84 protein-coding genes and 2 tRNA genes (2 of these 86 only partly in view) are annotated in these 115,343 nt (G+C 24.9%); 37 read left to right on the top strand and 49 right to left on the bottom strand.

What is annotated here, in order from left to right:
* Window positions 1-95, top strand: the end of a protein-coding gene (locus KQ877_RS04220) for a S41 family peptidase (protein ID WP_216535937.1). Its footprint begins 1,954 nt before the window's first position; only the last 95 of its 2,049 coding nucleotides appear in the window; its start codon lies beyond the left edge, outside the window; it ends in the stop codon at window positions 93-95.
* A gap of 36 nt (window positions 96-131) precedes the next feature.
* Here KQ877_RS04220 and KQ877_RS02315 read toward each other — a convergent pair whose 3' ends face one another.
* Window positions 132-1,784: a HinT-interacting membrane complex lipoprotein P60 gene (locus KQ877_RS02315; RefSeq protein ID WP_216535936.1), complete on the bottom strand. Its 1,653-nt coding sequence runs from the start codon at window positions 1,782-1,784 to the stop codon at window positions 132-134.
* Window positions 1,784-3,964: a HinT-interacting membrane complex protein P80 gene (locus KQ877_RS02310; RefSeq protein ID WP_216535935.1), complete on the bottom strand. Its 2,181-nt coding sequence runs from the start codon at window positions 3,962-3,964 to the stop codon at window positions 1,784-1,786. The genes KQ877_RS02315 and KQ877_RS02310 overlap by 1 nt, the downstream gene beginning before the upstream one ends.
* A gap of 157 nt (window positions 3,965-4,121) precedes the next feature.
* Here KQ877_RS02310 and KQ877_RS02305 point away from each other — a divergent pair, with 157 nt between their 5' ends.
* A complete protein-coding gene (locus KQ877_RS02305; RefSeq protein ID WP_216535934.1) occupies window positions 4,122-4,880 on the top strand; it encodes a hypothetical protein in 759 nt (252 codons plus the stop codon).
* Window positions 4,881-4,943: 63 nt separating this feature from the next.
* Window positions 4,944-5,426, top strand: a complete 483-nt coding sequence (gene tpx, locus KQ877_RS02300; protein WP_216488353.1) for a thiol peroxidase — start codon at window positions 4,944-4,946, stop codon at window positions 5,424-5,426.
* Between the two features lie 32 nt (window positions 5,427-5,458).
* On the opposite strand, the gene KQ877_RS02295 is transcribed toward tpx, so the two are convergent.
* Window positions 5,459-6,325 carry an ABC transporter ATP-binding protein gene (locus tag KQ877_RS02295; RefSeq protein ID WP_216535933.1) on the bottom strand — a complete coding sequence of 289 codons (867 nt, stop codon included), beginning with the start codon at window positions 6,323-6,325 and terminating at the stop codon, window positions 5,459-5,461.
* Window positions 6,325-14,517, bottom strand: coding sequence for an ABC transporter permease (locus KQ877_RS02290; RefSeq protein ID WP_216535932.1), 8,193 nt, complete (start codon window positions 14,515-14,517; stop codon window positions 6,325-6,327). Before KQ877_RS02290 ends, KQ877_RS02295 begins: the two co-directional genes overlap by 1 nt.
* Window positions 14,518-14,700: 183 nt before the next feature.
* Between KQ877_RS02290 and gpmI the strand changes: the two genes are divergently transcribed.
* Window positions 14,701-16,215: a 2,3-bisphosphoglycerate-independent phosphoglycerate mutase gene (gpmI, locus tag KQ877_RS02285; RefSeq protein WP_216535931.1), complete on the top strand. Its 1,515-nt coding sequence runs from the start codon at window positions 14,701-14,703 to the stop codon at window positions 16,213-16,215.
* 69 nt (window positions 16,216-16,284) lie between these two features.
* Here gpmI and KQ877_RS02280 read toward each other — a convergent pair whose 3' ends face one another.
* The 5 genes from KQ877_RS02280 to rpmB form a co-directional block, all read right to left on the bottom strand.
* The gene (locus KQ877_RS02280) at window positions 16,285-17,088 is read right to left on the bottom strand and encodes a dimethylarginine dimethylaminohydrolase family protein (protein ID WP_216488361.1); all 804 of its coding nucleotides are present in this window, start codon (window positions 17,086-17,088) and stop codon (window positions 16,285-16,287) included.
* 500 nt (window positions 17,089-17,588) lie between these two features.
* Entirely contained in the window at window positions 17,589-18,287 is a 699-nt protein-coding gene (rsmG, locus tag KQ877_RS02275; RefSeq protein ID WP_216488364.1) for a 16S rRNA (guanine(527)-N(7))-methyltransferase RsmG, read from the bottom strand.
* Entirely contained in the window at window positions 18,250-19,233 is a 984-nt protein-coding gene (locus KQ877_RS02270; RefSeq protein WP_216488366.1) for a ribose-phosphate pyrophosphokinase, read from the bottom strand. Before KQ877_RS02270 ends, rsmG begins: the two co-directional genes overlap by 38 nt.
* Before the next feature lie 75 nt (window positions 19,234-19,308).
* Complete coding sequence (locus tag KQ877_RS02265) at window positions 19,309-20,022, bottom strand: ATP-binding cassette domain-containing protein (protein ID WP_216488368.1); 714 nt, start codon at window positions 20,020-20,022, stop codon at window positions 19,309-19,311.
* A gap of 78 nt (window positions 20,023-20,100) precedes the next feature.
* Window positions 20,101-20,295: a 50S ribosomal protein L28 gene (rpmB, locus tag KQ877_RS02260; RefSeq protein WP_171113371.1), complete on the bottom strand. Its 195-nt coding sequence runs from the start codon at window positions 20,293-20,295 to the stop codon at window positions 20,101-20,103.
* 173 nt (window positions 20,296-20,468) lie between these two features.
* On the opposite strand from rpmB, the gene KQ877_RS02255 reads away from it, so the two are divergent.
* The 6 genes from KQ877_RS02255 to KQ877_RS03840 are packed head-to-tail and all read left to right on the top strand — an operon-like array spanning window position 20,469 to window position 28,982.
* Window positions 20,469-20,768, top strand: a complete 300-nt coding sequence (locus KQ877_RS02255) for a hypothetical protein (RefSeq protein ID WP_216488370.1) — start codon at window positions 20,469-20,471, stop codon at window positions 20,766-20,768.
* Window positions 20,769-20,770: 2 nt separating this feature from the next.
* On the top strand, window positions 20,771-22,438 hold the full coding sequence (locus KQ877_RS02250; RefSeq protein ID WP_216535930.1) for a DAK2 domain-containing protein: 1,668 nt from the start codon (window positions 20,771-20,773) through the stop codon (window positions 22,436-22,438).
* A gap of 1 nt (window position 22,439) precedes the next feature.
* Entirely contained in the window at window positions 22,440-23,444 is a 1,005-nt protein-coding gene (plsX, locus tag KQ877_RS02245) for a phosphate acyltransferase PlsX (RefSeq protein WP_216535929.1), read from the top strand.
* The gene (rnc, locus tag KQ877_RS02240; RefSeq protein WP_216488376.1) at window positions 23,437-24,120 is read left to right on the top strand and encodes a ribonuclease III; all 684 of its coding nucleotides are present in this window, start codon (window positions 23,437-23,439) and stop codon (window positions 24,118-24,120) included. Before plsX ends, rnc begins: the two co-directional genes overlap by 8 nt.
* A 7-nt stretch (window positions 24,121-24,127) precedes the next feature.
* Window positions 24,128-27,061: an AAA family ATPase gene (locus KQ877_RS02235; RefSeq protein ID WP_216535928.1), complete on the top strand. Its 2,934-nt coding sequence runs from the start codon at window positions 24,128-24,130 to the stop codon at window positions 27,059-27,061.
* A gap of 10 nt (window positions 27,062-27,071) precedes the next feature.
* Window positions 27,072-28,982, top strand: a complete 1,911-nt coding sequence (locus KQ877_RS03840; protein ID WP_216535927.1) for a M13-type metalloendopeptidase — start codon at window positions 27,072-27,074, stop codon at window positions 28,980-28,982.
* A 15-nt stretch (window positions 28,983-28,997) separates the two neighbouring features.
* On the opposite strand, the gene KQ877_RS02225 is transcribed toward KQ877_RS03840, so the two are convergent.
* Window positions 28,998-29,720 carry a PQ-loop domain-containing transporter gene (locus KQ877_RS02225; protein WP_216535926.1) on the bottom strand — a complete coding sequence of 241 codons (723 nt, stop codon included), beginning with the start codon at window positions 29,718-29,720 and terminating at the stop codon, window positions 28,998-29,000.
* 132 nt (window positions 29,721-29,852) lie between these two features.
* On the opposite strand from KQ877_RS02225, the gene KQ877_RS02220 reads away from it, so the two are divergent.
* Window positions 29,853-29,929, top strand: a tRNA-Arg gene (locus KQ877_RS02220).
* 23 nt (window positions 29,930-29,952) lie between these two features.
* A complete protein-coding gene (locus tag KQ877_RS02215) occupies window positions 29,953-30,402 on the top strand; it encodes a bis(5'-nucleosyl)-tetraphosphatase (RefSeq protein WP_216535925.1) in 450 nt (149 codons plus the stop codon).
* Window positions 30,403-30,415: 13 nt separating this feature from the next.
* Here KQ877_RS02215 and KQ877_RS02210 read toward each other — a convergent pair whose 3' ends face one another.
* On the bottom strand, window positions 30,416-31,780 hold the full coding sequence (locus KQ877_RS02210) for a Sapep family Mn(2+)-dependent dipeptidase (RefSeq protein ID WP_216535924.1): 1,365 nt from the start codon (window positions 31,778-31,780) through the stop codon (window positions 30,416-30,418).
* A gap of 59 nt (window positions 31,781-31,839) precedes the next feature.
* Here KQ877_RS02210 and KQ877_RS02205 point away from each other — a divergent pair, with 59 nt between their 5' ends.
* Together KQ877_RS02205 and rsmA are read left to right on the top strand one after the other, a co-directional pair.
* Complete coding sequence (locus KQ877_RS02205; RefSeq protein WP_216535923.1) at window positions 31,840-32,610, top strand: TatD family hydrolase; 771 nt, start codon at window positions 31,840-31,842, stop codon at window positions 32,608-32,610.
* A complete protein-coding gene (gene rsmA, locus KQ877_RS02200) occupies window positions 32,601-33,371 on the top strand; it encodes a 16S rRNA (adenine(1518)-N(6)/adenine(1519)-N(6))-dimethyltransferase RsmA (protein ID WP_216535922.1) in 771 nt (256 codons plus the stop codon). The genes KQ877_RS02205 and rsmA overlap by 10 nt, the downstream gene beginning before the upstream one ends.
* A 44-nt stretch (window positions 33,372-33,415) precedes the next feature.
* On the opposite strand, the gene KQ877_RS02195 is transcribed toward rsmA, so the two are convergent.
* Window positions 33,416-33,715, bottom strand: coding sequence for a hypothetical protein (locus KQ877_RS02195; protein ID WP_216535921.1), 300 nt, complete (start codon window positions 33,713-33,715; stop codon window positions 33,416-33,418).
* A gap of 78 nt (window positions 33,716-33,793) precedes the next feature.
* On the opposite strand from KQ877_RS02195, the gene KQ877_RS02190 reads away from it, so the two are divergent.
* Window positions 33,794-33,988, top strand: a complete 195-nt coding sequence (locus KQ877_RS02190) for a hypothetical protein (protein ID WP_216535920.1) — start codon at window positions 33,794-33,796, stop codon at window positions 33,986-33,988.
* Window positions 33,989-34,244: 256 nt separating this feature from the next.
* Here KQ877_RS02190 and KQ877_RS02185 read toward each other — a convergent pair whose 3' ends face one another.
* The 6 genes from KQ877_RS02185 to trpS form a co-directional block, all read right to left on the bottom strand.
* Window positions 34,245-34,490, bottom strand: a complete 246-nt coding sequence (locus KQ877_RS02185; protein WP_216535919.1) for a hypothetical protein — start codon at window positions 34,488-34,490, stop codon at window positions 34,245-34,247.
* A 119-nt stretch (window positions 34,491-34,609) separates the two neighbouring features.
* Window positions 34,610-34,882: a hypothetical protein gene (locus KQ877_RS02180; RefSeq protein WP_216535918.1), complete on the bottom strand. Its 273-nt coding sequence runs from the start codon at window positions 34,880-34,882 to the stop codon at window positions 34,610-34,612.
* 307 nt (window positions 34,883-35,189) lie between these two features.
* On the bottom strand, window positions 35,190-36,197 hold the full coding sequence (locus KQ877_RS02175) for a nicotinate phosphoribosyltransferase (RefSeq protein WP_216535917.1): 1,008 nt from the start codon (window positions 36,195-36,197) through the stop codon (window positions 35,190-35,192).
* Between the two features lie 57 nt (window positions 36,198-36,254).
* Complete coding sequence (locus tag KQ877_RS02170) at window positions 36,255-36,749, bottom strand: hypothetical protein (protein ID WP_216488400.1); 495 nt, start codon at window positions 36,747-36,749, stop codon at window positions 36,255-36,257.
* Window positions 36,749-38,494 carry a threonine--tRNA ligase gene (thrS, locus tag KQ877_RS02165; RefSeq protein ID WP_216488401.1) on the bottom strand — a complete coding sequence of 582 codons (1,746 nt, stop codon included), beginning with the start codon at window positions 38,492-38,494 and terminating at the stop codon, window positions 36,749-36,751. Before thrS ends, KQ877_RS02170 begins: the two co-directional genes overlap by 1 nt.
* An 8-nt stretch (window positions 38,495-38,502) precedes the next feature.
* A complete protein-coding gene (trpS, locus tag KQ877_RS02160) occupies window positions 38,503-39,492 on the bottom strand; it encodes a tryptophan--tRNA ligase (RefSeq protein WP_216488403.1) in 990 nt (329 codons plus the stop codon).
* Between the two features lie 162 nt (window positions 39,493-39,654).
* Here trpS and KQ877_RS02155 point away from each other — a divergent pair, with 162 nt between their 5' ends.
* The 4 genes from KQ877_RS02155 (at window position 39,655) to KQ877_RS02140 (ending at window position 45,891) form a co-directional block, all read left to right on the top strand.
* Window positions 39,655-40,389 (top strand): nitroreductase family protein, encoded by a 735-nt coding sequence (locus KQ877_RS02155; RefSeq protein WP_216535916.1) that lies wholly within the window; start codon window positions 39,655-39,657, stop codon window positions 40,387-40,389.
* Between the two features lie 228 nt (window positions 40,390-40,617).
* On the top strand, window positions 40,618-40,989 hold the full coding sequence (locus KQ877_RS02150) for a PTS glucose transporter subunit IIB (RefSeq protein ID WP_216488405.1): 372 nt from the start codon (window positions 40,618-40,620) through the stop codon (window positions 40,987-40,989).
* A 97-nt stretch (window positions 40,990-41,086) separates the two neighbouring features.
* Entirely contained in the window at window positions 41,087-45,133 is a 4,047-nt protein-coding gene (locus tag KQ877_RS04215) for an AAA domain-containing protein (RefSeq protein WP_216535915.1), read from the top strand.
* Window positions 45,133-45,891: a hypothetical protein gene (locus tag KQ877_RS02140; protein ID WP_216535914.1), complete on the top strand. Its 759-nt coding sequence runs from the start codon at window positions 45,133-45,135 to the stop codon at window positions 45,889-45,891. Before KQ877_RS04215 ends, KQ877_RS02140 begins: the two co-directional genes overlap by 1 nt.
* Window positions 45,892-46,008: 117 nt before the next feature.
* On the opposite strand, the gene KQ877_RS02135 is transcribed toward KQ877_RS02140, so the two are convergent.
* The 5 genes from KQ877_RS02135 to mnmE all read right to left on the bottom strand — a co-directional run bounded on the left by KQ877_RS02135 (window position 46,009) and on the right by mnmE (window position 54,455).
* A complete protein-coding gene (locus KQ877_RS02135) occupies window positions 46,009-48,231 on the bottom strand; it encodes a hypothetical protein (RefSeq protein ID WP_216535913.1) in 2,223 nt (740 codons plus the stop codon).
* A 360-nt stretch (window positions 48,232-48,591) separates the two neighbouring features.
* Window positions 48,592-49,710, bottom strand: coding sequence for a hypothetical protein (locus KQ877_RS02130; RefSeq protein ID WP_216535912.1), 1,119 nt, complete (start codon window positions 49,708-49,710; stop codon window positions 48,592-48,594).
* 687 nt (window positions 49,711-50,397) lie between these two features.
* Window positions 50,398-51,639, bottom strand: a complete 1,242-nt coding sequence (locus KQ877_RS02125) for a hypothetical protein (protein WP_216535911.1) — start codon at window positions 51,637-51,639, stop codon at window positions 50,398-50,400.
* Between the two features lie 166 nt (window positions 51,640-51,805).
* Window positions 51,806-53,134, bottom strand: coding sequence for a 23S rRNA (uracil(1939)-C(5))-methyltransferase RlmD (rlmD, locus tag KQ877_RS02120; RefSeq protein ID WP_216535910.1), 1,329 nt, complete (start codon window positions 53,132-53,134; stop codon window positions 51,806-51,808).
* A 1-nt stretch (window position 53,135) separates the two neighbouring features.
* Entirely contained in the window at window positions 53,136-54,455 is a 1,320-nt protein-coding gene (mnmE, locus tag KQ877_RS02115) for a tRNA uridine-5-carboxymethylaminomethyl(34) synthesis GTPase MnmE (protein WP_216535909.1), read from the bottom strand.
* Window positions 54,456-54,838: 383 nt separating this feature from the next.
* On the opposite strand from mnmE, the gene KQ877_RS02110 reads away from it, so the two are divergent.
* The 7 genes from KQ877_RS02110 to KQ877_RS02080 all read left to right on the top strand — a co-directional run bounded on the left by KQ877_RS02110 (window position 54,839) and on the right by KQ877_RS02080 (window position 68,645).
* On the top strand, window positions 54,839-55,744 hold the full coding sequence (locus tag KQ877_RS02110; RefSeq protein ID WP_216535908.1) for a nucleotidyltransferase: 906 nt from the start codon (window positions 54,839-54,841) through the stop codon (window positions 55,742-55,744).
* Window positions 55,745-56,015: 271 nt separating this feature from the next.
* Window positions 56,016-60,098, top strand: coding sequence for an AAA domain-containing protein (locus KQ877_RS04210; protein ID WP_216535907.1), 4,083 nt, complete (start codon window positions 56,016-56,018; stop codon window positions 60,096-60,098).
* Complete coding sequence (locus tag KQ877_RS02100) at window positions 60,091-62,079, top strand: hypothetical protein (protein ID WP_216535906.1); 1,989 nt, start codon at window positions 60,091-60,093, stop codon at window positions 62,077-62,079. The genes KQ877_RS04210 and KQ877_RS02100 overlap by 8 nt, the downstream gene beginning before the upstream one ends.
* Before the next feature lie 9 nt (window positions 62,080-62,088).
* Window positions 62,089-63,069: a hypothetical protein gene (locus tag KQ877_RS02095; protein ID WP_216535905.1), complete on the top strand. Its 981-nt coding sequence runs from the start codon at window positions 62,089-62,091 to the stop codon at window positions 63,067-63,069.
* Window positions 63,069-64,871, top strand: a complete 1,803-nt coding sequence (locus KQ877_RS04205) for an AAA family ATPase (RefSeq protein WP_216535904.1) — start codon at window positions 63,069-63,071, stop codon at window positions 64,869-64,871. Before KQ877_RS02095 ends, KQ877_RS04205 begins: the two co-directional genes overlap by 1 nt.
* A gap of 440 nt (window positions 64,872-65,311) precedes the next feature.
* Complete coding sequence (locus tag KQ877_RS02085) at window positions 65,312-67,336, top strand: AAA family ATPase (RefSeq protein WP_216535903.1); 2,025 nt, start codon at window positions 65,312-65,314, stop codon at window positions 67,334-67,336.
* A gap of 265 nt (window positions 67,337-67,601) precedes the next feature.
* Complete coding sequence (locus KQ877_RS02080) at window positions 67,602-68,645, top strand: Fic family protein (RefSeq protein WP_216535902.1); 1,044 nt, start codon at window positions 67,602-67,604, stop codon at window positions 68,643-68,645.
* Between the two features lie 57 nt (window positions 68,646-68,702).
* Here the strand turns inward: KQ877_RS02080 and pip are convergent, their stop codons facing one another.
* From pip to serS, 14 genes are all read right to left on the bottom strand, one after another.
* Entirely contained in the window at window positions 68,703-69,635 is a 933-nt protein-coding gene (gene pip, locus KQ877_RS02075) for a prolyl aminopeptidase (protein ID WP_216535901.1), read from the bottom strand.
* Window positions 69,628-70,485, bottom strand: a complete 858-nt coding sequence (locus KQ877_RS02070) for a DegV family protein (RefSeq protein ID WP_216535900.1) — start codon at window positions 70,483-70,485, stop codon at window positions 69,628-69,630. Before KQ877_RS02070 ends, pip begins: the two co-directional genes overlap by 8 nt.
* Entirely contained in the window at window positions 70,485-71,999 is a 1,515-nt protein-coding gene (locus KQ877_RS02065; RefSeq protein WP_373422489.1) for an MHO_4530 family protein, read from the bottom strand. The genes KQ877_RS02070 and KQ877_RS02065 overlap by 1 nt, the downstream gene beginning before the upstream one ends.
* A gap of 2 nt (window positions 72,000-72,001) precedes the next feature.
* On the bottom strand, window positions 72,002-74,233 hold the full coding sequence (locus KQ877_RS04040) for an ATP-dependent helicase (protein ID WP_216535898.1): 2,232 nt from the start codon (window positions 74,231-74,233) through the stop codon (window positions 72,002-72,004).
* Between the two features lie 10 nt (window positions 74,234-74,243).
* Window positions 74,244-74,912, bottom strand: a complete 669-nt coding sequence (locus KQ877_RS02055; RefSeq protein WP_216488426.1) for an RDD family protein — start codon at window positions 74,910-74,912, stop codon at window positions 74,244-74,246.
* Entirely contained in the window at window positions 74,912-75,901 is a 990-nt protein-coding gene (locus KQ877_RS02050) for a glycosyltransferase family A protein (RefSeq protein WP_216488427.1), read from the bottom strand. The genes KQ877_RS02055 and KQ877_RS02050 overlap by 1 nt, the downstream gene beginning before the upstream one ends.
* Before the next feature lie 6 nt (window positions 75,902-75,907).
* Window positions 75,908-77,251, bottom strand: a complete 1,344-nt coding sequence (asnS, locus tag KQ877_RS02045) for an asparagine--tRNA ligase (protein ID WP_216535897.1) — start codon at window positions 77,249-77,251, stop codon at window positions 75,908-75,910.
* A 189-nt stretch (window positions 77,252-77,440) separates the two neighbouring features.
* The gene (locus tag KQ877_RS02040) at window positions 77,441-79,462 is read right to left on the bottom strand and encodes a transglutaminase domain-containing protein (protein ID WP_216535896.1); all 2,022 of its coding nucleotides are present in this window, start codon (window positions 79,460-79,462) and stop codon (window positions 77,441-77,443) included.
* A gap of 96 nt (window positions 79,463-79,558) precedes the next feature.
* A complete protein-coding gene (rplA, locus tag KQ877_RS02035; protein WP_216488431.1) occupies window positions 79,559-80,248 on the bottom strand; it encodes a 50S ribosomal protein L1 in 690 nt (229 codons plus the stop codon).
* Entirely contained in the window at window positions 80,248-80,685 is a 438-nt protein-coding gene (rplK, locus tag KQ877_RS04200) for a 50S ribosomal protein L11 (protein ID WP_216535895.1), read from the bottom strand. The genes rplA and rplK overlap by 1 nt, the downstream gene beginning before the upstream one ends.
* Before the next feature lie 205 nt (window positions 80,686-80,890).
* The gene (locus KQ877_RS02025) at window positions 80,891-81,367 is read right to left on the bottom strand and encodes a dihydrofolate reductase (RefSeq protein WP_216535894.1); all 477 of its coding nucleotides are present in this window, start codon (window positions 81,365-81,367) and stop codon (window positions 80,891-80,893) included.
* A complete protein-coding gene (locus tag KQ877_RS02020) occupies window positions 81,367-82,236 on the bottom strand; it encodes a thymidylate synthase (protein WP_216535893.1) in 870 nt (289 codons plus the stop codon). The genes KQ877_RS02025 and KQ877_RS02020 overlap by 1 nt, the downstream gene beginning before the upstream one ends.
* A 73-nt stretch (window positions 82,237-82,309) precedes the next feature.
* Window positions 82,310-83,650: a DNA recombination protein RmuC gene (gene rmuC, locus KQ877_RS02015; RefSeq protein WP_216535892.1), complete on the bottom strand. Its 1,341-nt coding sequence runs from the start codon at window positions 83,648-83,650 to the stop codon at window positions 82,310-82,312.
* A complete protein-coding gene (serS, locus tag KQ877_RS02010) occupies window positions 83,650-84,915 on the bottom strand; it encodes a serine--tRNA ligase (RefSeq protein WP_216535891.1) in 1,266 nt (421 codons plus the stop codon). The genes rmuC and serS overlap by 1 nt, the downstream gene beginning before the upstream one ends.
* A gap of 150 nt (window positions 84,916-85,065) precedes the next feature.
* Here serS and KQ877_RS04195 point away from each other — a divergent pair, with 150 nt between their 5' ends.
* From KQ877_RS04195 to ftsH, 4 genes are read left to right on the top strand one after another with little or no spacing between them, the layout of a single operon-like run.
* The gene (locus KQ877_RS04195) at window positions 85,066-87,228 is read left to right on the top strand and encodes an AAA family ATPase (RefSeq protein WP_216535890.1); all 2,163 of its coding nucleotides are present in this window, start codon (window positions 85,066-85,068) and stop codon (window positions 87,226-87,228) included.
* A 9-nt stretch (window positions 87,229-87,237) separates the two neighbouring features.
* Window positions 87,238-87,792, top strand: a complete 555-nt coding sequence (gene pth / locus KQ877_RS02000; RefSeq protein ID WP_216535889.1) for an aminoacyl-tRNA hydrolase — start codon at window positions 87,238-87,240, stop codon at window positions 87,790-87,792.
* Window positions 87,793-87,794: 2 nt separating this feature from the next.
* Complete coding sequence (gene tilS / locus KQ877_RS01995) at window positions 87,795-88,670, top strand: tRNA lysidine(34) synthetase TilS (protein WP_216535888.1); 876 nt, start codon at window positions 87,795-87,797, stop codon at window positions 88,668-88,670.
* Window positions 88,671-88,726: 56 nt separating this feature from the next.
* Complete coding sequence (ftsH, locus tag KQ877_RS01990; RefSeq protein ID WP_216535887.1) at window positions 88,727-90,820, top strand: ATP-dependent zinc metalloprotease FtsH; 2,094 nt, start codon at window positions 88,727-88,729, stop codon at window positions 90,818-90,820.
* Window positions 90,821-90,860: 40 nt separating this feature from the next.
* Here ftsH and KQ877_RS01985 read toward each other — a convergent pair whose 3' ends face one another.
* The gene (locus KQ877_RS01985; RefSeq protein ID WP_216535886.1) at window positions 90,861-93,293 is read right to left on the bottom strand and encodes a hypothetical protein; all 2,433 of its coding nucleotides are present in this window, start codon (window positions 93,291-93,293) and stop codon (window positions 90,861-90,863) included.
* A gap of 207 nt (window positions 93,294-93,500) precedes the next feature.
* On the opposite strand from KQ877_RS01985, the gene KQ877_RS01980 reads away from it, so the two are divergent.
* Window positions 93,501-94,265 (top strand): hypothetical protein, encoded by a 765-nt coding sequence (locus KQ877_RS01980; protein ID WP_216535885.1) that lies wholly within the window; start codon window positions 93,501-93,503, stop codon window positions 94,263-94,265.
* 620 nt (window positions 94,266-94,885) lie between these two features.
* On the top strand, window positions 94,886-99,337 hold the full coding sequence (locus KQ877_RS01975; RefSeq protein ID WP_216535884.1) for a ZmpA/ZmpB/ZmpC family metallo-endopeptidase: 4,452 nt from the start codon (window positions 94,886-94,888) through the stop codon (window positions 99,335-99,337).
* Window positions 99,338-99,406: 69 nt separating this feature from the next.
* Here KQ877_RS01975 and KQ877_RS01970 read toward each other — a convergent pair whose 3' ends face one another.
* Window positions 99,407-100,171, bottom strand: coding sequence for a hypothetical protein (locus KQ877_RS01970; RefSeq protein WP_216535883.1), 765 nt, complete (start codon window positions 100,169-100,171; stop codon window positions 99,407-99,409).
* 126 nt (window positions 100,172-100,297) lie between these two features.
* Here KQ877_RS01970 and recO point away from each other — a divergent pair, with 126 nt between their 5' ends.
* A complete protein-coding gene (gene recO, locus KQ877_RS01965) occupies window positions 100,298-100,957 on the top strand; it encodes a DNA repair protein RecO (protein WP_216535882.1) in 660 nt (219 codons plus the stop codon).
* Between the two features lie 13 nt (window positions 100,958-100,970).
* On the opposite strand, the gene KQ877_RS01960 is transcribed toward recO, so the two are convergent.
* The gene (locus KQ877_RS01960; RefSeq protein ID WP_216488459.1) at window positions 100,971-102,878 is read right to left on the bottom strand and encodes a ribonuclease J; all 1,908 of its coding nucleotides are present in this window, start codon (window positions 102,876-102,878) and stop codon (window positions 100,971-100,973) included.
* Window positions 102,879-103,041: 163 nt separating this feature from the next.
* Here KQ877_RS01960 and KQ877_RS01955 point away from each other — a divergent pair, with 163 nt between their 5' ends.
* Window positions 103,042-104,328, top strand: a complete 1,287-nt coding sequence (locus KQ877_RS01955) for a hemolysin family protein (protein ID WP_216535881.1) — start codon at window positions 103,042-103,044, stop codon at window positions 104,326-104,328.
* Between the two features lie 58 nt (window positions 104,329-104,386).
* Here KQ877_RS01955 and tig read toward each other — a convergent pair whose 3' ends face one another.
* Together tig and KQ877_RS01945 are read right to left on the bottom strand one after the other, a co-directional pair.
* Window positions 104,387-105,718: a trigger factor gene (tig, locus tag KQ877_RS01950; protein WP_216535880.1), complete on the bottom strand. Its 1,332-nt coding sequence runs from the start codon at window positions 105,716-105,718 to the stop codon at window positions 104,387-104,389.
* A 45-nt stretch (window positions 105,719-105,763) separates the two neighbouring features.
* Window positions 105,764-106,453 carry a hypothetical protein gene (locus tag KQ877_RS01945; protein WP_216535879.1) on the bottom strand — a complete coding sequence of 230 codons (690 nt, stop codon included), beginning with the start codon at window positions 106,451-106,453 and terminating at the stop codon, window positions 105,764-105,766.
* Window positions 106,454-106,584: 131 nt separating this feature from the next.
* Between KQ877_RS01945 and eno the strand changes: the two genes are divergently transcribed.
* Window positions 106,585-107,949, top strand: coding sequence for a phosphopyruvate hydratase (eno, locus tag KQ877_RS01940; protein ID WP_216535878.1), 1,365 nt, complete (start codon window positions 106,585-106,587; stop codon window positions 107,947-107,949).
* 3 nt (window positions 107,950-107,952) lie between these two features.
* Window positions 107,953-108,204, top strand: coding sequence for a hypothetical protein (locus tag KQ877_RS01935; RefSeq protein WP_216488469.1), 252 nt, complete (start codon window positions 107,953-107,955; stop codon window positions 108,202-108,204).
* A 42-nt stretch (window positions 108,205-108,246) separates the two neighbouring features.
* Here the strand turns inward: KQ877_RS01935 and KQ877_RS01930 are convergent, their stop codons facing one another.
* The 7 genes from KQ877_RS01930 to KQ877_RS04185 all read right to left on the bottom strand — a co-directional run bounded on the left by KQ877_RS01930 (window position 108,247) and on the right by KQ877_RS04185 (window position 114,516).
* Window positions 108,247-108,660: a hypothetical protein gene (locus KQ877_RS01930; RefSeq protein WP_216488471.1), complete on the bottom strand. Its 414-nt coding sequence runs from the start codon at window positions 108,658-108,660 to the stop codon at window positions 108,247-108,249.
* Window positions 108,653-109,432, bottom strand: a complete 780-nt coding sequence (locus tag KQ877_RS01925) for an alpha/beta fold hydrolase (protein WP_216535877.1) — start codon at window positions 109,430-109,432, stop codon at window positions 108,653-108,655. The genes KQ877_RS01930 and KQ877_RS01925 overlap by 8 nt, the downstream gene beginning before the upstream one ends.
* Complete coding sequence (locus tag KQ877_RS01920; protein ID WP_216488475.1) at window positions 109,422-110,405, bottom strand: lipoate--protein ligase; 984 nt, start codon at window positions 110,403-110,405, stop codon at window positions 109,422-109,424. Before KQ877_RS01920 ends, KQ877_RS01925 begins: the two co-directional genes overlap by 11 nt.
* Window positions 110,406-110,516: 111 nt before the next feature.
* A tRNA-Arg gene (locus KQ877_RS01915) sits at window positions 110,517-110,593 on the bottom strand.
* Between the two features lie 142 nt (window positions 110,594-110,735).
* Window positions 110,736-112,433 carry an excinuclease ABC subunit UvrC gene (gene uvrC / locus KQ877_RS01910; RefSeq protein ID WP_216535876.1) on the bottom strand — a complete coding sequence of 566 codons (1,698 nt, stop codon included), beginning with the start codon at window positions 112,431-112,433 and terminating at the stop codon, window positions 110,736-110,738.
* A gap of 132 nt (window positions 112,434-112,565) precedes the next feature.
* Window positions 112,566-113,555, bottom strand: coding sequence for a DHH family phosphoesterase (locus KQ877_RS04190; RefSeq protein ID WP_308699334.1), 990 nt, complete (start codon window positions 113,553-113,555; stop codon window positions 112,566-112,568).
* A complete protein-coding gene (locus tag KQ877_RS04185; RefSeq protein ID WP_216488481.1) occupies window positions 113,539-114,516 on the bottom strand; it encodes a DHH family phosphoesterase in 978 nt (325 codons plus the stop codon). The genes KQ877_RS04190 and KQ877_RS04185 overlap by 17 nt, the downstream gene beginning before the upstream one ends.
* Window positions 114,517-114,742: 226 nt before the next feature.
* Here KQ877_RS04185 and KQ877_RS03770 point away from each other — a divergent pair, with 226 nt between their 5' ends.
* Window positions 114,743-115,343: the 5' portion of a P68 family surface lipoprotein gene (locus KQ877_RS03770; RefSeq protein WP_216535874.1), read on the top strand. 1,499 nt of this gene lie beyond the right edge of the window; 601 of the gene's 2,100 nt are visible here — the first part of the coding sequence; it begins with the start codon at window positions 114,743-114,745; the stop codon falls past the right edge of the window.

The following is a 115,343-nucleotide window of genomic DNA, read 5'->3' as shown; positions in this document are numbered from 1 at the left end:
CTCTTGAAAAACAACAAGAAAAAATAGAACAAATGGAATCTCTATTTAGATTAGTTGAATTTCAATATGAACATGAAATAAAGCAAGGAAATTAATATAAAAAAACTCTCATGAAAGAGAGCTTTTTTCTTTTATATTAAATCTTCAGCTTTTAAGAAATCAACTATTAGTTTTTCCATTCCGTTGGTATCAATTCCAACGCCTTGTTCATTGAAGTATTTAACAACTGCTTTATATAATATTGGATAATCTAAAAATACAATATTTAAAGCTATTTTATCTTTTTGTTCATTGGTACTTCATGGTGTATTTTCTAATGTTGAAACATATTGAGTTTCTTTTTGAGTTTCTGATGATTCTTTTTTAACCATTCTTGGTGCAATTTTTATAATGTATTTACCTTCAATATGTTTTGAATTTGGGTTATAAAAATCTACAAATTTAGGTAAATCAAATGGATCAAATTGTCTTGCTTCTGTTTGATTTTTGTTTCTTAGTTCAGTGCTAAAAACGTATTTTGCTTTATTTCCTAATTCAGGTACTGAAAGTTCTACTGTTAATCTAATGTTATTTCCATCACTAGTTGATTCAATACGTGTTAATTTAAAGTTAAATGTTGTATTATCAATAGTTCTTGTAAATGTTTTAGTATCAGCATTGTAAGTAAATTCAGCAACATTAAAATCTTCAACTTCAAATGATGTTTTTTGTTTTGATTCTTCTTTTAGAGAAATTACGGGTTTTGCTTTTAATTTATCTAAAACACTTGCATTAAATGTCAATTGTTTAACTGAATAAATTCCGTTATTAAAAGGATTTACAAAACCTTCAACTGTGTAATCTTTAGTTTCTAAACTGTAATTATCGTAGTTCATATCACCAGTTGATGATCCTGTATATTTATGAACACCATTATATCCACGCAATTTAGATAAATCGATGTTATCTGAACCATTTACTAATAAAGTTTGATCATCTATAACTTTATATTTTAAATTATTGTTTTGAATTAATGCATTGTATGTATCTACATTATTTATTAACGCATGACCTTGTAGAAGCTGAACGTTTTCAGTTCTTTCAAAACTTCATGATTCTGCTAATTTATTATCTAAAAGGTATTTAATTAGATATACATCTTTTGAAGTTTTATCAAGAGAATTAAATCTTCTTTTGTTTTCGTCTGTAAATTTAGAAATATCTACTTTTAAAAGTGATTTATCATTGTTTTTTTCATCTCTTGTAATAGATAAAACTTCTTGTCTATTTTGCAGTAAATAATTGTATACTACAATCATTTTTTCAATTTCTAAACGAATACTTTGTGAAAGTTTAGTTGAATTATTGAATAAAAAGTCCATTTGTTCATCAGTTGGCATTTCTCAACCCACGGGAGTGAAATTAGTTACATCAACATTATTATTTAATAAATTTTGACGTAATGTTACAAAAAATTGACCATTTACATCTAATTGTTTTCTAGCAAAAACAGTAAAGAATTTTTTAAAATCTTTATAAAATTGTGAGTTTTTATTTTCATATAAAGTTTTTATAGTATCTTCTGTTTTTGTTGTTATTTCTGATGAATAAATATTTGAAATTAAATTATCTGCAACACTTTGTAAAATAAGTGTTTTAGTTTGTTGACTAGTTAAAACTGTTTCTTGTTTTCCACGTTCATTTAAATCTAAAGGATCTGATGGTGCACAAGAAATTGCGGCGATTGCTGTTGATGGAGCTAATACAGAAACGCTTAATAAACTTAATAATAATGATTTTTTCATTATTTATTACCTCCATTAATTTGTTTTTCAAATATTGGATAAATAAATTTAATAAATTCTTTATCGCCATGATTTTTAACTATTCATTTTCCATTTTTAAATACATAATCAGCACTTAAATTTTTATCTATTAATGAATCTATATATTCTTTTATTTCTGTACTTTTTCCATTTAGAATTTGTAAATGTTGGAATTCTAAAAGAATTTTTGAGTATTTTTTAGCAACTTCCACATCATTATCACTGAAATTTTGTTCTTCATCAGTTGAATAATTTTTGTATTTTAAAGTTTTTAGATATTCTACAAAACTAGCATCTTCTAATACTTTTTTTGTAATAAAATCTGAAGTTAGTAAGTCTTTAAACATATTATCAATATTAAATGGTGGTTTTAAAGCAGTAGTTGAAACGTCATTTGCTTTTCTTGATAAATCGCTTAGAATTAATTTTCTTGCAGTTTCTTCTGAATTAACTGTAGATAAAGTAAGTAAATTTAATCCTGTACTATTTAAAATAGCGTAATTTTCATTAATTTTATAAACTAAATTAGTTTTGTAATCTGAGTCGCTTTGTGCAAATAAGTCACGTAATAAATTACCCATTTTGCTATCAAAATCTGTCATTTCATTAATGTAATCTGCAATTTTTTTATTATTGTTAATCGCTAATTCTTTTTCTGATTCGCTTCATGAAGTAGCTTGTTTATTTATTATGCTACTGTATACTTGTTCATTATTAAATATTTTTTCAATAATTTTTGTTTTTAAGTCAGTAAAGAAATTATTTTTTTCATTAGGTGTATAAATTGAATCATTATTTATTATTGAAATATAAGGTAAATAAAACTCAGGTTTTTCACTTGAATAGATGTCCGATAATGATTTAAATCCTTCTGAACCGTATGTATTATCATTCGCTGATCCTAATACATTTAAAAGTAAACTATCATTAATTGCTTGTTTTGTTTCTTCATCAGTTAAATTTTCACCTTTAACAAAGTTTGAAATACCTTTAAAATTGTTTATTCTATTAATTGGTAAATCAATTTGCGAATCATCAGTTCCATTATTAAAATCTGTAAATGTTAATAATTTAATAAGTTCTTGTTTACTAAATGAAAATGGTAAATCAGCAGCTGTTTGATTTTGGGTCATTTTTAAGTTTAATTTTGAATAAATAATTGGTTGAGTTGCTAATCAGTCATTTATATAAATTCCTGCATCTTTTTTGTCATTTAAAAATGATTTTGTTAAAAATGCATAAACTTTAGTTTCCCCTGGATCTGTAGTGTTTAATTTATCTTTTGGGATATAAACGTTTTGATTATTTCCTGATGTATGAATAAAGTGTAAATCTTTTTCACCGTTTCCAAAGCGAATAACTTCACCTTTTTTAAATAAATCTACTCTTTCTTCTTTTTGTGTTTGTGAATTATAAAACATGTAATATACATCATGTTCAGCGGTTAAACCATTTTCTACTTCAGAAACAGTGAAATCACTGTTAATTTCTGTTTGGAAACGACCAAAAGCATTTCTTCTGATTTCTTGAGCAACTAAATGTTTAACAGCATCTGCTTTGTTTTTTGATGAACCATATTCAGGTTTTGCTAACTCAGTTTTAAATTCTGTTTCTCATTTTCCAAATCCAAATTGAGTTTGTAATCTTTGTTCTAAATCATCTAAAATTCTTGCTTTATTATTTTCAATTTCTTTAACAGATTGCAATTTGAAATATTTTTTCTTACTTGCTACTTTATTAGAGTTATAAATTGCTTCATATCATGCGCTAGCTTTGTATTCTTGTTCATATAAATATAGTGCAATTTCATCACTAACTTTTGAATATACATATTTTCCTTCATTTACTGAATCTACAGCTTGTTTTAAATCTGAATATTCAATTTGAGAAATGCTACCATCTTTATTTTTAAATTTAAATACTACTGAATTTTTATCTAAAACAGGGTAATCTTCTTTTGCTCTATTAGCGGCCACTACAAGTGGAATAGTAATCCCTGATACTAAAATCCCTGCAATTAAAAATCCTAATAAGTATTTAGGTCAACGTTTTTTTACTTCTAAAGTTTCTTCTTGTTTAGAAACTGGTTTCTTATTTTGCTGCGCTTTAGTTGAATTAAAACGAGCGATTTTTTTGACAAAATTATTGTTTCTTGCCATCTCAACTCCTTCGTTGTATTTTAATATATTAAAATATATTTAAAAAGTTTAATAATAAAATTATAACAAAATAAAAGAATTTCTATAAGTGATTGCTGCAAATAAATATTTAAAACAAATATTTTAAAAGCGGAACTATGAAAGTATAATATATGTTATGAATAAAATTAGAATGAATAAAGAAATTATTTTACAAAGTTTCTGCAAAATTTGTGAAGAAAATAATATTTGATACAGTTTAGACAATTATTCACTTTTATTTGCAATAACAGGTTTTAATTACACTGAAAATTTAGATTATCATGAAGTTATGATGACTTTTGAATCATATGAAAAATTAAAACAATTATTTCCAGATAGAGTAATGGATAACACAAAATCAACACAATATTTTGATAAACAAATTAAGTTTTTATATAAAGATAATTTAACATACACAGCAACACCATTTTTAAATATCAACTTAGTTATTCCTACAACTGTTTCAAAAGTAAAAAAATATCTAAATACAAGCAATAAAATAAAAGATTGAGTATATAAAAATAAAACATTTAAAGACACAAATATTTCCTCTATAAAATTTAAGAAAATAATCAGTAATTTATTGGCATTTAGCATTAAAAAGAACACTTATAAACAACTTGTAAATATTTTATATGATAATGATTATGAAGGATTTTTTGTATTATCAGCAAGAAGCAAAAACATTGTAAATAATTGAATTAATAACATAACTTACAGAACGACAAATTATTCATTAAAAGACGTAAAAGTACATGTTTTAGACGAATATAAGGAATATTTAACAAACGTATTTGGTGAATTAGCTGAAAAATATGAAAACATTAAAGTTCCACAAAATAATTTTCAGTATATAAATACGGTTGATTATATTAAAGTAGATAAAAATAAATAACAAAAATCCTTATTTATTAGGGATTTTTTATTTTAAATTATAATTAAAAGTAAAGGAGAAAAAATGAAAATAACTTTTAAAGGAAATGAAATGAACTTAATTGGTCAACAACTAAAAGTTGGAGATAAATTCCCAAATTTTAAAGCAGTTGATCTTAATTTAGCAGATTTTAATTCAGAAGATATTGCAGGAAAAAGAAGATTGATTTTTTCTATTCCTAGCATTGATACAGGGGTTTGCGAGCTTGAAACTACTAGGTTTATGCATGACTTTCAAGACAAACCTTTTCCTGTTGTTGTAATTAGTTATGATACACCATTTGCTTTTAGTCGTTGATGCGCTGCTAAAGAAAATACAAAAGTTACAACATTAAGTGAGTTTAAATACAATGATTTTTCTGCAAAAACAGGAACAAAAATTGCTGAACTTGGACTATTAACTCGAGCAGTTTTTGTAGTAAATGAAAATGACATTATTGAACACGTTGAATATGTAAATGAAGTTTCAAACGAACCAAACTATCAAGAAGTTTTAAAATTCTTTTAAAAAATATCAAGCAAAAAATGCTTGATATTTTTTTAGTTATCTCTTCTTGTTTTATTTTTTGTTTTAATTTCTTTAATTTTTCCTAATTCTAAATAAATTACCTTATCAGCAATCGCTGCAATATCTGGATCATGAGAAACAATAACTATTGTGGAATTATATTTTGCATTAATATCTAAAAGAATATTTTGTACTAATTTTGATGTTTTCTCATCAAGAGCTCCTGTTGGTTCATCGGCCACAATTATTTCGGAGTTTTTTGCAAGTGCTCTTAAAATAGATACACGTTGTTGTTGTCCCCCTGACATTTGTGAAGGGTATTTATACATACAATCTGTTAAATCAAAATCGTCAAATAATTTTTTAATATTCATTTGCTTGTTTTTATTTTTTTGCAAATATGAACCTGTTTCAACATTGTCATAAGAATTTAAATTTTGTAATAAATTATAATTCTGAAATATAAAAGAAATATGTTGTCTTCTAAATAATGTTTGCTTTGCATTAGATAAATAAGGTAAAGCAACATCATTTACAATAATTTGTCCTGTTGTTGTTCTATCTAAACCACTTATTAAGTTTAATAATGTAGATTTACCTGAACCACTTTTTCCAAATAAAACAGCAATCTCACCACGATTAATTTCAAAACTAACACCTTTTAAAACTTCAGTTGCTAAATTTCCTGAAAGATAAGTTTTTGTAACATTTTTAACTTCAATAATAACACCTTCAGAATTTTTTTCAGTAGCATATTCATCTTTGGGTCTTGGTTTATTATTGGCTTTATAAATCTTTTTAATTTCTTGCTTTGTTAATGTTTTTTCATTAATTTGAGTATTTTTTGGTGTTTCATTTGTTTGTTTTTTATCATTTTCAATTTTATTTTTCTTAAACATTATTTTCCTTTCAATAAGTAAACAGGTTTAATTTTATTTAAACTTATTCATGCAAATATACTTGTTATTCCAAATACTAATAATGATACTAACATACTGATTAAAATTGTTGATTGGAATAAGTATAGAGGAAGTACCATCTGACTAGTTGCGAGCATAAAGGCATTAAATGAAACAATTAATATGAATGTAATTGGAATCATTAATAAAGACGCAAAGAGAATGATTGGTATGTAATTAAAGAAGAATAAATAAATTTTTTCTTTATTTGAATATCCTAAAATACTAAATGTTGCAACTGATTCCTTATTAGAATTAACCATTGAGTTTGTAATCATAATTAAAATAATTATTGACACAATAAAACTTATGATAATAAATGCTAGCGTTATGTTTGTAATTGTAGCAGCAATACCACTTATAAATCCTGCTTCAATATCTTTTGAATTAACGCTTTGTGAAGCACCATATAATATATCTTTTCCATAAATAGATCCTTCTGAACCATATAGTCTATTTATTGCATTAATCATATATTTTTTAATTTCTGGTTCAATAGGTTCATTTACCAATGCTTGATCTCCTCAAGTTTTGTATTGTTCATCAGTTACATTTAAAAATTCTTTAATTTTTTGTCTTCAATCTAACTGAGTATTGTGTGTTTGATTATAAGAATCTACTGTAAATTTAAACATTGGATCAGTTCCACTTTGTCCTACAAATATTTTTTTAAAAAAATCTGTAATTGATTTATCATCTGCGACATTTGCGTTGTAACTTTGAATAGCTCCTCAGTATCCGCTTGATGAATAAGTGGTTAGTGTGTTAATTGTTTGTTCCGGTGCTTCATCGTTACTTAAAATACCATTAAATGCTTCGTATTCATTGTTAAATCATTGACTATATTCTAAAGCATTATCTGGATCTTGCTTAATTAAAACATTTAATTCATCTTGTCTTTTTTCTTTAATTCAGGTTGATAACTTATCTAATCCAGTTATTCTATCAACGATTTCTTTAGTTGTAATTAATTCATTATTAATATAGGTTTCATTAATTCCAACAACTTTAAACGTAAATGTGTGATTGTCATTTTTTATATTTAATATTTGATCAACAAATCTATCTACGTGATTTTGAATATTAAATTTAATAATAGACCCTTCTTTTAATCCTCATTTTTTTGCCACAACATTATTAATAACTAGTGGTAAAATTGCGTTTTCTAAATTATCTGGTAGAGGTTTATCAAATGGAAAGTCCTTATATAAAACGTCATTTAAGTCTTTATTATTTGCATCTCTTAATTCAATAAATTTTGAATCTTTTTTATATCCATATATTTCAATATTTTGATTAAATATTGACGTTTTTGCATATGAATATTTTTCGTTTGTATGGTTATTTCAAATTACTCCACCAAAACTCATAAAGAAATCATTTTTATCTATTTTTTTATAAGCGTCAACTAAAAAGTTTCGATATAAACTTCTTACTTTATCAGTTTTAATTGATGCTGGTTTTTTATAGAAGTTATTAAATTTATCATATTCAACAAATAAGAATTGTCCTAATGAAGAAGCATTTTTTATTCCTCTTGCAACAATGTTTGATTCATTAAACGTAAAGTAACTTATTTTTGGAGAATTTGGATCAGGTGTTTCGGTTGCATATAGTGACTCATATTCTAATGATAATGGATCAAAATAAGTAGTATCGCTATTTGTGTAGTGTAAATTTTGTGTGTTAAACATTTTTGTAGATACTGATTTAAAAATTTGAATTATTCTGGCTTTTTGTGTTTCAGGTAAACTTGCAAAAACAACATCTCAAGGCGATAACTCAACTGAAGTATCTAATAAAATATCAAGTGATGATTTTGTTAAAACAGATGGTGCAAATGGTTTATTTAAAACATCTGTATTATAGCTATAACCTGGTTTGAAATAAAATGGTGAATTATAGTCTGTTTGGTTTTTATCTCCACCTTGACTTGATGCACTTAAATCATCTGGAACATATAATAAATCATTTAAATTATTTTTGTTATATAGAATATAAGGACCACCTTCTATTGTTGGTGTTTCTAAGTCTAATTTAAAATTGTAATTTCTATTTTGATATGTTCTTTGGATTGATTTTTGGAAAACATTTAAACTACTTAAACTAAACATTGTAATCAATGAAGTGATTGAAAAGCTTATAAATAAACTAAATAGTTTTCAGAAGTTATTTAAAGTTAACATTGCAATAAATCTACTTTTAATAGGTAATACTCTGAATAATACTGCAATTTTTTGTGAAATTTTTCCAACATTTAACTCACTTAATCCAGACATTTGCTCAATTGCTTTTATTCTTATACTAAACATCGTAATCAAGAATATTAATATTGATAAAAATATAAACGGAACTATGAATGTATTTACCAATGTTAGTCAGTTAAATGAAATCATTGTTGTTGGTAATGTTCAATAACTTGAAAAAACCTTAAATGCTATTGGTTGAACAAAGTGACCTAGAATATAACCTGTAATAGATCCAACAATAGTACTTGGTCATGCAAATGAACTAAATGAAAATGATATTTCACTAGCTTTATAACCTTGTGAACGTAATATACCAATAACTTTATTTCTATCATTTATATATCTTCTAATAATAAAGTAAACAGATATTGATACTAATGTTATTAATATAATTAAACTAAATAACTGAACATTACCTATAGAGTGAATAATTTTTTGTACTAAAGTAATTCTTATTGAAATTTCAGGGTTAATTGGATCTAATTCATCAGCTAAAAATACTTTGTTTGTTATATTACTTGCAATTGAAGCAATAAATTCTGAAAATTCTTGTTTTAGTTCTGTGTCTTTAAATTCACCTTTTTTAACTAATAAATAGTCTTTAAGCGCTAAAGTAGGATAAGCACTTTTGATTCTATCAAAACCTTTACTATTTACATAAACAAGTGATTGTTTTGAAGTATCTACTTGTAAATTTTCTTCATTAATTACAGGGTATAAATAATCAGCTGTAGTATCAATTCCAATAATTAAATATTCAATTGAGTTAATTTTTATTTTGTATTTTGAGTCCAATGTATTGATGAATACAGCCATTTTAAATGGATCTTTTAAATATTCATCGATATTACCAGTATAAACTTCTTTTTTATTTTTTTGTAAGTAAGCGTAGTTAATTTTTGCTAAATATGCACTTGTATCATTATATGCAACTAAGTTATTTACATAGTTAGTAGAAATTAATGAAAACAATAGTTGTTCAAAAATTTTGTTTGTATTTAATCCGAAAATTGTTTGGTCATCTTGATCTTTTAAAATGAATTTATTTTTTAATCATGTGAAATAAGACATATCTAAAGCAATATTTTTATCACCAGAATCAGATAATTCTTGTTGTCTTATTAATGAATCATATAAAGGATTAATTAATTTATCAAGATCATCAATATTTATAGTTTCTAAATCTCTTGAAAGTTGTGTAACCAAATATGCTAAATTTCCCTTATTTTCTTGGTCAGATATAGCAGTATATAAAAGTACTTGAGGAAAACTTAAAGCCATAAATGGATTTATTACTATTGGATTTATACCTAATATTCTAATTTGATTTGATAATTGTGAGTATGACAGTGTGTTTTTGTATAAAACAGCTAAATCATAATCACTTGTTATTAAAGAACCTAAAGTGGAATTTTCAGGAGCATTTATAAAGTTGTTTACAAATTGCTCTTGTGATTCTTTGTAAAAAGTAGGCATAAATGATGCTTCATTTAACATACTCATCATTGCAACGAATTGATAAATATTTTTATTAAGAAGTTTGTTTATATATTCTCAATAATTATTTAAATTCTTTTGTGCTAAATCTTGTTGTAATGTTTCTAAAAGATTAGAGTTTTCAAATTCTTTTGTTGAAACAATATTATTTGATAATCCTTTACTTATTTTTAGTATTGTTGCATAGTTATTCAAATCACTACCAAGCATTGAATTATAAGAAGGTATTTGATTATCAACGTTTTCATATTGTCTTAATAATCTAGCAACATTTTCATTTTGCATGAAATTAAAAATTGTTAAAATAATTGTTTTAATTTCATCAAATGTAATGTTGGGTACTGTAGTTTTTAATTCATATGTTAGTTTAATTCAAAAAGAATATAAATTTAACTCTTGACCAATAAATCCATTTGCATCTTTTGTTAGAAAACCACTTAAAATAGGTTTTATTTGATTATATAGAAAATGTAATACTTCATTTGAATCAGTATTTTTTGTATTCTTATTAAATAAAGCAGAACGATAAGCTAAATCTCCATATGTTGCAATAGGTACAGTTGCATCTTCTTCAAAATTTAAATTATATGGATTTATATTATTCTGGTAATTTTTTATTAACAATTTTGAAATTAGATTTAAATAATTATTTAATTTAGTTGATATTTTTTCTAAATCTTGAAATTCAGCATTGTTTACTAAAATAATATCTGTTAAAAAACTTGATTCTTCAATGCTGAATTTTAAAAGATTTTTATTTGAAGCAATGGCTGTATCTATTTTTTGTTTTAAGGCAAAAATTTTATTAGCATCATACTGACCAATATAATTATTGGTTGCTATTTTATCTTCAGGTGAAGGGAATCTAATTAACCCTAATGAACCTAAATCATCAAATGATATTTTTTTATTATCGCTTGTTGGAATATGTAATCCCGCTGCATTTTGAGTAGCAGATGATAAATTGGCAAGTAATTTAATTGCTTCTTGTATTGTTTTAACTTTTCCTAAGATATTGTGATTGTTTGCTTGCGCTTGTGTTAATGCACTAATTAAACTAGCAATTCAATTTGATTGTTTTAGTCTTTTGATATAGTTATTGTTAAATAATACACCATTAGCAATAACTGGTTCTTTTTGTTCACTTTTATCTAGAAAATGAGTGATGTTTTTATTAAAAGTTTCTAAAGAAAATGAATTTACTAAAATTTCTAATGCTTCATTGATGTTATCAAATGCTTTTTGAGGATCTTCATATCCGTTTAATTTATTAAATAAAGATGTTAATCTTGTTTTTTCAGAATTTCCTAAAGGTTTATTTGCATTTTCAGCTGTAATTAAGATTTTTTTATAAATACTTAAATCACTTTCTGGACTCAACAAAGCTTTAAAATCTATCTGTTGTATTAATGTATTTAAAGCTTTTTTGATTTTGTTTTCATCAATGCTTTGTAATAAGAAGGAAGTTATTTCATCTGAACTTAATGTGTAATAATTTGCGTTAGCATTTAAATAAGGTTTATAAGGGTGTTTCAAATATCATTGTCTACCTAATGATGAAAATTTTAATAAATCAATTGATGTAAGTATTGAACTAATTGAGTCTAAAAGTTTATCATAATCTTTAATGTAATCAATAATATTTGAAATTTTAAATCCTAAAATTAAGTTATTGAAAAATGGTGTTTTTGAGCCAGTTATATTCATTAACAATTCTTCTAATTTATCTAATTCTTGTTTTAGATAATTTCTTTGTTGTTCATGAGTTCTTAAAACATTATTATCATAGGTATATTTGTTTTTAATGAATCCTATGATATTGTTTACAATTGATTCTCAAAAGGTATTAATATTAAAATTTAATAGTTTCTCATCTGATCTTTGAGTAGATTTTGATAATTCATGTAATCAATCAAATATAACAACTTTAATAATAACTTCATTTGTTTTTCCTGAAGCTAATAAATTATGTAGCTGATTTTTTTCAACTGCTATTTGACCTGCTGCTAAAATTTTATCTAATTGTTCTTTTGTAAATAAATTAGATAAATCTGTTTTTAATATTGTTTGCTTAATTTGTTTTATAAGAATATTAATTGTATTATTTTGTGTAATATCGATGATGGCAGCATTATCTACTGAACCATAATTTATAGGTAAATAAATGCTATTTTTATAACTTGGATCTATTTTAGCTCAACCTTGCTTACCTATTTTAGCTTTTATTGTTAATCTATGTTGAATTAAAAAGTTGTCTAATTCATTAATTGATAAACTACTTTCTTGTTCTGGTATTAATAATCTTGTTCAGTATAACTCACCATTTATTTCTTTTTGTCCAAGAACAATATACTTAGCTTCACCCGTTTTTGAATTAACCTCACTTTTTGCAATTGCATATTGCACAGTATTATTATCTTCATCTTCTGAAATTAATAAAAGAATTTTAGCGTTAGTTAAATAAGGAATTTGTGTTCCTGGGTAATAATTATAATATGGTTCAAATCTAATATCTGTATCTAAATAATTTGGATCAGGTGTATAACCTTTAAAAATATATTCAATTATATTTTTTGCATATTCAGAAGGTAATTTTGTTTTTCTGTTTGGATAATTTTTATCAGGAATTAATAAATATTCTTCAATGTTTCTTCTACTATCGGTTTTATTTAAAATGGTTGGATTGGTAACTTCATTATATAATTTACCAACATTTTGTTTTACTCCTCTAATAGAGTTATTAGAATCACCTGTATTTATAAAATGGAAAATATTTTTCTTTGAATCTCCATCATTAATAGTTTCAACTGTTAAAGTTTGTCTTAGACCAACATTTTCTTCTCCAACTTTATTAACAACTTTTTTTATAATTGCTTTCTTAGCAACATTATTTGCTCCTTGAGCAAGTTCATTTCTTTTTAATTGAAGTAAATTAGTATTTGAAATTTCATTAAATTTTTCTCTTATCTTAACTTGATTTCATTGAGGATCAATATTTTCAATTTTTGCAATGGTGTCTTTTTCAGTAGAGGTTGGTTGGTTATTTTTTAAAGATAAAACAACATCTAAATCATCTAATGAAATAGGTTCTTTAGTTGAACGTCATTCACCAGGTGAATTTGTTTCTAAATATCATCTGGTTTTTGTTGATTTTGTTCAAAAACCAAATTCTTTAATATCATTAGGTATTTGATTGTTATTATCTGAATAAATTTTAGAAATATAACTTAAATAGCTACCCTTTCAATTAGAAGCATTATTTTCTGTATTATAATCTCAATTTAATTTAAATAATCTTTTTTCAAATTCTGTTTCTATTTCAACATTTTGAATTCAACTTAAAGGAAATTGATATTTTTGATTTTTTTGGAATAAAAATGTATCATAAATTTTTGAATTTATTTGATCAATATTTTGTGAAGCAAAATAATTAACTAATGAAAACTTATTAACTAATAAAGTTTTAGAATCTATGTTTTGTTCTGTAATTTTTGAAGGTTCTTGAAAATGTAAATCTTTTTGTGAATCGGTATTTTTAAAATAAAATCTATCATTTTCAGCTCTTGTAAAACCTAATTGTTTTAATATATTCTCGCCAGAAATAATAACAACATCACCTTCAATTGTTCATAATTCTAATTTATGAGTATCAAAAGAAGCTTCTTTAGTTTTGGGATTAATAAATAAGTCTAGTGGTTTAACCAAGTAATCATTTAACTTATAATGCGTAGAACCAGAAGGAGTATTAATTATGTTTGCAATATCTTTTAGTTTATATTGTTTATCGAAAGTAAATGTTTCTGTTGCATTGATTGAAATATCATGAAATATTCTTGAATAATTATCTTGTGATTTTAAATAAATAGGAAGTGCAATATCATTAGTTAACTCAAAATAACCATTTTTCATGTCAAAAATAGCAATTCCTGTGTTGTTTTGATTGTCAAAAAATCATTTTTGAAAAATGCTACTGTCTATATATATATCTTGATCTTTTAGAGGGCTACTATTTAATGAAAAATTTCTAATATTTAAAAAATTTAATTCTTGTTCAGGCACACTTAAATTTTTTGTACTTTGTTTATATAATTTAAGCGAAGAATCCGGTGTATAAATTATTGGTTTATTATCAATTAATCCTTCATCATTAACCTGATCATATCCTCCATTAGGAACTTCTCCATTAGGATTGACATCTAAATTAACTGTTAAATCTTGCATTTTAGAAACAGTTTGATAACTTGAAAGTGTTGAGGTATAACTCTTTTTAATGTCAAATAATAATGTGAATAATCCACAAGTAATAAAAATTAAAATTGTTAATCCGATTACTGTGATTTTATTTCTTGAAAGTGATCTAAAAACTTCTTTTAATAATCTAATCATTACATCCTCCTTGATTGTTTTTATATAATATATAAAAATAATACTAATTTTATATTAAAAATACATTATCGTTGTAAATTTAAAAAAATAATACCTTATTAGCACAAAAATAATTCTTAATAAGAATTAGTATTTATGTGAAATATAATTTTATATAATTAAAGTAATTATAAGGGAGGTAGCGTGAAAAAGAAAGTAATACTAACAATTATTGATGGTTTAGGGATTCGCGAGGAAAATCAAGGAAATGCTTTTAAGTTAGCATTTCACCCTATTTTTGACTATCTTTTTGCAATGTGTCCTAATTCAATACTAGAGGCTTCTGGAAAATATGTTGGTTTACCCGAAAATCAAATTGGAAACAGTGAAGTTGGACATTTAACAATAGGGGCCGGGAGAGTTGTTTATACCGGGCTTTCTCTAATAAATAATGAAATAAGAGAAAATACTTTTAAACACAACAAAACACTACTAGACGTTATTAAATACTCAAAAAATACTCAAACAACACTGCATCTTATGGGTCTTTTAAGTAACGGAGGAGTACATTCAATTGATAAACATTTGTTTGAAATATTAGATATGTGTTATGAAAATAATCTAAAGGATGTGAGTGTTCATATTTTTGGAGATGGTCGAGATGTTTCTCCTCAATCTATCAATGAATCTCTCGAAATTTTAAACAAAAAAATAAAAGAATATGATTATGTAATTTCTTCTATTGCTGGCCGTTTTTATGCAATGGATAGGGATAAAATTTTTTCAAGAAATCAATTAGCATATGACGCAATTTTGGGACAAAGCGAAAATGTTATTGATGATATAAATGACTATATTAATAAACAATATTCTCAAAATATTTTTGATGAATTTTTTGTGCCCGCTTTTGTAAGAAATTCAAAACCGGTAAAAGACAATGATTCGATTGTATTTTTTAATTTTAGACCCGATAGAGCAAGACAATTATCACATTTATTTTTAGGTTCAAAAATATATGATTACGAACCCAAAAATAAGATAAAAATTGCTAAATTTGTTTCTTTAATGAAATACGAAGACATAAACACAGAAATAGCATTTAAAGAAATGAGTATAGAAAATTCTTTAGGAGAAGTTCTTGCTAAAAATAACATTAAACAATTAAGAATTGCTGAAACTCAAAAATATGCTCATGTTACATACTTTTTTAATGGTGGAAAAGATGTTAAATTTAATAATGAATCTAGAATTTTAGTGGACAGCATAAAGGCTGAATCATTTGCAGATTATCCTCATATGTCAGCAAGAGAAATTACAGACGTTTTATTAAATGAAATAGACAATTATGATTTTATAATCGTAAATTATGCTAATCCAGATATGGTTGGTCATACTGGAAATTTAAAAGCAACTACACAGGCCATAGAATTTTTAGATGAACAATTTGAACGAATTTTAAATTATGTAAGCACTCACAAAGATGAAGTAAATTGATTTATTACAGCAGATCACGGCAATGCAGAAATTACTGAAGATGAAAACAATAATCCTGCAACAAAACACACCACAAGTCCGGTTATGTTAATTTCATATGATAAAACCATCGCCCTTAAAAATGGTACACTAGCAGATGTTGCTCCTACAATTTTAGATTATTTAAATATTGATAAACCCGCAGAAATGACGGGACAATCTTTAATAATAAATAGATTAAAATAATTAAAAAACACAGTAAAATACTGTGTTTTTTTGTATACAAAACATCCATTAAGGATGTTTGTTTGTTTATTAGAATCTTAGTGATAGACAGCTTAATCCACCATCTAATTTTTTAAATTCTGATGTGTCGCATTCAACAACTTTGTAAATTCCAAGATCTTGAACTTTTTTAAGTGTTCCTGGGTATCCTGCTGGAACTATAACTGTTTCATTTACTCAAATACAGTTTGCTGAGTAAGCTTCAGATTTATCTACAACAATTTGGTTAAAGTCTTTAAATGTTGGGTAATTTAAAAATTCTCCTGAAATTAATAGATTGTTGTGTTCTAAGTAGTTAACTCCTGTTTTTAAGTGTAACATTTCTGTCATTGGAACTGGAACAACTTTTTTACCGTGAGCTGCTAATATGTTGTGGAATTGTCTAATTCCTTCACGGTTTGTTCTATCTGACATTCCGATGTAGTATGTATCCCCTACCATCATAACATCCCCACCGTCTACTGTTCCTGGGAATTGAATTTTAAAGATGTGTTCATCATCAAAGAATTTTTGTAGATATGGTAACATTTCTAATTTTTCACCATTTCTTGTGTCAGCACCTGGATTTGTCAATACTGCGAATTCACCTGTAACGATAACCGCTGTATCTTCAACGAAGCATGAATCTGGGAAATCTTCATTTTTAGGAGCTATAGTAACTTCAACTCCTGCTTCTTTTAGTGTTTTTATATAATTTGCGTGTTGTTTTAGAGCCAATTCATAATTAACTGGAGGTAATGATTGTGCTTCTTCTGATGAAGCAATTCCATTAATCATTGTTGAAGCTGGCGTCTTAACAATAACGTTTTTAAATTTATCTTTCATTTGTGTCATTTTTATTTTCTCCTTATTTTCTAATTTACTCTTACTTTAATTTTATCAAGAAAAAATAAAGTGAATTAAAAAAAAGTAAAATTAAAAATACTGACACTGTCAGTGGCTAACAAAGTGATTATATTATAACACAAATTTTTGATTTACCAATATTTGTATATAAAAAGATGCCCGTATTATTGAGGCACCCTTAATCTTAATATAATATATAGTCTTTTGGACTTACAAAGAAAGGAGAGATTAATAACTTAAAAATAATGATGGTTTTAGTATTAATCTTGAAATAATAGAAGCAGATAATTAATTTGTTTTCAATAAATATTTTTAAAAAATAATAATAAACCCTAATAAGCAATTTGGAAATTAAGCCAAACTGCTCATTATTATTATAATGGTTATAACTATCTTTTTTTGCAATATTTTTTATTAAATATATTTTTTACTATTTTTAACGTTATTTAGGTTAATAAAAAACGCAAGAAATATGTTTTGCGTTTTTGTTATTTTTTAATTATTGTGTTTCATGACCTTGGAAATTTTGGATTTATCGATTCTGTTTTAAAAATATAAACTAAATTATTTGTTCTTATTCCTTCAGTTTTATATTCATTTACAAGATATTTTAAATTTAAAAGTTTTAAAATTGCTTTTGCGTCATCAAGTTCAGATTTAATATTAGAACCTTTAATAAAAACTTGTTGGCTATTTATTTTACCTAACTGACATGACACTTCAACTAAATATTTTAGTTCCATAACAGCTCTAGCAGTGACTAAATCAAATTCGTTTTTTAACTTAACATTCTCTGCGCGATCATTTATTACGTTTATATTAAGTTTCAAGGTATCGGAAATATGATTTAAAAAAATACAACGTTTTTTTAGTGGTTCAATGATTGTTAATTCAATATTTTTATCAGTCATTATTAAGTAAGGTACACTAGGAAATCCAACTCCTGCTCCTATGTCAAGTAATTTATATTTTTGAGGGTCGGATAAATCGAAGGCCTTTTTTAAAAGTAAATATGATTCAATAAAGCCTTCTATTATAAGTTTTTCATTATGAAATCCCGTAAGATTCATAACCTTGTTTTTTTCTTCTATTAAAAGATAATATTCAAAAAGAGTTTGTAATTTACTATCTGATAAATTTATATTAAAACTAGTTAAAATTTTCTCAATTTCCGTCTTTGTAAGCATTGTAAATTTCTGTTAATGATTTTCTGTTGATGTTTTGTTTGATTACATGAGCTAATAAAAATCCTAGTGATAAAATTTTGATTTTTTTGAATTTTCTTAAATGGTCTATGTCCATAGAATTAGTAATAATAACTTCTTTAATACTTTCTTCATTTTCAAACATTTCAAAACCTTTACTAAAAATTCCATGTGTTGCTGCAACAAGAATATCTTTTGCACCATTTTCTTTTAAAGTTTTTGCTGCTTTAATAATTGTTCCACCTGTGTCAATAATATCATCAATAATAACAACATTTTTATCTTGAACATCACCCAAAACACCCATAACTTCACTAACATTAGGTGCAGTTCTTCTTTTATCGATAATTGCTATTTTTACATCATTTGAAATTAATTCACTTAATGTTCTCGCTCTAACTGCCCCACCATGGTCAGGACTTACCACTGTAAATTCTGCGTTTCTTTTTCTTAATTCTTCAGAAAATATTAATTGCGCTCTTAAGTCATCAACTGAAACATTAAAAAATCCTTGAATTGAAGAGTTATGTAAATCTACTGTTGTAAGTTTTGTAATACCTGCAACTTCTAAAAGATCCGCAACTAATTTAGCTGTAATTGGTTGACGACCATCTGCTTTACGATCTTGCCTTGCATATCCATAATATGTCATAACAACATTTATTGTTTTAGCACTAGCTCTTTTTAATGAATCTATGAAAATCAGTAGTTCCATTAAGTTATCATGAACGTTTCTTCCTGTGTTGCAAATAATATATGTATCTAAATTTCTAACTGTTATATCGCTTGATAATAAAGTTTCTCCATCTGAAAATGTTATCTTGTTTGGTTTGTGGACTTCTAATTCTAAAATTTGTCCTATTTCTTCTGCTAAATCTCAGGAATTATCCATTCCAAAAATAATTGAATTTTTATAAATTTTTTCCATCTTAACCCCTAAAAAAATAAATATATTAATATTATAAATTTTTAAACTTGCAATTTTTATAAAAATCAATATTTTTTATTTTTTGAAGACTAAATCATAGGTTTTTTGGTCAAAATCTGACCATTTTCCCTTAAAAACCATTTTTCCATTTTTAATTGCTATGAATTTTTTAAAATATTTTTTTGCTAAAGATATGTCATGAATTATTGTTACAATTGTAATATTTTTTTCACTATTTAATTTTTTTAAAATTTCTAAAAACTCAACGCTGGATTCAGGGTCCAAACTGTTTGTGGGTTCATCGGCTAAAATCAAATCTTTGTTGATTAATATTAATTTAATAAGTTCAATTTTTTGTTTTTGTCCACCACTAAGTTCACTGATTCTTGTAAAAATATATTCAAACATATTAAATTGTTTTAGTAATGAATATATTTTTTCTTTAACTTGTTTTTTTACGAATGGAAATTTATATATTCTCAATATACTTGTATATACATCGTCTGTTGGAATTAAATTTGTTTCTTGACTTAAAAAACCAATTCTTTTATAGAGTTCTTTTCTTTGTTTTTTGTTGTAATTTTCAATATTTTCATCATCTACACAAAAATCGCCACGCTCTTTAATTAGATCTCCAAAAAAAGCATTAAAAATAGTTGTTTTTCCGGCTCCGGATGGCCCAATTATCGAAACCATATCGCCACTTTTGATTTCAAAATCTATATCAAGTAATTGAGAATCTTTTCTTTGATTATATTTAGCATAATAATGTTTAAATTTTATTTCCATGTTTTATCCTTAGTTCTTATAGATAAATTATAAAAAAAGTTATTAAAAAATCTCACTTTTGTGAGATTTAATTATAAATTAAGCAGTAAGACCATATTTTCTTAATGTTCTTGCTGTTTTAGCGGTTACACGGATTTTTTTCTTTTGTCCGTTGTCTAAAATGGTAACTTTTTGTAAGTTTAGATCAAATCTTCTTTTTGTAGCATTTAAAGCATGTGATCTTTTGTTACCGCTTAGAGCTTTACGTCCGGTTAAACTATCTTTACCTGGCATTTTTACTCCTTAAATATATTACGTAATTATTTAGCATTGCGTAAATATTTTAACACAAACCAATTTTTTTCTTATTATCTTTTTGATAAATTATTACAAGGAAATAAAACCATAAGACGATTCCAATATCACTAATTAATAAAAATTACTAAAAATAATATAAAATATTAACTATGGAAAAAGACAAAATCACTACAGATATTTTAAATGCTATTTCTAGCATAGTGGGAATTGTTGGTTTTGCTGACTTAGATTTTTTAAATGATTCAGAAGATTTAAAAAATGAAAATTATCAACAAATCATTATTAACGATAATAATTGTCAATTAAATATTTCAATAGGAATTATAATTCTTTCAAATGTTTCAGCAAAAAGCATTATTGAACAAATTTATCAAACCATTAATTACACATTAAACAAAAACAAAATAAATTTAGGAAATTTAGATATTTTTATAAGAGGGATTCAATAAATATGAACGGAATACAATGAAAAAATGCTGTTATTTCAGCCGCTAACAATCTGGGTAATCACAAAAAAACAATTGATAACTTAAATGTTTTTCCCGTACCAGATGGAGATACAGGAACAAATATGTATGCAACCATAAAAGTTGCAAAAGAATTTTTAGAAAATATACCAGATAGTGAATTAAAAAATTTATCACATGCTTCAAACTTAGTTGCACAACAAATGTTGTTAGGAGCGAGGGGAAATTCAGGTGTTATTCTTTCTCAAATTTTCAGAGGATTTGCAAACGCCTTTAAAAATTTAGAAAGTGCTAATACTAACGACCTTATTAATGCATTTAATGAAGCAACTAATGTAGCTTATCGAGCAGTATTAAAACCTATAGAAGGAACAATATTAACTGTAATTAGACAAACCAGTGAATCTCTTTCAAAAAATGTTTTAGCAAGTGCTTCTGTAAAAGATGTATTTGCAAAAGCCTTTATTAGTGCAAATGAGAGTGTAGAAAAAACTCCTGAATTATTACCAATACTAAAAGAAGTTGGTGTTGTTGATAGCGGAGGTTTTGGACTTGTTAAAGTTATTGAAGGAATTAGTTTGTATTTTCAAGGTCAACCTGTTGAAATAGTTGATACTGATGAATATATTAATCGCTTCATTAACGACACTGAAGTTTTTGAAGGAGAATTTGGTTATTGTACTGAATTTATCATTGAATTAAACAAACCAAATAGATTTAACAAAGAATATTTAGTAAGAAAATTAGAAAAATTAGGTTCAAGCATTGTTGTTGTCCATGATAATAATTACTTAAAAGTTCACATTCACGCATTAAAACCGGGAACAGTTTTAAATAGTGTACAAACTTTAGGTGAATTTGTAAAAATTAAAATAGAAAACATGACTCAGCAAGCAAATAATTCAAAACAAAATACAACAAAATTAAAAGAAAAACAAGAAGCAGATAGCAACACAAACAAACAAACTTCAAATGATAATGCAGTTATAAATGTAAATTGTGGATTGATAACATGTAATAGTGGGGATGGAATTGTTGAAATAGTTAAATCACTAGGTGCTCACTTTGTAATTGAAGGTGGACAAACCAACAACCCTTCAACAGCAGATATTGTTTCTGCAATTAATAAAATTAATGCAAAAACAATTTTTATTCTACCTAATAACTCAAATATTACACTTTCTGCACAACAAGCTTCACAAATTTCAGGTAAAAAGAAAAATATTGTAATAATTCCTACCAAAACTCAAGTAGAAGGAATTTCAGCGATTTTAAACTTTAATGAAGATTCAAGTCCAGAAGATAACGAATTAAACATGAAAGACGCAGTAAAATCTATTAAAAGCGCAGAAGTTACATATGCAGTAAAAGACACAAGAATTAATGGTGTAAGAATTAAAAAAGGACAATATTTATCACTTACAAAAGGTAAAGTTTTATCAACACACACAAATCAAAATGATGCTGCAAAAGCTCTTTTTGATGAATTAATTGATGATTCTACCGAAATAGTTACTATTTATTATGGACAAGACGCAAGTGAAGCAGATGCTACTGAACTTCAAGAATATATTCAAGTAAATTTTGATGTTGAGGTTGAAATTAATAATGGAGGACAAGCTTTATATCCATACTATATAGCTATTGAATAATATGAAAAAAATTGTTGTAGACACACTAAATAATGATAATGGTTCAAAATACGCAATAAAAGCTTCTTATAAATGAGCTCTTGAAAACCCTGATTATACTTTAATTTTGTTCGGGAATAATAAAGATTTACAAGAACTAAACATAAATTTACCTAAAAATGTGATTTTTAATCATTCACCTTTTATTGTTACCAAAACTCAAAATCTTCGCGAGATTCTAAAAAATCCTTCTTCTATGTTAGAAGCAACAGAATTTACTAAAACAAATGATGTAGATGCTTTATTAAGCAGTGGAGATTCAGGTTCATTAGTGACTATTACAACACTAAAATTACAAAGATTGCAAGGAGTATCTAGACCTGCTTTTATGCCTTTAATGCCCAAAAAAAATGGAGGGCAATTTTTACTTTTAGATGTCGGTGCAAATATTGAAACAAAAACTGAATATTTAGTGCAATGATCAAAAATCGCAACAATTTTTTACAAATCATTATTTAACAAAAATAATCCCCAATTAGCACTTTTAAATATTGGCACAGAAGATTACAAAGGTCAAACTATACAGCAAGAAGCACACTATATCTTAAAAAATAGTAAAAATTTATTTCAATATGCTGGTTTTATTGAGCCAAACCAAATTTTAAATGGTGATGTGGATGTAGTTGTTTCTGATGGATATGCAGGTAACATTTTATTAAAAAGTATGGAAGGTGCTTTTTCTACATTCTTTATTCTATTAAAAGATGCATTTTTAGCTTCTTGAATTAATAAATTAGCAGCTCTTTTACTAAAAAAAGAATTAAGAAAAATTAAAAATAAATTTGATTATAAACAAGTCGGAGCTGCAACAATAATAGGATTTAATAAAATAGTTGCAAAGGCACATGGTCGAAGTGATGAAAATGCTTTTTACGGTGCTTTAAATCAATTAAAACAAATTATAGAAGCACAAACCATTGAAAAAATTCAAGTACACTTGAGTGAAATTGAGGAAAATAATGAATAATGAATTTACTACAAAATTACTAGATATTTTACACAAATTTGAAATTAACACTGCCGGTTTAAAAGATTTTACTTTTTTTGATATTTCATTTACTCATTCAACATTTGCAAATGAACATAGACAATATAAAAGTTATGAATTAAATGAATATCTAGGGGATGCTATTTTACAGTTTAAAGTATCAGAATATCTGTTTTTAAAACATAATGACATTGATGAAGGACACGCAACAACATTGAGATCTACTCTTGTAAAAACAGAAAATCTCGCTAAAATTTCACAAAAATATGGTTTATTTTCACTATTAAAAGCTTCTAAAGGCGCTATTCACCAATTACAAAATTCTAAAAAAGTTTATGCTGATATTTTTGAAAGTTTTATAGCTGGAACATATCTTTCTTTAGGAATGAAAGCAGTAGAAAAAATTCTTCAAAAGACTATTTTTACTGAAGTTAAATATTATGTAAATAAAGAAAACAAAGATGCAAAAACTCTTTTTCAAGAATTTATCCAATCAAATGATTTATCGGTAAGTTATGAAACCAAAAAACATGAAGATGGATTTATTTCAACCGTCATTTACAACAAAACAAAATACGGAGTTGGGATTGGTAAAAATAAAAAAGAAGCTGAAGAAAATGCAGCAAAAAATGCTTTAGAAAATCTAAACATCTAGGGGGAATATGAAATTAATAGAAGTACAAGCTTATGGTTTTAAATCATTTGCTGATAAAGTAAATTTAAAATTTAATGGTGAAATAGTTGCTATTGTTGGTCCTAATGGTAGTGGAAAAAGTAATATAAATGATGCTATTAAATGAGTTTTAGGTGAATCTTCTTCAAAAGCTCTTCGTGGTGACAGCATGGAAGATGTAATTTTTAGTGGTTCAGAAACTGAAAAAGAAATGGATAAAGCTGAAGTTATTTTGACTTTTGATAACTCAGATAGAGAGGTTTCTATTCCGCATGATAAATTCACAATTTCAAGAGTTCTATATCGTGGAAAAGGTTCAAATGAATACTATATAAATGGTGAACTAGCAAGAATGAAAGACATAAAAGAAATTGCTATGCAAAGTGGTATTTCTAAATCTTCACTTGCGATAATTAGTCAAGGAACAATAAGTGATGTGGCTGAAGCAACGCCGGAAAGAAGGCGTGAATTCTTTGAAGAAGCAGCTGGCACAAACATGTATAAAGTTCGTAAGGCTGAAGCACAAAAAAAATTAGAAAAAACTAATGAAGCTTTAGTAAATATAACTACATTAGTTGAAGAACTTGATAGACAACTAAAACCTTTAAAAAGACAAGCTGAAAAAGCACAAGTTTTTATAGACAAAAATTCACAACTTAAAGAAGTTGAAGTTGCTTTATTAGTGCATGAATTAAATGAAGCTAATGAAATTATCAATAATTTACAAAACGAATATGGTGATGTTGAAAGTGTTATTACAAATTTAAATGATAATTTGCAAACAGTTGAATCACAATTAGATTTAGTAACACAACAAAGAAGAGAATTAGATAAAGAAATTTCTGATTTTAATTTAAAAATCAATTCATTAAATGAACAAATCAGTAACTTACAAGTTAGATCAATTCAAGATAAACAACAAAGAGAATGAATTTTATCAGGAAAAATTCAAGTTTCACTATCAGAAAAAATTGAATCAATTAAAGAAAGATTAGAAGAATTAAATGCAATTATAGTTTCTTATAAACAATTTGAAATTCAAGCAAATATGAAAATTCAAGATTTATCTGAAAAAAATACTGAAATTCACAAACAATTATTTGAAGTAAATAAAACTTTAAGCTCACACTATGACAATCGTTCAAAATTAAATGCTAGATTAGAGCAATTTAAAGATATTAGAGATAATAAACTAACTTTAACAAAGGGTACAAAAACAATAGTTGAAAACTCATCATTATTTAAAGGTTATAAAGGTATTGTTTCTGATCTTTTAGAAGTACCAAAAGAATATACTTTAGCAGTAGAAACCGTGCTTGCAAGTGCACTGCAAAATATTGTTGTAGATGTACCAGAAACTGCTGTAAGTGCTGTTGAATTTTTAAAAAATAATAAAGCAGGAAGAGCTACATTTATTCCACTTTCTTCTATAAAACCAAGATACATACGTGAAGAACACTTAATTGTTGCACAAACTCAAGAAGGTTTTGTTGGTGTTTTAAGTGACCTTATACAAACAAAAAAAGAATTTGATGTTTTAAGACAATTTTTATTAGGAAACATTTTAATTGCAAACAACATTGATGAAGCTAATAAATTATCAAAATTACTTGAAAAAAAATACATGATTGTTACTTTTGATGGGGACATTATAAGAGTTGGTGGAATAATGACTGGTGGACAAAGTGTCCAACAATCTAATACATTTGAATTAGATAAAAAAATTCAAGAATTAGAAGATCTAATTCCTCAAGTTACTAAAAAAATCAATGAATTAACAAAAACTCGTGATGATTTACAATTCCAAAAAGAACAATTAACAACTAATAATAGAGAACTTTCAGTACAATTATCAGCAATTAAGCAAAAACAACATGAAGCTATTAATGAATTTGATGAATTAAAAAACCAATACGAAACACACACAAATAAAAAAATAACCCTAGAAGAAAATATTGATTTTAGTCAAACAATTGAAACTTATATTTCAGAAAGAGATACAACATTAGCAATATTAAATTCAAAAAATCAAAAACTAAAAGAAATTAATATTAGCATTGACGCACTAATTGATCAAAAAACAGAATTAAATGCAAATTACCGCGAAACAATGGCTATTCGTGAAAAATATTTAGTGCAACAAACTAAAGCAAATTCAGTAATTGAACAAGCAAATAAACGTTTAAGCGAACAATATTCTTTACTTTATGAAAACGCAAAACAACTTTACTACAACCCAGATATAGATTATTCATCTGCTAAAAAAATTGTGCAAAACTTAAAAGTTGAAATAAAAGAATTAGGTAATGTAAATGTTGATAGTATTGAAGAATTAACACAAACTCAACAACGTTATGACAAAATAAGTGAATCTCAAAAAGAATTAACTGAAGCAAAAGATATCATTGAAAAAGCTATTGATGAAATGGATAAAATAATTATCGATAGAATTACTAGCACAGTTGAATTAGTTAATAATGAATTTAAATTTGTATTTAACAAAATGTTTGGTGGGGGGATGGCTGAAATTAAGTATACAGACCCAAATAATTTACTAGAAACTGGATTAGATATAATTGCACAACCTCCAGGAAAATCAGTTAAAAATTTAAAATTATTTAGTGGAGGAGAAAAAGCTCTTATTGCAATTAGTTTACTTTTCAGTATACTAAAAGCAAAGCCCCTTCCATTGTGTATTTTAGATGAAGTTGAGGCTGCATTAGATGAAGCTAATGTTATTAGATTTGCTGAATTTTTACACAAATTAAAACAAGATACTCAATTTATTGTAATTACTCATAGACAAGGAACAATGGAAAGAGTTGATAAACTTTATGGAGCAACAATGCAAAATCGTGGAGTTACTACATTTTTTAGTGTTGAACTATCAAAAGCAAAGGAATTAATACAAGATAAAAAATAGGAGAATAAATATGGATAAAGAATTATTAAAAAATGATTTTTATGAAGCAGTAAATGGAGAATGATTAAAATCAGCAAAAATTAGAGCTGATAAAACAGCAACAGGAACATTCATGATTCTACATGATCAAGTAGAAGAATTACAAAAAGAACTTATAGAAAAATGATCTAATGATTTAACAACAATCCCTACTAATTACCCAAAATTAACTGAAATGATTAAGTTATATAAAATGGCTAATGACTGAGATAAAAGAGAAGAACTAGGAAAAAAACCTGTTCAAAATATTTTAGATTTCATTAACAGTTTAAAATCTTTTGATGATGTGTTTAAAAATTACAAAAAAATGCATTACATAGGTTTATATCTTCCAATAGAAGTTGAAGTATATACAAATTTAAAAAATTCAGAACAAGAAATTTTATACATGGGTAATCCATCAACTATATTACCAGCTAAAAATATGTATGAAAATGAAGAAAAAAAAGCTGCATTATATAAATTATTTGAAGAATCTACTAAAAAACTTTTAGCAAAATTTGACTACAAAGATAATGACGCTGAAGAATTAATTCAAAAAGCATTAAACTTTGATGAATCATTATGACAATACACACCAAGTCCTGAATTTGGAGCAGAAATACTAAATATTGCAAACATAATGACTTCAGAAGAAATTAAAAAACAAGTTAAAAATATTGACATAATTTCTGTAGTTGAAGATCTTTTAAATAATAAAGTTGAATTTGCTAATGTAATGTATCCACAATTTTTAGAAAATTTTGACAATATTTTTACAAAAGAAAATTTTGAAAATTACAAAGCAAGATTATTAATTCATGCTATTTATAATTTTGCACCATTTTTAACCGATGAAATGAGAGTTTTAGCAGGTGAATTCCGTCGTGGATTTACAGGTGTAAAAGAAGCCACTGAAAAACAACTTTCAGCAAGAAATTTAGCTTTATCTGAATTTAGTATGGTATTTGGTAAATTTTATGGTGAAACATATTTCGGGCCAAAAGCAAAACAAGATGTTGAAAAAATGGTTTCAGAAATGATAAAGGTATATCAAAAAAGATTATCTGAAAATACTTGATTATCAAAAGAAACAATTGAACAAGCACAAAAAAAACTTTCAAGTTTTAAAGCTTATGTAGGATATCCAGATAAAATTAATGCTTATTACGATTTTATGGTGACAAAAACTTATCAAAAAGGTTCAAACCTAATTGAAAACCTTTTAAACTTTAGAAAATTAGCTGTTGAAGAAAATTTAAATAAATACTTAAAAACAAAAGACAAAACTTTATGAAGTATGTCACCCGCTATGATAAATGCATATTACTCACCAACAGATAATAAAATAGTTTTCCCAGCAGCTATTTTACAAGCTCCTTTTTATTCAATAGATCAATCTTCTTCACAAAATTTCGGGGGTATTGGTACAGTTATGGCTCATGAAATTTCACATGGTTTTGATAATAATGGTGCAAATTTTGATGAAAATGGAAACATCAAAAATTGATGAACTGAAAAAGATTATGAAAATCTAAAAGAAAAAGAACAAAAAATGATTGAATTGTTTGATGGAATAGAAACAGAGTATGGAATTAGTAATGGAAAATTAACAGTATCTGAAAATATTGCTGATTGCGGTGGAGTTGCTTGTGCTTTTGAATCTGCTAAAATGCAAAAAGATTTTAACGCAAAAGAATTTATGATTAACTATGCAACAATCTGAAGAGCTAAATATTTACCTAAATATGCTGAATTACTACTTCTTACAGATGTTCACTCATTAACAAAATTAAGAGCTAATATACAACTTTCAAATATGGATGAATTCTATGAAGAATTCGATATAAAAGAAGGAGATAAAATGTATGTATCTCCAGAAAAAAGAGTAAAAATTTGATAACAAAAAAGCCGCTATTTATGAGTGGCTTTTTATTTTAATTTTTGTTTTTCTAAGTTTAACATAATACTCAATTGTATATATCATTTGAACACTAAATATTATTAAACTAAATATTTGTCATCCAAGTGATATCGCAAATGCATATGTGTGTTGTTCTACTAGTCTTGATACTCAGTATATTATTCAAAAAACATTGTTCATAATAAACATCAGCACCATATATGCACTTATTCCTGCAAAGTTTTTTGTTTGAAAACTATAAAATACTTGTGGCATGAATGCTAAACAGGTAAATGATGGAATTGTTATTCCCAAAATCATTTGTACAACTGAATTGTGAATCTTTTGTGTATTAGGGATAATTCCATATATTGTCATCGCTGTTGACAAAATACAAAAAACTCCGATAATTATACTTACATTCAGCAAGATAATTTTTTTGTTATTTTTTAATTTACCAATATTTTCATCATAATAATATAAATAAAAAATAACAGCTGAATATATATAAATACATAATAAGTTTGAGATAGAAACTTGAACTAATCCGCCCGGTAAAAATGTTCCGAATAAAACCCAAGCGAATAATCCTCAATAAAATACTCAAAAACTTACAAATTTAACCTTTCCTACGCTTTTTTCTCTTATTAATTTTATTAATTGTGGTAATCCTAGAAATACAGTTGCAAATGCTCCGAATCATCCGAACACTTCGCCAATTTTTAAAAATGTATCCATATTCAATGATTATAGCAAAAAAGCAACTTAGGTGTTTATTTTAATTTTATTTTAATGCTGATTTTAATAAATTAATTTTATGTTTTTATATAAGTTTTATTAAAATATAATTTATAATAAAATAATAATAGTGGTCACGTAGCTCAGTAGGATAGAGCACAAACCTCCTAAGTTTGTGGTCATGGGTTCAATTCCCTTCGTGATCGCCATTTTTTATTGGCTTGGAGGTATTATGAAAAAAGAAAAGTCTTGTGGTTTGATTTTATTTGATTTAAACAAAAATAAAGAAACTGAAGTGTTAATTGTTAATCAAAGAACTCACTGAGGATTTCCAAAAGGTCATGTTGAAAAAAACGAAACAGAAGAACAAACAGCAATACGTGAAGTCTTAGAAGAAACAGGTATTAAAGCAATACCATTTGCAACAAATGAAATCAGACTAAGAAGTAAGTATGTGATATACGACAATATACCCAAAGAAGTTATTTATTTCATTGGTATCCCCACAAGTAAAAAAATAACAAAACAAGAAGAAGAAATTACTGAAGCTAAATGAGTAACGCTTTCAGAAGCATATGAAACTTTAAGTTATAAAGAAGATAAAAAACATTTAGAAACCTGTCAGAATTTTTTAAATGATATTCAACCATTTGATATATGAAAAAAATACCTAAATGAATAGGTATTTTTTATTTTTATAATTTTTGTAATTCTTTTAAAGCGTTTATATAGATTTCTAAGTCCATTTTTATTTCTTTAAATGTGAATCTTTCATTTGGAGCATGCATAAGTTCCATTTTAGTGGTTGCACCAAAAGCAACACAATTTTCAAAAGTTCTTGCGTAAGTTCCACCACCAATTGCTATTGGTCTTTCTTCATAATTTCCAGTAATTTGTCTATATACATTCATTAATGTTTGCACAAGTTCAGAATCGGGTGCTATATATTTAGCATTTTTAGATCCCACCATTTCAAATGTATATTTGTATTCATGTACATCTAAATAATGTAGCAAATCTTTTGTTACTAGTTCTGGTGTTTTTTTAGCAGGTACACGCATATCAAAACCAATAATATATTCATTATTTTCAGTTCTTAAAATTGCGGGATTTGAAGTTAAAACTCCACTTTCATCTTCATAGTTAAAAAATAAATCAGGCATTGAAAAATCATTATTTTTAAAGTTTAAATACATGTATTTGAAAAAATCATTTTCAAGATATTTTTTATCATGTTCAACAACAGTTTTTATAAATTTTAAAATAGCATTATCACCTGCTGCTGGTGTTGATCCATGACCTGCAATACCTTTTACTAAAAATTTATTTGTATCTAAAATTTCAATATCTTCTTTTTTAAACAATTTAATTAAATCATTTGCTTCTTTTGTTTCAACAACAAGTGCGTCAGGTATTTGATTATAAACTTCACCTGCATATAATTTTAGATCCTGATATTGGTCAAATTTTAAGTTATAATCAAAAATTAACTTCTCAGCAAAAACAAGTGGTCATTCTCCATCTGGTGTGTATCCTAAATCTGGATAACCAAAATCTTTTAAATAAAATTTCATGGATTCCATGGTTGTTTCTTCGCTTAAACCAAAAATAGCTCTAATTGTGTAATTATCGTCAATTAAATTATTATCAAGAATATATTTCATTGCATGTAAAGTTATAATTGATGGACCTTTATCGTCTAAAGTACCTCTTCCAAAAATTTCATCTTCTTTAATTAATGGCTCAAAAGCAGCACTTTCTCATTGTGAATCATCTCCACTAGGTACAACATCTAAATGACATAAAATACCAATAAGTTTTTTACCTGAACCAATTTCCACGAAACCATAACGATTTTTGGCATCTTTAAAAGTTTTAAATCCAAATTCTTTTGATAAATTTAAAACATAATTTAAAGCATTGTCTACTTCTTTTCCAAACGGAAATTCATTTTCTAAATTTGTAACTGAAACAGAAGGAATTTTACATAACTCAGCAATTTGTTGAATCATTTTGTCAAATTCTTCTTTAGTTTGTTTATATTTAATAATGTTGTCCATAATTCTCCTCATTAATATATACTTTAAATTATAATTGTTTATATAAAAAAAGGAATAATATGAAATATATTGACATACACACACATCCATTTAAAGAATATTTTGAAGATCCCGTACAAATTTGTAATGATTGATATCGAGAAGAAATGCAATTACTTTTTATGGTGGGAACTAATCTTAATAATTCTTTAGAAACTATTAACCTAAGTTCAAAATTAGATTTTGTATATCCTATTATCGGGATTCATCCCAATGAATCAAATGGTATGCAAGATGGATTAGATCTTGAAAAAATAATTACAAAAGACGTAATAGCGATAGGAGAAATAGGTTTAGATTATCACTATGATAATACACCTTCAAAAGAAGAACAATTAATTTCACTAATTAGTCAAGTTGAGGTTGCAAAAAAACATAATATACCAGTTATGTTACACATTAGAGATGCAATGGAAGATGCTATTGAATTTGTTTTTAGAGAAGAATATAAAGATATGATTTTTATTTTTCACTCATTTTCGGGTAACAAAGACGATGTGGAAGTTTTATTAAAAAATCCTAATGTTTATTTTTCTATTTCAGGAGTAGTTACTTTTAAAAATGCAAAAGATACACAAGAAGCAGTTAAAAATATACCTCTTGATCGCATTTTTGTTGAAACTGACACACCTTATTTAGCACCAACTCCTATGCGTGGAAAAGAAAATAAAAGTCCTTATGTAAAATATACTTATAAATTTATAGCTGCATTAAAAATGATTTCAGAAAATACCTTAATAAAACAAGTTGAAAATAATGTAGAGAAAGTATTTAAAATAAAATGCAAATAAAAGCAAAAAAATCTTTAGGACAAAATTTTCTAGAAGATAAAAATATTCTTTTTAAAATTGCAAATGCAACTGATATTGAAAATAAAACCGTAATTGAAATTGGTCCCGGTCAAGGCGCTTTAACTAAATTGCTTGTAAAAAAAGCCAAAAAAGTAATTGCATATGAAATAGATAAAGATATGATAGAAATTTTGCAAAGCGATATAAAAGATGATAATTTTGAGTTAATTCATGCTGATTTTTTAAAAGAAAATTTGTCATCAATTGAAAAAAATTCAGTCATTGTTGCAAATATTCCTTACTATATAACAAGTGATATTTTATTTAAAATATTTGATAATTATGACAAATTTTCAAAAGCAATAATTTTAATGCAAAAAGAAGTAGCTCAAAGAATAATTGCTGAACCATCAACAAAAAATTACTCAAAATTAACTGTTTCAAGTAATTATTTTTGCAACGTAAAAAAATTATTCGATGTAAGCCCTAATGCTTTTAATCCCGCTCCAAAAGTGTGATCAAGTGTTGTATATTTTGAATTTAAACATGATATTGAATTTAATACAGCTGAATTTCTAGAATTTATAAAACTTTGTTTTTCTTTTAAAAGAAAGAAATTACTCAACAATTTACTGATAAAATACTCAAAAGAAACGATTTTATCGAAATTTAACTTATTAAATTTAAATGAAAACACAAGAGCACAGGAATTTAATTTAGAAACCTTCAAAATGCTTTTTAAAGAATTTAATGAAATATAATTTAAACATTAAAAAATAACAAAACCCTTTTCTTTTTGGTTTTGTTATTTTTTTATTTGAATATTTTTTTTACTTATTTTTGTTTGTATTTTAGTTACTAAACAATATTTCTTAGAAATGTAATTGTGTACATAAAAGAAATAAAATGTTGTGAGAAAAGTGATGCTTATTAATGTAGTAAAAGTAGATGAAACTATATATCCAATTTTTATGTTGTAAATAACATCTTGTATATCTCTTGCTTGTCAATTAATTAAATGATAAAGTTGTGTGATTCAAATAGGTCCTTCATACATTCTTTTATAACCTGAAAAAGCAGCTAAAACGATTAAAACGATTGCCACACTCAGCAAAAACACGCTCAAAATGATTTTTCAAATTCACCTTTTTTAAGGTCATATACAGCAAGTAAATCTTCAATAGTGTTTTTATTATTATCTATTACATATAATGCACTAGAAATGCTATCTAATCCAATTCATTTATCAAAATATAAGCCATTTTCTTCTGTTGCGTGGTTTGTAGTTAATTCTTCAGATTGAATTTGTGATTCTAAAACATTTACTAAATTCTTTTCACCATCTCTAAATCTTAATTCAATATTTCTAGAAATATAATTTGAACCAGGGTGGCCTTTGCAAAAAATACTGTATGTTTCTGAGTATTTTTTTACAATAATATCTAAATTATTAATATCATTTTTTGCACTACTTGTTCCTAAAACGATTAAAGTTGGTTTATTTTTCGTTTGTTTTACTTTATCAACAATTGATTTTTCTTTTTTCCAGTCTAAACCAATTATTTCAGGTCAATATAAAAATAACCTTTTTGGTTTATTCTTTTGATTTTCTCTTTCTGAAAAAATAATATCCTTTAATGTTTTATTTTCATCATTAAAAAATGAATAAACGTTTTAAATCCTAAATTTATTAATTTTGTACTTAAAATTTCACTACTAAAAAACAATTTTAAATTGTCAATTGTATTTGCTAAAAGATACTGATTTTGTCTACTTATTCTTCCATTTGCAGGTATCATTCATTCATTTTTTTCTTTATCAAATCATAAATCTTTAAATTCTTCTGTATTTCAAAATGAATCATAGAAAAAATCACCCAATAAATCTGAGTCTTCAATTGCTATTAAATTTACATTTTTATTTTCTGATAACTTAGTAAGCGAATCATAATACTTTCTTCATATATGATTTGTTATGTGGTCTGAATTAAGAAAAACATTTATTTTTTATCTTTATTTTCTTTTGCATATTTATCTGTGATTTCATAATAATCATATTCACTACTTTCTTTTAAAATGTCAATTGTATTTTGTGTAGTGTTATTGGTTTTTCTTTTGTTATTTAAAAAATCTAAAAATTTTTCTACATTTAAAGAGTTTTGAAATTCTCTATCATTATCAACATAAAATTTTACATTTTGTTTAGAAAGCATCGCAAGTCGAATTAAATTATAAAATGGTTGTATTCCCCATGAAGAATAATAAAAATTCACATCAGCTGTATCTTGTATTTCTAAAATATTTGGTAAATTCTTTGTTTTTAATTTTATTTTCTCAAATTAAGTTTTGTGTTTGTTCATTTTTATTCAGTTCTTCATACTTACAGGATACTGCAAGCAATGGCATTGCTGCTAAGAGTGCACTAAAAACAAGCACGCTGCTCTTTTTAATTTTTTTCTTAAATTTTCTCGATTTCACAACTATATTATAATATAGTTTTGTTTTATTAATATAGACTTTATTTTGTAGTTAATTATTTAATATTACAAATGTAATTTATAAAATCGTTTCAGTTGTAAATTAATCATTTTTTGTTACTTTATACTCAATAAGTTCAGGATTTTCTCTGTATTTTCTACCCGCTTTTGCACATAATTTTCCATTATTTTTTGTTGCATCAGCACTGAAATTAATTCATATTTTAACTAAAGCACCACCAACTCCATATATATCTACTGGAGTATTTTCTTGTTCAAAATATGTAATTTTTTCAGCATTAAAACCACTAGACACAATAATTTTTACGTGTTTTCCACCATTATTATCTATTGCTTTTCTTAATTGTTTTATTTGATTTGGAGTTACCCCGTATTCTTGTTCGTTATTTACAAACATTTTATCTATCATAGAAATTGAAGTATCTACTCTAACAGCACTTAAATTTGTTTTAAATTCCTTTAAAACTTTTAAAGAATCCGTTATTACATCATTGTGAAAATCAACTAAAGCAACTAATTTATCAGTATTAAAAGTATCTAAATAAGCTTTACAAGCTTCAATTATATCCCCATTAAACATTTGTATTAATGCATGCGGCATTGAACCTCAAGTATTTTCTTTTTTAAAATTACTTGAAGCATATGTTGCATGATTTGTTATTCCACCAACTTCAATTGCATAACCATCACCACTTAAATTTCTATAATGATCTGCGCGATCTGCCATTGATACAACTATTTTATTTCTAGCTGCTTGTTTAATTCTATAAGCATTAGTTGCAATTGAAGATTGACGCGCTAAAATACCATCTATTATTCCTTCAAATTCACCAAATTCTCAGTAAGGACCTTCTAATTCTAATACAACATCTTTGTTGTTAATTATGGTTCCTTCTTTTAAATAACTTATTTTATAATTTTGTGTGTTTGTGTGTTTTTTTAAAATATCTAAAACCTCATTTATACCACACAAAATAACATTATCATTTCTTTGAAAAAATTGTAATGTTGTAATGTTATTTTTTAATGTTTTTTTTGCTATTTTAGCTGTTTTGGAAAAATAAATAGCACTATTATCTAATATTTTCATATCTTTGTTCCTTTTTTTGTAAAAAGCAAGATATTTTAAAAATATCTCGCTCTTTTTTTAATCTAATAATGATTTATTTTTTTGTCTTTGAATTAAATCTTGTTGTTTTTTCTTTGCCAGTTGTTTTTTTGCTATTCGTTTATTTACTAAAATTGTTGGATAAAAACTAAAGAATAAAACAATACATAAAATGATTCTTAAAAATCATAATTCTTCGCTAAATGCACTTGACATGGTTAAGGATAAAAGCACTACAGAAATAGGCATTAATACATTAAATATCTCAAAACCGAATCACTTAAATACATAAATAAAAAGTAAAGTATTTAAAACATATATTCATCAAAATCCAAAAGTAATTAAAAGTAACATTCATCAAGTTAAATTATGAGAATAAGAATTATATATTGATTCTATATCATGTCCTAAAAGAAAAATAAGCATAACTGAAGGCAACACTATAAATAACATATTGTACAGCGCAATTCTTCAATGATATGTTAGCCCGCATACGCGTTCTATTTTGTAAGTTTCTATTTTGTAATTTGACATTATTTTAATTCTCTTTTTAATGTTATAAATTTATTTAATAATTCTTCTTTTGTAAATACTTCAGTACTATCTTGACCATAAGCTCTTAAACTTATTGTTTGTTCTTCAGTTTCTTTATCCCCAATGATTGCAACATATTTTGCTTTTTGAATTTGAGCTTCTCTAATTTTTTTGTTCATTCTTTCATTTCTTGAATCAAATTCAACATTAATATCATTTTTTAAGAAAAATGAGTACAATTCTTGTGAATATTCATAGTGTTTATCTGAAATTGGAACAATAACTAATTGTTTTGGTGATAATCAAAATGGAAGAGCTCCTTTTGTTTGTTCAAGTAAAATTGCAACAAATCTTTCGTATGTACCGATTAATCCGCGGTGAATTAAAACGGGAGTAACTAATTGTTCATTTTGATCTACAAATTTCATATCAAATTTTGTAGGTAATAAAAAGTCTAATTGAAGTGTTGACATTGTAATGATTCTACCAATACTTGTTTTAATTTGAATGTCAATCTTAGGACCATAAAATGCTGCTTCACCAATAAATTCTTTGTATTCAACTTTTAAGTCTTGTAATAAATCTCTTAAATCATTTTCAGCTTTATTTCACATTTCATCATTATCAAAGAATTTTTCTGTATTTTTTGGATCACGAAGCGAAAGTGAAATATGATCTATTTCAATATTAAAATCATTCAATGCTTCTAATATCATTTTGTATAAATGTTTAAACTCTTCTTTAATTTGATCTGGTCTTACAAAAACATGTCCTTCAGTAAGATCCATTGATCTAACTCTTTCTAACCCCGTTAAAGCTCCCGATCTTTCGTATCTATATAATCTTGATTGTTCACTATAGCGAATTGGTAAGTCACGATATGAACGTCTTGTCATATTAAATAACATAATGTGGTGTGGACATGTCATTGGACGTCCAATTAATTGCTCATTATCCATTTCAATTGGTTTAAACATAGTGTCCTGATAATGAGCTCAGTGTCCTGAAATCTCATATAGTTTCTTTTCACCGAAATGAGGGGTTAAAACTTCTTTAAATCCATATAATTTATCTAACTTAGTTACATAATCACGAATAGAGTTGTGAATTTTCATTCCATCTTCTAATCAAATTGGAAAACCTTGTCCTGTTAATTGATTAAAAGTAAAAATATTTAATTCTTTTCCAATTTTACGATGATCTCTTTCTTTTCTTTCTATTAAAATTTGTAAATAATTATCCAATTCTTCTTTTGTTTGTCAACTTGTACCATAAATTCTGGTTAACATTTTATTTTTACTATCACCTTTTCAGTAAGCTCCTGCTAATGATAATATTTTAAAATGTTTAATTTCTTTTACATTATCTACATGGTTTCCGGCACATAAATCTGTAAATAAAACTTGACCGTTATCTGGGTTTTGTAAACTATAAAATGTTACTTCTTTATTTTGAGCTTTAAATTCATCGTAAAGAATTTTTTTATATGGTTGAGAATTTAAATCATAATCTTCTTCAGAAACTTGCACCATTTTTCAATTTCCTTTTGCAAGTTTTTTCATTTCTTTTTCAATATCTTTTAAATTTTCTTCTAAAAGTGGTTGAGAAAATTCAAAATCATAATAAAACCCATCTTCTATTGCTGGACCAATTCCTAGTTTAGTATCAGGGTAAAGTTTTAGCACTGCTGCAGCAAGTAAATGGCTTGTTGTATGATTTAATTTTGTTTTATAATCATTGCTCATAATTTATTTTAAAAACCCATTTTTTTAAGTAAATCATTTAATAATGGTTTTGCTATAAGTTGGGCTTTTTTTGCTCCTTCTTCTGTTACTTTTTCCACTTCATCAAGTGATGCTTTAAATTTAGATTGAATATCGACTAAAAGATTTTTAACTTCAGTAGCAACTTCTTCTTTGAAAACTTTGTAGTTTTTATCTTTAAAATGCTCTTCAGCTTGTTGAATAGTTATATTTTTTAGTCCTGCGTAAATATTTAATAAATTTGTTACCCCAGGTTTTTCATTTGATATATATACTTTATTTTCTGAATCTGTAACTGCTTTTAAAATTTTATTGTATGCTGAGTTTGGATCTTCTAAAAGATAAATTGTACCTTTTGAAGTTTTATCACTTTTAGACATTTTAGATGTAGGATCTTGTAAATCTTTTATTCTCGCTCCTGCTTCTGGTATATAAGCTTCTGGTAATACTAAACTTGTTTTATATTTGTTATTTACTCTTCTTGCTATTGTTCTTGTTAATTCAACATGTTGTGTTTGATCTTCTCCAACAGGGACATATTCAGCACCATATAATAAGATATCTCCAGCCATTAATGTAGGATACATCAATAATCCCGTTGGTATACTTTCAGTTCCATTTCCTTGTTTCATTGATTTTTGACTCTTATCTTTAAATTGTGTCATTCTGTTCAATTCACCAAGTGTTGTTTCACAAGTAAGAAGTCACTGCATCATTCCATGTTCATAAACTTGTGATTGATAAAAAATTGTACATTTTGAAGGATCTAAACCGCACGCTAAATACAATGCAACAGCTTCTTTTCTTCTTCTTTTTAATTCTTCTGGATTGTTATCATTTGTGGTTAAAGCATGTAAATCAGCCACAAAATAATAAGCATCAAAATTATTTTGTAAATCAATAAAATTTCTCAATGCTCCCAGGTAATTTCCTAGCGTTAATTCCCCAGTAGGTTTTATTCCGCTTAATAGTCTTTTCATAATATAAACCTCAATTTTGATTTGTATTTCTTTATTATATTATAAATTATTTACATAGTAAATAGAAACTGAAAAAATAACCTATTTTAGGGATTTCATTTAAAAATTTTTTAAAAATTTTAATTAAAGAATTATAAAATTTAAATTAAGGAGAAAAGAAAAATGACATTTAGTGAAAAAATAAAAAATAGATATAGTGTAAGGGATTTTGATCCAAATAAAAAATTAACAGAAGATGAAGAAAAACAAATTTTGGATGCAATTGCAAGTGCACCAACATCATCAAACTGACATTCGTCATCAGCTATTGTTGTAAAAGATCAAGTTGTTTTAAATAGACTATCAAAAATACACCCAAAAGCTAAACAATTAGAAAATTGTGGAATGCTTATTGTGTTTCTTGCAGATTACAACAGAATGAATATTGCTTTAAAGGAATTTCCAGAATATAAATACAACAGCCATGATTCTGAAACATATACAGTTGCAGTGGGTGATGCTTTTATTCAAGCAACTACCGCTCAAGCAATGGCTATTGAATTAGGTTTAGGAACATGTTTTTTAGGATTAGTAAGAGTTGGAGTTAATGAAATAATTGATGCCTTAAATATTAAAGGCCAAGCATTTCCAGTTATTGGTCTATCAATAGGTCATAAAAAATCTGAAGGTTTAGTAAAACCAAAATTAAATAGAATTTACAAAGAAAAATATAACATTGAGCAAATTAATGATGAAGTAGCAAAATACAATGTTGTATTAAAAGATTTTTTTGCAAAATATGCACAAAACACAACAACACCATTAACATATACTGAAGCAATGGCAAAAATAGCATCAGGATATAATATGAATTCAAAAGAAATTGAAGAAATTTGAGGATTAGAATTAAAAAAATAATTTTTAATTAAAACAACAATCATTAAAATTGTTGTTTTTTTATTAAGTAATTTAGAACTTTATTTAAATTTACAAAATTTTAAAATAAAATATAAATTACACTCAAATGTACTGATTTTTAACACATTCTTTTGTTTGTTTTAAAATTTTATATATATAAAACCGTTTCTTTTTACATTATAAAATTTGTTCTGTTTGTATAATATTAATAATATTATTGGAGGAGCTTTGCAAAAATTACATAAATTTCTATACATTTTATCAATTGTGTGTACTTTAGGAACTATTAAATTATTTTGAAAGTCTTATAGACAAAAACAAGTAAATTCTCAACTTTCAGTAGAAAATAAAGTTAAATTTCCTATTGATGAATTAATAAATTATTTAAATGGTATAGAAAACATAAATAGTGTTTCTTCTACTCATAAAATACTCAAAATTGAACTCAAAAGTAGAGAAAATATTCAAATTGATAAAATAAAATCTTTAAATTCCATTGAAGGAATATTGTTCAAAACAGATACAATATCATTAATAACCGGAAACAATGCTCAATATTTACAAAAAATAATAAATGACAAAATTCAAAATCGGAATTAATTTCCGGTTTTTTATTTGTTGTTTTAAGGTTTGATTTTAAAGTTATAATATAATTAAATTATTAATAATTTAAATTATTAAAATTTTGGAGATTTATATGCAAAGAAACCGCAGCTATGATTTTTTATTAACTAATCTTTTAGATATAAATAATACTGATAGCACACTAAATTTTAGTGTTGATAATGAAAAATATTTTGATGTTTTTAAAATGTCTGATTATGATACATTTGATAAATTGTGTAAACAGCACACATTTTCAATTGAATTTGGTGAATATGGACAAAAAAAATTAATCAAGAAAATTCAACACGCAAGAACAAAAGAAGAAATTATTCAATATTATGATGAGTATTCAATTAATTTACCAATTGAAGTTCAAAATAGATTGGATATTGACTTTGAAAAAGAAAAACACAAAATAACTTTGTTTTTAGAAAGTCGTTTCCAACGTTCAGTTATTAAATGAAAAAAAATTAAGTCAAAATCAGATAATTCAATTATTGAAAAAAATATTTGACCATTGCACCTTGGGTTTTTCTTTATAAATGTTGCAACTGATAAAAAAGATGTTTTTGCACCTTTATTTTTTAAAGAAGTTCGTATCGAAATTGAAAATTCACTTGTTTTTATAAAAAGTTCAAGTGATGTTAAGGTTAATACAAAATTGGTTGCTTTTTTACAATCACATGGATATTCATTTGACACGTCTAATTTTGATTTTTCACAAAAAACGATAGAAGAAATATATAACTATTTCTACAATCAATGAAATAAATTTTATCAAATACCCTCAAGTATAAATACAAAAATTCCAAGCACAAAAGAAATAAATAATAACACAACAATATCGATTTATTCAGGGTTAACTTTAGGATTATTTGAAGTGTCAAGTGGATACTTATGAAACCAAATGAAAAAAATCATAGAAAATGATGAAGTAGAAGAAATTTTTGCAACAGATTACAATAAAAATAATTACAAGAAAAAAATTGAAGACGTTATTTTTCTTAAAAATTTTGGTTTATATAAAATACAACAAACCAATTTTTCCCAGGATTATGCAACCACTAGTGCTTTATATCACGATACCATTATTTGAGGTCCTCCTGGTACAGGAAAAAGTCAAACAATAACAAACTTAATAGTAAATATACTTGCTCGAGATCTTTCTGCTATTATAGTGTCACAAAAAAGAGCTGCACTTGAAGTAATTAAAAGTAGATTAAAAGATATTTCTATTTTTGGAATTTTCATTTTGCAAGATAGAAATATGAAATTAGAAACATTTTATAAACCACTGCAAGATTTTGTATCCAAAATTGAAAATTTTAATAGCGTTGATGGGGAAAGCTATTTTAAAATAATGTCAACAGAAGACAAGGAAATTGTTGAAAGAGCTACAGAAATTAAATCAATGCCAGAATATCAAAATGTTTTAAATGCTTATTCAACAATGTCGCAAGTAAATATAAATTCTCAACTTTTAGAAAATTTAAATAAATTAGACAAATATATAAATTACAATCTAAATACATATGAAACTGACTATATGTCAATTGCTTCAACATTGTATAAAAATAATAAAGGGAAAAAACCAAGCGCATTTATGAAAATGACTAATGGATTTCCAAAAAACATTAAAGAAAGCGCTCAAATCATTGCTAATAATTTAGATTTACTTCGTGTAGATATAGATAACGCAATAAAATATATTGGAACAGTAAGTTTTGAAAATTTACAATTAGTTGAATCTTTTTTTAAAAATTCTTTAAAAAATAAAACAGTTCAATTAAATGACCCTAAAAAATTAGCTAAAATGCTTATTCAAAAAACTAAGGAAAAAATTGATAACTTCAACGAACAAGAAAAAAGACAATATAGAGAATTTGCTATGTCGGTGCGTTCTGCAGGAAAAAGTCCATACAAATTTTTTCATGAACATAAAGAAATGATTAAAAAATTATTTTCAATCATCATTACAACACCAGATACTGATTTAAGTATGTGAGGTAAAGAAGAATTTGATTACGCAATTTTAGATGAGTCTTCACAAATTTTCTTAGAAAAAGCAATTCCTATTTTATATTTAGCAAAGCGGAAAATTCTTGCTGGTGATGATAAGCAAATGCAACCAACAAAATGATTTAGTACTTCTTTTGCAGTTGAAGAAGATGAAGATTTTAAAAATATTCAATCTGTTTTAGATTATGCGCAAGCAAGAGGGGTTTATAATGTTCTTTTAGATAAAAATTATCGTTCTAAAAAGGCATCATTAATGACTTTTAGTTCTAAAAATTTTTATGATTCTAAATTAGACGTTGTAGATGATTATCAAAGTAAATTAACTGAATCTTCAATTGAAGTAATTCAAGTAGATGGGACATGAAATAATTCTGTAAATGAAAAAGAAGCAGACACAGCACTTGAAATAATTTACAAAAAAATACATAAATATGAAAGTATTATTTTTCTTGTTTTTAACTCTAAACAAGAAATTTACATTGAAAATCAAATTTTATCTAAATATCCTGAATTAGAAGAAGCAATTTCTAATGGTAATCTTTCAATTAAAAACATTGAAAATGTCCAAGGAAATGAAGCGGATTTAGTTGTTGTTAATGTGGTATATGATAAAAACACTTCACTAAGTTCAACATATGTAGCAAGACCCGGTGGAAAAAATGCCTTAAACGTTGCAATTTCAAGAGCAAAAGAAAAAATGATTGTTGTAAAATCATTAAATTCAGAAGATATAAGAATTTCAGAAACCTCAACTGATGATATGAAAATTTTAAAAGAATGACTGAAATTTTTAGAATTAAATGAAAATAGCAAGAAAAATTACATAAAAAACTCTAAAAAAGAAAGTTGAACAGAAACAATAAGTTTTGATATTTCTCCTTCTTTTATAAATGAAATTCACCAAACATTAGAAGAACAAATAATAAAAAAAGATTCATCATTAGAAATACAAAAAGATTATGTAATTGGAACAAAATCAATTAATCTCGCTATTCTTAACAAAGAAACTAAAAAACTTCTTTTAGCTATCATGATGGATGATTATAGCTATGCAGGAAATAAAAAACTTTATTTACAATTTAAAGACAATATTTTATTTTTAATAAACAAAAATTACCCAATAATGGTTATTGAAGAGCTTGAATGAAAAATAAATAAAAAAAATATAATCAATAATATTAAAGATATCGCGTCTAAAAATAGTATAGAGGTTGTTTCAGAAGAATTAACAAAAGAAATCACAATGCTACACAGCAAAATAACAAACTCAAGTGATGAATTAGATGAGTTTGTTTGAGATGATAATATAGAAACAGAAGAAGCTACAAAACTAAGTGAGGTAGATCACACACAAGAATTAATTAAAGATGTAGACAATATATTTACAAGCAGTTTTATAGATGAAGAAGTGTATGAAAATAATGAAGTTAAAAACACTGAAGTATTAAATGAATTAAGCAATCAAGATGATTTTACAAATATTTTCCAAAATGAACAATCAACTGAAAGTAACGAAGAAAATGAAACAAATACAAGCGAAGATTTCTTTGAATTAAATAATGAAAATACACAAAAATACATGCACCAAAACACTCATAATGCTGATTTTGATACTTCTTTATTAGAACTACAAGGTTTGATGGCAGATTCTAATAATAACGCAACTGATGTACAAAATACACAAAATAATAAAGTGCTAGAAATTACTGAAGAATCAAAAAATAATAGTACTTACGAAACATTGTTTGATATAAAAAGTGATGATAAAGAATTAGAGGCTTTTGATTTTGAAAACAATAATGACAATATATTTTCGAAACAGTTAAATGAAGAGGATGAAAATATTCATGATGAATTTGAACAAAATGAAATACCATTTTTTGCAGATAACACAAATGAAGAAGAAATTATACCTTCAAATGAATTAGATTCTCAAATACACACAAACACAGATGATGATAAAGAAGAAATAATAGATGAATTTTTAGAAAATGAAAATTTTAATAATGAAGGATTAAATTATGAAGTAATAGATTCTGAACAAAATACATCAAATTATGATCAAAATTCAGAAGATTACAAAGATATAGATGACGAATTTGAAAAAGGTGAAAATTAATGAAAAGAATAAGTAATAGATGAAAAAATTTAATTTGATTTATGTCTGGTGTGGTTGCTATTTCAACAATTGTTGGAGTAACTTTTGGAATGGTAAAAAAAGATAAATATCTGCAAGCCTACGATTTAGATAAACAAATTTTTGATGAAAATAAAATTAATGAATTTGTAAAAATCGTTGAAAAAGATAATATAAGTGAAATTTCTGCAAATGATTTTGCAAGTCAGTTTCAAAAAGAACATTCTTTAAATTCTGATATTTTAAAAAAATATACAAATGTTACTTTAAGTGATAATCTATCAGACTATATAATTAGAATGTTTAATTTTATTATCAATAAATCTGATAATACACTGAATTTTATTGTTGAATTAAAACATAAAACTACACAAAATGTGATTGTTTTTCAAAAAATAATTTCAGGTTTTAAAAAAGCCGCTATAGAAAAAATAACAAATGACCAAACAACAAAAATAAAAACCAATTTCAAAGTAAATAAAAACAAAGATATTAATGTTGATGAATGAATTACGAATATAAACAACTCTACAAACCCAATAGAAAAAACTAATTTATTTTCTAATTTAATTACAACAACAATCAATAAAGAATATGTTTTATATATTGTGGATGATATTAAAAAAGAAAATAACACAATTACATTTAAATATAAATTTTGAAAATTACAATACGATAGAGCAATTTCTGTTTATACACAAACTTTTTCAGATATTGTAACATCAACAATTGAAATATAAAACTTTACAAAAACACCGTTTTGTCGGTGTTTTTTAAACAAAATAATACACTAAGATAAAAGAAAAATAACATTCAAAAAATGTTATTTTTTGTGTTTTTATTTGTTGATTGTTTTTTTATTTTTTATCAGAAGCAAAAAATCTTATTTTTTTAGCAAATGTTTTTGAGTCTTTATATTTAAAGTTTTCTGAATCATAAATTATTGCAACTTCTTCTTCTTGTTTGTCACCAAAACGTTTAGATTCAACTAAAAATTCAGGAACTTCTGTGTCTTTTGCATTTTGAATTACACACTTAAATCTTTGAGATCCTACCAATTCATTTAATTTATCAACAATCTCTTGTACGCGACTTCCTTCATTATGATCTATTTCTGTTAATCCAATAATATCAAAACCTGATTTATAAATTATGTGAGCAATTGCAGTGCTTTTCATTTCCCCACCGTGGAAATTTAAAATGTTTCAGTGTGCTATTCTTATTGTGTTATCTTTTTTTCTATAACCTTCAAAATCTTCATCTACTTTTTTATCAACTTTTATTGTATTTATTTTTGTTACATTTTTTAAATTTATATCAGTAAATACTGGAGCGTGATCACTAATTCCATACTTAATTATTCCTGAATCACCCATTTTGTAATCGTCTTTATAACCTTCTAATCTCTTTAATATTTCTTTTGATATAAAATATTCAAAAGTTTTATAGGTATCTATTTTAAATTGTTTAGCATCTTGATCTTTTATTACTTCAACACCAAAATTCGCTTCATCATCATTTATGAAAAACATTTTGTCATATTGTTCTGAATAGTTGTCACCTTTATTACCTAGACTTGTTAAATATTTTTCATTTCAATCTTTTTTCTTTCCATTTTTTTCAAAAATTTCTAAATTTCTATCTAATGTACTACCTACATTATCTGAAAAAACATCTCCCATTGAAAAGTTTTCTTTATGAATATTTGTATCTCCTCCAAATATTGTTAAAGAACTTTTAAACTCTCCTTTGTAATATTTAAGTAAATCTTCAATGGCTAAAAACTCACTAAATTCTTGTGCTCCTTGATTTGAAATTTTTATATTTTTAGCTTTATCAGGAAATGCTGCCTTCGCTTCGTCTTTTGACGGTTTAAATTCATATTTCTCTTTACTTTTACTTGCTTTTCTTTGACCTGGTGAATCTAAATGATCAAAAACAACTGTTATATCTTTATTATTTGCTTTTAATAAAAATTTTGCAGCAAAAGGAGGTCTTACAAAAATTGTTTCATCTTCACCTAATGAATTAACTGCACTTCTTTCATGTGCAGAATAAGGCGCTACATTATTTTCTAGTTTTGATTCTTCATCTTCTTCTGTGTCTTTATTTTCAGTTTCTGATGAGTCATTATTACTTTCAGAATCTGCGGTTGTATCAGATTCTTTTTCTGTAGCATCTGTTTCATTTGGTGATTCACCATCAGTGCTATCACTTGAAGAATCACCAGTGTTTTCACCATCAGTTGTTGAATCAGAATTACCATCTTGATTATTTGATTCTTTAGTTTCTGATGAATCTTTATTATCTTCATTATCTGTGTTTGTTTCTGTGCCTTTTTCTGTATTATCTACACTATTTGAAGAATTATCATTATTTTCAGTATCTACAGGTGTTTCTGAATCACTTTCTTTTTCATTAGTTGAATCTGCTTCTTCTGATGAAGAATCACTACCGTTTCCAGGATCTGTGGTTTCTGATGAATCTCCACTATCTTTATTTTCAGAATCTGTGTTTGATTCTGTATCTGTTTCTGTATTTTCTTGATCTTTAGAAGTTTCAGTATCATTTTTATTTTCTGAAGTTTCTTCGTTATTTTCTGGATTTGTGTTTGAATCAGAATCTTTTTCATCATCTTTTGAAGTTTCATTTTCAGTTGATGTATTATTTGAATCTTCTGTTTCTGCTGGTTTAGTATTTTCATCTAATTCGCTTGTTGTTTCTTTACTATTTATTTCACTTGAATTTTCATCAGTGTTTGTATTATTTGAAGAATCTTCATTATTTTTAGAATCTTTAGTTGAATCAGATTCTTTTTTTGTAGCATCTGTTTCATTTGTTGTTTTATCTGAATTGTTGCTGTTTTCTTTTGAAGTTTCAGTGCTAGTTTTTTCAGAACTATTATCTGTGTTTTGTTTTGAATTATTATTTGAATTACTTTTATCTGAAGGTGTTGGTTTTAATGTGTTTTTATTTGTTTGAGAATTATTAACCACTCCATAGTATATACCCACAGAAGTAGCTGCAGTTGCCACTGGAATTGAAATGCTTAATAAAATTATTTTCGTAGTTTTTTTCATTGCTCACCTATTTTTTTTATTTATAACAATCCCATATGTTACTTTAAACATATCAACATACTGATTAATGTTTAATCATGTTTTAAGTATAACAAAAGAAGATATATTTTTAATTGTTTCAAATAAATTATCTTTATAAGCAAAATTAATTAACACATAGACCTGGAATTTTTGTAATTAAAAACTCGCTTTTTGCGAGTTTAATTAATCTATGAAATAAGGTATTGTTTTTGTATATGTTTTTGAGTCTTTATATTCAAAATTTTCTGAATCATAAATTATTGCAACTTGCTCCTGTTGAGCTTTACCAAATCTTTCAGAATCTAATAAAAATTTCGGAATAATTGTATCATTTGCATTTTAAACAATATATTTAAATCTTTGTGAATTATCTAATTTATTTAAATTATCAACTATCTGTTGAACACTTGCACCTTGATTATCATTTATTTCTGTTAATCCAACAATATCAAAACCTGATTTATAAATTATGTTTGCTATTGCTAGACTTTTAGCTACTCCGCCTTTATAGTTTAAAATGTTTCAGTGCGCTATTCTTAGTGTGTTATCTTTTTTTCTATAACCTTCAAAATCTTGAACTAATTTTTTATCAACTTTTATTGTGTTTATTGTTGTTATGTTTTTTAAATTTACGTCAGTAAATACTGGAGCGTGATCACTAATTCTGTTTCTAATTGTTAAATTATCATTTTTTGCTTCTTTAAAATCATCATATCTTTTTAAAATGCTTTTTTCAATAAAATATTTAAATGTTTTATAAATATCAACTTTAAATTGTTTTAATTGATCATCTTTTATTGTATCAACTTCAAAATTTTCTTTATCAGCATTTATAAAGAACATTTTGTCATATTGGTTTGCATAATTACCTTTTGTACCTAAACTAGTTAAATACTTTTCTTTATGTCTTTTTAAATGAAGTGAGTTTTCTAATGTACTTTCTATTTCATTTGGGAATTTTCTTGCTAAATAATAATTGTCGTTTTTTATGTTAGTATCTCCACCAAATATTGTTAAAGCACTTTTAAATTCATCCTTGTAATATTTAAGAACATCATCAATAGCTAAAAATTCACTTACCTCTTGTGCTCCTTGTTTTTTTAGATTTTGGTAACTAACATTACTATCAGCTAAACTTTGAGCTGGAAGTGGTTCATTATATTTTTTACTCTCTCTTCTATCTGGACTATCTAAGTGATCAAAAACAACTGTTATATCTTTATTATTTGCTTTTAATAAAAATTTTGCAGCAAAAGGAGGTCTAACAAAAATTGTTTCTTTTTTAGCAAGAGAAGTTAATTGACTTCTGTCTTTAGCGCTAAAATTTGCCTCTGCTTGATTTGTGTTATTGTTGTTATTATCTTGAGTTATTTTACTATTAAATGTTAAATATATTCCTGCTCCACCAGCAGCTATTAAAGGAATCAACATCAATCATAATGACTGTTTTTTCTTCATTTTTCCTCGTTTCGTTGTTGTTTGTTTATTTTATCATAAATTATTACTTATCTAAATATAAAACAATTAAAATAGTATGCTATTATAAAAGCAATTTAAAAATTTTTATAAACACAATATATGTGTAGAAAAAAGATTTCTCAACATGTTCATTAGATAAAAATAATTACAATTTCAGATCACATAATTAATTTCAAAGAAATGTTAATGGGGTCTGATTATTGCGTTAGGTGGTTTAGATAATAATGTTTATTATTGATGATTGATAAATTAAAGTAGGTAACTGATGATTATTTGATTTCATTGATTAGTTATTTAATGTTAGGTGGTGGGTTGGGTAGTTAATGGTTGGTAGGTTTATGAGTATTGATGGGTGGTGAGAATGATTTGGTGGGGTTATTTATAAGGAGAGTTGGTTTATTTAGATTTAAAAGACAAATAAAACATATTTTAATTAGGTGCTGGTGATATTGATTAGGTATTTGATGACTAGGGTTTTGGTTGCGTTAAGGAGTTAAGGATTGATTATATGATTGGTGGTGGTTATTAGGTAGCATGATATAAATAGTAAAGTAATAAATAAATCATTATAATAATTTATAAATATTGTATATTAATTTTGTTCATAGTAAAATCATAAAATTATAAATATTTAATAAAAAAAAAGAAACTAATTAAAGTTTCTTTTTAAATAGCATCTAGTAAAACATCTTTAATTTGTTTTAGTGTTTCTGTTTCTCTTAGTCTTGAAGAATCTTGATTAAGTTGTCCATCAGGATTTAAAATTGATTGAATTTTATTAATTGGTTTTGATTTATGAGAAAGTGTTACATGGACACCATCTTCACTATCTCAAAACACATCTTCATATAATTTTTGATTTGTTAATTTATCATAAACATCAAAATATAATTTAGCAGTTGATTTAGTATCATCATCTTTAGGTGAAATTAATTCATCAGTTTCAATAGCAACTGCACCTTTAACATCTAATTTAAAAAAATCATTGATGATATTTCTACCTTTAGTTTCTTTAAAGAATTTATAATCTTCATTACTAAAATTATGTTTATCAACTTCATCTTCAAAGTATCTCATTATGTCTAAATCAAAAGTTGAATTTTCATTTAATCTGTATTCAAAATATTTTTTAAATTCTTCATTAAAATCTAAATATTTATTTTTTTTAAGTTCTTCACTTGCAAAAGAATTTTCTAATTTTCTACTTTGTAAATGAAATAAAGAATAAAAATCTTTTAAAATAACTTCATTATTTTTTAAATAATTAATTAAACCATAAGGTGAAACATAAAATTCTCTATCAAAATCATTATTAACTAATTCAGTAGCATTAGGATCATTATATGTTTTTGGTATATATGTTAATACACTAAGTCTGATTGCTTTAATTAAAAAATCTTGTTGAATTTTAGTAAGTGGTTTTTTTAAATTAATTTGTTTAGTGATTTTATTTTCAATTTTATCTTTTTGAATAATTTCATAATCTAAAACCAAAGTTTTAGCAAAAACAGAACTTTGATTTTCAATTGATTTAAAATTTCTATTAATCAATTTAACTTCTAAATTATCATTTTTATTAATTATTTTAATATCTGATAATTTAATATCATTAAAATTATCTTTAGTTACATTTTCAGGTAATTTAAAACCTATTGATTTTGATTCTTCTTCTAAATCAAGACTTTTGATTATTTTATTTTCAGTTTTATTAGATTCTTTGTTTGGTTTTGTATTTGTATCAGTTGTTGTATTTGTATCTTTTTTAGGTTCTTTATCAGCAGTTTGTTTATTGGTATTAGTATTTTCATCTTTAATTTCTTGTTTAGCACAAGCAACACTACCTAAAATACTAATTCCACTAACCATTAATAAAGAAGTAAATAAGATTATTTTTTTAGATTTTTTCATATATGTTTTCCTTTTAATTTTTTGTTAAGTTAAAAAATATTTACTAACTATTTATTATATATTTAACCACTTTTTGAATAGAAAATATTCATTTAACGTTCAATAATATATTTTTTTCAAAAATAGTGTTTTAAATAAGTAATTATATTGTTGTCATATTTAACTTTTACTTGTTTCTTGTAAGAATAATAACAATTTCTATATGTGGTGTTTGGGGAAACATATCAACCGGTTGAACAAAATCAATTTTATAATATTTACTTAAGTAAACTAAATCCCTAACTAATGTATGTACATTACAACTAATATAAGAAATTGTTTTAGGTGATTGTTTAATTATTAAATCCATAAATTCACTTGTTAAACCCGATCTAGGCGGATCTACTGAAATCACATCGAATTTTATGTTTTGTTGATTTAATATTTCCATTTGTTTATCTATATCATTTGCATAAAATTCAATATTTTCTATTGCATTTATTTTTTGTGATTCTTTTGCGTTATCAATTGCTTCTTTTACAATTTCAACACCAATTACTTTTTTTGCTTTTTGAGCTAAAAAAGTAGTAATTGTTCCTATTCCACAATACGCATCTAAAACAACATCATTTTCAGTAATATTGATTGCTTTTAACATTGTATTATAAAGTGTTATAGCTTGTTTTGCATTAACTTGAAAAAAAGAATTTCAATTTAACTTAAACTTAAATTCTCCTAATGTATCAATTAAATATTCTTTACCAAAAATAACTTTATAAAAATTACCAAGTAAATTATTTTTATTTTTCTTATCATCAATATTGTGAATAATAGAAACAATTTCACTGATTTCATTTTTCATTAAATTTAAAAAATCTAGTGGAAAGGGTTGTTTATTTTCAGTAACAAACACAACTTGAACTTGATTATTTTCTTTTGTTGCTCTTATCATTATTCTTTTAATTTTGTTTAAATATAAATTAAAAGAATTAATATTATTGCTTAAAAAATTAACAACCTTATTAATAGAATAAACAGCTAAATTATAATTTTCTTCTTCAATTAATGTATGTGACATTTTTTCATATGTACCTAATTTATATTTATTGTCTTTATTTTCAACAAATAAAACTACTTTATTTCTATAATTTCACTGATTTTCAGAAGGGATTATAGAATTTATGTTTTCGTAATTTAGTTGTCTTTTAAACAAATAAGAAACAATGTTTTGTTTAAATTCTAGTTGATCTTCATATTTTAAAATACTTAAAGCATTATTTGAAACTGCTTTTAAGTCCTTATTATCGATTCTTTTTGGATTTTTTTTAATTAAATTAACAATTTTAGCAAATGCAAATTTAGAATTTACTTTAATTAATTCAATATCAGCTTCTTCATTTTCAAGCATTCCAAATACAAAAATAGAGTAATTTTCTTTTCTAATTACTCCTAATGCATCATAACTAAATTCAGTTGTTTTTTGATTTTTTAAAATTTGATGTAATTTATATTCCATATTATTTACCTAAACAGAAATTACTAAAAATTGTTGTTAAAAGATCATCGGGTGAGTCTTTACCTACAATGCTTCCTATATTTTTTCAAGCTTCTGTTATATCAACAACAATAACTTCTGGACCAAATCCATATTCTAAACCGTTTAATGCTGCTTCTAGGTTTAATTTAGCTGATTTTATAGCAGCTAATTGTCTTGTGTTATAAATTAAATAATCACTGTTTAAATCAATATCTTTGTAATTTTCTACAAGCGCTATTTCTAATTCTTCTAAATCATTGTTTAATGCAGAAATTTTAATTTTGTTTTTGTCAGTAATTTTTGATAAATCATTTTTATTATAAACGCGAATATATTTTTTAAATTTTGATGCTGCTTCTATTGCTAAATTTTCTTCATCAAGCCCTGAATTTGAATCTACAACATGAATTACTATTTCAGATGATTCTATGATTTGTTTTGCCTTTTCAATTCCGATTTGTTCGATTTTATCGGTAGTTTTTCTTATTCCTGCAGTATCAATTAATTTAAATAATATACCTTCTATTTGAAAACTTCCTTCAACTATATCTCTAGTTGTGCCTGCTATATCAGTAACTATTGCTTTTGACTCTTTAATTAAAGCATTTAATAATGAACTTTTACCAACATTAGGTTTACCAACAATTGCTACATTAATACCTTCATAAATTTTTGTCGCATTTTCTGATACTTTAATAATTTTGTTAATGTCATTAATTAATTCTTTTATTTTAGGTTTAACTAATTCTGATGTAAGTTCTTCAACATCTGTAATTTCAGGATAATCTATGTTTACCTCTAAATGACCAATTAAATATGTGATATCTGTTAGAAAATTATTAATTAAATTAGAAAATTTATTATCAAATTTATTAATAGACATTTGCGCTTGTTTTGTTGTTTTTGCATGAATTAAATCATTTATTGCTTCGGCTTTTACTAAGTCAATTTTTCCATTTAAATATGCTCTTCTGCTAAATTCTCCAGGTTCAGCCATTCTTGCTCCATGTGATAATATTAATTCTAATATCATATTTGAAACAACTATACCACCATGACAATTTATTTCAACTGTATCTTCTCCTATGTAATTATTTTTTCCAGGAAATCAAGCAACTAACACTTCGTCAATAATTTGTTGATTATCTTTTATTAGACCAAATGTGATTTCTTTATTTTTTCCTTCTTTACCTGTAAAAATTTTTTTTATTATTTGTATCGCTTCAGGGCCTGCTATTCTAATTATTGAAATAGCTTGATTTACTTTCCCTGAACTTATTGCTGTTATTGTATCTCACATAATTTATATATTATATTATAAATAAATTAAAAATGCAGATAGGGGTTGAAAAAAGAAAAAGTTTTTTATTTTTAGTTTAATTAATAATAATAAGTTGTGTAATAAGTGTAAAAAAATATAAAAAATAACTTATATATAGACATTTTTTTATTTAATAAAATGTTTATATTGTGTCAATAACCTTTTTAAAATTAATGTAAAAACCATCATATCATATAAAAATGTCTAAAAAAGGTAAATAAAAAGCTAAAATTTATCAAAATCAATGTAAATAAAATGTCTATAAATAAATATTGACACTTTTTTACATAAAAGTTATTGACATTATATTTATATATAAACCATTATAATTAATGTATAAATATTTACAACAAGGGGAAACTATGTCTGTTGCTATAATTGCTGAGTATAATCCATTTCATAATGGACACATTTATCAACTAAAACAAGCAAAAAAAAATTTTAAAGATCAAAAAATTTATATTATTTTAACCGATAACTACACACAACGTGGAGATTTTAATGTTTTAGATTTTGAATACAGAAAAGAATTGGCTTTAAAATATGGAGCAAATGAAGTTATAAAATTGGATTATAATTACAGTACTCAAGCAGCACACATATTTGCAAAAGGAGCAATAGAATTAATTCATAAACATAAAATAGATAATGTTTTTTTTGGTTCAGAAACAGAAGATATTTCTGTGTTTATTGAAGCTGCAAATGCAATAAAAAACAATATAGAACAATATAATAAAAATGTAAAAAAATGATTAAAACAAGGTTTTTCTTTTGTTAGATCTTCTTCTGAATCACTAAAAGAATTGATTGGGCAAGAATTTAAATTACCTAACGATATTTTAGGATTTGAATATGTAAAAGAAATTGTTTTTAATGATTACAAAATCACACCACATTGTATAAAAAGAACAATACCATTTCATTCTGATTTTACAAAAGAAGAATTTGCAAGTGCTTCTTATATTAGGGAACTTATTTTTGAGAATAAAGATTTTTCTCAATTTAGTCCAGTTATTATAAATAAGATGCCGGATAGACTAAAAAATCACTATAAAGAACTTCAAAAAATAATAAAAAACACTCCTATTGAAACACTTAAAGAAATTCAAATGGTTTCAGAAGGAATGGAAAATTTATTTAAAAAACATATATATTTAGACACTTGAGAAGAATTCATTGAAGCTTGCACAAGTAGAAGATATACAAACTCAAGAATACAAAGAACACTGCTGCAAATCTATATATGGAGCAACAAACAAAAAAAATAGAACAAAACAGCCAAAAAACAAAATTTTATGCAAATTTGTTAAAAAATTGAGGCCGTTTTTTTTTTTTTTTTTGATATTGTTTTAGTTAAGGAACTTTTAATTTAAAAAATTTTGTGCAATTTTATTGCTTAGGGTATGTTTATATAAATATACCTGTATTTTTGTTTTAAAATAAATGACTTTAAAATTCCTTAAAAATTAGAAACCATTATATTGCTTGAAAAAATAAAATCCACAAAAATTATTAATTTAAGGAGAAATAAATAAAGTTATGAAATTTAATATTTTAGTTGACGAAGATATTGAAATGACAATAGGGGATTCCAAACAAATTGATAATGAAAAAAGAAAAATAACTGTAGGTGAAAATTTAAAAAAAGTTTTTAACTCACTTAATACAAAAAATAAAAAATGAAACACAAAAACTTTTTTTGATGAACTAAAAAATCAAATAAAATCTTTTTATGTAATAAATAATGATTTAATGACTGGCACAAGAATTTATAAGTCAAATTCTATTAATTTTATTATTTTTTTTAAAAAAGCAAATCCCTTTTTTGAAAATGGTGAAAATAATGCGATAAACATAAAGACATTTTTTAGTGAAAATAAAAGAGAAGTGTTTTGACTTACAAGATTAGATATACTACACGATTTTAATGAATCTTTTTTAAAAAAATACAAAAATTATAATTCAGAACACGCTATAGAATTTTATTTAGATAAAAATACCGAATTTTCAACAATAGAATCAGAAATTGTAAAACACATTTTATTTTCAAATGAAAATAATGTTTTATTGATGAAAAATTTAATGAAAGGTGAACAAAATAATGGAAAATTAAAGCTTCGTTGAACATATAACTTTTACAAAGATTATATTCAAGACCAATGAGAAAAATATGATAAAAACAATAAATCTAAACAAAAAAATTTCCCTATAGTTTTAAGGATTTCAAGTTCTAGCAACGAAAACAAAACTGAGTTTATTTATAGAAGAGAGAAAAAATCACATAATAAAAACTTTTTAGATATAAACAACACAACAAAGAAATTTATTTATTTTTATAATGTAAATGACAGCGATGAAAAAGTAAAAATACCTAAAACAAAATTTAAAATTTCTGAATTTAAATACATAGAAAAAGTAGATCAAAGTATTAAATGAAATGAAAATGAGATAACTAATTCTAGAACAAAAATAAAAGACATCGAAAACAACATAAAAAAAGTTAATGATGAAGTAAATAGAATAAACAATTTATTAAAACCAGAAAAAGAACAACTTGATAATTTACAAAATCAGTTAAATGAAGAAAATCAAAATTACAATTTAAGACAAAAAGATTTTGATACGATTTCTTCAAATATTAAAAAAATTGAACAAGAAATTCAAAAAAAATCAAAACAAATTGAAGAAAAAGAAGCAAAAATTAAAAAATTAAGAAAAAGCAAAAAACACGAAAATGAAGTAGCGAAAATAAACCAAGAAATTAAAAAAAATTCAGATGAAAAAAATAATTTAATTTTTGAACTTGAAAATTTAGATAAAGATTTTAAACAAAAAGACACTAAATTAAAAGAAACCAAAACCAATCTTTTAAAATTGGAAGAAAAATTCAAAGAAATTGATAATAATGTTAAAAAATTTATTACAGCCAAAAATGATCAAATTAAACGAAAAGATAATTTTCAAAAAGAAATACAAGATACAAATAAATATATAAGTACTTTACGAGAAGAAATTGAAAAATTAATAATAATTAAAGAAAAAGAAAAAGATAAATACGATTATTATATATTCAATATACCTAATAATTTAATGGGTAATTTAAGACCAGTTGATGTTTTTAAAATATGATTACCGAAACAAAATCCCAAATTTTCTGAGGTTGTTGGTTTTTCAAATAAATTTATACAAAATTCTGATTTTATTTTGTCTGATGAAGATTATGGTGCTTATAGCAAACATAAAAGATTTTATAATTCATTGAAAAATTTTATGAGCGGAGAATATAAAAACCCACTGCTTGCTAAATCTATTGAAGACCCTGATTTCTTTAAAATAAATACAAAAGATATTGAAGATTATGATTTAAAAATGAATCCAAAAATCAAATTAAATGATAAACAAATAGAATCAGTTAAAAAAGCAATGCTAACACCTTGTGTTTCTTATCTTCAAGGTCCTCCTGGAACAGGAAAAACTCAAACAATAAGTGGAATCATTTATCATGTTATAAATCAAAAAAGAAAAAATGTACTGTTAATGTCTTCAACACATGAAGCAATTTTAAATGCATTTGATCGTATACAACAGTTAACTGAAAATGATCCTAATTTTATTTTCTACAAAACAATTAGAAAAAAAGAAGAAAATAAAAAAACACTCAAAAACACTGAAAAAACTGAAGTTTATGAAGATGATGAATCAAATTTATATGATTTAGAACATGCTTTTTATCGTTTTAGTACAGCTATAATTAATGCAACATTGATGAAAAATAATGACAACATATTAAACAGTATAGTAGAAGATATGTACGTTATTGACAAACAAAGAAATAAAAATAATTTTGAAAAAAATAAGGCGTTAATTTCATTTGTTTTTATTCTTGTTGAATGTATAAAAAACAACAATTTAAATTTATTTAAAAATTCTTTTGATAATTCCAACAAAAAATACAATTTTGAAGAACTTATAAACATTTTTGAAAAAGAATATGAAGATAATATTACAGAAATAAAATTTTCTTTTGAAGATGCAAAAAGAGAAATAAGCAGAAAAAGAGAAAACGAAGCAGCAGAACATATTAAAGAATTAAAAAATCAATTACTCAGAAACGAAAGAATACAAAATTTATACACAAAGATACAAATAAGCAACTTAGAAATTAAAGATATAGATCCTAAGTTTTTAAGTAATGATGAAATTCCTGAAATTTTAAAACAAAAATTAAATATTTTAAAATCAAGAATAGAAAATAAACAAGATTTTAATAACAGTGAAATAAAAGAAAAATTTTCAAATCATGTATTTGAAAATGAATTAGTTAATTTAATTGGTTTAACCACAACTGCTAATCAGGTTATTACACAAAAAACAGAAACAAAACAAAATCAAAAAGCACTATTTTTACAATATCCAATTTATGCAACTATTATCGATGAGGTTTCAAAAAGTAGCACATTAGAAATAATAAATTCTTGTATGCTTTCAGAAAAAATATTGCTAGCTGGAGATTACAAACAACTTCCACCTGTTTTAGATTTAGAAACCGGTTCAACAACTGATGAAAAAATAGAAAACATAGAGCTTAACAAACTTTTAAATTCTTTTCCTGATATAAGAGATTTAAAAATTAAAAAAGAAGCAGAGCAGTGAAAAGATAATGATAAAACATGATTTAGCAATGAAAAAATCAAGGAATTGTTACTTGAATTAAAATACCCTTTTTTCAAATTTCATGCCTTAAAATTAAAGTCAAAAACAGCAAAATCAGATACTACAAATTTTTATACATTTTTAACTGAGCAACACAGATTTAATCCCAAAATTCAAGAAGTGGTAAATGTTTGTTATGATAAAGATGAAAAATTAACAACTCCTATAACTTCAAATAGTCCATTTTTATTAAATTACAAACGCCCAGATATAAAAAATAAAAAAGAATATATAGTTATTGATACCACTAAGATAAATGAAGAGTTTTTAAACACCATACCTAATAAATATAAAGATATTGTTTATAAACATAAGTTATACGCATTTGACCAAACGCAAACAATGGATAATTCAGATAAAAAAGAATCAACAATAAATGAATATAATGCCTTTGTTATTGCTGATTTAATTGAAAATATATGTACAAATTATTATGAAGAAACAAAAGAAAAATTTGATCTAGATAAAATAGGAGTAATTTCTATGACTAGATCTCAAAATCCAATTATTAGAGAGAAATTACGTGAAAAAATGTTGACACTTAGAGCTAAAACAAAAAATAAAGTTAAAGTTGATACTGTAGATAATTTCCAAGGTAGAGAAAAAGAAATAATTATAGTAGATTTTGTGCGAGCAAAAGGGTCATTAAATAATGATAAATTAGAATATAAAGCTAAAAGAAATTATGATTTTTATAAAAGTGTTGAACGTGTAAATGTTGCAGTTTCACGAGCAAAGGATAATTTAATTTTAGTTGGTGCGTTTAAAGAATTAAAATCAATTGAATTTGCAGTATCTAGATGAAGTGATTCTAAAAATGGTATAGAAAATAAAGATAAAAAAATAATAGCTGAATACATAAAAATCGCTGAAGATTATGACACATATAGAGAGGCTTGAGATGAATAAAGAAGTATTTGAAAAAGAATTTTTAATACCGGAATTAAACATTCCTTTTGAAGCAACATTTCGTAAGAAAGAACCTATAAATGATATTAAAAATATTCTCATAATGCACTTTTTATATTCTGTTGATAGGTTTAAAAACTATACAGTTGCTGAATTCATTAGAGAAATTACCAATATAAAAACACCAAAATTGTTGGATTTTGTTTTAATGGAATTTATAAATTTAATCGAAACTAATGTTATATTGACGAATTTTGAAAAAATTCCAACAATTGAAGAAATTAAAGAATTTTATATTTCTCAATTTGGGGTAGATAAAAAAATTATTCATCCTGAAATAGAACAAGCATTTAACAAAAATAATTTTGTAGGTTTAGAATCAAAATTAAAAGAAAAAAATATGTTTTATCAAAAGAATTTACTTACTTTAAAAGAAAAATTAAGTGTAAAAGAAAAACAATATAAACAAAATGAAAATTATGAATTTTTAGATCCTTACAAAATATTAGAAAAACCTTATGGTGCTATTATGGGTTCTATAATAAAAGAATATTTCAAAAATAATAAAGAAGAAAATTTAGTATTTATTGATTACAAATTACAAGATAAAAATAAATCAGGCACAATAGATAAAGAGTATATCAAATGATGCGGACAAATGCTTTCATTTACATTAGAAAACAATGAAATAAATACAGATGATAAAGAAACAAGAGAATACTTAAAAACAATAAAAGTTTTACAGTTAGATGATCAGGTTAAACACTCTTTAAATATGGAAAATATAGTTGATTATCTTTTAGAATTACCTAAAATCGAAGAAACAAAAAATAAAATGGAAAATATTCTTGAAAATAATTCCGAAAATATTTTTTCTAAAAATTTTAATAATGAAATTATAAATTGAAAACAATCAGAAAGAGAAATTCAACTTTTTTCACTATTTAACAAATGAATAAAAATAAAAAATGAAGAAACATTTTTAGTTAATTTAAGTAAATTTCAAATTAAATTTTATAAATTTAGTAAAGAAATTGAAGCTTTTTCTAAGCAAATAATTGACCTAGAAAAATTATTCAAAGAACAAGAAATAAATTTAGAAGATAAAGAATATGATTCTTTCATTGTTGAAATGCTGTTTAAAAATTGTCAACGTATAATAAAAAATAAAAATTTTTCATATTGATTTAACAAAAATTTCAAGAAAATAAATTTAATTAATTATTCACAAGCAAAAGAAATTATTGCTGTCTTAAATGATAATTCAAACAAAATAATGGATATTTTATTAAAAACTCCAGAATTTAAAGCAAAAAATATTCAAAATATTTCACAAGATCTATTTACATTTTTAAATGAGATGCATTTTAGTGATTGGGGAACATTAAATGACAAATTAAAATTTAAGTATGATCAAAATAGTTATTTATTTGATAAAAAATGGAAACCTGAAACAACAATTGAATTGTTTTATCAAAAATTAGAAGAACTAGAAAAATTTAAATCAAATATAGAAGATATAGATTTATCAAAAGAAGAATATTTAAATAAAGCAAATAATCTTGATGAATTGCAAAAGTTTTTTAATTCTTTTATTGAAAATATTTCACCAATTAAAAAAGATCAAATTACAGGATATCAATTATTTAATAAATATTTATTAGATATAAAAAAAATTTTAGACAATTCATCTAGAGAATATAAAAAATCAGAATTGCATAAAATGAGAATAGAAATTGAAAAAAAGGTTGGCTTAAAAGGTGAAGATAAACACATAAATTTATCTAAAAAACTAGAAGAATTTACAGATAAAAAAGCGGTATCGGAATTACAAAAAATTATTAAGGAATATTTAAACCCTGCAAGTCATGCGTCAAGTGAAAACAAAGAATTTAAACAAAAAATAGATAATTTAAATTTTCAAGGTCTTGAAGAATTACAAAAAAACATTGAAGAGTTATTGAAAAAATTAAAAAAATAAAGGAGTTATATGAGTCACTCAGCATATTATAGTTTTCATATTAACGTTGAAAGAGAATTACTTGAAATAGAGAATATTGAAAATGATTTAACTTATTTATGTAATATAACACAATCTGAATTACTAAAATCTTCAGTTCAAAATTTATTTAGTGATATAAGTGAATTAAAACAACAAATAGTAGATATAGGAAATATAAATGGGTCTTATAATGCAAATGCTGAAGCATATTTCCACATTCAAAAAAGTAAATTATTAAAAAGAATACAAAATATGCAAATTGGTGTATCATTTGCAGATTTAATGGAAGAACAAAATGATAAGCTAAATAATTTAATAGTAGAAAATGGTTTTTTATCACAAATAGCAATAGAAAGACTTCAAAAAGAAAATACTACTGTAACACCTGAAAATTTTGCTAATATGATACAAATCATTAAACAAAAACAAATAGATGATCAAAAACATAATTCACTAAAAAATGAAATGAAACAGTATGTTTTATCACAAGATATTGATTCAGATTTAAAAGGGTCATTATTAAATGAATTTGCTTTTATTTCTAATTATCAAGAATTAGCAGATTTTTTACCTTATGTCAAAGAAACAATTAACAAATACAAAGAAGCTATGCATAAATATAAAATATACTCAGATATCTTAGCAAAGCATAAATATAAATCTAAAAAAATTGAATTTGTTATTCAAACAGATCCTGAAAATAAACTAAAACCAAGATATGCTTTTATAACAAAATTTAACAACCCTTTTGTCAAAAATAATTCTTTTATGTTAACTATAAACTTAGATGGAACAATTAGTTATGATATAGGTGATTATGAAAAGCACATGTGTTGAAGTTTAGCTGAACAAGTTGAAGAAGATTTAAAAAAATCCGGATACTTTATTAAAGATAAACAAATTTCTCGTTCTATTTCCGGTGCAAGACCTCTTCAAAATGCCAAAAAATTAAAAGAGGAAAACAACTAATGAAAAAATCTATTGAATATTTAAAAATAAAATTAGCGCACAAAAATATTGTATCAATTACTGGAAATGTAAATGATTTATATACTTTTGAAGACAATAATGAACTCAAAAGTATTGATTTAAAAGGTATATTAGAAGAATTTGCAAAAGAAAATGAATTTTCAAAATTAGAATATTTTTCACCAGGATACGGCGCATTAAACTTATTAGATAGCGAAGATGGTAGAAAATATAAACAAATTCCTGATATTGAAAATATCGATGAATTTTTGATGAGAATAATTGAAAACACCAATGATATTGATGATGGTTCATCAATAATTTCACACACACCTGGAATATATGTAATAAATTTTGCAGACAGTTTTTTTAATAATCAAAACAATCAAAGTAATTATCTTGATAATTTAGTTAATTTAATTTCTAAATTATTAGATAACAATAATAGAGAAAACTATTTAGACGATTTTGGAAGATTAAATAAACAAGATAAATTAGTATTAATAATGAGAGATTCAGGACATTTATTGTTCGATATATATAATAAAAATATTGAATACTGTGAAGTTTTAATTAAGCGCCCTAACATTGAAGAACGTAAAGCAATTATAAAATATAATGCAAGACATTTTAGAACAACTGATTCTAATGAATTAAATGTAGATACTTTAACTTTAAATAAAGCTGTAGCATTAACAGATGGTCTTACTTGTATTGAAATATTACAGTTAGCAAGAATTAATGACAAACATCAATCTTTCGTTAATAGATATAATATGGTTACGTTTAATCAAAAAGAATCAGAATGAGAAAAAATAGATTATGAAAAAATTAAAAATCTAAAAAATACATTTTTAAAAAGAGTTCAAGGTCAAGATTATGCAATTGATAAAATTCATGCAATTATCACAAACTCATTTTTAGGGTTAAATGGTCTTATGTATAATCAGTCCATGTCTAAGCCAAAGGGAATTTTATTTTTTGTAGGTCCAACTGGTACAGGTAAAACCGAAATTTCTAAAACTCTTGCAGAATTTGTTTTTGGTAGTGAAAAAAAATTAATTAGATTTGATATGTCGGAATATAATCACGAGCATTCAGACCAAAGGTTAATAGGAGCGCCCCCAGGTTATGTTGGTTATGATTCAGGAGGAGAGCTAACAAATAAAGTTAAAGACAATCCATTTTCAATATTACTATTTGATGAAATTGAAAAAGCCCATCCTAAAATTTTAGATAAATTCTTACAAATACTGGAAGATGGAAGGTTGACATCTTCAAAGGGAGAATTGATTGATTTTTCCGAAACTTTTATTATTTTTACTTCAAATATAGGAACAAAAGAAATAACCGCAGATATTAGTGATGAACCACTGGTTAGACAACAATTTATATCACAAGTAAAAAAACATTTTATAGAAAAAATGAATAGGCCAGAGTTGTTGAACAGAATAGGAGATAAGAATATTGTTTCTTTTAATTTCATTCATAAATATGAAATTATAAAATCAATTGTAAGTTCTAAAATGTCAATTCTTTTTAATAAGATAGAAAAAGAACAAAATGTTATTGTAAATTATCAAGATTCCTTAGAAACTTTTGTGAGAATAGTTAACAAAAAAATGGACCCGCTTATGGGAGCAAGAGGAATAATAAATAATATTGATGAATTATTGGCTGATAAAGTTTCTGAATTCTTATTTACTAATTACGAAAAAATAAGGGATGCAAAATTAAATAAGAAAACTTTAAATTCAACAATGATAATACGGGGAAATGAAATAGAATTTGAATTCAATTAAAATAAAAATCATAAAATAAAAAATTATAATAAAAATGATTTGATACTAAATTTAAAAAAATAGTATAAATTAAAAAGCAAAACATTGTGGAAATTAAGTGTTTAAACGCACAAAAATATTAAAAAAAATTACCATTATACTCATAGATATGTTTTTATACATTCATTTTAATGATCTCATATAATAAATAGGAAATATTAATTTTTTCCAAGTTTAAGTGTTTTAAAATATTCCAAGAAAATATTTTATTTGGCTACTAATTTAAATACTACTTAATTATGGGGTTTTATTCTTTGATTCATAAATACTAAATTTTAGCTTAAATGAGTATTAAGAGTTGAATAATGAATAAAAAATAGCTATATATTCAAAAATATAATAAAATTTTGTTATATATAACAGTTAAATTATCATCAAAATGTCAATGTATTGGAGAAATAATGAAAGAAAATATTAATAATAACTCTTCAAATCAAACACATAAATCAGCAAATAATGTTAATAAATTAAATAATGAATACACAGAATTGAACACAACATATTTAAGTATAAAAAATTTTAAAAACTTAAATTTTAGTCAAGATAATGATAGGAATAAGACTATTTTATTAAATTCAAGCCTTGCAAAATATAATTTAAGAGGTGATTTATTCTTTATCTTAGGGCTAAATAATGTCGGAAAAACAAATGTTTTAAATGCATTAAATATTTTAGGTGGCGGAAGAGAATTTATCTTTGGAAAAGACACACCTAATTTTGTGCTTGATCTAGATAATGTTAAATATATCCCTAAAATTTGTCTAGATGAGTACTTAAAAAACAAAAAGACAAGATCAATTATAGCAACTGAATTAAATGCAAATCATTCTAAAAAAGAAGAAAATAGCACTGAAGGTGTGCAAAGAATTTTTAGTACTTATTGTGTTAGAAAAGATTTAGTAAATGCTTTCAATACAGAATACACAAAAAATTCATTGTTTGCAGAAATTAACTACGAATCTGATATCTATAATATTTGTATAAATTGTGGAGAATTTGTGTTTGAGGGTTCAAAGCATAAATGTTCATATTTATCTCAAATAAAAACTCAACCAGTTCATGATAGAAATAAAATTGTTGCTATTGAAATAACATCAAAAATAGGAATTATAAGAAATTTTAATTTAATTGATAGTGTTATAAGAAGAGATGATGATGTGTTTGAAATTGGGAAAAACAAATATAAACTTTTTTTAGAAGGAAATGTTTTATTTCACAAAGTAAATAATAATAAAATTATGTTTCTTTTTGAATTAAGTGATAATCTATTAGGTAACAACTTCAAGATAAAGTGATTTGATTATAAATCTTATAATAACCAAGATTTTATTGAAAATTGAGATTTATTTAGTCAAAATCAAGGATTTGTATCTCAAATATTTAAATTAATAAATATTAATAGTAATGAATTAATGGAAAAAAATAAATTAATTTTAAAATCTGATAATCCAATAAATAAATACAGACAGTTAGAAAATGCAGTGAATAAAAAATTAGAACAGTTATCACAAGAATTTAACAACATACTTATTTCTAATAATAGATCTTATAAATTTACTTGTTATATAAATGATAAAAATATTCAACTTTGTTTTGAAGAAGACGGAAATTCAATAGATTTTGAACTCCAATCAGATGGATTTAAATGGTTTTTTAGTTTTTTTATGTGAATGAAAACTAATAATCAATTAGGAAATGGTGATATTGTATTAATAGATGAAACTTTTGGAAATAATATAACTCCCAAATCAGTTATAGAGTTGCGAAGAAAATTAAAAGAATTTTCTTACAAAACAGGAATTTCCTTTGTAATTTCTACTCATAACCCATTCTTAATTGATTTAAATTATTTAGAAGAAATAAGAATTGTAAAAAAACAAAATGATAATTCTTCAATTATTATGGACAAATTTCACACAATATACAAAAATTTTGATATTTCGTTACAACCCGTTCTTGAAACATTTAGTTTGACATCTAATGTATTTTACGATAAAGAAAACACAAGAACTTATTTTGTTGAAGGTATAACTGACTATTGCTATTTAACTGCAATGTCTATAAAATTAGGAATTAAAAATCTATTATTTTTACCTATCCAAGGTTTATATAATCAAAATATGAATGTATATAAAAAATTAGAAAAAAATCCAAGATTTTTAGTAGATGGCGATAAAGCTGGTATAGATTTTAAGGAACGCTTAAAATCAGATAAAAATGTGAAAGTTTTAAAATTAAGTGATGTGAATGAATCATTTGTAGCTATTGAAACACTATTTGTCGAAACTTTTAGCGAGGATATTGCTCATTCTAAATCATTTGAAAATGCAGTTGCATTAAAAAAAGCAATAATTAATAATAATTTATTATTAAGTGAGCAGACCATAAAAAATTTTACAGATCTTTTTAAAGCATTACTAAACTAAACAAATAGTCCATTAGGTTTTTCTAATGTCTATTTTTTAAATACCAATCTTTTATTTTAAATTCATAAATTTATGTCTTGTTTTTAAGGAGCGTTGTTCTATTAAACTTATAAGTACAACCACCTTAAATGCTTGTATACTTTATATATAAATATAAAAATAAAATTTAATACGCCAAATTTCAGATAATGGCGTTAAAAAATCTCGCCATTATTTATTTTTCATAGCCAAATATGATATAATGGCTATTAAAAAGGAGAATTGCTTGAAAAAATTTAATTATTTAAATCTTGTAGATTTATCTTTGTCAGTTAATCTTTACGATATGATTGCTAAAATTTATGAGTACAAAGGTAGACAAGAATTATATGTAAAAAATTATCCAGTTGTATTAGAAAAAATGATAGATATTGCCAAAATACAAAGTACAAAGTATTCAAATGCCATAGAGGGAATTTATACAAATGACACAAGACTACATGAATTAATGAATAAAAAAACAGAACCCAAAAATAGAAACGAAGAAGAAATTGCAGGTTATAGACGCGCACTTGATATAATTCATGAAAATTATAAATATATTGAGTTTACAAAAAGTAATATATTAACACTTCATAATCAACTATATTCTTATTCTCATGTAAATTATAAAGGTAAATTTAAAATGTCGGATAACGTCATCGTGGAAGTAGATTCATTTGGAAATAAAAAAACCCGATTTGAACCTGTAAAAAGTTTCGAGACAGAAAATTACATTGATAATATGATATCAGCTTATAAAGAAGCAATAAAAGCAAATATTCCTCCATTAATTTTAATACCAACCCTTATACATGATTTTTTATGTATTCATCCTTTTGATGATGGCAATGGAAGAATGAGTAGAATATTAACGCTTCTTTTACTTTATAAATTTGAATTTTTTGTTGGAAGATACATAAGTATAGAAATGCTTATTGAACAAACAAAAGAGTCTTATTATGAAGAATTACAAAAATCAAGTGATAATTGACATAATAATGAAAACAATATAATTCCTTTTATAAGATATATGCTAGGAATTTTATTAAAAGCATATCAAGAAAGTGATAAAAGATTTAATTTAATTGGAAAAGAAAAATTAACTTCAACAAAGAGAATATTTTCTGTTATTGAACAATCATTAACACCTCTATCTAAAGAAGATATTAGGATTTTATGTCCAAATATATCAAAAAGAACAATAGAGAGGGCATTAAATGAATTGCAAAAAACCAATAAGATAAAACAAGTTGGTAGAGGAAGAGCAACAAAATACATTCAACTATAATCAAAATTCTTAACTTAATGATTTTAAATTTTTATAAAAAATTAAAAAGAACCAGTGCTAATACTGGTTCTTATTTTTTATTTTTTCCATTGTTTCAAAAAGAGCTAATTCTATACCTTTTTCTCTTGAGGAGTGGCCTGCAGCTTCTATTATTTGTAAGTTACATTTATTTAAATGTTTAGATAGTTCATAAGCAGAAGAAACTCTACAGTCAACGTCATAACGTCCATGAATTATTTCAATAGGAATATCTTTTATTTTATGAGCATTATTTAAAATTTGATTTTCTTCTATAAAACAATTGTTAATGAAATAATGAGTTTCCAAAATACTAAAATTTATTATATCTTGAGCATTTTCAATAGTATTTTTATTAGGCAAAAGTGTTATTACAGACATTTCTCAATCTGCTCATTGTTTAGCTGCTTCTGCTGCTATATTTAGATCTTTGTTTTGAATTTGATCATAATAAAACTTAATTATTGAAGATGTTGTGTTTTGATTACTATATTGTTGAAATTTTTCATATTCTTTGGTAAAAAATACACTTGCGCCATTGTTTCCGTATAATCATTCTAAATCAGAATTTCTTGCTAAGAAAATACCTCTAAGCACCATGTGAATAACATTTTCTGGGTATTTTTGTGCATAAAGAAGCGAAAGTGTTGTACCTCATGATCCACCAAAAATTATTCATTTATCGATGTTTAAGATTTTTCTAATATTTTCCATATCTTCTATTAATAAATGAGTGTTGTTGTTTTTAATTTCTGCTGCTGGTAAACTTTTTCCGCATCCTCTTTGGTCAAATAAAATAACTTTAAATACTTCTGGGTCAAAAAACCTAGTATCTTCTGAAGTTGTACCACCACCAGGTCCTCCATGAACAAAAATAACAGGAATTCCATTGGGATTACCTGAAACTGAGTAATATATTTTGTGTTGATTGCTATTTAAATAAAATTCTTGAAAATTATTGTGTTTATACATTTATATGTTTAGATACTCCCACACTAATTGAATCAATTCCTGCGTGGATCATAATTGAACTTGCCCCCAAAGTATTAAATGCAGGATAAATATTATATGATTTAAAGGTTTCTGTTGCTATGTTAACCAATTCGGGATCACCTGTATTTATTATTCAAAAATTATAATCTTTTATTTTTTCTTCTCCTCCAATAAATAAAATAAGTTTTTCAATCGATTTATTTATTGCTGATTTAATTGATCTTTTTACAGTATCTGGAGAAATACCATCTTTATTTTTAATTATAGGAATTAATTTTAAACTTGTTAAAAGTAATTTTTGGTATTTTTTTAATCTCCCACTTTGAATTAATGTGTTTAAATTTGCTGGTATTATGTAATTTAAACTGCTTTCATTATATTCTTCTAAGAATTTCAACATTTCATCAAGAGAAGCATTTTCTTCATTCATTTTTAGTAATTTTTTACCCACTCAAACAAATTGATAAGCACAAAAATTATTATTAAAAATAGCTATTTTATCACCAAAATTGTTATTTTCTATCATTTTTTTAAGGAAGTCATGTTCACTAGACAAATGACTATTTAAAGGTAAAATAATTACCTGATCATATTTTTCATATCATTTTTTTAATGATGTTTCCATATATGCAAATGGGGGAAGTGAGGTTTTACATTCTAAATTATTTCTTAATTGAACTAACACTTCAACGTTAGAGGTTTCAATTCCTTCTAATTTGTTAATACCACCCACATTTATTTGTAGCGGTAAAAATTCAAATCCGAAATCATTTGCTTCTTTTTCAGTAAAACCAGAAAAAGAATCTATAACAATACCTAATTTTTTCATTATTCTATCTCCTTTGAATATAAGAAAATATTTAAATTTTTTCTTATTTTATAACCCTGTTTTGTTATATCTATATCTTCAAAAATAAATTTTATATTAGAATCTTTTGCAAAATTTAATAAGCCCACTAAATAACTAAAATCTTTTGGTACATCTAGTGAAGAAGTAATTTTTTTTGTTAAAACTACAAAATCCGCATTTATTTTTTTTATTAATTGAATAATGTTGTTATCTAAAACAGATACCCCAACAATAACGTCTATTCCATATGTTTTTAAACTTAATGCTTTTGTGTAAATTAAATCTAGGTTATTTAAGTTTTTTACAACTACCACAATTTTTATTTGGTTAATTTTATCTATAAAAGATTTTTTAATTTCTTGCCCTGATAAATATAAAAAATCATAATCAATTATTGGAAAGAGATAAATGCTTGTGTCGTTTTCTATTTTTATATTAACAAATTTATCTAAAAAATTATATTTTAAACTTGTATTTTTCAAAACATAGTTTGATTCTTGGTTATTATTATCCATTTCAGGATAAATAAATTTTATGTCGGAAAGCTTATCAAAAAACTCATAAACAGGTTTGTCGATATATTTAATCACATCTTTTTGTAACAAATTAGAAATTTTTTTATAATTTGCCTCAAAGTCATCAACTCTTTCGTCTGTTAAGTGGGAATTGTTTAAAATTATGATTTTAGATTCTTTTTTTGTTAAAAATTGCAAGTAATCTATTGAGTTGATATTAATATCTAATTTAGAAATTTGGAAATTAGAAGGGATAAAAATAATTCCATTACATAATTTACTTAAAAATGAAGTTTCAAAAATTTTAAGTAATTTATAAAAATATTTATTTAATAAATTTGTTTTGTTTAAGTTATTGACAGAAAGATAAATTATTGAATATTTAACAAAAATTTTATATTTATATTTTTTATCTAATTTTTTATTTATAAATTTTAAAAATAAATCTTTTTTGTGAATGTTTCTCTCCTTTAAATTGAAGAAAACTTTAAAAGAATCTTTTTCATTAACTATATCCTTATAATCATCAACGTAAGTTAAATGCACAACTTTTTCTTTATATATTGTTTGTCAATATAAAAGTGCTGCATTTTCTTCTTCTATATTAGTTGGACTTATAAGGGTTAATTGAATTTTATGTTTTTTAGTCATTAAATTAACTGTTAAATCTTGTTTATTATTGACTATTTCTTGAAAAAGTTTAGAAAGATTGTTTTTAGATGGTTCTAAAAATAAATCAGAAAATTCTTCAAAAGAAAGTCATTTACCGTTGTTTAATTTTTCATTTTTTGTAAAGGGCATTAAGTTTATTGCACTTTTTTTATAAGATAATAATTTTATTCTTTTACTTTTGTAGTCAATTGTTAAAGGGATAACACCATAATTGTTTTTATGCTTATTTATATAAGCGAAAATTATAATACAAACAATTGTAAATAATATTAAAGTAAATATAAATATTAATATTTGAAAACTCACAATTAATCATCATCCTCATCAATGTATTTTTTAATAGGTGCTTGCGATTTAGATAACATTCTTTGAGAACCATCTATATCAAATTTAACTTCTATTACATCTCCCATAGAACTTAAAACCACACCCTTACCAAATTTAGAATGAACGATTTTATCACCTGCTATTATTTTTATATTTTCATTTATATCATCTGCAATGCTAAATGAATTTGCGATTCCTATCAGTCTACCAGTACCTCTTACACCCGCTTCTTGTATAAATCTGCTTTCTTCATTATGTTTTGAGGTTGAAAAACTTACAAATAGTTTTTTCTTAGCTCTTGTTATAGCAACATATGCTAATCTTCTTTCTTCTTCAAGAAGCTCTGGATTTGCCAAAGTGGCATTAGCTTTAGGTTTTGAAAACATTGATGGTTTTTCACCTTGAGGTGCTATTGAACGATAATGTGGGAAAATGTTTTCAGCAAGCCCTGCAATAAATACATAATCATATTCAAGTCCTTTTGCATTATGAACAGTCATTAGTGAAACATATGAACTTACATCATCTTCGGGATCTCTATCAGTTATTAAAGTTATTTCTTGAAGATATTCATCAATTCCACTATTTGGGTTTTTGTGTTCTCAATTTTCTATAGCAGCAATTAGTGATTTAAAGTTTTCGATTTTATTTTCTAGTTCATCTTCTGTTAATTTTAAAGAACCAAAATAGTTTATTTTATGATAAATTAGTTCATATAAAACTTTTGAAATACCTGTTGTTTGAATTCTTCTTCTTGATCATCTAATAGCATTAATTAAATTAGCAATATTTTCAAGTGTGCTCCGGTTTATTCCGGTTATTTTTTGCAATTCAACAAATCTAGATTCTAGTGTTGTTCACAAGTCTTCGTTGTATTTTGAAGCATATGTTAGAAGTTTTTGAATTGTTTCTGAACCTATTTTTCTTGAAGGTTTATTAATAATTCTTAATAATGAAATTTCAGATCCATCGTGGATCACTCTTAGATATGCAAGAGCATCTTTTATTTCTTCTCTTTGATAAAATCTTATTGAACCAAAAACCTTATGGTTTGTATTTTCAAACATTAAAGCTTCTTCTATTGCTCTTGAATATGAGTTGGTTCTATACAAGATTGCAATGTTTTTTAGTTGAACTCTTTTACGTTTAAGTTCACCAATTTTTGCAGCAATTCATCTTGCTTCAGCTTCATCACTAAATCCACAGTAAAATTCAATATTTTCACCTTCTTCATTTTCGGTAAAAAGTCTTTTTTCAACTCTTAATATGTTTTTACTAATTAATTTATTTGCGGCTTCAATTATTTTTTTACTTGAACGATAATTTTGTTCTAACTTAATAGTTTCTACATTTGAAAAATCTTTATCAAAGTTAACAATTATGTTGATATCTGCATTTCTTCAGGTATAAATAGTTTGATCGGGGTCACCAACAATTGTTATATTTTGGTTTTTTGCTAAAACTTTGACAATATCGTATTGAATTTGGCTTGTATCTTGAAATTCATCAACAAGAATATAATCAAACATATTTTCTCATTTTTCTCTAATTTTTTTGTGTTGAGGGTCATAGAAAATTTGTCTTGTATATACTAATAAATCAGTAAAATCTAAAGAGTGAGTATTTTTTAAGTGGTTTTCATATTCTTCGTAAATATAAGGTCTTAAATCTTTCTCTGAATGTTTTTTATTTAAAATTTTTTGTTCTTCTTCTGCTTCTTCTATTGCTTGAGCAGGAGTTTTTAATAGATTTTTTGCATTATCGATATAACTTAAAACACTTGAAGCGCTGTATTCTTGTGAATCAATGCCTAATTTTCCATATATTAATCTTAAAATTTGTTTTTGATCCAATTCATCTAAAATTTGAAAATCATTGGGGTAATTTATATTTGAAATTTCTCTTCTTAAAATTTTAGAACATAGTGCATGAAATGTGGAGATTACGGGTTTTTCATATGTATTATCAATCATGTCCAAAGCACGTTCTCTCATTTCATTAGCTGCTTTATTAGAAAAAGTTACAGCCAATATTTTTGATGGTGAAATATTCATGTTTTTAATTAAGTGAGCAATTTTATAAGTAAGAACTCTGGTTTTTCCACTTCCCGCCCCTGCAATAAGTCTAAGCGGTCCTTTTGTGTGTAATACTGCTTGTTTTTGTTGATCATTTAATGAATCTAAACTAAATTCATTTATTACTTCATTTTCCATAATTAGCTCCTTAATTTATAAAATTTATTTTTGGTAATATTCTTTTTTTGGGTTTTATATTATTGTTTTGTCAATTATCATCCTCTATTATTGTTTCGAATTTGTTTTTATATACTACAAAAGAATTTGAAAAACTATCGTTTCAACTTATCCTTGAATTTCTAGCCGTTGTAATGATTAAAAAAGAATCCATAAAAGCCGTTACTGCGCTTAGTGTAAGAGGAATAGAAATAAATCCTCTTTGTGTAATTGTCAATTGATTTATCGTTTGTTTATTAAGTTTTGATGCCTGAATAAATGTTTCGGGGCTTACAAAAATAATAAATAAACACAAAACAATAATTCATAATCAAGCAAATAAAATTTGTCTTTGTAAAATCACATTATTTAATTTATATTTATCTAAACTAGGAATAATTTTGAGTTTCGTGATTAGCATTCCGATTGTTTGACCTTTTGAAATGATGGGGATAATTATTCAAATTAATAAAATATAAATAATTATTAAAACTATTCAAATGTAATAAAAATAGTTTTTATGAAAGTTTGCTATTTTTTTATCTATGATTAAAATAGAAGTTACTAATAAAAATCCAAAGAAAATAATAAAATCAATAATCATAGATAAGAATCTTCTTCAAAAAGAAGCTTTAATATTTTGTGTTTTTGTTTTTGACATTATAAGAATTTATAAAAAATATCATTTCAATTTTCTTCAATTTTATACTTTTCATCAACTAAACTTTGTAAACTGGTAGACATTATGTATTTATTATTTTGATAAACTTCTTTATTTTTATAAATATTTTCAAGTTGCTCCACAAGAGCATCTTTTATTCCTTTTAAGTTGAGATTTTTTCCAAGTAATCTCATTTTTCAATATTTTATGTAACCTAAATAACCAGCCACAAAAATTTGATAATTATAAAATTTACAAAATTCTCAAAGTTCTAAATTTGAATATTTTTTTTCAAATAAAGGTTGTAATAATTTTCATTCATTTTTTAAACTTTTTATATTTATATTTTGGGTTGTGTAATTTCAGTTATATGTTTCAATTTCGCTTGTGTAAAAATAAGTATTAGCAGATAAAAGAATTGAATAATTTATATCTATTGAGTATTCTCTGTTTGCGCTTTTAAATGTTTTTCAATTTGTAAACATTTCTGTTAGTAAATTAGTTTTTACAACTTTATTAAACATAACCGGAGAACTAAACACAACTGGATTTTCATTTTTTGATAAGTTATATATTTTGTTTTCTAGTGGTTTAATTTTTTCATCATGTTTTACATATCCACGATACATTGCTCTAGTTTCAACAACATCAACTTTATTTTTATTTAAAACATTTAAGATATTTTCAACTCAATTACTGTTTATTTCTGTATCAGGATAAAAAATAAATGAATATTCTTCGTTTGAATCTAATAAAGCTTCATAAATAACTTTATTAATTGACTGGTGTTTTGAATTTATTGTTATTAAAAAATTCTTATTTTCAAATAAATTTCTAATTTCATAAATTTCTTCTAAATGTTCTGATGAAGGATTATCAATAATAATGTGTAAATTAAAATTTTTATTTTTTTGTTCTAGTAAATTAGAGAGTGTTGTTTTTATACTTTCAGTTGGATTGTATAAAGGTATTATTATATTTAATTTCATTATAACCTACATTTTTAAATTTCCAGGAGTTCTAGGGTAAGGGATAACATCTCTTATATTACTTATTCCTGTTACATACATGATTAATCTTTCAAAACCAATTCCAAACCCACTACTCATATAATCACCATATCTTCTTAGATCTAAATATCATTGAAGAGGTTCAATATTCATATTTAATTCTTGCATTCTGTTTAGTAGTTTATTGTAATCAGTTTCCCTTTGACTTCCACCAACAAGTTCACCAATACCTGGCACCAATAAATCAAAAGCAGCAACTGTTTTATTATCTGGGTTTTGATACATGTAAAAAGCTTTAATTTGTTTTGGATAGTTTATAACAGCAACAGGTCCTTTAATGTAATCGTTTGCAAGGAATTTTTCATGTTCACTAGCCAAGTCAATTCCAAATTCAAAATTTTGTTCTTCAAATTTATCTTTATTTTGTTTTAAAATTTCCAATGCATCCTTGTAATCAAGGGTTTGTAGTTTAGTTTCGATAAATTTGTTTAAATCTTCTAAAAGATTGCTTTTTACAGTAGCTTCTAAATATGCAAATTCATTTGGTAATTTTTTAATTGTATTTTTGATTGAAGTTTTTAATAAATCATCTGCAAGATTTATTATTTTAGGTAAATCATAAAATGCGCATTCAGGTTCTATCATTCAAAATTCTGCAGCATGTCTTGATGTGTGTGAGTATTCAGCTCTAAAAGTTGGTGCAAATGTATAAACTTTTTTAAATCCTAATGCATATGATTCTGCATGTAATTGACCAGTTACTCCTAGTGTAGCTTTTGCTTTAAAAAATTGTTCTGTGTTTTCATCATCTACAACAAATAATTCTCCAGCACCTTCACCATCATTTCCAGTTATGATTGGACTATTTACATACATAAAATCATTTTCAGAAAAATATTTGTGAATTTCTTGAGCTAGTGTTGATCTAATTAAAAATACTGTTCTAAGTAGATTTGTTCTATGTCTTAAATGTGGAATTTCTCTTAAAAAGTCTAAAGTAATTTCTTTTTTTTGGATTGGATAGTCTTCATCAGATACACTTAAAAGTTTAAATTCTTCAGCTTGTAATTCAATAGGTTGTTTTGCGGTTTCTGTATATACTAATTTCCCCATTACATAAATTGCACTACCTAATCTTGCTGATTCCACTAAATTTAAATCTATATTTTCACTTTTTAAAACAACTTGTAAATTTTTAACCGAACTTCCATCATTAATTTCTAAAAAACGAATTTTTGTGTTTCCTCTATTGTTTGCAACTCATCCCTCGATTTTAAATGTTTGTCCATCAAATTTTGCTGGTGTTTCGTATATTTTTTTAACAGTCATAATACCTCTATTTGTTATTAATTTTCAAATTTATAAATAAATATTTATACTATAAAAATTTTACCAAAAATTTATTTTTTTAAATCCCTATATGCAAAATAACAAACTTATTTATGAAAAATAGTAAAAAACAATATTTTTTTACAGCTCTTTAAATTATTTTTTAAAAATAACTAACCTAAATTTAAGTTAGTTACTATTTATAATTTCATATTTAAACTTATGATTTTTTGCAAATTCCTCAACATATTTATTATACTCATGAGTTTTTAGTGTTATGTCATTTATTTGTCAAAAAGCATTGTCTTTTATTTCTTTTATTGTTGAAGGAATTAAGACAAATTCTAAGTTTTTTAAGTTGTTAAATGTAAAATCTTCAATCGTTGTAATTCCTTCGTTCAAAATAACTGTTTTAATATTATCTTTAAATGAAATTTCTTGCCCTTGGAATTTTACTCTTGAATGTACAATTAAATCAGTTAAACCACTAGGAATTGATAACATTTGGCTAAAATCATTGTTATATAATACACCTTTATATGATGCAAGAGCAAAATTTCCTGATTCAACTTCTATACTTTTAACAAATGGTGATTCAAATAATTCTTTACCATCATTTAGTGCTACTGTTTCTTTAGGAATAACAATAAATTCTTCTTCTGAATTTTTAGGTGTCATTAGTAGTTTTTTGAAGTTTTTGCTGTATAATAAACCATTTTGTGAGCTGAAAAAATTATTATCTTTTACCAATTCAAAATCATGTATTCCTCTTGTTCCTGCGTATTCAATATTTTTTACAAATCTAGGTACCCTTAAGGTGTGAATTTTATCATTATTTAAGATACTGTCAGAAATATTTTCAACAATAATATCATTTAATTTATCTGGAATATTTGGGTTGTTTACTAGTGAATTTTTTACTGATAACCCATTTCAATATTCGTATTTTATGTTGTCTTGTAAGTGATCTAAACTCAGAACACGTTCAACCATGTGATCATTAGAAATTTCTTTAGGGTCTAATTTAAAATATTTTTCACTTACAACTCCTCAAGTTGCATCAGAAAAAAATCATTGTTGAGTTTTTGGGTCTAGAATAGCATTTCATTGATGCGCGCCTGCTGAAGATCAACCAATAACCATTATGCTTTTAATGTTCAATAAATCTAAAAAGGCCTTGTATAAAATACTGTATCCCCCACAAACTGCATATAAATATTCTTTAACTAAAAAAGGATTTAATTTAGCTTGATTAGGTTGCTTTGCATATCTGACATGTTTTCTAATTCAGTCAAAAACCAGTCTTATTTGTGTACTTTTGTCTTTTTCTTTCTTAATTATTGTGTCTTGAAGAAAAGCAGTTAGTTTCTTTTTTTGCTCGTTTGTGTAATTATTTTCATCGAAATCACGGATATTACTTTTTGCTAAATCAATAAATTTTAAAGCCCGAGAATTCATGAATGCTCTTTCAGGGTTGAAATTATTATTTTGATTGTTTGTTGATTTTTCAATAGCCTCTAATTCAGGATAATTATTGTAGTTATTTTGAAAATTATTATCATCTTTTTTTATGTTGTTTTTGTTAAAATTCTCTGAATAATATTCAGGTTGAGTGTCTTGTTGAGTAGATAAATTTGATTTTAATTGCTCCATTTTTGAGAATTTATCATGTAAAAAAGAGAAAGCTTTTTTATAAGTGTTTAATTCTTGTTCATCATATTTAATCGGCTTTTCTAGTTGATCAAAGTTTTCAATTATTTTATCCATTTCATCAAACAAAAATTCATATTTATATTTTGTATTTTCTGCTTTAGATGCTTGATATAAATTTCAAAATCTTTGTTGCTCATCAAAGATATTTTTGTAAGAATCATTTACTTGTTTTTTTAGATTTTCACTGTCATTTTCAGTATTTGTTTCAGTTTTTTGGTCATTATTTTGGTTATTTGCTTCTTCTGAATTAATGTTTTTAGTACCGGTGGTTTTGTCTGAAACATTTTCTTTTGTACCTTCAGTATTAGTGGGTTCTGGTTTAGTAATTTCTTTTATTGAGTTTTGTTTTGAATCATCTTTTTCTGAGTACGTTTGCTCTGATGTGTTTTTATTTGTTTGTGAACTATTAATAACTCCATAGTATGTGCCTACAGAAGCAACTGCTATTGTTATTGGAATTGAAGTGCTTAATAATATTATCTTAGAAGATTTCTTCATTTCACCCCCTTATTAATTTATATTAAGTATATAATAAATTCCGTTTTTTCTTACGATTAAGTTGTATAAAAAAAACAGCCCAAGGCTGTTTAAGAATTAATCAATTTTAATTTTTACTGATGGACCCATTGTAGCAGAAACTGTTAAGTTTAACATATATGTTCCTTTTACAGCTGCTGGTTTTAAACGTTTAATTGTACTAATTAATGTTTGAGCATTTTCTGCTAAATCTTTTGTAGACATTGATGCTTTACCGATTAATGAGTGAATAATTCCAGCTTTTTCTGCACGGTAATTTGCTTTACCTTTTTTAAGTTCTTCAACTGTTTTACCTGGTGTCATTGTTACAGTACCTGTTTTAGGGTTGGGCATTAATCCTTTTGGTCCTAACTTTTTACCATATTTTCCTAAAACTGCCATTATTTTTGGATCAGCTACTATAACATCAAAATCATATTTATCTTGATTTAAAACTTCAGGAAGTTCAGATGCTGAATAAACATAATCTGCACCTGCTTCTTTTGCTTGTTGTTGAGCAGTAACATCATCTGTTGCTACTAAAACTTTAACTGTTTTACCTGTTCCGTGTGGAAGTACAACAGCTCCACGTAATTGTTGATCAGCTTTACGTGTATCAATATTTAATTTGATAGCAAGATCGATTGAAGCATCGAATTTTGCATATGAAGCTTTTTTAGCTAATTCAATAGCTTCTTCTAATGAATAAACAGCATTTTTATCTACTAAAGCTCTTGCTTTTTGTAAGTTTTTTGAAATTTTTTTCATTAGTTAACTCCTTCTTCTGCAGGGTAACCTTCGATTTTAATTCCCATATTTTTTGCTGTTCCTGCTATTTGTTTCATTGCTGCTTCTAAATCATCAGTGTTTAAGTCTGGTAATTTGTATTCTGCTATTTGTTTTAATTGATCAACTGTTATTGTTGCAACAACTTCTTTTTTAGAATTATGTGCTCCTGTGTTGATTTTAGCTGCTTCTTTTAATTTGTATGAAGCTGGTGAAGTAAAGATTTTAAAATCAAATGATTTGTCTTTATATACTCAAATTTTAACAGGGACAGGTTCACTTCCTCTATCTCTTGTTGCATCATTAAATTGTTTTGTGAATTCAGGCATTACAATTCCTAAACCAGCTAATGCTGGACCAGGTTTTGCTTGTCCGGCATTAAATTGTAGTTTAGCAATTCTTACTAATTCTTTAGCCATAAAATTTTCCTTTCAAAAATTGTGGTGCAAATGATTTACTATTATAAATCTCCCACTTGCTAGAGGCAATTAATAAATTGCATAAAAATTATACCAAAAAGTTTAATTTATAAAACCATTTAATTAAAATTAAAATAAATTTCATTTTTATACTCAAAAGTTAAACAAAATTACTGAATTTTAAATAAAAAAACAAAGTTACATTTTATAACTTTGCATTAATTTTTTTATTTCAATACTCAACAACAAATTTTTCGTGTTCATCTTTTTTTGTAATTTCGTAATTACTTAAATCTAAATTTAAATATACATCACCTTCAAAACTCTTTTTTATTCTAGAAATAATTAATTTATCTGCATATTGATAATAATGTTCATAAACAAATTTTCCACCAGCAATAAATAAAGTTTCTTTGCTATTTTTATATTCATTAAATAAGTTAAAAAGTTGTTGTTCATTGTTTATTGTTTTATCTGCTTTATTTATTTCTACATCAGATAAAACAAATATTTTTCTGGATGATAATGGAGGTAAAGAAAGAAAAGTATTTTTACCAAAAATCAGTGTGTGATTGAGTGTTGTTTGTTTAAAATGTTTCAATTCTTCTGGTATTTTTCAAGGAAGTTTTGTGCCATTTCCAATCAAATTATTTTTATCCATTGCAACAATTAATTTAATCATTACACAGCTACCTCCGCTTTTATAGTTGGTCAAAATTCATAGTCTTCTAATTTTATATCTTCAAATTTAAAATCAAATATACTCTTGACATTTGGATTTAACTTAACTTGTGGTAATTTTTTAGGTTCTCTTTGAATTTGTAAATTAACTTGTTCTAAATGATTTAAATAAATATGAGCATCTCCTATTGTGTGAATAAATTCACCAACTTTTAAATCACATACTTGTGCAATCATCATTAAAAGTAAAGAATAAGAAGCTATATTAAAAGGTACACCCAAAAATAAATCTCCACTTCTTTGGTATAGTTGTAGCGAAAGTTCTTTATTTTCATTAACATAAAATTGAAAAAATGCATGACAAGGTGGTAAAGTCATTTTATCAATTTCAGCTGGATTTCATGCACTTATAATGTGTCTCCTTGAAAATGGATTGTTTTTTATATCTTCTACTAATTTTTTGATTTGATCAAATCCAAAAAAATCACGTCATTGTTTTCCATAAACAGGACCAAGATTTCCAAATTTGTTTGCAAAGTCTTCACTTTCTTTAATTTTTTGTATAAATTCCTTAATTGTTTCACCATTATATTCTGAAGATTTTTTAAAATTTTCATACGGTCATTCATTTCATATGTTTACATTGTTCTCTACTAAATATTTAATGTTTGTATCACCTTTTAAAAATCAAAGTAATTCAATAACAATTGATTTTCACGCCATTTTTTTAGTTGTTAAAAGCGGAAATCCTTTTTTTAGATCATATCTTGTTTGTGTTCCAAAATAACTTATTGTTCCTATATTTGTTCTATTATCTTTTTTTGTACCTTTTGTTTTTACCAAGGCCAAAAGATCTAAATATTGTTTCATATATTTCCCTTATTTTTTTCTTATATTATTAATGATAATAAAAAAAGAATAAAAAAAGTTATTAAATCTTTTTTTATTCTACATCATCTGATTCTTCAGATTTGACTTTTATTTTTTTTACATCGCTTACTAGTTTTTTTCCTAAAATATCTTCTACATTTCTGTTAAATTTATCTGCTTGTTTTAGAGCTATATCTATTTTATCAACTGAGTCTTGATTGTATTTTTTAATATAACTTAAATTCTTATATAGATTTTGGAAATTAGTTTTAATATTTTCTAAATATCCAATTATTTTGTAAGCATCTTTTGATATTTGTGCTTGTTTATACAACAAGTGTGCACAATTTAATGCTGAAACTATTGCTGATGGCCCAACAGGAATTATTTTAAAATTTCTTCATAATTGTTCAACTAATTCATTATTATCGTATACAAATCCATGTAGTCCTTCAGAAGGTAAAAACATAATAGCATAATCTAATGTAACATTTGGGACTATATATTTTTCTGATATTGATTTAGCTTGTTGCTTAATTGTATCCATTAAATTCTTTTTATTTAAATAGTTTTGATCATCGATATATTTTCTATAAAGTTCTAAATTAAATTTTGAATCAATAGGAAGTCAAAGTGACTCATTGTTTTTATCAAAGATTCTGACTGCAAAATCTACTTTATTATCATTTTTTGGGTTAATATTAAATTGTTTTTTGAAAAGTTCAGTAGAAGTTCCAAAAATTTCATTTAGAATATTTTCTAAGTTAAGCTCACCAACTTGACCATACAATTTTGCGTTTGTGAAAGTCTTATTTAAAGTCATAACTGAATTTTGAATGGTTTCAAATTTAATTAAACTACCATTTAATTCGTTCATTCTTTTTGCTATTTCTGAAAAATGTGTATTTAATTTTTCATTTATGTCTTTTGATAATTTTTCTTCAAAAGTTTTATTAATATCTTTTAAACCACCTTCAATTGTGTTGTTGAAGTTTTTTGTAATGTGTTCTAATTTATCTAAAACTTGATTTGTAAGTTTTTCAATTTGTTCTGTATTATCTTTTAAAATTTTTTCTTTTATTTCATTGAAATTATTGTTAAGACTTTGAAATTCATTGCTAAATGTTTCTTTTCATTGAAAAACATTATTATTAATATCTTTGATTGTTTTTTCATTTGAAGAAATATTGTTTGAAATTTTTTCAGTTAATCCACCGCTTGTTTTTAAAATTTCTTCTTTTAATTGTTCCACTTTAGTATTTAAATTATTGAAATTTTCTTTTAGTAAATTATCATCATTATTTTTATTTGAAACTTTTATCTTAATGTTTTTAACTTCTCAAAAAACATAACAAAATGTGACAACAACACTAATTAAAACTAATATAAGTAGTACTATTGAGGCTAATTGCATTATTTAATCAATTCTTTACCAAAGTATGGAACTAAAACTTTAGGAATTGAAATTGTTCCATCTTCATTTTGATAATTTTCTAAAATAGCAGCCACAACACGATCAATTGCAAGTCCACTACCATTTATGGTGTTTGCATATTGAATTTTATTGTCATTATCACGGTATCTAATCATTGATCTTCTAGCTTGAAAATCAAAGAAAACAGAAATAGAAGAAGTTTCACGGTATTTTTGTTCACTTGGAATTCATAATTCTAAGTCAATTGTTTTTGCTGAACTAAACCCAATATCACCAGTACATAATGATAGTTCTCTAAAAGGAATTTCTAATAATTTTAAAATGCTTTTAGCATCTTCGACTGTGTCATAGAAATCTTGTAAAACATTTTCATTACTTGATAATTTTACAAGTTCTACTTTATGAAATTCATGTTGTCTAATTAATCCACGAGTATCTTTACCACCACTTCCTGCTTCAGAACGGAAACATTTAGTATATGCAACAAATTTTTTAGTTTGTGATAAGTCAATAATTTCTTGATTGTGATAATTTGTAACAGGAACTTCTGCAGTAGGTATTAATCACAAGTCTTCATTTTCTAATTTGTATAAATCTTCTTTAAATTTAGGAAGTTGACCTGTACCAACTAACATTTTTGAATTAACTAAATGTGCTGGCATTAATTCTTCATAATCGTTGTTAATATGAGTATCTAACATAAAGTTTGCAAGTGCTCTAACTAGTTTAGCTCCATCTTTTTTGTATAAAACAAAACGACTTTCTGCTAATTTTACTGATCTTTCAAAATCTACTATATCTAAATCTTTTGCAATTTCGTAGTGAGGTTTTACATTTTTTACTAAACCTCTTCCCAGTGTTGGATATTCATTAATTACAACGTTTTCATCTTCACTTTTACCAACAGGTACATCATGATAAGGAATATTTGGAATACTTAGAGCAAGTTGCTCTACTTGTTCATTTAAAGAATTTAATTCAATACTTTCTTTTTCAATTAATGTTTTAATTTCATTTACTTTTTCTAAAGCTTCATCAACCGGTTTTTTATTTCTTTTTAAAATACCGATTTCTTCACTAAATTGATTTCTTTGGGCTTGAAGTTGTTCTACTTCAAAAGTTTTTTTGTTTCTTTTTGTAACAAGATCAATTAATTTTAGTACTTCATTTGTGTCAAAATTTCTGTTTTTTAAACCTTCTATTGCTTTATCTTGATTTTGTAATAATCATTTTAGATCTAACATAATTTACTCCTGATTTACGTAATATCTTTATATTATACTTTTATAAGTATAGAAAATTTTGAAAATGAATTAAAAACCAAAATTTAAAGAGCTAACAGGATGCATTTTTTGTCATTATTTAGTATGTTTTAGTTTAAAATTTAATAATATATGTCAACAATAGTTAAAGGAAAATTTACAAAAGAGATATTTTTATCAAATGATGGTAATTTTAGGTTAACTGGTTTTAGCGTTAGTCAAATTATTGAACAAGATAATAATTTTGTTTTAAATAAATTTAAAAGTATCTCTCTTCGTACTGAAAAACACACAATTGAATATAATAAAATCTACAAAATTACTTTAATTGATTTAAAAAACCCACGGTATCCAAGCACATATGGAATAGAAAATATTGAAGAAACTAACGATATAGATAAAGCTTATATTTTAAAATTTTTATCATCTAGTGCTTATAAAGGAATTGGTCTTATTAAAGCTCAACAAATTATAGAAACTTATGGTGTTGATGTTTTAGATCAAATTAAAGATAATAAATTAACTCATGAAGATTTAAATATTTCATCTGAAACATATGAAAATTTGTGTAATGATTTAAAAAATAATGAAGCTGCAACTAAATTGCGTTTGTTTATCTATGAGTGTGGACTAAGTGATACATTTTATGGGAAATTGATTCAAGCATGTCCAGCAAGTCAGTTTTATAAAAAATATTCAGAAAATCCATGGCCACTTTATTTTGAACTTGAAAATATTTCATTTAATGACATTTTAAAAATTGCCATTAAATTAAATAAAGAACATTTACCTGAACGAAATCAAATTCTTCTTTTTGACATTTTAAATAATTATTTATTTGATTCTGGTAATACAAAAATACCTATTGCTAATTTGCTGATGGAAGTAAGAAAAAAAGACTCAAATTTATCGCAAAATGATTTTTTTGAAGCTTTAGAAAAATTAATTGAAACAAAAAAAATCATAAAATTAAATAGTTTATTTGTTGAACCTATGTGACTATTTGAACAAGAAAAATATATAGTCTTAAGATTAAAATATTTATTAAAAAATGGTGATAGAAATCCAATTAAAATCAAGACAAATAAATTAGATAGCGTACAAAAGCAAGCAGTAGAATTAGCATTAAAAGACCCACTAAGTTTAATAACTGGAGCGCCAGGTACAGGTAAAACGCTAGTAACAAATGAAATTATTAAACAACTTAGAAAACAATATAAAGAAGAAGAAATAGCGGTTGTAACACCAACTGGTAGGGCGACAATAAATATAAATAAACACAATATTATAAAAGCATCGACGATTCACTCTTTATTAAAATGAGATACAGAAGGTGGACATTTTGGAGTAAGAGAAGAATCATTGAGCATTAAAGTCTTAATAATCGATGAATTTTCAATGGTATCTACTGATTTATTTTATTACTTGTTGTATGCATTAAATCGTTATGATCTTAAAAAAATTATATTAGTTGGAGATAAAGATCAATTACCAGCAATTGGCTCAGGTTATTTAATTAATGATTTTATAAAAAATGAAATTACTAACACAATATATCTTGAAAAAAACTATCGTCAAAATGAAAATTTTGAAATTATTGAAGATGCAAAAAAAATTAATGATTCACAAATTCCTGAATTTAAAGGAAATAGATCATCTTTTATTGAAGTTGAATCGAACCAACTTTCAAACATAATAATTAATAAAATTCAAGAGCTTCATAATAAAGGGTATACAAAAAAAGATATTGCAATTTTAAGTCCTATATATAGATATCAGACAGGAATTGATAATTTAAATGAAAAAATTCAAGATTTTTATAAAACATTAGAAAATCAAAAACCATATAAAGTTTTTAGTAGAACTGTTTATTTAAATGATAAAGTTATTAATTTAGAAAATGATCCAAATAAAAATATTTTTAATGGTGAAATTGGTTACATTGAAAAAATTTCTCAAACAAATGCAAATTCAGGACAAATTTTATTTATTTTTGTAGTTTTTGAAGGTGGAAAAACAATAAGTTATACACCATCTGAATTTGTTAAAAAAACAATGTTAGCATATTGTACGTCAGTACATAAATATCAGGGATCAGAAAGTGAAATAGTTTTAACTGTATTATTTAATGAAGCAAAAAATCTTTTAAGTAAAAAATTAATTTATACTGCAATAACTAGAGCAAAATCTTATTCTATTATTTATGGTCAAAAATCTGCACTGGAAATAGGAATAAAAAATGATAAAGATTCAAGAAGAAGCACTTCAATTCAAAAACTTTGAGAAAAATTGTAAAGGAGTAATATGAAACTAATTATTGGATTAGGTAATCCTGGTGAAATTTATGAAAACACAAGACATAATATAGGTTTTATGGTTGTAGATAGTTTAGTAAAAAAACTAGAATTAGAAAATTCTTGAAAAGAAAAATTTAAAGGTGAATTTGTTAAGGGTGATGATTTTATTATTGCAAAACCCTTAACATATATGAATTTAAGTGGTGATTTTGTTCAACAAATTGTACAATTTTTTAAAATTTCCACAAATGATATTATTGTTGTTTATGACGATATGGATCATGCAATCGGTAAAGCTGTTGTGAAAACAACCGGTTCTGCTGGTGGACATAATGGTATGGCTGATATAATCAATAAATTAAATACAAAAGACCTAAAACGATTAAAAATCGGAATCGGTAGACCAACTTATAATACAAAAGATTTTGTTTTGGGTAAAATTCCTGCCGCTGATCAAGAAACATTTAATAAAACAATAAATAGAAGTGTAGAGTTTTTAGAAACATTTTTATTTAATGATATTCGTTTTGCTATTACACAATTTAACACTCAGACAGAGTAAATATGGAAGAAACTTTACTTTTAGCAGTTAGTGGTGGCCCTGATAGCGTGTTTATGTTAGATAGGTATAAAAAACGCAATATCGTTGTTGCTTTTGTTAATTACAATAAAAGAAGTGATTCATGAAAAGATGAGATGATTGTTACTGATTTTTGCAAAAAATACAACATACCAATGCATATTTTCAGTGTAGCAGATGATTTTGAATATGAAGGTAATTTTCAGGATATTGCAAGAGAACAAAGATATGATTTCTTTAAAGAAATATATGATCAATATAATTGTTCAAAACTACTTATAGCTCATCATAAAGATGATTGATTAGAAACGGCTATTATGCAAAAAACATCAAATAGACATGTTCTTTATTATGGTATAAAACAAAGAAATGTACTTAATGGAATGAATATTTATCGTCCATTTGTTCATAGATATTGAAAAGACGAAATTGAGCAAAAATTAAAAGAAAAAAATATTAAATATGCAATAGATTACACCAATGCATTAAATGTATATACAAGAAATAAAATAAGAAACAAATTAAAATTGTTAACAAAAGATGAAAAACAAAAATTAATAGAAATTTTTCGTTTTTCTAACAAAAAATTTACTTATACTAGTAGAGTAGTAGAAAAAGAAATTAAATTTTGAAGAGAACAAGAATTTAGCTGTGAAGAAAAAGTACTTTTAAAAATTAGATATCCTCAGTATGTTTTATTTTATTTACTTCATGATAACTTCAAAGATATTAAAATTTCATGAAATAAACTTTCTTCAATATGAATGTTTATTATTTCACAAACCAATAGAACAAGTAAATATTTATTAAAAAATGACATTTATTTATATAAAAAGAAACATAAACTTATTTTAAATTAAGAAAAAAACCAACTATAATTTAAAATATTATTAATATAAGACAAAAAGGAGGTTTTATGAAAAATAATAAAGACAATGATAATAATAAAAAACCAAATTCATTTTGAAATTCTAAAGCAACAAAATGAATGATTTCATTTATTATTATTGCAATAATTATCGCAATTATTTTAGTTATTGTTTTTGTAAGAAAAGATTATACTGAGAAAAAAGATATTTACTTCCTACAACAACAAGTGTTAAGAGCAGCAAGTGATGTGACTGATAACATTTACATAACCAAATTTATTGATGATGGTTATACAGGACGTTTTGCAATAACAATGGTTGATGGTAATACAACAAACAGTTTTTATGTTTATGCAATGCCTTGACAAAAAGAAGAATTTTATAAGTCAGTTTCATATTTATCAAAGAGTAATGACTTAATCAAAGCAGCATTAATATCACCAACTGGAGATAATGGAGTTTTAGAAGGTGTTCAATCTCCAAGCAATAATGCAAGTTCATGAATAAGAATGATTCCATCTGCTATAGTTACTCTTATTATGATTATTTTCTTCTTCTTTATTTTCAAAAGTTCAGGACAAATTTCTGGAATTACTCAATCTAAGAGTCAAGCAATTAGAGTTGAATCAAAAGTAAAATTCTCAGATATTGCTGGAAACGAAGAAGCTAAAGAAGAAGTAATGGAACTTGTAGATTACTTAAAAAACCCTAAAAAATATTCTGCAGCAGGAGCTAGAATTCCTAAAGGTATTTTACTTGGAGGTCCTCCAGGTACAGGGAAAACCTTATTAGCAAAAGCAACAGCTGGAGAAGCTAAAGTTCCATTTCTATTTATATCTGCATCAAGTTTTGTTGAATTATTTGTTGGTATGGGTGCTAAAAGAGTTAGAGAAATGTTTAGAGAAGCTCGTAAATCATCACCAGCAATTATATTTATTGACGAATTAGATGCTGTGGGAAGAAGTCGTGGAGCTGGTATTGGTGGTGGAAACGATGAAAGAGAACAAACACTTAACCAATTACTTGTTGAAATGGACGGTATAACTGAAAATAGTGGAATTTTAATTATGGCAGCTACAAACAGAACAGACGTTTTAGACCCTGCTTTATTAAGACCTGGACGTTTCGATAGAACTATAACAGTTGGATTACCTGATGTAAAAGAAAGAGAAGCAATTTTAAAACTTCACGCAAGAGGTAAAAGAATTGATAAGACAATTAATTTTGCTCAAGTAGCAAAAAGAACACCAGGATTTAGTGGTGCTCAACTAGAAAACGTTGTTAATGAAGCTTCATTATTAAGTGTTAGAGAAAAAACGGGTGTTATTACTATAGAACAAATTGACGAAGCAATTGATAGAGTAATGAGTGGTCCAGCTAAAAAATCTAGAACTATTTCAAAAGAAGAAAACATAGCAGTAGCTTACCATGAAGCAGGTCATGCAGTTGTAGGAATCAAGATTAAAGGTGGAAATAAAGTTCAAAAAATTACCATTATTCCTCGTGGAAATGCTGGTGGATATAATTTAATGATGCCTGAAGAAGAAAAATACAATCGTTCTAAGAAAGATCTTCTTGCAATTATTACTTCATTTATGGGAGGAAGAGCTGCAGAAAGATTAATTTATGGTGAAGATAATATTTCTACAGGAGCTAGTGATGATATTTCTAAAGCTACTCAAATAGCAAGAAGAATGGTTACTGAATGAGGTATGAGTGAACTTGGACCAATTAAATATGAAGAAGACTCATCAAATCCATTTTTAGGAAGAGATTATGCTAAAAATGCATCATTTAGTTCAAAAGTAGGACAAGAAATTGATTTAGCTGTTAGAAAAATCATTATGGAAGCAGACAAAAAAGCTCAAGAAATTCTTGAACAAAACCGTGAATTATTAGAACTAATTAAAGAGGCTCTTGTAATTAAAGAAACAATAGTTGCAGAAGAAATTGAATACATTTCAACACACATGCAACTACCTCCACAAGTTCTTGATGATAAACAAAAATATGGTGGAAGTGAAGAAACAAAAGAATTAGATTTTGATTCACTAATAAACGAGGTGAAGAAAGAAAATTCAGTAACTCCACAAGAAAACAACAAAGAAAATTTAGATACTTCAAGTAATGAAGAAAATTAAAATTTAATGATAAACAAAATGACGCAAATGCGTCATTTTTCTATTTTTTATAATGTTTTTTTCTAAAAATTATTCAAGAAAATAAAGATACAATACCTAATCCTAACGGAATTAAAAAATATAAATAATTTTTGTTCGAATTCCCCATTTTATTTACTGTTTCTTTATTGCTTTTTAAATCTATTTTATTTTTAGAATTCTCTTGAGTTGTGTTATTCTTATCTAGAGATTTTGAATTGTTTTTATTATTTTTAATATCGGTGTTTGATTCTGTGTCTATTTTTGTATTATCTACATCATTTGAAGAATTATTACCTTTATGATTTTCATTTTCAATTGCTTTATCTTTTGCACTTTTTTTATTTTTAGCCAATTGAATATATTCATAGATTTTTTGAATCGAACTTTCATATCATGACAAGTCTTCTTGCTCATGTCCTATTAAATAATTTATTTGTGAATTTAATTCATTTTTAATTTCTAAATATTTAGATTTTTTAATTTCTTTTAAAAAAGTTTCAGCATCAAAAAGAGCACTTTTGTATCTTTTTTTAGTATTTTGAACTAGTATTTGATTATTAGTAATAAATCCATGAATTATTTGAGTTCCCATATTTTCAAATTCATTATTAACATCATGAATTTTATATGTTATTTTAATATCTCCCTTGTCATCATCACCAACTAAAAAAATATTAGAAATTTTATATTTTTCATTTTCTGTGTTTTTAACTAAATCTTTGCCAGTAATTTGTGAGGGTAATTTACTATTTTTAATTTTTTCTGACACCAAAAAATAAAAACTATTGCTATATTTATCAAATTCTTGCTTTTTTTGTTGTTTTTCATAGTTTTGTAGAGATTTATTTTTTTCATTTTCTAGAGTGTTAAAAAAATCTTGTAAAGAATTTGTACTATGTTGAACCAACGAAAGACTAACATTTTCACCATTAACAATGTTGCTGTGTGTTTCAATGACTTTTTGTATTCTTTCTATTAAATCCTCATAGATACTATTTTGATTTTTGAGTATATTTATTTGTTGTTGTAAGCTATCTTTTATTGAATTAAAATCTTTTTTTGCTTTTTGAATTTTTGCTAATTCTTTTTGTTTTTCAATAAATTCATTTGTTTCTACTGATAGTTCTGTTTGTTTTTGATTATATATTTTTTGTGGGAATCAATTATAATCAAGAGTTAATTTATAAGTTTTTATTTGAATTTTTTGTAAATGTTTTAAATTAGCGTCAGGTAAATTTATAACAAATCTATCAGAATTATAATTGCTACTTATTAAATGTTTAATAGTTTTATTATTAATATTTATTTCAATATTTAAATTTCGATATGCACTGGGATTGTCATTAGTTATTAATGTTATTTTTTTGTCCCTTTCATAAATAGAATCAAATTTTAAATTTTCAACATTATCTCCCAAGGCACCATTTTCCAAAAGTGAATCAGTGTAATTAAAATTAGTTCTATATATAGATTGGACTAATGACGGACCTGGAAAATCACTAAAAACTAATCCAAGAGTTGTTAAATTATTGTGATTATTAATATAATTGACTACATTTTGATTAACTTCAGGTGATGATGTATCTGGTCTACGACCGCTTGCATATGAAGTAAAATTTACAAATAATCTTGCATCTCAATACTGTTTACTACTTGATTTTTCAAAATGTTGTGTAATGTATTTTACTTTTTCTTGACTAGAATTTATTCCATCATATTTATCTTGTACTGTGTCATTTTCAACTACATTTCTATATCTAAAACCACCAACGCTGTCTGTGTTTATTTTGTGGTGTAAATGATTTAAAATAATAATTTTTCCACGATATTGACCTATATTAAAACCTTTTGTACGGGTAATTTCCTTTATATCTTTACCTTCGGGATTGTAAATATAATTTTTGTATTTGTAATGTACTATTTTTTTATATTCTTCATTTGCTTGTTTTGCATAATAAGGTTTATCTACACTAAAATTTTCATCTTTAATTCTTACAACAAGAAATTCAGTGGGATGTTTTTTAAGAAAATCAACATAAAATCTAAAAGCATCATCTAATGTTTGATAAGAAGGAATAATACCATGAACTAACCTTCCATCATTTTGCATCCTCAGATCAAATGCTCTAATTCCTATTTTTAACTGGTCTTCAAAATTAAAATGTTGTGTTGTTGCTAAAAGAGAACCACCAAATGAGTATAAAAACCCATATCCATTATACATAGTTGAATCGTGTGTACCAGGTAGGCTTAATGAAGATAAAATTCTTGTATCAGGTAATTCTTTCATTCAATCAGTAGCTAAATAATTATTTGCAATTACTCTTGTATTTGTTACTGTCGCAAGATTAGGTTTTTTGTATATTGTTTTATCTACGTTTGAACTATAAGTTGCTGCAGAAAGTAAAAAAAATGGTAAAACAGCAAAAGATAATAATAATTTTTTATGCATAAATCCTCGATTTTTGTTTAAAAAAAGCAATTTTTGTCTTAAATAAGGCATATTAAACAACATTATATATGTAATTTCTAAAAAACCTAATTATTTTAAAATATATATAATTTTAAAAATGCTAAAAAATTGATCAAACTTTTCTATTTTAGAGCTAAAAAATTGATTTTAAATATGTGTTATAATTTAGAAACAAAAGGAGGATATATGGCTAAAAAGAAATTAATGATTTGAACAGTGTTGGGAGCAACTGCATTAATCACATCGGCCGCTATAACAGCTGGTGTTATTATAGGTATAAATAAAAACGCACCTATGAAGTTAGTGCTAAGGGGATTAGAAAGCACTGAAAAGAAAACTAAGTTTTATAGTGGACAAAAAGTAAAATTTAAGCTTTTAAAACCAAAAAACAAAGAATTTGATTTCCTACTAATAAACAATAAAAAAACAAATGTAAAAATTGAAAATAATTCATTTATCTTAGAATTACAACCCAATACAAGAATAATAGAAGTTCAATATAAAGATAAGACTCAAAAAACTTATTCTATTACATTACCTAAAAATATTCAAGTATTAACAAAAAATATAAATATTGATAACATTATTGAAAATACTCAAGTTGAATTTTTAATACACGATTTAGAAAATGTTGTAATTAAAGATTTACTTCTAAATGATGTGAGTATAAAAGACAGCATTAGTAACAATAAATTTGCAATAATAATTAAAGAAGATAGTGTTTTAAAATTAGTGACTGAATCTACAAATAAAGATGAAAATAAAGATTCAACAACCAATAATGATAAAGCAAATACTACTACAAATAATGCAAATACAGAGAATAATTCAACAGAAAATAAAAATGATGTTGAAGTTCAAAAGCAAAAAATACAGATAATAATCCAAATTCTGGTTCAAGTGAAAATGCTGAAAATACAGAAAATAATCCAAATTCTGACTCAAGTGTAAACACAGAAAATACAGATAATAATTCAGATTCTGATTCAAATGTAAACACTGAAAATACAGATAATAATCCAAATTCTGACTCAGGTGTAAACACTGAAAATACAGATAATAATTCAGATTCTGACTCAAATGTAAATGCTGAACCAGAAGTAAAAAAATCAACAATAAATTTAGAAGGTTTTGCTGAAAATACTCAAGAAGTTAATCAAAATGAAGCAATAACTTTACATTTAAATATACCAGAAAATAATCACTTATCAACATTTACAGTTAATGGAGAAGATAACAAAAATTCAATTATAAATAACACATTTACATTTACACCAGTTCAAGAAAATTATGATATTGTTGCTACATATGAAGTTAATACATACTCATTAAATCTTCAAAATAATGAATTATCTGTAAACGGTAATTTAGATTTAACAAAAATACCTTATGGAACTAATGTTTCAGTAAATATTAATGTACCTAATAACAAAAAAATAGCAAAATTATTACTTAATGGTTCTGATAGAAGACATAGTGTAAATAATAATGTTTATACATTTGAAATAACAAACAATACTGATATAAGTGTTGAATTTAAAAAATTACCACCTCAAAAACAATATTATTCATTGACACTAGGGGAGAATTTAGTTGTTTCAGATGATATAAATAAAGATCACATTGAAGGAACACAATCAGTAAGAATTTTTGCAAATATTCCTTCAGGACAAGAAATTGAAAGCTTATTAGTTAATGATGTAGATCAATTAGAAAATATGAATGATGATAAAACATTTATTGATTTAAACTTAACTGAAAATACTAGTGTTAGAGCAACATTTAGAAGTTCAAATAAAAATAAGAACACAGCACCAAAGATTATTGCACCTAATAATGAACACCTTGAGATAAATAATAAAGTTGATATATATTATTCCTTAAATGAAGGAGATAAAATTTTAGTTAAAATTGTTAATATTCCTGAGGATAAGGAAGTTAAAACAATATTATTTGATCACCAAGATATCACCTCACGTATGCAAGGTAATTATTTTAGTTTTATTGTTCCTAACGGGTATCCACAACTATCAATTGAATTTCAAGATAAAACCCCAGTTGTTATAAACACAGTTGAACTTAAAAAAACAATTAACTTAGCGGACGAAAAGAAAAAATCATCAACATATATTTATGAAAATAGACAAGAAATAACAAATAAATTTGATGAAATTTTAGCAGAAGCTAAAAAAGTTTTAGCTAATCCAGAAAATCAAGATAAAGTAGATGAAAGTGTTTGAAATCTAAAAGATATTATGGATGAATTAAATGGTCAATTCTCTGAAAAATCTATTGATTTAAAAAATATTGAAACTATCGAATTACTTAAAGTTTTAAATACACATGAAACAGAAAAAATCAATGCACTTACTGAACAAATTACTGATTTTAGTAACTATAAAGCAAGAATAATATCAGATAATAAAGAATTTATTTTACCAATCAAAGCAGTAGAAGAAGAAAATCAAAGTTATATTATTTCAGTTGATTTAGATAAAGTAGTTTACTTTAATAAAGATAATGATGCAATTCAAAAATTAACTTTTGCAGTGGATAAAATATCTCATAATGAAAATGAAATTACTGATTTTGATACTTTAATTACTAAATTAAACAGTGCAACCGATAATCAAGAAATTATAATTGGTGCTGATTTAGATGCAACCGATACAACAAATAATGCATATGTTACAAAAACTTTTAAAGGTGTTTTAAAAAGTTCTAATGGAAGAACATTTGCAATTAATGGTCTAAAAAAACCATTATTTAGTAAAATAGAAAACGCAAAAATTGAAAATATTAACATTTTAAATGCAAATGTTACTTCAAATTCAACATCAGGAATTTTAGCATCTGAAGTTGTAGATTCATCAATAAAAAATACAAAAATAACAGGTCAATTAAAATATCAACAAAATGGAATAAATACAGAAAAAATTGGTGGGATTTTTGGAACTGTACTGGGTCTTACATTTACACACAACACAATTGATGTTACATTAAATATTTCTGCAAATGATACAAATTCACAATATTATGGAATACTGGCTTCACAAATTAGTGGATATGGTCATCAAATTAACATTTCTAATAATTACATAAAAGGTAATATTCAACTAGATAGGAATCATTCAAATTCTAAAATTGGTAAACTAATTGGAAATGTTTCAAATGTTGAAATTCAAAGAACTATTGTTGATATTGAAAGTGGTTTACATAATTTGGTATTTGGTCAAACTTACAATAATTCAGCGCAAATTTTAGGAAGTTTTACTACATTAGATAATCAACCTAGTGAATTACAAAAAATTGAAAAAAGTGAACTAACACAAAAATTATTAGAGCTAGGAATTTTAGTGGAAACTCAACAAAAAAACGATTTTGCTCATGTTAATTTTGCACTAGTTCAAGATTATGATTCAAAAAGGGAAATTGCATACGATAACGTATCTAAATTAATTCCATTCTATGATAGAAACACAATAGTTTCTTATGGAAATAAAATAAGTACTTCAGATGTTTTATATCAAAAACGCATTTCATCTCTAATGCCATTAGATGATAATAATAATTTTGTTGGTAATTTATATAATAAAGATGAAATTAAAAAAATATTTGTTACTTTTGAAGACAACACAAGTACAATATTTACATTATCATCTCCTGTAGAATTTGAAAATAGCCATATTTTTGAATATTCATTTAATAATTTAATTTATACACCATATCAATTTTTAAATAAAAATTCAGATTTAATTAATGAACTAAAATCCGCATTTAAACAACTACAACTAAATTCACAAGAATTCATTAATCAGGTAAAAATGGATGAATATGTTCAAAAATTAAGAGATAAAAATAATAATCAAAATATAGAATTAGATATGAATTGATTATATCTAAATGATGCATTTAAACATGTTCAAGATAATATAGATAATTATTTAGAATCAATTTTAGCAAATTACAAAGTTGCAAATTACAATGATTTAAAAATTAAAGAAGTAGTTAAAAAAGAAATATTAGACAACAAAGTACAAATAATGTTAGGTCTATCATATTTAGAAAGACTTTATAATATAAAATTTGGTAATTATAATATAAAAAATATTTTGATGTTTAATCCCGCATTTTACAATAATGATATAAATAATATAGAATTTATAAAATCAATAGGTAATTTATCATTTGAAGATTTATTATTAGAAAATAACTATTCAACTTTCACTAAAATATTTAACACATTAAATAAATACTCAAAAGATGCAAATAAAGATTTATATTCATTCTTAGAATTAAATAATTCAATATTTAACAACAAAACTATGTCAGAATGACTAAAAGAATCATCAAATGCCTTTATATACGAACTTTCATCAGAAAAAAATAACGTTGATGTTTCTTTATATAATAGACTAAAAAATAAATCAACCGCAAGATCATATATATTGCCTCTTCTAAATGTAAAAGAAGATAACATTTATGTAATTTCTACTTTTGCAACAATATACTTCGGGGGATATGGAAGAGATATTGATGAAACTATTGCAAAAGATTCGGCTGAATACAAAACTAAATTACAAGAAGCAAAAAATAAAGTAAAACTTTTTGCAAATAAATTTAAAAACTTCTTAGAATTAATGTATTCTGTTTCAAATGATGAAGGTAAAAGTGAAATGCAAAATACTATTACCGAAATTTTTGATGGTTATTGAATAGTTTCAAAAAATGGTCCTGATTACAAACAATCTTCTGATAATCATCGTAGATGGGCTGAGAGATTTGATGAAAACTACTCACCAATTAAAGACTTCTTTGGACCAATTGGTAGATATTATCCACAATCACCTAAAAAAGATGGAGCATATGCTAACCAAAACACAAAAATAATAAGATTTGATAGTGCTGATGTTTTAAGTATTGAAGGAGCTTCAACCTTAACTCATGAACTAACTCATGCTTACGATAAAAAAACTTGATTACAAAATCACAACTATAGACCAGGTCAAGGACCTGAAGCATATGCTTTAGGATTCTTTGAATCAGCAACAAGTAATAGCACCCCTTACTATAGTTTCAATTTCATTGCTAATTTAAATGGTGATGTAACTACAAATAATTCAATTGATAGATTCAAATCAAAAGAAGATTTTAAATCATACTTACATAATTTATTTGATGTAACTTATTTAGTTGATGGACTTGAAGCAGAAGTTATTGCAACTAGAACCAATAAAGAAAAATCTCAAATACTTGAAAAACTAGTTCTTGAAAAAGATGATGCTTCCAAATGAGATAAAAATTCAAAACACATTTACTTTTACACTGATGAAGATATACAAAAAGGATATGTGCATGGTGTAGATAAAGTTGAACAATTATCTGAAGAAGAATTATCAAAACTAACATCATTAGATGCTTTAATTGATAATAATGTTATATCTAAATCCGAAAACTTTGCTTGAACAAGAGATTCAGAAACAAAACAAAAAACAGCGCAAAGAACAAATAATTTAAATTATTATTTTGTTTCACTATATAACCCAATTTTTGCTTCATACGCAAATGATTCAGGAACTTCAGGTGGATTAATGTTTAGAAAAACAGCATTTGAGTTACTTGCTGAATACGGTTGAGATAATGGGTTTATAAAATATGCAACTGATTCACTTGCTCAAAGCGCAACAAATAATGAAAAATTATCTGATGTATATGTATTTTCACAAATATTTAATGGTGAATATAATAACTCATATGCAGAATTTAAAAAAGCAATGTATAAACAACGTTTAGATAAACAAAACAAAATAAAAGAAATTATCGTAAGATATAACAATAAAGATTACTTAATAAGCAGTGGTGCAGACATTAAAGCATTATTAAAACAAGCATATGATGATAATTTTAATGATATAAAATTAAATCCACAAAAAGTATATTTCAATCAACTTCAATTAAAAGAACAAATAATTAAGAAATTTAACGAAAAAACAAACAATTTTAGAGAATCAATTTTTGAATAAAATTACAAAATCAGCATTTATAGTGCTGATTTTTTTAATTAAAAACCAGGACACAAATCCTTGTCCTGATTAAAGAGTAATTTTTTTATTTAAAAAATATATTTCACCAGCAATTGTTTTGGTACTGCGATTTAATTTTATATTTTTTACAAAAACCAAAAACTCGTCATTTTTAAATCTTCAAAGATGTAAAAGATATTCTTGATTTTCTTTTGTATATACTGAATAAATGTATAGTAAATAATATTTCATAAATACATATTTAACTAAAATTTTTTTAACAAGTATCACGGCCGCCATAGTACTTGGAATTACTCAGTGCATTATATAGTTATAAGGTTTGTTTGTTTTAACAATATTTTCTTCAAGTGGAGCTAAAAAACCAAAAACTGCAATTGTAAATAATAAATATAAAAATGGAATTAATAAAAATGTTCAACTTAAGACAATACAGACTTTATATAAAACTTTTGATTTATATAAATTTGTTTCTATAGTACTTTTGTTTAATTGTTTTGTTTTAAATAATTCTTCTTGTTTTGTGTATTTTGAATAATTATCAATAATTTTTTCAAGTGATTGGTAATTATTTATTTCACTGATTAATTTGTCGTATTCATATCATCCAATTAACAACTTCACATAAAAAGCAAGAAATCTATTATGTTTTTTATGATATAGTTTTTGAATATAATACATCTCTAATGTTCTTTTATATTTAGCTAATTTTAGTATTTTGTAACAAAATCACAGTAACAATACTAAAAATGGAGTCATTGCAGTTGAAAATGGTGTTTCAACAAAAGCGGGCTCAAAATATAAAACTATTCACATAGAAAAAATACCAACTCATAAAATTGGCATGATTATACGGTAGTAAAGTAATGTGCGTTTAACTGATTTCATGTTAATAAAATTATAATAAATAAAATTGTATTTTTTTCTTTTTATAATTTATGTATGGAAAAAATATATAGAGGCATTGTAATAAATAAGCAACCGTATGCTGATGCAGATGAAATAGTAACAATATTAACACCTTCTAAAAAAATAACTTTTTTAGCAAAAGGAACGCAAAAACCATTATCAAAAAATAGAGTTGCTTTACAACTTTTAAATCTTATAGAAGTAGAAATTTTTGAAGCTAGACTAGCTACAAAAGTATCTAAACTAAAAAAAGCTAACACACTGATTTTTTTTAATTTAGATACTGATAAAACAGTGGTTATAAATCTCTTGAAATTATTAAATGCTGTAAAAGAAAATTTTTATTTAGTCACAGATACTTGTTTTCATTTGTTTAATTTATTTGGTCGTGGTAATGACTACAAAATATTTTTATATATTTTAAATCAGTCACTACATTGTTTTGGGATGTATCCCAACTATAAAGGATGTGTAGTTTGTCAAAGAAAAGATAACATAATAGATTTTGAATTTTATCAAGGTGGATATTTATGTTTTAAACACTCAAACAAAACAAAAGAAATAGAATATTTAAAGTCAGTTTATTTTTTAAACAAAGATTTTGATGACTATCAAGCAAATTTTAACAAATCTTATATAAGACAAATATTTGAAGAACTTTGAAACTTTTTAGAAGAAAACACTTATATTTAAAAACCAAAGGATTTTATGATTTTTCCTTTGGTTTTTTATCTGCAGTTTTATTATTTTTAACCCTTGGTTTTTTGGTCGTTGAAACTTTTTTTTCTGTTTTAGGTTTCTTTGTTTTAGGTTTTGCTTTTTCTTTTTTAATTTCATCAACTTTTTTAGCAACTTTTTTGGTTTTTGATTTTGTTTGTTTTGGTTTTGTATCTTTTGTTGTTTTTGTTTTGTTATTTTTTTGGGTATTATTTATTTGTTTTTTTAATCCATCAGCTATTAGTATTGTTGAAACAACAACTACATTACGTCTTTTTTCTTTATAAAAGAAAGGTTCTAATCTATCTTTTATTAATTGTTTTAATTCAGGTATGGTTCAGTCTTTTTTGTTTCTTATTGTGTATAAAATAGCAGAGTGAACTAATCTTTTGGTTTCATCAACTAACTCAGTAGAATTTTTAACATAAAAAGCACCACGACTTACAATTCTAGGCTTTCCTAAAATTATATTTTTTTCTTTATTAATAGCAACAATTACATGTACAAATCCATTTGCAGCTAATTCCATTCTTTCTTTTAAGATGTTAGAATTAATTTTTGAAACAATTTCACCATCAATAAACACTGGGCCAATATGAATTCTTTGATCAGTTAAACTTAACTTATGGTCTAATAATTGATATACTTCACCCATTTTTGCAATAACAACATTTTCTTTTTTAACACCACATTCAGTTGCTGTGTACCCATGAACAACACTCATTCTATATTCACCATGATAGGGCATAAAATACTTAGGTTTTGTTAATTTAAAAATAGTTTTATGTTCATCTTTATAAGCATGACCTGATGTATGTAAATAACCATCAACACCGTTTTCTTTTATTATTGCTCCTAATTTATAAAGTCTATTAACTAATAATTCAATTTTTGATCTATTTCCTGGAATTGGACTTGAACTAAAGATGATAACATCACCTTTTTTAATATCAATTTGTGGGTGTTTTGACATTGACATTTTAGCCAATCCCGCCATTTCTTCCCCTTGTGAACCAGTGGTTAAAACTAGCAATTCATTATCTTGGTATTTAGAAATTTGTTTTTTGTCAATAAAAACATCATCAGGAACATCAATATAACCTAATCTTCTTCCGATTTGAACACTTTGAACCATACTTCTACCGAAGGCAACAACTTTTTTGTTCATACTTGCCGCAAGTTCTATTATTACTTTAACTCTTGTTAAGTTTGAAGCAAATGCAGTTACAACAACTTTTTTTGCTGCATCTTCCATGTGTTTTTTTATGTCCTTTAAAATGTCAGATTCTGATGGAGAGTGATTTGGTCTCATTGCATTTGTTGAGTCACTTAATAAAATATCAAGTCCTTCATTACCAATTTGTTCTAGTTTAGAAAAATCAGTTAAATTTCCAATAGGTGTGTAGTCAAAACGGAAATCACCTGTACACATAATAGAACCATTTGGTGTTGTGAATCTTATTCCAAAAGCATCAGGAATTGAGTGTTGTGCTGTTCAAACATCCACAACAACGTCATCAAAAATATATTTTGAATCTCTTTCAAGTTCAATAAATTCAACATTAACTTTAATTTTAAAATCCGCAAATTTTAATTTTAAATATTGTATAGCTAATCTTGGTGCGTATATGCGTTTTACGTCAACTTGTTGGACTAAATATGGTATCCCACCAATGTGATCTTCATGACCATGAGTTATAAAAACACCCATTACTTTTTCTTGATTATCTTTTAAATAAGTGTAGTCGGGTATAGAACCTTTTATTCCTGTTGTAAAAGAATCATGAAACTTAATCCCATTGTCTAATATAAATATTTTGTCATTGTGTTCAATTGCAAGGGTTGATTTTCCAATTTCTTGAAATCCACCCATTCCCCATAACTTGGTTGGTATCATTTTTTCTCCTAATTATTTTTTTGAAATACAAGAAATTATTATTATAAATAATAATAGTATTATAACAAAGAAAAAACAATTTTAAAAATTTAAAATATTATGTTGATAAAAATAAGTTATTTTATATAATTACAATATAAATTATTTAAAAATGAAGGAAAATATGTTAGAAGAATCCCCGAAGAATCTTTATGGATTAGAAAATATTGAACAAATATCAAATAACAATTTATTTTTACAAATTACATTATTAATTGTTTTAATTTTATTATTAATTACATCTGCAATCATCTCTGGTTCAGAAACAGCATATACTTCTTTAAATCTAGCGAAAATAGAAAATATGCTAGAAAAGAAAGAAAAAGGTGCAAAATTAATAAAAAAACACTATCTATCTTTTAATCAAACACTAAGTACTGTTTTATTTGTAAACAATTTAGTAAATATTGGATCATCAGCATTAACCTCATATATATTAGGTATATGAATTGGTGCAAATAGTCAGTTAATTCCTATAATTTCAACGGCTATTTTAACGCCAATTATTGTGGTATTTAGTGAAATATTCCCTAAATTAATTGCAAAATCACACACAGTTGGATTTTTAAAATTTGCAGTTTATTTTATTCACTTTTGATACATTTTAACTTATCCAATTACTTTTTTCATTTCAAAACTTGGTAAAAAAGTTTTAGTTACAAATAGTGAAGAAGAAATAAAGTCAATGTTAAATATAGCAAATGATGAGGGGGTTTTAGAAACAAAAGAAGCTAAATTAACTCAAAATGCACTAGATTTAGATTCAACAAAAGTTTTAAGCCACTACATTAGATTAAAAGATGTTTCATTTATTGAATCATCTGCAAACATAAAAGAAGCTTTAAATATTTTTAATGAAACACAATATTCTCGTTTACCAATTAGAAAAAATAATAAATTTATTGGTATTGTTTTATTAAAAGATATATTTTTATTAAAGCAAGGAAAAGTTATAAATTATCTTAAAAAAATTCCTAATGTTACTGTTAATATGAGTTTATCAAAAGCATTAGAGAAAATGAGATTAAATCGTAGTCAAATGGCGTTTGTTACTCAAAATAATACTTCAGATGAAGTAAAAGGAATTATTACCATTGAAGATATTTTAGAAGAATTAGTTGGTGAAATTTATGATGAATACGATACAGATGAAGAAATATATGAAATTTCATTAGAAAAATCAAGAGCAAATGGTGACGTTGATATAAAAACATTATTTAAACAACTTGAAATTGAAATTGAACTTTCTGATGAAGAATCAGATATGGAATTAGCAGATTGAATAACCCATAAAAATGGACATAAATTGAACAAAACAGAAAAATTTATTTATCAAGAAGAAATTTCATTCAAAGTAATAAAATCTGGAAAAACTAACCAAACAACAATTTATGAAATCAATATTTTATAAAGTAAGCATTTATGTGCTTATTTTTTTATAAAAAAATTGGGAATACTTCCCAATTTTATTATTCAGCTTTGGTTTCTAAAACATCACCAAAGTATGTTTTGTAATTTTCTGGATCATTGTATTTTGCTAATGTAGCAACAATTTTTTGGTTGATTAGTGGAATTTGAATTTGTTCTTTTGTGATGTATTTTTCAATTTCTTCCACAGGCATTTTGTATAAATCAGATAATTTTTTGTATTCTAAAGCATAATCTTCATCATTTAATTTGATGTTTTCATCTTTAGCTAATTGTGTATATGTAAATGAAACTTTTAGGTTTCTTACAACTTCTGCATTAATTTCTAATGAAAGCTTTTCTTTTGTTGATTTTGTAACTTCTAAGTATTGTTCAACATTAACACCTTGTTGTTTTAGTGAATCTTCAAAACGTTTGTAGTAAGCTTGCATTTCTTTACGAATAATTGCACTTGGTAATGGATATTCTGATTCTTCAACGATTTTGTTAAATATTTCAGTTGTGAATTTTTCTTTAGCTTTTTCAATTTTTTCACGTTTTGTTAAATCTTTTAAATAATCATTTAATTCTTCAAGTGTTGTAACATTTTCAATATTTATTTCTTTAATAAAATCTTCATTTACTTCTGAAAGTTGAGCTCTTTCAATTTTGTTAATTTTAACTTTAAAAGTTGCAACTTTATTTCTTAAGTGTTCCATGTGATAATTTTCAGGGAATGTAACTTCAAAACTACCTTCATCACCTTTTTTAAATTGTTTTAAAGCATCTTCAAATCCTGCGATAAATGATTTTGATCCAATTTCTAATTGGAATCCTTCAGCTTCTCCACCATCAAATGCTTCACCATCAATAAATCCTTTAAAGTCAAAGTTTACATGATCACCATCTTCAATTTTTTCTTCTTCTACTTCGTATAAAACAGCATTTTTTGTTTGTAAGGCTTTTAGTTGATTTTTAACATCTTCTTCTGAAACTTCTATACTGTCTAATTTAACATTTAGATTTTTGTAATCATTTAATTTAATTTCAGGAAGTAATGGGTATATAAATTCTATTGTAATATTATCATCTGAAATTTCTTTAATGTGGTATTCTGCACTATCTAAAACAAAATCATCATCAGTAACTTTTTCTGCTGCTAATTTTATAGCTTCATCTAAAGTACCTTTTAGTGCTGCACCTTTTACTTGTTCACTACTAATGTGTTTGTCTGCAACTTCAGCTGGTACTTTTCCTTTTCTATATCCTTTTACTTGAACTTCTTTACGTAATTTATTTAAACTTTTTTCTTGTTGTTCTTTTCAGATTTTGCTATCAACTTCAACGGTAATAACTAATTCTGAAGTATCTTTGTTAATTTTTCTATCAATCATTTTTACTCCTTAGATGTGTGATATTTATAAATTATATAATAATTTTTAAAATTTTTCTGCCAACTGTTTTTCTTGTACATTTAAATCTTCAATTGTTTTTTTGCCCAATAAGTAATCAGTAACATTTTCAATGATTTTTGGACTTATAATATTTTTTTCAAAAATTATATCTATTCAGTATGAAGTAATATACTTACTAAATACTTGTATTGCTATTTTTGCTTCACTTGGGTTTTTTTCATAATGGGTGTGAATTTTCTTTTCTATTTCTTTTAATTCATTATTATCTTCAATATTTTTTAATTTTGAAGGATTTATTATTAAATCATTGAACTTAAAATTAAAATCTATTTTTTGTGAATGTAATAAATTATAAATTAATGTTAAAAGAAGATCATTTTGCTCATCCATACTGAAAAAATACTGAAATTCATGTGCAAATTCTTTTAAATCCCTTCATTTAAGTTGATTATACATAATCATAAAATAATAATCAATTTGTACATTTTGAATAGTTTTAATCATTTTATATGTCTGTAAAGATGAAGGAGTTTGTTCTCATTCTTTTAATATAAAAATAGTTAAATCTCTTTCCATTTCTCTAAATACAGCGGTGTGTTTTGATAAAGGATTTTTAATTATTTTTTGATGTAAATCATATAAGGCTAAAATTGCATCATTGTTTTTTAATTCTTGAATCTTATCTATAAAATCCTTGGCTTCTTGTTCATTCATCTGTTTCCTTAAATAAGAATATTAAATTCTTGTTAAATATTATTGTTTTTTTAATATGTTTGTAATAAATATATTATATTATATAAGTATAATAAATTAAAAATTGATTTATTAAAAAACAAGGAGTAAAAATGCCTGTAATTATAGACATTAAAGCTCGAGAAATTTTAGATAGTAGAGGTAATCCAACTATCGAAGTAGAGCTAAAAACAGAAAATACTAAATCGGTTGCAAAAGTTCCTTCGGGAGCAAGCACTGGTTCTAGAGAAGCGTTAGAATTAAGAGATAAAAATTCAAAATATGCAAACAATTGATTTGGTTCAAAAGGTGTAATGCAAGCCGTTGATAATGTAAACAATATTATTGCAAAAGAAATAATTGGTATGGATGTATTTGAACAAGAATTAATTGATAACAAAATGATTGAATTAGATGGAACAGAATTTAAAAGTAAATTAGGTGCAAATGCTATTTTAGGAGTATCAATTGCAGTAGCAAGAGCAGCAGCTCAAGAAAAAAAATTAGAATTATATCAATATCTAGGAACAAAAGATTCAAAAACTTTACCTCTTCCTATGTTAAATATTTTAAATGGTGGTGCGCATGCTGCAAACACAATAGATTTTCAAGAATTTATGATAATGCCATTAGGAGCAAAAACATTTAAAGAATCATTACAAATTGCTAATAAAGTTTTTCATACTTTACAAAAACTTTTAAAATTAGCAAATCAAAATACAACAGTTGGTGATGAAGGTGGATTTGCACCTAACTTACACACACACGAAGAAGCATTAGATTTTATTATAAAAGCAATAAAAGAAGCGGGATATAATCCAGCAACTTCAGGTGAAAATGCAGTTGCTATAGCATTAGATGCTGCCGCAAGTGAATTTTATAATGAAGATAAAGAAGTTTATACATTTAAAAAATTTGAATTTGCTAAAAATTTAAATCCTGAAAATTTTAAAGATTATGAAAATTATAAATCTACTTTTACAACCGAAGAATTAGTTAATTATTATGAAAAATTAATAAATTCATACCCAATAATTTCAATCGAAGACTCACACAGTGAAAACGATTGAAAAGGGTTTGAAATGATGGTTGCAAAATTTGGTAACCGTGTACAAATAGTTGGTGATGATTTAATTGTTACAAATCCAAAATACATTCAAAAAGCAATTAATGAAAAAGCAATTAATTCAGCTTTAATTAAAATGAATCAAATCGGAACATTAACTGAAACAATTAAAGCAATTAAATTAGCACAATCTAATGGATATACAGCAGTTATAAGCCATAGATCTGGTGAAACAGAAGATACAACAATTGCTGATTTAGCTGTTGCATTTAACACAGGACAAATTAAAACAGGTTCACTTTCTAGAACGGATAGAATTGCAAAATATAATAGATTATTAGTAATTGAAGAAATTTTAGGTAGTGATTCGATATTTGATACACAAAAAAGTTTTAACAACTTGAAAGGATAAAACATGAAAAAAACCACTTTAAAAAAATTATTTATTGGTTTCTTGATAGTGACTATCATTTTATTATTAATTACAATAATTATAGTTCCTATACTTTTTTTTGGGCTTAAAAGTGAGTCTTTTGGTTTAGCTTTATCTATTGGTTCTATACTACAAATTGTTTGCATAACAACAGGAACTATGGGTTTTGTAACATTAATTTTCACAATAATTTTTGCTATTTTATATTCAAAAACAAAAAACAAGAATTATTAAAAAAATAAAGAAAAAAATAAAAAAGTGCAAATGCACTTTTTTTTAGTCTTCAAACATTTTATTATATAGTTCTAAATCGTTGTTTTTTATCAGTAATTTTAAATAATTTTTTGTTTCTACAAAATCTTGTTCGAAATATTTAAAAGGAAAATATAAACCTCTTAATTTATTTATGTAATTAATATTCTTATGATAAAAATATAAATAGATGTAATAGTATTTTAATTTTTTTCTTGCGTATATTAAATTAAATAAAAATCATAAAATAAGTGACACAATCAAAACAAAAATACTTAAAACACTGATATTAATTATTCATTGTGAAGAAACTTTTAAAAGTGCTAATAAAAGAATAGAACTTATAAATTCTGCAAAAATTATTACAATGCAAAGAAAATACAATCATTTGTGAATTTTTTTGTGTTTGTTTCAATTTCTTAAGTTTTTATTAAGCACAAAAAGACCTTTCTATTAGTTCAATTAAAATTTGTAAATCCATATTGGAAATATTTTGCCAAAATTTATGTGAGTATTTAAAAGTAAGCAATTCTTTATTAGTATTTTTTACTAGTTGCTTACAACTTAATAACGGAACAATTAAATCAATAGTTCCAGTTACTATTGAATATTTATCAGTTAAAAAATACAAAGGTTTAACTTGGTTTTGAACATATTTTTTATTTAACATTTCCTGTGTTAATAAATTCTTAAACCTAGAAGAATTTATTAAATTTTTAGCAAAATCAAGCTTTTGAGTTATTTTTGCTTTTAATTCTGTGTTTTGGTTGTTATTTTTTTGTATTTTTATTAATTCTTTTGTAGGTGTATTATTTTTTATAAATGATTCTAAATTTAAAAAATAATTAAAAGGACTGGTTAATATAGCATATTGAGCAAAATTATTTTTAAGTGCTTCTAGTGCACTTATTGCCCCTAAACTATGAGAAATAATTACACAATTCTGTAAGTTGTATTTTTTTATAAATTCAATTGTTACTAATTTGTACAATTCTAAATTTATTTTGTTGTTATAAGAACTCAATCCACAACCTGGAAAATCGAAAGTGGCAATATCAAAATTTCGATCTTTTTCACTTATTAAATTTTTATATATATTAAAAGACGAATTGAATCCATGCAATAGTAACACTTTATTTTTCTTATTTGTGTTTTCTACATAAACATGAATTTTTTCGCCTAATAAATTTATAAAATTATTATTCTCCATAAATAGTTAAAATAATTTCTTCAATATCTAAGCCACCAAACATTTCAGATAAATTATCAAAACTCTTTAATATTTTTCTTGTTTCTTGTTTATCATATTCAGAATTTATTAATTTTTTAATTACTTCTGAGTGATCTGTTAGAGCTAAAAAGTCCCCTTCAAATGCTATATTTTCAAAGCGAGCTTCTTTTATTGAATATTTAACTTTCAGTATTCCTGCAGTATATTTTGCCTCATTTGAAACTGAAAATGGAAATTGTTTTTTAAATAGTCATTCTTTTGTTTTTACGTAATCGCTAATTTCTTTTACTCTTGGTTGGTATTTTTCAGGTAATTCTTCAACTTTACCATTGTAATGTTTTTCAAAAAAACCAATCATACCTTTAATAAATTCTTCAACTGAAATTTTATTTTCTAGTACATCAATTACATTTGTAACACGTTGACGAGCACTTTTAATACCTTTTGATTCCATTTTTAATTTTGAAGGAATTAGAAATTGACCTAATTTTTCTAAGTTTGCGTTAAATAATATGGTTCCATGATGACAAATTTTATTACCTAAAATGTATTGTGCATTTCCTGAAAATTTTTTATCATCTATAACTAAATCATTACGCCCTTTAAAATAAGCATTTACACCTAAACTCTTTAAATAATCTAAAATAGGTGCTAAGAATTTTTCATAGCTTTGATTTTTATCTTTTTGAGTTATAAAGCAAAAATTAATATTTCCTAAATCGTGATAAACAGCTCCACCACCACTCAATCTTCTTGCTAGTTCTATTTTGTGTTTTTCTAGTTCATCTACTTTAACTTCTTCAAATACATTTTGATTTCTACCGATAATAATTGCATTTTCATGTTGATAAAAATACACTATATCCTCGGTTAATTCCGCATCCTCCATTAAGGCTTGTTCATAAGGTAAAGTAATATAAGGAGAAAAACTTTGTCCTAAATATATTTTCATAATTTCCTCTTTTTTGTTTCTTTATATATAATAATAAAATTATAATTCTTTAACAATTAAATAAAAAAAATTTGAACAAAAATATAAAAAAGTCTCCAAAAATAAAAAAAATGGCGATCGCGGCGGGACTCGAACCCACGACCACATGCTTAGAAGGCACGTACTCTATCCAGCTGAGCTACGCGACCATTTTTTAATTGTGTAATTATATTTTAGCACAAAAAAAATTATGAACTTAAAAAAAGTAACATTCTGAAACGTTATGAACTTATTTTTAACTCCATATTTTAGTTTTTAGATCAAAACTTATTATATTAAATAATTTAATTATTAATGATTTTCTAAGTATTTTTTAATTTTTTGAGCAATTTCATTTGACACTACTTTTGTTAGTTGTTCAAATGAAGCATTATAAATATTATTGTATGAACCAAAAAAAGATAATAACTTTTCTTCTGTTTTGTTTCCAATACCTTTAATTTGTGTTAAAAAACCTTGAAAACTAGAACTATTTGATTTTTTAGAATGTTTTTGTTTTGCAAATTTATCTACTTCAATTTGTATATTTGCTAAAAAATTAAATAAATCTATATCTGTTATTTTTATTACTTTATTTAAATCAGTAACTATATGATCAGTTTTATGTTTATCATTTTTTACTAATCCGATAACTTTTGAATGTCAATTATATTTATTAAGAACCTTTTTAATTTCGTTAACTTGGCTAAAAGCACCATCTACTATAATTAAATTAGGGATATTATCAGGATTTAATTTAATAAATTTCGATATACCTTGTTTCATGTATTCAACATCAGCTTTACGACTTTCATTTATTTCTAAATTAAAAAATCTTCTTTCGCTTTTGTATAATTTACCATCAATTATTCTTAAAATGGCTGAAACAGGATTGGTATTTTGTAAGTAGCTGTTATCAATTATTACGATATCTCTTAAGGAATTTAATTCAAGTATTTTTGCTAATTTTTCAATATTTATAATGGTTTTTGATTCTAAAATATTTAATTTATTTATTTCAATATCAATTTTATTTATTGTATTTTGTTCAAGATTTAAAAGAATTTTATTAAAAATACCTTTTTCTGGATATTTTAATTTAGTTTTTTGTGTAATATCTAATTCAAATTGTTTCATATCATGTACAAAAAGCACAGTTTCTGGTATTTCATTTTTTAAATAATAAGCATTTAAAAAAGAGTTAATAGTTTCTTCAAAATTAAAAATTTCATGTATTGCAGTTGTTGAAGTATTTAAAAGTGTACCATAACGGTAGTTTGCGACACTAAGTACAATGTAAGCATCTTTTTTTCTAAAGAAAAAAGCATCAAAATTTTCATAATTTTGTAATTCAACTACTTGATTTTCTTGCATTTTAGAAACAAGCTCAATCATTTTTTTGTATATATTTGCCTGTTCAAATAAAAAGTTTTTAGCAGCTATTTGCATATTATTTTCTAATTCTAATAAAAACTTTTTATCTTTAAAATGCAATATTTCTTTAATTTCTAAAAAAGTTTGTTTAAGGTATTCTTGACTAAAATGTTCAATTTTTAAGCCATTTTTATATAAATATTTAGATTCAAAATATTTTTTTAAATCTGTTACCCCATATCCAAGAGGTAAAGGTCCATAATATATAGCATTAGGTTCTTTTTTGTAATAGAAAGCTCTTTGAATCAGTAATTTTTTATCTAAAATTTTAATTTTTAAGTAAGGGTATTTATTATCATCTAGCAACAAAATGTTATATCTTGGCTTGTGTTTTTGAATTGATAGTTGTTCAAAAATAAGTGCTTCTTTTTCGTTTGCAAAAATATTAAATTCAAAACTTGCAATTTCTTCTACGAGTTTTGTTGTTTTGTAGCTATTTATTGAACCTAAAAAGTATTGTTTCATTCGTTTTTGTAAATTTTTAGCTTTACCAATATAAATTATTTCATTTCATTTATTTAATCAAAAATAAACACCTGTTTTTTTGGGTACAACATCTAAATCTTCTATTGTCATAGAAAAATTATAAGTGTTTTTAAAAAATATTTTTTGTTATAATTTATCTATAAGACTAGGTTAGGAAGTATATGGTACCCTAGCCATTTTTTTAAAATTAAAAAACAAAAATGAGGAAAACCCCTCATTTTTTTACAAATTATCATAATCTGCAAGATTTAATATTTCAGCTTCACAATCTTTTATGATTTCATCTATTAAGTTTGCATCATAAATTTGAGCACCACTTGCTCTATGGTGACCACCACCACCTCATTTAATAGCGACATTTCTTACTTTTGGTCCATTAGATCTAAATTCACAACGAATTTGATCGTTAGTTTCCTGAGTAAAAAACACTCATATTCTATTGTCGTCTATATTTGCTAAGGTATAAGGTTTATTTGCTTGTAGAGGGTCTAAAATACCAAATTTCTTTTGTGTTTCTAGATCAAAATAGAAACTTACAACTTTATTGTTTATTTTCATATTTGAGTGAATAAAGGCTTCAATTTGTATATCTTTTAAAGATTTTTTTTGAAGATTTTCAAAAATTAAATCTTTTTGAGCGCCGTCTTTTCATAAATTAGCAACTAAATTTAAAGAATGAGAATTAGTTAAATTAGTTGTTAATCTTACACTATCTGTATAAATTCCTAAAAATAAGTAAGTTGCAGCTTTTGCATTAACTTTTCAGTTCAATGCGTATGCAATTTCAGTAATTATTTGTGCAGCTGCTGGACTTAAAGGATCAACATAAACAAGTGAAGCATCTAAGTCATCATCATTTGGGTGATGATCTATTCTCATAACTTCATCAAAATAATTATTATCTAAATATTTACGGCACTCTAATCTTTCTTTAAAATTAGCGTCTACTATAATAGCTAGTGAATTAGGTATTTTTTCTTCTGGTAATTTATCAAAATCAAAATCTAAAAAACTATATATCCCCTTACTATCACCAATTGTATACACGTTTTTATTTTCAAAATTTTCTAAAATTAAGTGTTTTAGTCCAAATTGTGAACCTAAACAATCTCCATCAGGTCTAATGTGGTGAAAAATTATTATATTATCAAATTGTTTAATTTTGGTTTCAATGTTTTTGTATATCTCAAGTTGTTTATTTGTTAGTTGCATGTTTAATAATTTCATCCTGTAAATCTTTTATTATTAATTTCATTTCTGATTTAGATTTTAACATTGCACCACTTGCTAATTCATGTCCACCACCTCTTCATTTTTGAGCAATGTGGTTTATTCATATTCCATTTGATCTTATTCTTACTCTAATATCTCCGTTATTCATGTCAATGAAAAACACTCAGATTTTTGTATCACCAATATTAGATAATATATTTACATCATTAGCTTCATCTTCATTTAAACCAAATTTTTTCTGAATTTTCTTTGTAACATAAAAATAAGAAACTTCTTTTTCATATTTAAATTTTAATAATACATAAGCCATGAAACGAACTTTTCTTTCATCACGTTTTGCAAGTGGAAAGTTTACATCTCAAACACTAAATCCATTGTCTTGGTGTAAATAAGAAACAACATCAAAAGTTCTTTTTACAACACTACTAAAATTAAATCTTCCACTATCGGTATTTATTGCTAAATAACAATATCTAGCTGCTTTGTCTGTAACTTTTCAATTTTCTTGCATTGCTATATATGCAATTTGTTCTCCAGAAGCTGCATACTCAGCATCTTCTCAAGTGTAATCATAATTTATATCTGGTTCAACTGGGTGATGATCAATTCTTAGTGTTTTAGTAAATGTTTTATTAACTATTAAATCAGCATCTTGAATTCTATTACTTGAGTTGGCATCAACAACTATTGCTAATGAATTTTCTAAGTGTTTCTTAGGAATTTCATTTATGTTGTCATGTTTAAAATTCATAAACGGAAAAATATTTTTACTATCTCCAATTACATAAACGTTTTTATCAGGTAAGTTTGTTTTTATTAGTTCTGCTAATCCAAATTGAGATCCAAGACAGTCACCATCTGGTCTAATGTGGTGAAATATAAAAATATTTTTAGCTTCATTAATCGCTTCAACAGCAATTTTATAAGTATTTTTAGCCATATTTCCTCCTTAATTTATTTTATTTAAAATACTCACTTGTTTTAAAATTATATATTTAATATATTAATATAAAAAATATTTTCAAAAATTCATCAAATGTATTACAATTTAAATATAACATTATGAACACAAAAACAAACAATAAAAAAATTAAACGCATTTTAAAAATGGAAGTTTAACTTCTCTTTTAAAAACGCGTTTTTTTATTACATATTTAGGAGAACTTATGAGAAAACATAAAAAAATTCTTTCAGTTATTGCTGGATTAGGATTAACAACTTTATTAGCTGCTCCTTTACTTGCAGCATCATGTACTAAGGAAACACGTTTTGATCAAGATAATGATGGAAAAATTAAAATTTTATCTTCTTGATCTGAAACAAATAAACAAGGAATAGCTTTAAAAGCTGTTGTAGAAAAATACAACGAGTCACAAAAAAATGAACCTGGATTTATGCCAGTTGAAATTATTACAAGTGCAAAAGGTTATTCAGATAACGAATGAGAAGCAAAATTAGCAGCTAAGGATAAATCAACATTCTTTAACTTAATGATTAATTATCCAACTGTAGCTTCAAAAGTTGCTAAATATGATATGAATTTAAGTTTTAATTCTATTAAAACAGAAATTGATAACGTATTCAGTACAGAATTTACAGCTATTAATTCAAGTATTGCCGGAAATAAAAATGGAGAATACCTAGTTATTCCAACAACAAGATCTGGAGAAATGAATTCAATCGATAAAGCATTATTTGGAAAATTCCTAAAAGAATTACGAGATAATGAAGCATCAATAGCAGAAGATTCAGTACAATGAGCAAATG

The organism is Mycoplasma zalophi, from assembly GCF_018914005.1.
Classification (GTDB): domain Bacteria; phylum Bacillota_I; class Bacilli_A; order Mycoplasmatales; family Metamycoplasmataceae; genus Metamycoplasma; species Metamycoplasma zalophi_A.
This window is presented reverse-complemented; position numbering and strand designations above follow the sequence as displayed.